102 protein-coding genes, 2 tRNA genes, 3 rRNA genes and 5 pseudogenes (1 of these 112 running past the window's edge) are annotated in these 115343 nt (G+C 67.8%); 72 read left to right on the forward strand and 40 right to left on the reverse strand.

Features of this window, described 5'->3' with window-relative positions; all coding sequences use genetic code 11:
• Positions 1-407, reverse strand: a 407-nt coding sequence (locus AWB92_RS01190; RefSeq protein WP_142281893.1) for a DUF222 domain-containing protein, incomplete at its 3' end; no start/stop codon positions are given.
• Between the two features lie 185 nt (positions 408-592).
• Here AWB92_RS01190 and AWB92_RS01195 point away from each other — a divergent pair.
• The 3 genes from AWB92_RS01195 to AWB92_RS01205 are packed head-to-tail and all read left to right on the forward strand — an operon-like array spanning position 593 to position 5639.
• Positions 593-1729 (forward strand): exonuclease SbcCD subunit D, encoded by a 1137-nt coding sequence (locus AWB92_RS01195; RefSeq protein ID WP_085183712.1) that lies wholly within the window; start codon positions 593-595, stop codon positions 1727-1729.
• On the forward strand, positions 1726-4347 hold the full coding sequence (locus tag AWB92_RS01200) for an ATP-binding protein (RefSeq protein WP_085183713.1): 2622 nt from the start codon (positions 1726-1728) through the stop codon (positions 4345-4347). The genes AWB92_RS01195 and AWB92_RS01200 overlap by 4 nt, the downstream gene beginning before the upstream one ends.
• A gap of 38 nt (positions 4348-4385) precedes the next feature.
• Entirely contained in the window at positions 4386-5639 is a 1254-nt protein-coding gene (locus AWB92_RS01205) for an alpha/beta fold hydrolase (protein WP_085183714.1), read from the forward strand.
• Here AWB92_RS01205 and AWB92_RS01210 read toward each other — a convergent pair.
• The 5 genes and pseudogenes from AWB92_RS01210 to AWB92_RS01225 all read right to left on the reverse strand — a co-directional run bounded on the left by AWB92_RS01210 (position 5626) and on the right by AWB92_RS01225 (position 11164).
• The gene (locus AWB92_RS01210; RefSeq protein ID WP_085183715.1) at positions 5626-7362 is read right to left on the reverse strand and encodes an ABC transporter family substrate-binding protein; all 1737 of its coding nucleotides are present in this window, start codon (positions 7360-7362) and stop codon (positions 5626-5628) included. The two genes, AWB92_RS01205 and AWB92_RS01210, sit on opposite strands and share 14 nt — an antisense overlap.
• Positions 7355-9196 (reverse strand): ABC transporter ATP-binding protein, encoded by a 1842-nt coding sequence (locus AWB92_RS01215; RefSeq protein ID WP_085183716.1) that lies wholly within the window; start codon positions 9194-9196, stop codon positions 7355-7357. Before AWB92_RS01215 ends, AWB92_RS01210 begins: the two co-directional genes overlap by 8 nt.
• The gene (locus tag AWB92_RS01220) at positions 9193-10068 is read right to left on the reverse strand and encodes an ABC transporter permease (protein WP_142281915.1); all 876 of its coding nucleotides are present in this window, start codon (positions 10066-10068) and stop codon (positions 9193-9195) included. Before AWB92_RS01220 ends, AWB92_RS01215 begins: the two co-directional genes overlap by 4 nt.
• A gap of 41 nt (positions 10069-10109) precedes the next feature.
• Positions 10110-10184 (reverse strand): annotated as a pseudogene (locus AWB92_RS30290) (16S rRNA (guanine(966)-N(2))-methyltransferase RsmD); the annotation flags it as partial.
• Positions 10185-10186: 2 nt separating this feature from the next.
• The gene (locus AWB92_RS01225; RefSeq protein ID WP_085183718.1) at positions 10187-11164 is read right to left on the reverse strand and encodes an ABC transporter permease; all 978 of its coding nucleotides are present in this window, start codon (positions 11162-11164) and stop codon (positions 10187-10189) included.
• A 136-nt stretch (positions 11165-11300) separates the two neighbouring features.
• Between AWB92_RS01225 and AWB92_RS01230 the strand changes: the two genes are divergently transcribed.
• The gene (locus tag AWB92_RS01230) at positions 11301-11792 is read left to right on the forward strand and encodes a carbonic anhydrase (RefSeq protein ID WP_085183719.1); all 492 of its coding nucleotides are present in this window, start codon (positions 11301-11303) and stop codon (positions 11790-11792) included.
• A 78-nt stretch (positions 11793-11870) separates the two neighbouring features.
• On the opposite strand, the gene AWB92_RS01235 is transcribed toward AWB92_RS01230, so the two are convergent.
• Positions 11871-12290 carry a PaaI family thioesterase gene (locus AWB92_RS01235; protein WP_085183720.1) on the reverse strand — a complete coding sequence of 140 codons (420 nt, stop codon included), beginning with the start codon at positions 12288-12290 and terminating at the stop codon, positions 11871-11873.
• A 123-nt stretch (positions 12291-12413) separates the two neighbouring features.
• On the opposite strand from AWB92_RS01235, the pseudogene cysD reads away from it, so the two are divergent.
• From cysD to AWB92_RS01250, 3 genes and pseudogenes are all read left to right on the forward strand, one after another.
• Positions 12414-13405: pseudogene (gene cysD, locus AWB92_RS01240) on the forward strand (sulfate adenylyltransferase subunit CysD).
• On the forward strand, positions 13405-15246 hold the full coding sequence (cysC, locus tag AWB92_RS01245; protein WP_085183721.1) for an adenylyl-sulfate kinase: 1842 nt from the start codon (positions 13405-13407) through the stop codon (positions 15244-15246). Before cysD ends, cysC begins: the two are co-directional and overlap by 1 nt.
• Before the next feature lie 32 nt (positions 15247-15278).
• Entirely contained in the window at positions 15279-15764 is a 486-nt protein-coding gene (locus tag AWB92_RS01250) for an RrF2 family transcriptional regulator (protein WP_085183722.1), read from the forward strand.
• On the opposite strand, the gene AWB92_RS01255 is transcribed toward AWB92_RS01250, so the two are convergent.
• Together AWB92_RS01255 and AWB92_RS01260 are read right to left on the reverse strand one after the other, a co-directional pair.
• Complete coding sequence (locus AWB92_RS01255; protein WP_085183723.1) at positions 15761-16150, reverse strand: VOC family protein; 390 nt, start codon at positions 16148-16150, stop codon at positions 15761-15763. The two genes, AWB92_RS01250 and AWB92_RS01255, sit on opposite strands and share 4 nt — an antisense overlap.
• A 99-nt stretch (positions 16151-16249) precedes the next feature.
• The gene (locus AWB92_RS01260; protein WP_085184045.1) at positions 16250-16663 is read right to left on the reverse strand and encodes a VOC family protein; all 414 of its coding nucleotides are present in this window, start codon (positions 16661-16663) and stop codon (positions 16250-16252) included.
• Positions 16664-16702: 39 nt separating this feature from the next.
• Here AWB92_RS01260 and AWB92_RS01265 point away from each other — a divergent pair, with 39 nt between their 5' ends.
• Entirely contained in the window at positions 16703-17581 is an 879-nt protein-coding gene (locus AWB92_RS01265) for an LLM class flavin-dependent oxidoreductase (protein ID WP_085183724.1), read from the forward strand.
• A gap of 52 nt (positions 17582-17633) precedes the next feature.
• Here the strand turns inward: AWB92_RS01265 and AWB92_RS01270 are convergent, their stop codons facing one another.
• The gene (locus AWB92_RS01270) at positions 17634-19349 is read right to left on the reverse strand and encodes an NAD-binding protein (RefSeq protein ID WP_085183725.1); all 1716 of its coding nucleotides are present in this window, start codon (positions 19347-19349) and stop codon (positions 17634-17636) included.
• A gap of 87 nt (positions 19350-19436) precedes the next feature.
• Complete coding sequence (locus AWB92_RS01275) at positions 19437-19808, reverse strand: nuclear transport factor 2 family protein (protein WP_085183726.1); 372 nt, start codon at positions 19806-19808, stop codon at positions 19437-19439.
• Here AWB92_RS01275 and AWB92_RS01280 point away from each other — a divergent pair.
• On the forward strand, positions 19807-20382 hold the full coding sequence (locus AWB92_RS01280) for an NUDIX hydrolase (protein ID WP_085183727.1): 576 nt from the start codon (positions 19807-19809) through the stop codon (positions 20380-20382). The genes AWB92_RS01275 and AWB92_RS01280 overlap by 2 nt on opposite strands.
• Positions 20383-20412: 30 nt before the next feature.
• Positions 20413-20943: a pyridoxamine 5'-phosphate oxidase family protein gene (locus AWB92_RS01285; RefSeq protein ID WP_085183728.1), complete on the forward strand. Its 531-nt coding sequence runs from the start codon at positions 20413-20415 to the stop codon at positions 20941-20943.
• A 241-nt stretch (positions 20944-21184) separates the two neighbouring features.
• Here the strand turns inward: AWB92_RS01285 and AWB92_RS01290 are convergent, their stop codons facing one another.
• The 3 genes from AWB92_RS01290 to AWB92_RS01300 all read right to left on the reverse strand — a co-directional run bounded on the left by AWB92_RS01290 (position 21185) and on the right by AWB92_RS01300 (position 23631).
• The gene (locus tag AWB92_RS01290; RefSeq protein ID WP_158090343.1) at positions 21185-21877 is read right to left on the reverse strand and encodes an MBL fold metallo-hydrolase; all 693 of its coding nucleotides are present in this window, start codon (positions 21875-21877) and stop codon (positions 21185-21187) included.
• 216 nt (positions 21878-22093) lie between these two features.
• Positions 22094-22669, reverse strand: a complete 576-nt coding sequence (locus AWB92_RS01295) for a TetR/AcrR family transcriptional regulator (RefSeq protein ID WP_085183730.1) — start codon at positions 22667-22669, stop codon at positions 22094-22096.
• On the reverse strand, positions 22642-23631 hold the full coding sequence (locus AWB92_RS01300; protein ID WP_085183731.1) for an NAD-dependent epimerase/dehydratase family protein: 990 nt from the start codon (positions 23629-23631) through the stop codon (positions 22642-22644). The genes AWB92_RS01295 and AWB92_RS01300 overlap by 28 nt, the downstream gene beginning before the upstream one ends.
• An 84-nt stretch (positions 23632-23715) precedes the next feature.
• Here AWB92_RS01300 and AWB92_RS01305 point away from each other — a divergent pair, with 84 nt between their 5' ends.
• Complete coding sequence (locus tag AWB92_RS01305) at positions 23716-24528, forward strand: SDR family oxidoreductase (protein WP_085183732.1); 813 nt, start codon at positions 23716-23718, stop codon at positions 24526-24528.
• Positions 24529-24773: 245 nt separating this feature from the next.
• On the opposite strand, the gene AWB92_RS01310 is transcribed toward AWB92_RS01305, so the two are convergent.
• Positions 24774-25562: an SDR family oxidoreductase gene (locus AWB92_RS01310; protein WP_085184046.1), complete on the reverse strand. Its 789-nt coding sequence runs from the start codon at positions 25560-25562 to the stop codon at positions 24774-24776.
• A 59-nt stretch (positions 25563-25621) separates the two neighbouring features.
• On the opposite strand from AWB92_RS01310, the gene AWB92_RS01315 reads away from it, so the two are divergent.
• A complete protein-coding gene (locus AWB92_RS01315; protein WP_085183733.1) occupies positions 25622-26188 on the forward strand; it encodes a carboxymuconolactone decarboxylase family protein in 567 nt (188 codons plus the stop codon).
• Here the strand turns inward: AWB92_RS01315 and AWB92_RS01320 are convergent, their stop codons facing one another.
• Positions 26189-26602, reverse strand: a complete 414-nt coding sequence (locus tag AWB92_RS01320) for a DoxX family protein (RefSeq protein WP_241523338.1) — start codon at positions 26600-26602, stop codon at positions 26189-26191.
• Between the two features lie 83 nt (positions 26603-26685).
• On the opposite strand from AWB92_RS01320, the gene AWB92_RS01325 reads away from it, so the two are divergent.
• Positions 26686-27186 carry a nitroreductase family deazaflavin-dependent oxidoreductase gene (locus AWB92_RS01325; RefSeq protein ID WP_085183734.1) on the forward strand — a complete coding sequence of 167 codons (501 nt, stop codon included), beginning with the start codon at positions 26686-26688 and terminating at the stop codon, positions 27184-27186.
• A 16-nt stretch (positions 27187-27202) separates the two neighbouring features.
• Here the strand turns inward: AWB92_RS01325 and AWB92_RS01330 are convergent, their stop codons facing one another.
• Positions 27203-27394: a hypothetical protein gene (locus AWB92_RS01330; RefSeq protein WP_085183735.1), complete on the reverse strand. Its 192-nt coding sequence runs from the start codon at positions 27392-27394 to the stop codon at positions 27203-27205.
• A 95-nt stretch (positions 27395-27489) separates the two neighbouring features.
• Between AWB92_RS01330 and AWB92_RS01335 the strand changes: the two genes are divergently transcribed.
• Positions 27490-27816: a hypothetical protein gene (locus AWB92_RS01335; protein WP_142281894.1), complete on the forward strand. Its 327-nt coding sequence runs from the start codon at positions 27490-27492 to the stop codon at positions 27814-27816.
• Between the two features lie 24 nt (positions 27817-27840).
• Here AWB92_RS01335 and AWB92_RS01340 read toward each other — a convergent pair.
• Positions 27841-27916: transfer RNA gene (locus tag AWB92_RS01340), tRNA-Arg, on the reverse strand.
• A 72-nt stretch (positions 27917-27988) separates the two neighbouring features.
• Complete coding sequence (locus AWB92_RS01345) at positions 27989-28957, reverse strand: helix-turn-helix domain-containing protein (protein WP_158090344.1); 969 nt, start codon at positions 28955-28957, stop codon at positions 27989-27991.
• 97 nt (positions 28958-29054) lie between these two features.
• Here AWB92_RS01345 and AWB92_RS01350 point away from each other — a divergent pair, with 97 nt between their 5' ends.
• From AWB92_RS01350 to AWB92_RS01470, 24 genes are all read left to right on the forward strand, one after another.
• A complete protein-coding gene (locus AWB92_RS01350; RefSeq protein ID WP_085183738.1) occupies positions 29055-29507 on the forward strand; it encodes a hypothetical protein in 453 nt (150 codons plus the stop codon).
• Positions 29508-29512: 5 nt separating this feature from the next.
• Entirely contained in the window at positions 29513-30649 is a 1137-nt protein-coding gene (locus tag AWB92_RS01355; RefSeq protein ID WP_158090345.1) for an alanine racemase, read from the forward strand.
• An 80-nt stretch (positions 30650-30729) separates the two neighbouring features.
• A complete protein-coding gene (gene argS / locus AWB92_RS01360) occupies positions 30730-32382 on the forward strand; it encodes an arginine--tRNA ligase (RefSeq protein ID WP_085183740.1) in 1653 nt (550 codons plus the stop codon).
• Positions 32379-33797: a diaminopimelate decarboxylase gene (lysA, locus tag AWB92_RS01365; protein ID WP_085183741.1), complete on the forward strand. Its 1419-nt coding sequence runs from the start codon at positions 32379-32381 to the stop codon at positions 33795-33797. The genes argS and lysA overlap by 4 nt, the downstream gene beginning before the upstream one ends.
• Before the next feature lie 2 nt (positions 33798-33799).
• A complete protein-coding gene (locus tag AWB92_RS01370; protein WP_085184048.1) occupies positions 33800-35125 on the forward strand; it encodes a homoserine dehydrogenase in 1326 nt (441 codons plus the stop codon).
• Positions 35122-36204: a threonine synthase gene (gene thrC / locus AWB92_RS01375; protein ID WP_085183742.1), complete on the forward strand. Its 1083-nt coding sequence runs from the start codon at positions 35122-35124 to the stop codon at positions 36202-36204. The genes AWB92_RS01370 and thrC overlap by 4 nt, the downstream gene beginning before the upstream one ends.
• A 3-nt stretch (positions 36205-36207) precedes the next feature.
• Positions 36208-37155 (forward strand): homoserine kinase, encoded by a 948-nt coding sequence (gene thrB, locus AWB92_RS01380; RefSeq protein ID WP_173817322.1) that lies wholly within the window; start codon positions 36208-36210, stop codon positions 37153-37155.
• 260 nt (positions 37156-37415) lie between these two features.
• A complete protein-coding gene (rho, locus tag AWB92_RS01390) occupies positions 37416-39221 on the forward strand; it encodes a transcription termination factor Rho (RefSeq protein ID WP_085184050.1) in 1806 nt (601 codons plus the stop codon).
• An 11-nt stretch (positions 39222-39232) separates the two neighbouring features.
• The gene (gene fadD1, locus AWB92_RS01395; protein WP_085183743.1) at positions 39233-40813 is read left to right on the forward strand and encodes a fatty-acid--CoA ligase FadD1; all 1581 of its coding nucleotides are present in this window, start codon (positions 39233-39235) and stop codon (positions 40811-40813) included.
• A 143-nt stretch (positions 40814-40956) separates the two neighbouring features.
• Positions 40957-41199, forward strand: coding sequence for a 50S ribosomal protein L31 (gene rpmE, locus AWB92_RS01400; protein WP_085183744.1), 243 nt, complete (start codon positions 40957-40959; stop codon positions 41197-41199).
• A gap of 76 nt (positions 41200-41275) precedes the next feature.
• Entirely contained in the window at positions 41276-42349 is a 1074-nt protein-coding gene (prfA, locus tag AWB92_RS01405; protein ID WP_085183745.1) for a peptide chain release factor 1, read from the forward strand.
• Positions 42346-43188: a peptide chain release factor N(5)-glutamine methyltransferase gene (prmC, locus tag AWB92_RS01410; protein WP_085183746.1), complete on the forward strand. Its 843-nt coding sequence runs from the start codon at positions 42346-42348 to the stop codon at positions 43186-43188. Before prfA ends, prmC begins: the two co-directional genes overlap by 4 nt.
• On the forward strand, positions 43185-43838 hold the full coding sequence (locus AWB92_RS01415) for an L-threonylcarbamoyladenylate synthase (protein ID WP_085183747.1): 654 nt from the start codon (positions 43185-43187) through the stop codon (positions 43836-43838). The genes prmC and AWB92_RS01415 overlap by 4 nt, the downstream gene beginning before the upstream one ends.
• A 46-nt stretch (positions 43839-43884) precedes the next feature.
• Entirely contained in the window at positions 43885-45066 is a 1182-nt protein-coding gene (locus AWB92_RS01420; protein WP_173817323.1) for an MraY family glycosyltransferase, read from the forward strand.
• Positions 45067-45314: 248 nt separating this feature from the next.
• Positions 45315-45782, forward strand: coding sequence for an ATP synthase subunit I (locus AWB92_RS01425; protein ID WP_085183748.1), 468 nt, complete (start codon positions 45315-45317; stop codon positions 45780-45782).
• Positions 45775-46530 (forward strand): F0F1 ATP synthase subunit A, encoded by a 756-nt coding sequence (gene atpB, locus AWB92_RS01430; RefSeq protein ID WP_068177976.1) that lies wholly within the window; start codon positions 45775-45777, stop codon positions 46528-46530. The genes AWB92_RS01425 and atpB overlap by 8 nt, the downstream gene beginning before the upstream one ends.
• 46 nt (positions 46531-46576) lie before the next feature.
• Positions 46577-46822, forward strand: a complete 246-nt coding sequence (locus AWB92_RS01435; RefSeq protein ID WP_066928722.1) for a F0F1 ATP synthase subunit C — start codon at positions 46577-46579, stop codon at positions 46820-46822.
• Between the two features lie 9 nt (positions 46823-46831).
• Entirely contained in the window at positions 46832-47350 is a 519-nt protein-coding gene (locus tag AWB92_RS01440; protein ID WP_068104764.1) for a F0F1 ATP synthase subunit B, read from the forward strand.
• Between the two features lie 5 nt (positions 47351-47355).
• The gene (locus AWB92_RS01445) at positions 47356-48696 is read left to right on the forward strand and encodes a F0F1 ATP synthase subunit B/delta (protein ID WP_085183749.1); all 1341 of its coding nucleotides are present in this window, start codon (positions 47356-47358) and stop codon (positions 48694-48696) included.
• Positions 48697-48749: 53 nt separating this feature from the next.
• Positions 48750-50423: a F0F1 ATP synthase subunit alpha gene (atpA, locus tag AWB92_RS01450; RefSeq protein WP_085183750.1), complete on the forward strand. Its 1674-nt coding sequence runs from the start codon at positions 48750-48752 to the stop codon at positions 50421-50423.
• 6 nt (positions 50424-50429) lie between these two features.
• Positions 50430-51347 (forward strand): F0F1 ATP synthase subunit gamma, encoded by a 918-nt coding sequence (locus tag AWB92_RS01455; RefSeq protein WP_068104761.1) that lies wholly within the window; start codon positions 50430-50432, stop codon positions 51345-51347.
• Between the two features lie 19 nt (positions 51348-51366).
• Positions 51367-52824, forward strand: coding sequence for a F0F1 ATP synthase subunit beta (gene atpD, locus AWB92_RS01460; protein WP_068104760.1), 1458 nt, complete (start codon positions 51367-51369; stop codon positions 52822-52824).
• A 26-nt stretch (positions 52825-52850) separates the two neighbouring features.
• Positions 52851-53216, forward strand: coding sequence for a F0F1 ATP synthase subunit epsilon (locus AWB92_RS01465; RefSeq protein ID WP_068104759.1), 366 nt, complete (start codon positions 52851-52853; stop codon positions 53214-53216).
• Positions 53217-53222: 6 nt separating this feature from the next.
• Positions 53223-53666, forward strand: a complete 444-nt coding sequence (locus tag AWB92_RS01470) for a DUF2550 domain-containing protein (RefSeq protein ID WP_068104757.1) — start codon at positions 53223-53225, stop codon at positions 53664-53666.
• Between the two features lie 76 nt (positions 53667-53742).
• Here the strand turns inward: AWB92_RS01470 and AWB92_RS01475 are convergent, their stop codons facing one another.
• Positions 53743-54324 carry a cob(I)yrinic acid a,c-diamide adenosyltransferase gene (locus tag AWB92_RS01475; RefSeq protein ID WP_085183751.1) on the reverse strand — a complete coding sequence of 194 codons (582 nt, stop codon included), beginning with the start codon at positions 54322-54324 and terminating at the stop codon, positions 53743-53745.
• A 72-nt stretch (positions 54325-54396) separates the two neighbouring features.
• Between AWB92_RS01475 and murA the strand changes: the two genes are divergently transcribed.
• From murA to rrf, 4 genes are all read left to right on the forward strand, one after another.
• Positions 54397-55650, forward strand: coding sequence for a UDP-N-acetylglucosamine 1-carboxyvinyltransferase (gene murA, locus AWB92_RS01480; RefSeq protein WP_068104755.1), 1254 nt, complete (start codon positions 54397-54399; stop codon positions 55648-55650).
• A 378-nt stretch (positions 55651-56028) separates the two neighbouring features.
• Positions 56029-57548 (forward strand): 16S ribosomal RNA (locus tag AWB92_RS01485).
• A 286-nt stretch (positions 57549-57834) separates the two neighbouring features.
• Positions 57835-60932 (forward strand): 23S ribosomal RNA (locus AWB92_RS01490).
• A gap of 80 nt (positions 60933-61012) precedes the next feature.
• A 5S ribosomal RNA gene (gene rrf, locus AWB92_RS01495) occupies positions 61013-61125 on the forward strand.
• The 16S, 23S and 5S rRNA genes sit together here, the layout of an rRNA operon.
• 46 nt (positions 61126-61171) lie before the next feature.
• On the opposite strand, the gene AWB92_RS01500 is transcribed toward rrf, so the two are convergent.
• The 4 genes from AWB92_RS01500 to AWB92_RS01515 all read right to left on the reverse strand — a co-directional run bounded on the left by AWB92_RS01500 (position 61172) and on the right by AWB92_RS01515 (position 65096).
• The gene (locus AWB92_RS01500) at positions 61172-61663 is read right to left on the reverse strand and encodes a methylated-DNA--[protein]-cysteine S-methyltransferase (protein ID WP_085183752.1); all 492 of its coding nucleotides are present in this window, start codon (positions 61661-61663) and stop codon (positions 61172-61174) included.
• Complete coding sequence (locus AWB92_RS01505; protein WP_085183753.1) at positions 61660-63156, reverse strand: DNA-3-methyladenine glycosylase 2 family protein; 1497 nt, start codon at positions 63154-63156, stop codon at positions 61660-61662. The genes AWB92_RS01500 and AWB92_RS01505 overlap by 4 nt, the downstream gene beginning before the upstream one ends.
• Positions 63157-63224: 68 nt before the next feature.
• Positions 63225-64529, reverse strand: coding sequence for an amidohydrolase family protein (locus AWB92_RS01510; protein WP_085183754.1), 1305 nt, complete (start codon positions 64527-64529; stop codon positions 63225-63227).
• 12 nt (positions 64530-64541) lie between these two features.
• Entirely contained in the window at positions 64542-65096 is a 555-nt protein-coding gene (locus AWB92_RS01515) for a pyridoxamine 5'-phosphate oxidase family protein (protein ID WP_085183755.1), read from the reverse strand.
• A gap of 192 nt (positions 65097-65288) precedes the next feature.
• Between AWB92_RS01515 and AWB92_RS01520 the strand changes: the two genes are divergently transcribed.
• Positions 65289-65942 (forward strand): TetR/AcrR family transcriptional regulator C-terminal domain-containing protein, encoded by a 654-nt coding sequence (locus tag AWB92_RS01520; protein WP_241523344.1) that lies wholly within the window; start codon positions 65289-65291, stop codon positions 65940-65942.
• Here AWB92_RS01520 and AWB92_RS01525 read toward each other — a convergent pair.
• Positions 65899-66786, reverse strand: a complete 888-nt coding sequence (locus AWB92_RS01525; RefSeq protein ID WP_085184051.1) for a LysR family transcriptional regulator — start codon at positions 66784-66786, stop codon at positions 65899-65901. The genes AWB92_RS01520 and AWB92_RS01525 overlap by 44 nt on opposite strands.
• A gap of 90 nt (positions 66787-66876) precedes the next feature.
• Here AWB92_RS01525 and AWB92_RS01530 point away from each other — a divergent pair.
• Positions 66877-68067 (forward strand): annotated as a pseudogene (locus tag AWB92_RS01530) (MFS transporter); the annotation flags it as partial.
• 125 nt (positions 68068-68192) lie between these two features.
• Here the strand turns inward: AWB92_RS01530 and AWB92_RS01535 are convergent.
• Together AWB92_RS01535 and AWB92_RS01540 are read right to left on the reverse strand one after the other, a co-directional pair.
• Positions 68193-69590 (reverse strand): OFA family MFS transporter, encoded by a 1398-nt coding sequence (locus tag AWB92_RS01535; protein ID WP_142281896.1) that lies wholly within the window; start codon positions 69588-69590, stop codon positions 68193-68195.
• A 152-nt stretch (positions 69591-69742) separates the two neighbouring features.
• Entirely contained in the window at positions 69743-71356 is a 1614-nt protein-coding gene (locus AWB92_RS01540) for an adenylate/guanylate cyclase domain-containing protein (protein WP_085183759.1), read from the reverse strand.
• 45 nt (positions 71357-71401) lie between these two features.
• Here AWB92_RS01540 and nucS point away from each other — a divergent pair, with 45 nt between their 5' ends.
• Complete coding sequence (gene nucS, locus AWB92_RS01545; protein ID WP_085183760.1) at positions 71402-72073, forward strand: endonuclease NucS; 672 nt, start codon at positions 71402-71404, stop codon at positions 72071-72073.
• The gene (locus tag AWB92_RS01550; RefSeq protein WP_085183761.1) at positions 72073-72366 is read left to right on the forward strand and encodes a hypothetical protein; all 294 of its coding nucleotides are present in this window, start codon (positions 72073-72075) and stop codon (positions 72364-72366) included. Before nucS ends, AWB92_RS01550 begins: the two co-directional genes overlap by 1 nt.
• Positions 72367-72454: 88 nt before the next feature.
• Here the strand turns inward: AWB92_RS01550 and mce are convergent, their stop codons facing one another.
• Complete coding sequence (gene mce / locus AWB92_RS01555) at positions 72455-72913, reverse strand: methylmalonyl-CoA epimerase (RefSeq protein ID WP_142281897.1); 459 nt, start codon at positions 72911-72913, stop codon at positions 72455-72457.
• A gap of 78 nt (positions 72914-72991) precedes the next feature.
• Here mce and AWB92_RS01560 point away from each other — a divergent pair, with 78 nt between their 5' ends.
• Positions 72992-74185, forward strand: a complete 1194-nt coding sequence (locus tag AWB92_RS01560) for an acetyl-CoA C-acetyltransferase (protein ID WP_085184052.1) — start codon at positions 72992-72994, stop codon at positions 74183-74185.
• 135 nt (positions 74186-74320) lie between these two features.
• The gene (locus AWB92_RS01565) at positions 74321-75223 is read left to right on the forward strand and encodes a tetratricopeptide repeat protein (protein ID WP_085183763.1); all 903 of its coding nucleotides are present in this window, start codon (positions 74321-74323) and stop codon (positions 75221-75223) included.
• Positions 75224-75251: 28 nt separating this feature from the next.
• Here AWB92_RS01565 and glgB read toward each other — a convergent pair whose 3' ends face one another.
• Positions 75252-77447, reverse strand: coding sequence for a 1,4-alpha-glucan branching protein GlgB (gene glgB / locus AWB92_RS01570; protein WP_085183764.1), 2196 nt, complete (start codon positions 77445-77447; stop codon positions 75252-75254).
• A 6-nt stretch (positions 77448-77453) separates the two neighbouring features.
• Positions 77454-79547, reverse strand: coding sequence for an alpha-1,4-glucan--maltose-1-phosphate maltosyltransferase (locus AWB92_RS01575; protein WP_206601285.1), 2094 nt, complete (start codon positions 79545-79547; stop codon positions 77454-77456).
• Between the two features lie 222 nt (positions 79548-79769).
• Between AWB92_RS01575 and glgP the strand changes: the two genes are divergently transcribed.
• Positions 79770-82409, forward strand: a complete 2640-nt coding sequence (gene glgP / locus AWB92_RS01580) for an alpha-glucan family phosphorylase (RefSeq protein WP_085183766.1) — start codon at positions 79770-79772, stop codon at positions 82407-82409.
• Here glgP and AWB92_RS01585 read toward each other — a convergent pair.
• Together AWB92_RS01585 and AWB92_RS01590 are read right to left on the reverse strand one after the other, a co-directional pair.
• Positions 82393-84396 (reverse strand): ATP-dependent DNA helicase, encoded by a 2004-nt coding sequence (locus tag AWB92_RS01585; protein WP_085183767.1) that lies wholly within the window; start codon positions 84394-84396, stop codon positions 82393-82395. The genes glgP and AWB92_RS01585 overlap by 17 nt on opposite strands.
• A gap of 11 nt (positions 84397-84407) precedes the next feature.
• Entirely contained in the window at positions 84408-85706 is a 1299-nt protein-coding gene (locus AWB92_RS01590) for a nicotinate phosphoribosyltransferase (RefSeq protein WP_085183768.1), read from the reverse strand.
• 55 nt (positions 85707-85761) lie between these two features.
• On the opposite strand from AWB92_RS01590, the gene clpS reads away from it, so the two are divergent.
• From clpS to rdgB, 9 genes and pseudogenes are all read left to right on the forward strand, one after another.
• A complete protein-coding gene (clpS, locus tag AWB92_RS01595) occupies positions 85762-86067 on the forward strand; it encodes an ATP-dependent Clp protease adapter ClpS (protein WP_066928670.1) in 306 nt (101 codons plus the stop codon).
• A 25-nt stretch (positions 86068-86092) separates the two neighbouring features.
• A complete protein-coding gene (locus tag AWB92_RS01600) occupies positions 86093-86677 on the forward strand; it encodes a DUF2017 domain-containing protein (RefSeq protein WP_085183769.1) in 585 nt (194 codons plus the stop codon).
• A gap of 16 nt (positions 86678-86693) precedes the next feature.
• Positions 86694-87734, forward strand: a complete 1041-nt coding sequence (locus tag AWB92_RS01605; RefSeq protein ID WP_085184053.1) for a P1 family peptidase — start codon at positions 86694-86696, stop codon at positions 87732-87734.
• A gap of 33 nt (positions 87735-87767) precedes the next feature.
• A pseudogene (locus AWB92_RS30295) lies at positions 87768-87836 on the forward strand (hypothetical protein); the annotation flags it as partial.
• Positions 87827-88553, forward strand: a pseudogene (locus AWB92_RS01610) (rhomboid family intramembrane serine protease). The pseudogenes AWB92_RS30295 and AWB92_RS01610, both read left to right, overlap by 10 nt.
• Positions 88550-89365, forward strand: a complete 816-nt coding sequence (gene murI, locus AWB92_RS01615) for a glutamate racemase (protein WP_068107585.1) — start codon at positions 88550-88552, stop codon at positions 89363-89365. The pseudogene AWB92_RS01610 and the gene murI overlap by 4 nt, the downstream one beginning before the upstream one ends.
• A gap of 71 nt (positions 89366-89436) precedes the next feature.
• Positions 89437-90219, forward strand: a complete 783-nt coding sequence (locus AWB92_RS01620; RefSeq protein WP_068137154.1) for a cyclic nucleotide-degrading phosphodiesterase — start codon at positions 89437-89439, stop codon at positions 90217-90219.
• A 27-nt stretch (positions 90220-90246) separates the two neighbouring features.
• Entirely contained in the window at positions 90247-91026 is a 780-nt protein-coding gene (gene rph / locus AWB92_RS01625) for a ribonuclease PH (protein ID WP_085183771.1), read from the forward strand.
• Positions 91027-91070: 44 nt separating this feature from the next.
• Positions 91071-91676: an RdgB/HAM1 family non-canonical purine NTP pyrophosphatase gene (gene rdgB, locus AWB92_RS01630; RefSeq protein ID WP_085183772.1), complete on the forward strand. Its 606-nt coding sequence runs from the start codon at positions 91071-91073 to the stop codon at positions 91674-91676.
• Positions 91677-91828: 152 nt separating this feature from the next.
• Here the strand turns inward: rdgB and AWB92_RS01635 are convergent, their stop codons facing one another.
• Both AWB92_RS01635 and AWB92_RS01640 read right to left on the reverse strand, forming a co-directional pair.
• Positions 91829-92170, reverse strand: coding sequence for a DUF3817 domain-containing protein (locus AWB92_RS01635; RefSeq protein WP_085183773.1), 342 nt, complete (start codon positions 92168-92170; stop codon positions 91829-91831).
• On the reverse strand, positions 92167-92547 hold the full coding sequence (locus AWB92_RS01640) for a hypothetical protein (protein ID WP_085183774.1): 381 nt from the start codon (positions 92545-92547) through the stop codon (positions 92167-92169). Before AWB92_RS01640 ends, AWB92_RS01635 begins: the two co-directional genes overlap by 4 nt.
• A gap of 71 nt (positions 92548-92618) precedes the next feature.
• On the opposite strand from AWB92_RS01640, the gene AWB92_RS01645 reads away from it, so the two are divergent.
• The 3 genes from AWB92_RS01645 (at position 92619) to AWB92_RS01655 (ending at position 93761) form a co-directional block, all read left to right on the forward strand.
• A tRNA-Leu gene (locus tag AWB92_RS01645) sits at positions 92619-92702 on the forward strand.
• Positions 92703-92911: 209 nt separating this feature from the next.
• Positions 92912-93340 (forward strand): FHA domain-containing protein, encoded by a 429-nt coding sequence (locus AWB92_RS01650; RefSeq protein ID WP_085183775.1) that lies wholly within the window; start codon positions 92912-92914, stop codon positions 93338-93340.
• A gap of 121 nt (positions 93341-93461) precedes the next feature.
• A complete protein-coding gene (locus AWB92_RS01655; RefSeq protein ID WP_085183776.1) occupies positions 93462-93761 on the forward strand; it encodes a hypothetical protein in 300 nt (99 codons plus the stop codon).
• On the opposite strand, the gene AWB92_RS01660 is transcribed toward AWB92_RS01655, so the two are convergent.
• Entirely contained in the window at positions 93762-94673 is a 912-nt protein-coding gene (locus tag AWB92_RS01660; protein WP_085183777.1) for an NAD(P)H-binding protein, read from the reverse strand. It lies immediately after the preceding gene.
• 274 nt (positions 94674-94947) lie between these two features.
• Between AWB92_RS01660 and AWB92_RS01665 the strand changes: the two genes are divergently transcribed.
• The 5 genes from AWB92_RS01665 (at position 94948) to AWB92_RS01685 (ending at position 103039) form a co-directional block, all read left to right on the forward strand.
• Entirely contained in the window at positions 94948-96075 is a 1128-nt protein-coding gene (locus tag AWB92_RS01665) for a ferredoxin reductase (RefSeq protein WP_085183778.1), read from the forward strand.
• An 8-nt stretch (positions 96076-96083) separates the two neighbouring features.
• Positions 96084-97316, forward strand: coding sequence for a fatty acid desaturase (locus AWB92_RS01670; RefSeq protein WP_085183779.1), 1233 nt, complete (start codon positions 96084-96086; stop codon positions 97314-97316).
• Positions 97317-97575: 259 nt separating this feature from the next.
• Positions 97576-100146 (forward strand): ABC transporter ATP-binding protein/permease, encoded by a 2571-nt coding sequence (locus AWB92_RS01675; protein ID WP_085183780.1) that lies wholly within the window; start codon positions 97576-97578, stop codon positions 100144-100146.
• Positions 100143-101891: an ABC transporter ATP-binding protein gene (locus tag AWB92_RS01680; RefSeq protein ID WP_085184054.1), complete on the forward strand. Its 1749-nt coding sequence runs from the start codon at positions 100143-100145 to the stop codon at positions 101889-101891. Before AWB92_RS01675 ends, AWB92_RS01680 begins: the two co-directional genes overlap by 4 nt.
• A 68-nt stretch (positions 101892-101959) precedes the next feature.
• The gene (locus AWB92_RS01685; protein ID WP_085183781.1) at positions 101960-103039 is read left to right on the forward strand and encodes a phosphotransferase; all 1080 of its coding nucleotides are present in this window, start codon (positions 101960-101962) and stop codon (positions 103037-103039) included.
• Here the strand turns inward: AWB92_RS01685 and AWB92_RS01690 are convergent.
• The 4 genes from AWB92_RS01690 to AWB92_RS01705 are packed head-to-tail and all read right to left on the reverse strand — an operon-like array spanning position 103025 to position 108882.
• Entirely contained in the window at positions 103025-106366 is a 3342-nt protein-coding gene (locus AWB92_RS01690; RefSeq protein ID WP_173817324.1) for a LuxR family transcriptional regulator, read from the reverse strand. The two genes, AWB92_RS01685 and AWB92_RS01690, sit on opposite strands and share 15 nt — an antisense overlap.
• A gap of 51 nt (positions 106367-106417) precedes the next feature.
• Entirely contained in the window at positions 106418-106843 is a 426-nt protein-coding gene (locus AWB92_RS01695; protein WP_085183782.1) for a pyridoxamine 5'-phosphate oxidase family protein, read from the reverse strand.
• Between the two features lie 48 nt (positions 106844-106891).
• On the reverse strand, positions 106892-107713 hold the full coding sequence (locus AWB92_RS01700; RefSeq protein ID WP_085183783.1) for a mycofactocin-coupled SDR family oxidoreductase: 822 nt from the start codon (positions 107711-107713) through the stop codon (positions 106892-106894).
• Positions 107710-108882 carry an acyl-CoA dehydrogenase family protein gene (locus tag AWB92_RS01705; protein ID WP_085183784.1) on the reverse strand — a complete coding sequence of 391 codons (1173 nt, stop codon included), beginning with the start codon at positions 108880-108882 and terminating at the stop codon, positions 107710-107712. The genes AWB92_RS01700 and AWB92_RS01705 overlap by 4 nt, the downstream gene beginning before the upstream one ends.
• Before the next feature lie 99 nt (positions 108883-108981).
• Here AWB92_RS01705 and fabG point away from each other — a divergent pair, with 99 nt between their 5' ends.
• From fabG to AWB92_RS01735, 6 genes are all read left to right on the forward strand, one after another.
• The gene (fabG, locus tag AWB92_RS01710; RefSeq protein WP_085183785.1) at positions 108982-109755 is read left to right on the forward strand and encodes a 3-oxoacyl-ACP reductase FabG; all 774 of its coding nucleotides are present in this window, start codon (positions 108982-108984) and stop codon (positions 109753-109755) included.
• Positions 109756-109769: 14 nt separating this feature from the next.
• Positions 109770-110987 (forward strand): acetyl-CoA C-acetyltransferase, encoded by a 1218-nt coding sequence (locus AWB92_RS01715; protein WP_085183786.1) that lies wholly within the window; start codon positions 109770-109772, stop codon positions 110985-110987.
• Entirely contained in the window at positions 110984-112186 is a 1203-nt protein-coding gene (locus AWB92_RS01720; RefSeq protein ID WP_085183787.1) for a CoA transferase, read from the forward strand. The genes AWB92_RS01715 and AWB92_RS01720 overlap by 4 nt, the downstream gene beginning before the upstream one ends.
• A complete protein-coding gene (locus AWB92_RS01725) occupies positions 112183-113376 on the forward strand; it encodes an acyl-CoA dehydrogenase family protein (RefSeq protein WP_085183788.1) in 1194 nt (397 codons plus the stop codon). Before AWB92_RS01720 ends, AWB92_RS01725 begins: the two co-directional genes overlap by 4 nt.
• 4 nt (positions 113377-113380) lie before the next feature.
• Positions 113381-114073 (forward strand): GntR family transcriptional regulator, encoded by a 693-nt coding sequence (locus AWB92_RS01730; protein ID WP_085183789.1) that lies wholly within the window; start codon positions 113381-113383, stop codon positions 114071-114073.
• Positions 114074-114153: 80 nt separating this feature from the next.
• Complete coding sequence (locus AWB92_RS01735) at positions 114154-114516, forward strand: hypothetical protein (protein ID WP_085183790.1); 363 nt, start codon at positions 114154-114156, stop codon at positions 114514-114516.
• Here the strand turns inward: AWB92_RS01735 and AWB92_RS01740 are convergent.
• A protein-coding gene (locus AWB92_RS01740) for a class I adenylate-forming enzyme family protein (RefSeq protein ID WP_085183791.1) crosses the window boundary here: on the reverse strand, positions 114513-115343 show its 3' portion. The gene runs 696 nt beyond the window's last position; only the last 831 of its 1527 coding nucleotides appear in the window; its start codon lies beyond the right edge, outside the window; its stop codon occupies positions 114513-114515. The two genes, AWB92_RS01735 and AWB92_RS01740, sit on opposite strands and share 4 nt — an antisense overlap.

Below are 115343 nucleotides of genomic sequence, written 5' to 3' on the forward strand. Positions count from 1 at the left end.
ACCGCCACCTGCCCGGTGCCCAGCTCACCAGCGCGTTGCGCGGCGGCCGTGGCGGCCAGCACCGGCGCCAACCGCTCCCCGGTCAGCCCGTGGCGCGGACCCAGATCGGCGGCCTCGTTGACCCGTCGCGACGCCTCGGCGCGGGTGATCAACGCCGCCTCGGCGATCGCATGAGACAGCTTGCCGCCCAACTCCTCCGCGGTCGCCTGACGCGCCAGGCAATTGATCATTGGGTGCTCCACGGCCGGCAGCCGCCGGCGCACCTTCTCGCAGCGCGCCAGCAACGCCAACCACTCCGTGGTGGTCAACGCCTCACAATCCAGCCCGACAACCGTGTCCATCGCGACATCCAGCGCATCGAAGGCGGCCGTGATCGCCTCGCGGTCACCGACGCTGCTGGAACTCATGCCCCCAAACTAGCCAAGCCCACCGACAAAAACCTCGCGCAGAAATTGAGTGTGAAACAAGGGATTTGACGGGGAGAAACCGCTGGTTCCCCGGAGACCTGCCGAGCGAGGTCCCGCGTCTTGTCGGCGCGCAGACCTAGACTTCGCGGTGCCCTGATAGCCACGACTCGAAAGGGGGCCGCCGGATGCGATTCCTGCACACTGCCGACTGGCAACTGGGCATGACGCGGCACTTCCTCGCCGGCGAGGCGCAGCCGCGGTATTCGGCCGCGCGCCGCGACGCGGTGGCCGGGCTGGGCGCGCTGGCGGCCGAGGTGGGCGCCGAGTTCGTCGTCGTCGCCGGCGACGTCTTCGAACACAATCAACTCGCCCCGCAGGTGATCGGCCAATCCCTGGAAGCCATGCGCGCCATCGGGATTCCCGTCTACCTGCTCCCCGGCAACCATGATCCACTCGACGCGTCGTCGGTGTACACCAGCGCGCTGTTCACCGCCGAACGCCCCGACAACGTCACCGTCCTCGACCGGGCCGGCATTCACGAAATCAAGCCCGGGCTGGAGATCGTCGCCGCGCCATGGCGGTCCAAGGCGCCGACCACCGACCTGGTCGCCGACGTCCTCGACGGCCTCACGCCCACCTCAGCGACCCGCATCCTCGTGGCGCACGGCGGCGTCGACATCCTGGATCCCGATCGGGACAAACCCTCGCTGATCCGCCTTGCGAAACTTGACGACGCCCTGAACCGCGGCGTGATCCATTATGTGGCGCTGGGGGACAAACATTCGCTCACCAAGGTCGGCGACGGCGGCCGCGTCTGGTATTCGGGCTCGCCGGAAGTCACCAACTTCGACGACGTCGAATCGGACCCCGGTCACGTGCTCGTCGTCGACGTCGACGACGCCCGCGTCACCGTGGAGCCGCGGGACGTCGGCCGCTGGCGATTCGTCACCCTGCACCGGCAGGTCGACACCAGCCGCGACATCGCCGACCTCGACATGAACCTCGACCTGATGAAAGACAAGGACCGCACGGTGGTGCGGTTAGCGCTGACCGGATCGTTGACGGTCACCGACCGCGCCGCACTGGACGCGTGCCTGGACCGCTACGCGCGGCTGTTCGCCCACCTGCGCACCTGGGATAGCCACACCGACCTGGCGGTGGTTCCCGCCGACGGCGAGTTCAGCGACCTCGGCATCGGCGGGTTCGCGGCCGCCGCCGTCGACGAACTGGTGGCGACGGCGCGGGAGGGCAACGCCGACGCCGTCGACGCCCAAGCCGCGCTGGCCCTGCTGCTGCGCCTCGCCGATCGGGGCGCCGCGTGAAGCTGCACCGGCTCGTCCTGACCAACTATCGCGGCATCGCGCACCGCGAGATCGAGTTCCCCGACCACGGCGTGGTGGTGGTCTGCGGCGCCAACGAGATCGGCAAGTCCTCGATGATCGAGGCGCTGGACCTGCTGCTGGAATCCCGGGACCGCTCCACCAAAAAGGAAGTGAAGCAGGTTAAGCCGACCCACAGCGACGTCGGCTCCGAGGTAAAAGCCGAAATAAGCTGCGGCCCTTATCATTTCGTCTACCGCAAGCGGTTCCACAAGAAGTGCGAAACGGAGCTGACGGTGCTGACGCCGCGCCGCGAACAGCTCACCGGCGACGAAGCCCACGAGCGGGTCCGGGCGATGCTGGCCGAGACCGTCGACAACGACCTCTGGCACGCCCAACGGGTTTTGCAGGCCACATCGACGACCGCGGTGGACCTTTCCGGCTGCGACGCGCTGTCGCGAGCCCTCGACGTGGCCGCGGGTGACGCGGCCGCGTTGTCGGGCACCGAGCCGCTGCTGATCGAGCGGATCGACGCCGAATACGGCCGCTACTTCACCCCGACCGGACGGCCCACCGGCGAATGGGCCACCGCGATCGGCCGCCTGAAAGACGCCGAGGCCGCGGTCGCCGAATGGACGGCGGCGGTGGCCGAGGTCGACGACCGGGTGCGACGCCACGCGGAGCTGACGCAGCGGGTGGCCGAGCTGTCGCAGCAGCGGGCCGCAGCCGGCCCCCGGCTCGAGGCCGCCCAGAGAGCCGCCGACCGGATCGCCGAACTGACCAACCAGGCGCGCGAGGCCAAGCTGCTCGCCGACGCCGCGACCGCCACCTGCACCGCGGCCGGCGCCGCCCACACCGGGCGGGTGCGGCTGCTCACCGAAATCCAGACCCGCACCGCCAGCGTCGCCGCCGCCACGGCCGAGGCACAGCAGGCCGCAGACGCGCAGAAGGCGGCGGCGGCCGACGTGCAGGCCGCCCACGAAGCCGTCGAAGCGGCCGCCCAGCGGCTGACCGACCTGAAACACCGCGCCGAATCCGCGCGGCGCGCCGTCGATCAGCTCGCCGCCCGCGAGGAGGCCGACCGGCTGAGCGCCCGGCTGGCCAAGATCGCCGCCCTCCAAAGCGACCGCCACCGCGTCTGTGCAGAGCTGGCCGCTGTCAAAATCACCGACGAGTCGCTTCGGCGAATTGAAAACGCCGCCGCCGCCGTCGATCGCATCGGCGGGCAGCTGGCCTTGACGTCCGCCGCGGTGGAATTCACCGCCATTGCCGACATCGAGCTCGCCACCGGCGACCAACGCGTGTCGCTGCCGGCTGGCCAAAGCTGGTCGATCACCGCGACCGGCCCCACCACCGTCGAGGTTCCCGGCGTGCTGACCGCGCGGGTAACCCCTGGCGCGACCACGCTGGACGCGCAAGCCAAATTCGCTGCGGCACAAGACGAATTCGCTAAAACGCTGCAAGCGGCCGACGTGGCGGACCTCGCGTCGGCGCGTTCCGCCGACCAGCGCCGCCGCGAACTGCAGGGCTGTCGAGACCAATTGGACGCCAGGGTATCCGGGCTGTGCGGCGACGAAACCGTCGACGAACTGCGGGAGCGGCTGGCGCAGCTGCGCGCCGATCAACCGGCCGACCCGGACCTCGTCCCGAAAGACGCCGACGCCGCCCGCGCCGAACTGGACGCCGCCGAGGCCGCCCACACTGCCGTGGCCACGGAATGCGAACAGCGCCGCAAAGCCGCGACGGCCGCCGACGCCGCGCTGGCCGAGGCGTCAACGCGCGCAACGGTTTCCCAGAACACGCTGCAGGCCCAACGCGCCGAGCTGGATGCCGCGACCGATCGGCTGGCCCGGGAGCGCGCCGAGGTGAGCGACGAGGACCTCGCGTCGGCGGCGCAAGCCGGGCTCAAGGGCAAAGAGGACGCCGAGCGCCGCGTCGCCGAGCTCGCCGACGCGCTTGCGGCCGCCGCGCCGGACGCGGTCGCCGCCGAATTGACCGCCGCCACCCAGGCGGCCAACGCGCTGCGCGACCAATACGAAGACGCGAACAGGGCGTTGCGCGAAATCGGCATCGAGCTCTCGGTTTTCGGCAGCGAGGGCCGCCAGGGCAAGCTGGACGCCGCGCAGACCGAACGCGAGCACGCCGCCGGCCAGCACGAGCGGATCGGCAGCCGCGCACGGGCCGCCCAGTTATTGCGCTCGGTGATGTCACGGCACCGCGACACCACCCGGCAGCGCTACGTCGAGCCCTATCGCACGGAACTGCAACGGCTCGGTCGCCCGGTGTTCGGCCCCGACTTCGAGGTCGACATCGACAGCGACCTGTGCATCCGCAGCCGCACCCTCAACGGCGTCACGGTGCCGTACGAATCGCTGTCCGGCGGCGCCAAGGAGCAGCTCGGCATCCTGGCCAGGCTGGCGGGCGCGGCCCTGGTCGCTAAGGAGGACAGCGTCCCGGTGGTGGTCGACGACGCGCTGGGTTTCACCGATCCCGATCGCCTGGCCAAGATGGGGCAGGTGTTCGACACCGTCGGCGCGCACGGCCAGGTAATCGTGCTGACATGCAGCCCCGACCGTTACGACGGCGTGCACGACGCGCACCGAATCGACCTCAACGTTTAGCATGAAGCGCTCGACGGTATTTGTCTTGGTGGAGCGCTATGACCATGAACTCGAAACGGCGTCGGCAGCAGGAAAAGCTGGCCGCGCTGCCCGGCGTGCGGGCGGTGCGCCGGCCGGTCGAGCCGGGTAGCACCGAAGAGTTCGATCTCTACTACGTGCGCGGCGGCCGCAAGTCCGCCCACCCGCTGGTGATCATCCCGGGCGGCCCGGGAGTCGCGTCGGTCCAGATGTACAAGGGCCTGCGCCGCCGGGCCGCGGCAGCGGGCCTCGACGTCATCATGATCGAGCATCGCGGCGTGGGGATGTCGCGCCACGACGACTCCGGTGCGGACCTGCCGCCCGACGCCCTCACCGTCAATCAGGTCGTCGACGACGTGGCCGCCGTGCTCGACGACGCCCGTGCGGACTCGGCCGTCATCTACGGAGCGTCCTACGGCACCTACATCGCCGCCGGAGTTGGCGTGCGCCACCCGGGCCGGGTGCACGCGATGGTCCTCGATTCGCCGCTGCTGTCGCGCCACGACATTGTGATCGTGCGCCGCGCGATCCGCCGGCTGCTGCTCCGAGGCGACAGCCCCGAAACCGCCCCGCTCGCACCGAAAGTCCGCAAGCTCGTCGATGCCGGCGTCATGACGGCGGCGGCCACCCAAGTCGTTGCGACGATCTACGGCCATGGGGGGGCGACGCTGCTCGACCGGCAACTCGACCTGCTGCTCGACGACCGAAAGGTGTTGTGGTGGGCCCTGTCCCGATTCGCGACCCTCTCGAACCTGCCGTACCGTTACGAGGAAGACCTGGTGAGCCGCATCGCGTTCCGCGAACTCGACTATGCCGCCGAGCCCGACGGCCTGCCGCTGGACCCCGCCGTGGCCGAACGCGAAAGCCGGACCCAGACGGCAACTTTCGAGGATGAGCCATACGACCTGCCGGCCGAGATGCCGAATTTCGGCTGGCCCACCGCGGTGATCTCCGGCGGCCGCGATCTCATCACGCCGCCGCCGGTCGCCCAGCGGGTGGCGTCGCTGATTCCCAACGCGCAGCTGCTCAAGCTTCCTAACATGGCCCACAGTGCGCTGGACTTTCGCGAGCCCGCGGCCTTGGCCGTTGCCGGCGCGGTGTGCCGCGGCGAATTCGAGGGCCTGGTCGCCCAGGCGCCGGCGCTGGATGAGCTCCCGCCGCGGCCGTCGGTCCGCTTGCTGTGGAAGGCGATCGAGCTCGCCGCCATTGCCGAGGGGGCGTTGCCGGCGCTGCGCGTCCCCGCGCCGTTGCGGCGGCGGGTCAGGTCCGGATGAACCCGATCGCGGTGTAGTTCAGATCGCCGAGGCCGGCCGCCCCGAAGTTCGCCAGCGTGCTGCGAACCGCGACGTCACCGGGGGATTGGGTCAGCGGCAGGCTGAATCCTTCGGCCCAGATGAGCTTGTCGAGGTCGTTGGCCAACGCCTGCGCCTTGGCGGGATCGAGTTCTTCGAGCGTCCGCTCGATCGCGGCGTCGATCTCCGGGCTGCCGATCTTGCCGAAGTTGCTTGCCCCGTCGGACTGGTAGATCTGCGTCAGCGACGAGAGCGGGAACGCGTCGCCGAGCCAGCCGAACTGCGCGATGTCGAAGGCCCCGACGTTGACGTAGTTGGTGAAGAAGCCGCTGCCCGACCGCGCGACGAGTTCGAGCTTGACGCCGATCTGGGCGAGGCTGTGCTGGGCGATCTGCGCGAACACCTTGCTGCCCTGCGCGTCGTAGAACAGATCGCGGATGACCAGTTGGCGGCCGTCGCGCTCGCGGAACTGGCCGCCCCACTTCCACCCCAGTGCGTCAAGCTCCCGGCTCGCCGCGGCCGGGTCGTAGGGCACGACGGAACTGTTGTCCTGGTAGCCCTGTTGGCCGGCGACGTAGATGTGGTTGCCCAGCGCCACCGGATTGCTGGTGAGGCCGTACTGGACGACCTTGGCGATGGTCTGGCGGTCGATGCCCTTGGCCACGGCCACCCGTAATGCCTTGTCTTCAAGGATCGCCCCAGGCGCGCCGTTGAAGGTGAAGTGCGACCAGCTCGGCGCGGGCGCGCGCCGTATCGAAATGCCCTTGGTCCGTTGGGCGATCGTCAGCTGGTCCACGGAGCCGATCCCGGTCGCGTCGATCGTGTTGTTCTGCAGCGCCGGCAGCCGGGCGGTGTCGTCGAGCACCAGGTAGGTGATGCTGTCCAGCCGCGGGGGCGTGCCCCACCATTTCGGGTTGCGGGTCAACACGATTCGCTGCGTCGTCCGGTCCAGCGACGACACGATGAACGGCCCGGCCGTCGGGCCGGGCGCTTCGAGCTGGCCCTTGTTGAACACCTCGGGAGTGGAGGTCATGCTGGCCGGCAGCAGCATGCCGTTGCCCGCGAACATGCCGCGCCACTCGGCGTACGGCTTGGCGAACGTCATGATGGCCTGCCGGTCGTCGACCCCCCGCGTCACCGACGCGACGCGGTCGGCGCCGCTGAATCCGGCGATCTCGAAGGCCTTGTCGACGCCGCTGAGTGCGTGGATTTGGCTGGCGATGTCCTGCCAGGTGACCGGCGTGCCGTCGGACCACACGGCCTTGGGGTTGATGGTGTAGGTGACCACCTGTGGGTTGGTCCCGGTGAGCTCGACGCTGGTGAAATAGTCAGTGTCGACGGTGGTCGAGCCATCCGGGCCGATGACGAAGGCTCGCGGCAAGGTCGCCTTCATCATCGAGGCGACCTCGGCCGAGTTGCCGTCGATGCTGAGAATGTTGAAGTTCGGCGGAAAGTCGCTGAGCGAGAGCCGCAGGTTGCCGCCGTCCTGGAGCGTGGCGGGATCGCGCGGGTTGAGGTCGCTGGTGGTGCCGATCGAGGCCTTGTTGCCCGTCGTGGGCGTCAGGTCGATGGCCGGCGAACATCCGGTCAGCACCAACCCGGCGACCAGCAACGGACTCAGCAACCCTCGAGACTGCGTCCAGCGCCTGGAAAGAGCCCACAACGACAGTCTGAGCGCAGTCTCGGCGACAGAAAACCTAGACATACTTCCCCGGATCCGGTTGGGGCACCGCGCCCAGCAGCCGGCGCGTGTAATCATGCTGCGGATTGGCGAACAGCTGCTCGCTGTCGCCCTGCTCCACGATGGCGCCGGCATACATCACCGCAACGTCGTGCGCGAGGTGCTTGACCACGGAAAGGTCGTGGGAAACAAAGAGGTACGACAGGCCGAATTGCTCCTGCAGGTCCAGCAGCAGGTTGATGATCCCGGCCTGGATGGACACGTCGAGCGCGGACACCGGCTCGTCGAGCGCCAGGATCTTGGGCTGCAGCGCCAGCGCCCGCGCGATGCCGATGCGCTGCTTCTGCCCACCGGAAAACTCGGCGGGGTAGCGGGTAGCGTCCGCGCGGCGCAGGCCCACGATCTCGAGCAGCTCGGCCACCCGCGTGAACGTGGCGTTCTTGTTGAAGCCGTTGGCCCGCAACGGTTCCGCCAGCAGCTCGAAGACCGGCAGCCGCGGATCCAGCGACGCCACCGGGTCCTGGAACACGACCTGAATGTCACGCCGTATCTCCCGCCGGCGCGCCGGGCTCAACGCTGCGACGTCGTTGCCCAGTACCTCGATCGAACCGGATTGCGGCGGAACCAGTTCCAGGATCTCGTGCAGCGTCGTCGACTTGCCCGAACCGGACTCGCCGACGATACCCAGCGTGCGGCCCTGCCGCAGCTCGAAGCTGATGCCGTCGACGGCTCGGACCTCGCCGACGGCGCGACGGAACACCACGCCCTTGGTCAGCCGGTAGGTCTTGACCAGATCGCGCACCCGGACCACCACCGACGAGTCACCAGGAGTCGCCTCGACACGCGCGGAGGTGTTCACCCCGTAGATGTCCGCGGCGCTGCGGTCGCCGACCTGATCGGTGCGGATGCAGGCGGCCCGATGGTCGACGGCGACCTCGATCAATTCCGGTTCGGCGGCGCGACATTCGTCGATGGCCAGCGGGCAGCGCGGCGCGAAGGGGCAGCCCGGATCCAGCCCCGCGAGCGACGGCGGCGCGCCGGGGATGGGGACCAGCCGGGTGCCCTGCGTGGCGTCCAGCCGGGGAACCGACCCCAACAGCCCGACGGTGTAGGGCATCTGGCGGGCCCGATACAGGTCGCTCACGGCGGCCGACTCCACCACCCGCCCGGCGTACATCACCAGCGCCCGGTCGGCGAACTCGGCGACCACCCCCAGATCGTGCGTGATGATGAGCACCCCGGCGCCGGTGACGTCGCGGGCCGTCTTGAGCACCTCCAGGATCTGCGCCTGCACCGTGACGTCCAGCGCGGTGGTGGGTTCATCGCAGATCAACAGGTCTGGGTCGTTGGCGATCGCGATCGCGATGACCACGCGCTGCCGTTCGCCGCCGGACAGCTCGTGCGGAAACGCCCGGGCGCGTCGCTCGGGCTGCGAAATGCCAACCAGCTCAAGCAGTTCGACCGCGCGCCCGCGGGCGGCCTTGCGCCCGACGTGCGGCTGGTGAACCTCGATCGCCTCGGCGATCTGGTCGCCAACGGTGTAAACCGGCGTCAGCGCCGACATCGGATCCTGGAACACCATGCCGACCGTCTTGCCGCGGAACCGTGACATCGCGTCGTCGCCGAGTCCCAAGAGCTCGGTGCCCTGCAACCGAACCGAGCCGCGCACGCGCGCGTACTCCGGCAACAGCCCGACCACCGCCATCGCCGACACGGACTTGCCCGAGCCCGATTCGCCGACCATGGCCACGACTTCGCCGGGTTCGATGTGATAGCTGATGCCGCGCACCGCGGTCACCGGCGGGCCGTCACTCGGGAACGTGACGGCCAGGTCGGAAACTTCCAGCAGCGGGCTCATCGGGCACCGCCCCGCCTCAGCCCGCTGCCCGGGTCGAGCGCGTCGCGCAGCCCGTCGCCAGTCAGGTTGGCGCACACCAGGATCAGTACCAGGACCCCGGCCGGGAACAGGAACACCCACGGGAAGGTGGTCGCCGACTGGGTGCCGTTGGCGATCAGCGTGCCCAGCGACACGTCGGGCGGCTGGATTCCGAAACCGAGGAAGCTCAGGCCGGTTTCGGCAAGGATGGCCGACGCGACGTTGAGCGCGGCGTCGATGATCAGGATGGACGCTACGTTGGGCACCACGTGGCCGACGATGATCCGGCGGCTGGAGACGCCCATATACCGTGCGGCGCGGATGAATTCGCGCTCACGCAAGCTCATCGTCATGCCGCGGACCATGCGCGAGCTGATCATCCACCCGAATGCGGCCAGCAGCAGCACCAGCAACAGGACGCTGGACGACTTCTTGACCCGCGGCGTCAGTATCGCGATCAGGATGAAGCTGGGCACCACCAACAGCAGGTCGACCACCCACATCAGCACCCGGTCCCGCCACCCGCCGAAGTAGCCGGCGACCGACCCGACCGTGGCGGCGATGCCGGTGGAGATGAACGCCACGCAGACGCCGATCAGCATCGACTTCTGCATGCCCCGCAGGATCTGCGCCAATAGGTCTTGGCCCATCGCGTTGGTGCCCAGCCAGTGCCGGGCGTTGGGCGGCTGCAGCAGCGCATTGAAATCGAGGTCGTCGTAGGAGTAGGGCAGCAGCGACGGCAGCGCGTAGCAGCCGACGAACAGCAGCACCAGCAGCGTCAGCGACGCCACCGCAAGCCGGTTGCGCCCGAACCGGCGCAGCACCAACGTCCGGCGCGACGTGAAACCCGCCACCTCCGGCGTCGAAACCCCTTGCGCCGCAACCGCTTCAAACGTCATTCGCGCCGCTCCTCAGCATCGCTTCGTCCCCCGCAAGCGGGAGGTGCCCCCACTGCATCGTCGCCGGCGCGCGTCATGACACCCGCACCCTCGGATCGAGTGCCGCGTAGAACACGTCCGACAACAGGCCGGCCAGCAGCACCACCGTGCCGGAGAACAGCGTGATGGCCGCGATGATATTGGTGTCCTGGGCCGAAATGCCCTGCACCAGCCATTCACCCATGCCGTGCCAGCCAAAGATCTTCTCGACGAACACCGCGCCGGTGACCAGGCCGGCCACCCCATAGGCGAACAGCGTGGCCAGCGGTATCAGCGCGGTGCGCAGGCCGTGCTTGAACAGCGCGCGCCGCCGGGTCAACCCCTTGGCGCGGGCGGTGCGAATGAAGTCCTGCCCGAGGACGTCGAGCATCGCGTTGCGCTGATATCGGCTGTATCCCGCCGCGGCCATCAGCGCCAGGGTCAGCGTGGGCAGGATCAGGTGCCGTAACCGGTCGAGCGACTGGGCCCAGAACCCGCCCGCCACGCCGGGCGACGTCTCCCCGGTGTAGTCGAACAGATGGACGCCGGTGGCCCAGTTGACCCGCAGCGCGCCGAGGATCAGCAGGTTGGCGATGACGAACGACGGAGTGCTCAGCAACAGCAGCGCCAGCAGCGTGACGACGCGGTCGCTCAGCCGGTACTGGCGGATCGCGCCCCACGCCCCGGCGACGATGCCCAGCACCGTGCCCACCAGCGAGCCGACGACCAGCAGCCGCAGGCTGACCCCGACGCGGCGCCACAGCGTGGTGGCGACGGGCTGCCCGGTGATGGTCGTGCCGAAGTCGCCGCGGACGACGTGCGAGGCCCAATTCGCGTAACGGAGCGGTATGGGCTTGTCCAAGCCGAGCGCGTGGGCCTTGGCGTCGATGACGGCCTGCGGCGGGCGCGGGTTGCGCTGCAACAGGCTGTCCAGCGGCGAGAACGCCACCGAGGTCAGGCAATAGGTCAGAAACGATGCCAGGGCCAGCAACACGATGTAGTTGAGCAACCGGCGCGCCAGGAACCGAATCATGCCCGACCGAGCCGCCCGTGCCGCATTGGGACAGGTTAACCAGCCGTGCTCGTCCTTGTGATCCGGCTGATTTTCATGCGTGAATTACGGGTGGCTCGCTGCTACTTTCAGGCCGCCATACCCCAAGGAGGCTTGCGTGACGGTTACCGACGACTACCTGGCCAATAACGCCCAATACGCGAGCAACTTCCAGGGCCCGCTGCCGTTGCCGCCGAGCAAGCATGTCGCGGTGGTCGCGTGCATGGACGCGCGGCTCGACGTCTACCGCGTCCTCGGCCTCAACGAGGGCGAGGCCCACGTCATCCGCAACGCGGGCGGCGTCGTCACCGACGACGTCATCCGCTCGCTGGCCATCAGCCAGCGGCTGCTGGGGACCCGGGAGATCATCCTGATCCACCACAGCGACTGCGGCATGCTCACCTTCACCGACGACGAGTTCAAGCGCGGCATCCAGGACGAGATCGGGGTCAAGCCGCCCTGGGCGGCCGAGGCGTTCCCGGACCTCGCCGAGGACGTCCGGCAGTCGCTGCGCCGCATCGAGAACAGCCCGTTCGTGACCAAACACGTCTCGCTGCGCGGCTTTGTCTTCGACGTCGCCACCGGCAAGCTCGAGGAAGTGATCCTCTAGCGTTCCCCGCGCGAGCAGACGCAAAAGGCCCTGAAAATACCCAATTTTGGGGGCTTTTGCGTCTGCTCGCCGCAGTAGCTAGCCCACCTTGTAGGTCGCCAGCGCCTTGGCGACCAGCGTGCCCGCCGGGTCGACGATCTCGGCCTCGCAGTTGACCAACGACCGGCCCCGCCGCAGCACCCGGCCCACCCCGATCAGGTCGGTGGCCCGCGCGGGCGCCATGAAGTCCAGCGTCATCGACACCGTCACGCCCCGGAGCGACGGGGGAGCGTCCGCACCGCACCACGCCGCGGCCATGACGGTCAGGTCGGCCAGTGTCGCGATGGCGCCGCCGTGCACCATGTCGCCGACGGTGACGTTGGTCGGATCCCAGGGCAGCCGCAGCCTGACCTCGTCGTCGGCCAGCTGATCGGCGACGATCCCCAGCTTCGCGACGAACGGCGATTGGGGGAGGAATCGCGAAATGACTTCGCGGCCGCTCTGCGTTTCAGTCGTCATGCGCTCATGCTCGCGCACGCACCCGCCGGCGCAAAAGGCAAGTGACCCGGCGTGGCGTAATGCGTCGCCTGCTTGTCACCCGCGCCAAACCGTTGACACCGCCCGGGAGGGCTGGTTCTATATATGACAATGACCATAAAGATGGTCAATTCGACCACCTTTATCAAGAATCCAACGAGGTGCCTATGACCAGCGTTGTGAACACGGCCCCGGCGGCCGGCCAGTACGAGTTGAGCCATCTGCGCTCGCTCGAGGCCGAGGCGATCCACATCATTCGGGAGGTGGCCGCGGAGTTCGAGCGCCCCGTCCTGCTGTTCTCGGGCGGCAAGGACTCCATCGTGATGCTGCATCTGGCTCTCAAGGCGTTTAAGCCCGGGCGGCTGCCGTTCCCGGTGATGCATGTCGACACCGGCCACAACTTCGACGAGGTGATCGCCGCCCGCGACGAGCTGGTCGCCGAGTCCGGGGTCCGGCTGGTGGTCGCGTCGGTGCAGGAGGACATCGACGCCGGACGGGTGGTCGAGACGATCCCGTCGCGCAACCCGATCCAGACTGTGACGCTGCTGCGCGCCATCCGCGAGAACAAGTTCGACGCCGCGTTCGGCGGGGCGCGCCGCGACGAGGAGAAGGCGCGCGCCAAGGAGCGGGTGTTCAGCTTCCGCGACGAGTTCGGCCAGTGGGACCCGAAGGCCCAGCGGCCCGAGCTGTGGAACCTCTACAACGGCCGGCACCACAAGGGCGAGCACATCCGCGTCTTCCCGCTGTCCAACTGGACCGAGTTCGACATCTGGTCCTACATCGGCGCCGAGAAGATCAAGCTGCCGTCGATCTATTTCGCGCACCGGCGCAAGGTGTTTCAGCGCGACGGCATGCTCCTGGCGGTGGACCGGCACATGCAGCCGCGCGCCGACGAGCCGGTGTTCGAGGCCACGGTGCGGTTCCGCACCGTCGGCGACGTCACCTGCACCGGGTGCGTGGAATCCGAGGCCGCCACCGTGAGCGAGGTCATCGCCGAGACGGCGGTGGCGCGGTTGACCGAGCGCGGCGCGACCCGCGCCGACGACCGGATCTCGGAGGCTGGAATGGAAGACCGCAAACGGCAGGGCTACTTCTGATGACAACGCTATTGAGGCTCGCGACCGCCGGATCCGTCGACGACGGTAAGTCCACCCTGATCGGGCGCCTGCTGTATGACTCCAAGGCCGTGATGGAAGACCAATGGGCGTCGGTGGAGCGGGCGTCGGAGGAGCGCGGCCACGACTACACCGACCTGGCGCTGGTGACGGACGGCCTGCGAGCCGAGCGGGAGCAGGGCATCACCATCGACGTCGCCTACCGCTATTTCGCAACTCCCAAGCGGAAATTCATCATCGCCGACACGCCGGGACACATCCAGTACACCCGCAACATGGTGACCGGGGCGTCGACGGCACAGCTGGTGATCGTGCTCGTCGACGCCCGCCACGGCCTGCTGGAGCAGTCCCGCCGGCACGCCTTCCTGGCGTCCTTGCTCGGCATCCAGCACATCGTGTTGGCGGTCAACAAGATGGACCTGATCGACTGGGACAAAGAAAGATTCGAGTGGATCCGCGACGAGTTCCACGCCTTCGCGGCCCGGCTCGACGTGCAGGACGTGGCCACCATTCCCATCTCCGCGCTCAATGGCGACAACGTGGTGACCAAGGGGGACAACTCGCCGTGGTACGAGGGCCCGGCGCTGCTGTCGCACCTCGAGGAGGTTTACATCGCCGGTGACCGCAACCTGGTCGACGTGCGCTTCCCGGTGCAATACGTGATCCGGCCGCAGACCCACGAGCATCGCGACCACCGCAGCTACGCCGGCACCGTGGCCAGCGGGGTGATGCGCCCCGGCGACGAGGTGGTGGTGTTGCCCGTCGGCAAGACCACCCGGATCACCGCGATCGAGGGCCCGAATGGCCCTGTGGAGGAAGCGTTTCCGCCGATGGCCGTCTCGGTGAGCCTGGCCGACGACATCGACATCTCGCGCGGCGACATGATCGCCCGCACCCACAACCAGCCCAGGGTCACGCAGGATTTCGACGCGACCGTTTGCTGGATGGCCGACAACACGGCGCTGGAGCCGGGCCGCGACTACCTCATCAAGCACACCACCCGAACCACCCGCGCGCGGGTGACCGCGCTGGAGTACCGGCTCGACGTCAACACCCTGCACCGCGACAAGGCCGCAAGGGCGTTGCAGCTCAACGAACTTGGCCGCATCTCGCTGCGCACCCGGGTTCCGCTGCTGCTCGACGAGTACACCCGCAACTCCAGCACCGGCTCGTTCATCCTCATCGACCCGAACACCAACGGCACGGTGGCGGCGGGCATGGTGTTGCGTGAGGTCGCGGCGCAGACGGCGAGCCCGAACACCGTGCGGCACAAGTCGCTGGTCGGTGCGGAAGCGCGGCCGAAAGGCAAGACCGTGTGGTTCACCGGTCTGTCGGGCTCCGGGAAGTCGTCGGTGGCGATGCTGGTCGAGCGGACGCTGCTCGAAAGCGGCATTGCCGCTTACGTTCTCGACGGCGACAACCTGCGCCACGGCCTGAACGCGGACCTGGGCTTCTCCATGGCCGACCGCGCCGAGAACCTGCGCCGGCTGGCGCATGTGGCGGCGCTGCTGGCCGACAGCGGTCAGGTGGTGCTGGTGCCGGCGATCAGCCCGCTGGCCGAGCACCGCGAATTGGCCCGCAGGGTCCATGCCGACGCCGGCGTCGAATTTTTCGAGGTGTTCTGCGACACGCCGCTCGATGAGTGCGAGAAGCGTGATCCCAAGGGGCTGTACGCGAAAGTGCGCGCCGGTGAGATCCAGAACTTCACCGGCATCGACAGCCCGTATCAGCAGCCGGAGAATCCGGATCTTCGGCTGACGCCGGATCGCAGCGTCGAGGAGCACGCGCAGCGGGTCATCGACCTGCTGGAGTTGCGCCCCTAGGGACCGCTTACCGGGGTGGCACAATCCTCACCATGCGGATGTCGGCCAAGGCGGAGTACGCGGTGCGCGCGATGGTCCAGCTCGCCACGGTCGACGGCGGCACGTTGGTGACGACCGACGAATTGGCCCAAGCCCAGGGCATACCGCCGCAATTTCTCGTCGACATCCTCACCAACCTGCGCACCGATCGCCTGGTGCGAAGCCACCGCGGCCGGGAGGGCGGCTACGAATTGGCCCGGCCCGGAAACGAGATCAGCATCGCCGACGTCCTGCGTTGCATCGACGGCCCGCTGGCAAGCGTCCGCGACATCGGGCTCGGTGATTTGCCCTACGCCGGGCCCACCGCGCCGCTGGCCGACGTGTGGCGGGCGCTGCGCGCCAGCATGCGTTCGGTGCTGGAAGAGACGAGTGTGGCCGACGTCGCGGCCGGCGCCCTGCCCAAGCACGTCGCGCAGCTCGCCGACGACTATCGGGACCAGGAACACACGCGGCACGGCTCGCCGCGCGGCGGCGATTAGCCGCCCGAGCCGTAGGGGCGGGTCAGGATCTCCATGGCGTGCCCCGAAGGATCGAGGAAGTAAACGCCGCGGCCGCCGTCTCGGGTGTTGATTTCGCCGGGCCGATTGGCCCCCGGGTCCGCCCAGTGCTCCAGGCCGCGCGACTTGATCTTGCCGTAGATCTCGTCGAACTCCTGTTCCGAAACCAGGAACGCGTAGTGCTGGCGGCGGATCTCCTCGCCCTCGGCGACGTCGGAGTAATCGAGACTCGCGCCATGGTCGAGCGCGACAACCATGAAGTGGCCAAACGGCTTCGGCTCCGGCAGGCCGAACAGCTCGGCGAGGAATTCCGCGGACTCCCGCTTGTCGCGCGACGCGACGATGGTGTGGTTGAAACTGATGCTCATAGTTCAATCATCCGCTTCTCGCGAGCGCGCGTGTCTGTACGGCGACACGCCGTACCGGCTGGCATTTTGTGCGCTCTCGCGCGACGACCAGCCGCCCCGCTACTTGGGTGCCGTCAGCTCCAGCGCGATGTTGTCCGGGTCGCGGAACTCCAGAATGTACGACGGGCCAATGTCTTTGACGGGCTCGTGCGCGACGCCGACCTCGTCGAGATGCGTGGCCGCGGCGTCCAATTCGTCCTTGCTGCCGAGCCGGAACGCGATGTGGTCGAGGCCGCAGCGATCCTCGTGGAAGCGGTCGCTGGCGACCGGCCGCAGGCCGAGCAGCGTGCCGCCAAGGTCGTAGATGACGCCGCCGAACAGGAAGCCGAACTGGTTGCGGGTGGCTTCGTCGGCGTTCTCGGGGACCTCGAGCAAGACCGGCCAGCCGAACACGCTCTCGTAGAACCGCCGTGACCGCTCGATATCGGTGACGGTCAGCCGGACATGCGCGATGGAGGTACTGGTGAAACCCATCTGCCTCATGCTGCCAGAATCGCGTCTGTGCAGATAGCGATGACCATGCCGGTGATGGAACCCGACCTGGACGCGGAGGTGCTCGAAAACTGGGCCCGCGCCATCGACGAGGGCCCGTTCTCGTCGCTGTGCTGGGGCGAGCGCATCGCGTTCGGAAACCCGGACAACCTGACGCTCCTCGGCGCGCTGGCCGCGTGGACCACCCGGGTGCGGATGGTGACGACGGTGATCGTGCCGCAGCTGCACGATCCGGTCATGCTGGCGAAGGGCCTGGCCACTGGCGACATGCTGAGTGGCGGCCGGCTGACGGTGGGCGTCGGCGTCGGCGGCAGGCACGAGGACTATCACGCCGTGGGCGCGGACCCGGCGACCCAGACGATGCGCAGCATGGCCGAACGCGTGGCGGTGATGAAGCGGGTGTGGGCCGGCGAGAAGATCACCGAATCGGTGCTGCCGGTCGGGCCCGCCCCGGTTCAGCGCGGCGGCCCCCCGCTGCTCGTCGGCAGCATCGGGCCGAAGACCGTCCGCAGCGCCGCGGCCTGGGCCGACGGGCTGGCCGGCACCACGTTGGACCTCGACGTCGCCAAGCAGAACGAGCTGTTCGACGTCGCGCGGCAGGCGTGGACCGAGGCCGGCCGGTCCAGACCGCACCTGGTGACGTCGTTCTGGTTCGCGTTCGGCCAGCCCGAGCAGGCCCGTGCCCAGGTGCGTCGCCACCTGCTGCGCTACATGAACTGGATTCCGGCCGAGTACGTCGACGCGATGGCGCCCATGACCGGTTGGGCCGGCAGCGAGGACGAGCTGCTGGCCGTCCTGCGGAAGTTCGAGGGAATCGGCACCGACGAGGTACAGCTCATCCCGACGAGTTCCGACGTCGACCAGCTGCGTCGCGCGGCCGACGTGGCCGCCCAGTTCTAGGCCGAATGGTGGCGACCCGCTGCGCCCGGCTACGCCGCGCTTGCGATCCCCACTAGGCCGACGCTCGCTCGTCGTCCGCGGCGGGCTCTTGCGGCGGCTGCCCCTTGCGCAGCGTCGCCAGCAGCTCGCGGTACGGGCCGACGAGGTAGACGGTGTCGCCGCCGCGCAGCCACGCGTCGCGGCGCGGATGCAGCTCGACGGGCGTGTCGTGGCGGGTGATCGCGATGACCCGGGTCTGGGTGGACAGCTCGAACATCTTCAGCCCGTCGAGTTCGCTGCCGGCCGCCACGTGCATGGCGCCGACCATGAAGGAGCGCTGCCCCACCGAGAACGTCCCCAGCACCTGCAGCCCCATCGCGGCGCCGATGAACCACGGCGCGGCCAGATCGACGGTCGAGCGAACGTTTTCGAAGCCGAACCGCTGGGCCACCGCGGCGCCCAGGGCGCGGTCGTAGATGCGCAGCACGATCGGGACGTCGGGCCGGACCAGCTCGGGCATCACCCGCGGGCCGAGCATCTCGCGCAGCACGATCCCGGTCTCGATGTTGGTCATGTCGTCCTGGGTCAACACGGCCACCGCGCGGGCCCGGTCGACGCGGGCCGCCGCCAGCGTCTGGCGCAGCGTCGCGTCGCCGAAGATCACCGGCACGTCCAGGTCGTCGGCCGCAGACAGGAACCGGTTGTTGTCGTCGCGCTCGATGACCGCCACCTCGTAGCCGGCGCCGGCCAGGTCGGCGATGACGCGGCTGCCGAACGAGCCCAGCCCGACGACGATGACGTGATTGTGCAGGTGGCGGGCCCGCCGGCGTCCGGCCGAGTGGGCGAAACGCCTAGATAACAGCAGGTCCGCCATGAACGCGACCAGCAGCGCCGTGGTCGTCACGCCCGCGAGCATCAGCATGATGCTGAACAGGCGCAGCCAGGTGGGCTGCTGCAGGAAGCTGAAGTCGCCGTAACCGACGGTCGCGATCGTCTCGGTGCTGAAATACAGCGCGTCGAGCCACGTCATCTTCGCGTGCGGCTGGTAGCTGAAGCGCAGCACGACCGTCGACCCGATCAGCAGCAGCGCCACGGCCACCAGGGCGCGCGGCAGCATCGGGTTGACGTCGTCACGCAGGCCGCGGGCGGCATCGAGCAGTCGACGCAGCCAGGCCTGGCGCGACCGCCTCGCGGTCGGCTTCGGGACCTTGATGCCGCGGGCGGCCAGCTCGTCGGCGGTGCCGATCATCGCGGTCCAGTCGCCGGCGTGCACCGGCAGATCCCGGCCCGGGCACGGCTCCACCCGGCCCGGGGTGGCGCAGTTCTCGCCGTGGATGACCGCGACGGGCGCCAGGTCGCCGTAGATCTCGCGCAGCGTCGCGTCGCGCGGCGCTTCGGAGCCGGAGACGACGAACTTGATGCCCGCCGCCTCGAACGGGTGCACGGTGTGCGCCAGGCAGGCCTCGACGACGGACGGCGCCGCGAGGTCCGCGACGTCCAGAATCGCGCCGGGGCGTTTGTCGGCGGCCATCGCCGTCCGCAGCACGTCGTTGGCCAGCCGCGCCACCACCCGGACATGGGGATTGGCTTTCCTTGCCAGCAGGGCGATTTCGAGATTGATCGCGTCGTCGTCGCCGGCGCAGATCACGGCGCGGGCGCGGGCGATGCCGGCGGTGGCGAGCTCGGTGGGGCTGGTGAGCTTGACGATGTGCACTCCGGCGTTGTTGAGTTCCTCGACGATTGTCGTCGCCAGCGCGTCCTCGCCGCTGACGATGATGTGGCTACGCATGCCGGAGCGGCGGATCTCCCTATCTTCAGGGGCCATCGGTGCATTATCGCGGTCGCGGTGGCATCACACGAGTCCACCGCGCGGGCGCTACAGGACTTTGAAGTCGGACGGTGACCAGAACGCCCGCATCGACGTGATCTTCGCATCGTCGTCGAACGTCATCGTCGAGATCGGCGAGAGCCGGCTGCGGCTGTCGCCGCCGTCGAGGGTGAGGCGCCACAAGAACGCGGCTTCGCTGCCACCGACCCGAATCTCGAGGAGTTCCGTGTCCTTCTTGGCGTCTTGAAATCCGGCATAGAACTCGCGGATGGCGTCGTGGCCACGGCGAAGGTCGGTGCCGATCGGGTCCTCGACCGTGGCGCCGGCGGCGTAGAGCGCGACGATGTCGTCGGTCTTGCCGTCGGCCACGAGCGCGAGGTAGCTCTTTACGGTCTCGGTGATGGCGTCAGGGGATGGCATGGCTTCGGACGCTACCGCACCGGTGATACTGGGCGACGTGTCCTTCATCGAATGCGTCGCGTCCCGCGAGATCTATCGGAACCGATGGCTGGTGGTGCGGGAGGACCAGATCCGCCGCCCCGACGGCAGCGCCGGCATCTACTCCGTGATTGACAAGCCGACCTACGCGCTGGTGATGCCCTACGACGGGAAGCGCTTCCGGCTGGTCGAGCAGTTTCGCTATCCCCTCGGCGCGCGGCGCTGGGAGTTCCCGCAGGGCAGCGCCCCCGATCACGCGGAGGTCGACCCGCACGAGCTGGCCGAGCGCGAGTTGCGCGAAGAGACCGGGCTGCGCGCGACGTCGATCGAAGCGCTGGGTCTGCTGGACGTCGCCGCCGGGATGACGAGCCAGCGCGGCTGGGCGTTCCTGGCCACCGGCATCGTCGAGGGCGAGGCGGACCGCGAGCACGAGGAACAGGACATGCACAGCGAGTGGTTCTCGCGCGCGGACGTCGAGGAGATGATGCGCACCGGCGTGATCGTCGACGCGCAGTCGATCGCCGCCTATGGGCTGTTTCTGCTGCGGGAGCGATGACTTCCGGGTCGCGCATCGGTCAATACCGATATGACGATCACCGAACGCAATCTCGACGGGTACGGCGCACCGCCGATTGAATGGGACCGGGTCCGGGCCGTACTGGACGGTGAGCTGCCGCAGGCGCCGGGCACCGGAGGTCCGGCGCGCCACACGGTGTGGCTGACCACGATCAATCCCGACGCCAGCCCGCACGTCATGGCCGTCGGGGTCGTTCGGTGCGGTGGCAGCTGGTATTTCAGCTCCGGGCTCGCGACCCGAAAGTCCCGGAACCTCGCCCGCGATCCCCGGTGCGTGCTCAGCGTCGCCACCGAGCCGTTCGACCTGGTCGTCGAGGGCACCGCCGAGCTGGTCACCGATGCGAGTGAATTGTCCTCAGTCGCAGCCGCGTTTGTCGCCGACGGCTGGCCGTGCAAGGTGGCGGGCGACGCGCTCACGGCGGAGTTCAGCGCCCAGTCGGCGGGTCCGCCGCCGTGGCACGTCTATCGCGTCAAGGCGTCGACGGTATTCGCCCTCGGCACGACGGAACCGTTCGGCGCCACCAAGTTTCAGCTGGGCTGAGCCAACCAAGCTGAACGGCGCTCGGACTGCTCTACAAACACATTGGCGCCGTTGCCTTTCCGGTGGCCTCGTCGGCGCGTCTCGTGAGCCCCTTCAGGTCGTGGAGCATGGTGGCCCCTTTCGGTTCTCAACGTGGCGCGAGGTTGATCTGCCCGGCGCCGGCGAAACCCGGGCCGCCGTCGACGATCGCGCCGACGAGTGAATGCATCGTCGACACCGCCGCTTTCGATGCGCTTGAGGCTTAGTTGGGCGGGGCGATCGAATCGAGGCGACGGCGGACGTCCGCCGCGTGCACGTTCGGCCCACCGTGGCCGACGAACAGTTCCCGCGGGTCGTGATCTAGCACCAGATCAAGTCCCCGACGGACGCCGGCGACGTCCTCGGCGAAAAAGTGCCGCACAGGGTGGTGTGGTCGAATACGGGCGAAGGCGAAGCCTCCGCGGACCAGGTCACCGACTATGGCGTCGCCGTCGTCGAGCAGCACGACACAGGAGCCGCCGGTGTGACCCGGAACCGGCACCATCACGGCACCGATTCCGTACGCTTCCAGCCGCAACGACTCTCGAACCAAAACCTGCGGGCACGCCCCGGCGAACGTCATGCGGGTAATGACGGGCCGCAAGATCCGTCCGGGAAAACCGGTAACCGGTAACTGTTCGTTGACGCCACGTTCAAGCAAACCCGCGTCGTCGGCGCCGATGGCGATCGGCACCCCGGCGTGCGCGACGGCATTTACACTGCCGGCGTGATCGGTATGCCCGTGCGTCAGCACCACCAAGGACAGATCAGACGGCGCGATGCCGTGCTGGCGTAGCGAGTGGAGCAGCTTTTCCTCTTCACCCGGCTTGCCGGCATCGACCAGGACAGGCCGGTCACCGAGTAGGAGGTAGGCGTTGCTGATCGACAGCGTCAGCGGCACGATGCGGACGGTCATGGTTCCCCCTCTGAACATGTTGCTCAGTGTCGGGTGGCGAGGGCCATATCGGGACGGCCGACCCGCCGCCATCTCAGCCCGTTGGGCGTGCGCGAAACTAACCGTACCTCCCCGCGGACTCGATCCAACCATGGTGCGGACAGGGTTTCAGGGGCTGCGTGCTACCGAGCCACATTCGGCGAGACCGATTCAGGTGATGAAGCCGCGCAGCGGCGATCACCCGCGGCCCGAAAGACCGGCCGCGGCCCGGATCTCCCGGCGCGCCGCGGCCCGGTCGGCGTCGGGAAATATATAGTGGCTCAACGCGGTTCGTGCGACCGCACCCGCAAGGTCGCGGGCATCCACCGTCGTGGCGAAGGCCCCCTCGCGGGCACAGCGCTGAAAGACCGCCGTCAACCCGTCGGCCAGCATCGGCAACGCCTGCGCCATCTGGTCGTGCGCGAACGTCGGCTCGAGGTCGAGCAGCCGTCCGGGCGGTTGCGCCTCGACGAAGGTCGCGACGACGTCGACGGCGGCCTCCAGGCGCGCGACTCCCGCGACCCCGGACATCGCGGCGTCCATCGCGTCGTTGAAGCGGCGGCGCTCGCGTTTGCCCAGCGCGTCGATGAGTTCTTCTTTGGACGTGAAGTAGCGGTAAATGGTGGGCCGCGAAACCCCGGCCAGGGTCGCCACATCCGAGAGCGACATCCTGCGGGCGCCCGTCCGAAATACCAGTCGCTGCGCCGCGTCGAGGATCCGATCGGACAGATCCGCCGCGGCGACCCCTACAGCTTGCCGAGCTCGCGCAGCCATGAGATCAGCAGCCGTAGGCCGTCATCGAACGACATCGGCGCGTAGCCGAGGCGCCGGGTGGTCAGGTTGTCGGTCGCCCTGGGCTTGCGTTCGGTCTTCGCCGCGGCCTTCGCGATCGCCATCAGGGTGGGCCCGAACTCGGCGGTAAGCGCCTCGGGGTCGCTGCGGTAGTCGAGATCCTCGACGCGGTGGTCGATTCCGGCGATCTCGCAGGCGCGGTTGATGCCGCCGGCGGTGCTGAAGGTGTCCTCGGGGCGGCCGACCAGCAGGTAGCGCTCCCCGGCCACGCCCTTGTCCAGGGCGGCGATCGAGCCCTTCGCGACGTCCGCCCCCGCCACCCAGGTCACGGGAAAAGCCAAGTAGCGCTTGATCTTTCCGCGCATGCCGGCCAGCAGCACGCGGTTGAAGCTGGTGCGGTGCAGGGCGCGCGCGACCACCAGGCCGGGACCGTAGATCGCGCCGGGGTGGCACGTCAGCACGTCGTCGCCCGCGGCGGCGCGCCGGTGCGCTTCCAAGAAGGCGGCGAGCTTGGTGACGGTGTAGGGGTCGCCCGGCGGGTTCTTGAGCACGGGCGCCTCCTCGAAGTCGACGCCGGTGCTCAGGTCCAGGAACGTGGCGGTGCTCAGCGCGACCACCCGGCGCATGCCGTGGGCCTTGGCCGCGTCCAGGACGTTGGTGGTGCCGACGGTGTTGACTGCCTTGAAGTCCTCGAGGTCCTGGCTCGCGCCGCCCAGCAGCGCGGCGCAGTGAATGGCCGCTTCGGCGCCCTTCGCCGCGGCCAGCACGTCGTCGGCGTCGGTGATGTCGCCCTTGACCAGCTCGACGCCGATCCCGGCCAGCGCGGCGGCGTCGTCGGGATCGCGCACCAGCGCGCGGACGTGGTCGCCGCGCTCGATCAGCTGCTGGCACACGTTGCCGCCGGTCTGCCCGGTCGCGCCGGTGACGAAGATCGTGCTGGCCATGGCGGCCCTCCGAGGTTGTTACATATCGGACAGATTCGGTAATGACTGTAAGCCTTGACGTCGGTTTGTTCTATATTCAGCTGCATGACGCTCGACCCCTCAAGTGTTCTCCTGACCGATCGCGTCGCGGTCGTCACCGGCGGCGGCGCGGGCATCGGTCGCGGCATCGCGCGGGGGCTGACGGCCTTCGGCGCGCGCGTCGCGATCTGGGAACGCGACCCCGACTCGTGCGCGTCGGCGGCCGAGGAGATCGGAGCGCTGGGGCTCACCGTCGACGTCCGCGACAGCGCCGCGGTGGACGCCGCGCTGGCGCAGACCTCCGCCGAACTTGGCACGGTGAGCATCCTGGTCAACAACGCCGGCGGGGTCTTTTGGTCGGGCATCCTCGACACCAGCGAGAACGGTTGGGACGCGCTGTACAAGGCCAACCTGCGCCACGTCTACCTGTGCACCCAGCGGGTGGCGCGCGTCCTGGTCGAGCAGAAACTGCCGGGCAGCATCATCAGCGTCACCTCGATCGAGGGCGTGCGCGCCGCACCGGGTTACGCGACCTACGCCGCGGCCAAGGCCGGTGTGATCAACTACACCAAGACCGCCGCGCTTGAGCTCGCGCCGCACGGCATCCGGGTCAACGCGCTGGCCCCCGACATCACCTTGACCGAGGGCATCAGGGCGATCGCGCCGCCGGGCTCCGAGGAGCGATTCGGGCTCACGGTCCCGATGGGGCGAGCCGGCCACGTCGACGAAATGGCAGGCGCGGCAGTCTTTCTCGCGTCCGACATGTCCAGCTACATCACCGGGCAGACGATCCACGTCGACGGCGGCACCCAGGCCGCCAGCGGCTGGTATCACCATCCGGAGACCGGCGCGTACGCGCTCGGCCCGACGAGCGGCTGAGCACCCGTCGCGACAACGGCGGGCGAAGAGGAGTCGACATGGATGTGAACAACACCGGTGTCCTTGCCTGGCGCCGCCGATGTGCGGCCAAAACGTATGCGACAGTGAGGCTATGGCACTCGACGAGTTGTCGACATTTCGCGGCACACCGCCGTGGCGTGATCCGCTCGCCATGTCGTTTGGGCTACACCGCAGGCTGTTGCTGTTGCGGTTCCGCTGGCACGACAAGGCCGCGCAGCGAAACGCTAAGCGCCGGTGTCCAGGCCGGCGTGCGCCGACATCCCGCCGTCGATCGCGAACATCTGCCCGGTGATGTAGCGGGACTGCTCCGAGGCGAGGAATACGACGAGGTTCGCGACGTCTTGTGGTTCGCCGAGGTACGGCGTCAGTGTCGCGCGGCCCAGGCGGCCGATGACGTCCTCCGACAGGTGCGCGCGAACGGCGTCGGTGAGGATCAGCCCGGGCACGACGGTGTTGGCCCGCACGCCGGCCTTTCCCTCGCTGGTCGCGACGTACATCGTCAGGGCGTGCACCCCGGACTTCGACATGCCGTAGGCCAGGCGGGTGCGGTCGCCTTTGAGGGCGGCCCCCGACGACATGTTGACGATGGCACCGCCTCCGCCCCTGCGCATTTCGGGCACCGCGTGCTTACACATGAGCAACTGGCTGCCGAGGTTGACCTCCAGCGATCGCTGCCACACCTCCAGCGGCATCTCGGTGACGGTCGTGTCCCGCGACAGGAAGTCACTGGCCGTCAGCGCCGCGTTGTTGTGCAGCACGTCGACGCGGCCGAACTCCGCGACGGTCGAGCGCACCACGTCCCGCGCGGTGTCCTCCTCGGCGAGATCGCCGCCGAGCGCGATCGCCCGGGCGCCCGTTCGCGCAATCTCGTCGGCGACCCCGGCGGCCTTCGCCTCGTCGATGTCGACGACGGCGACGGCGGCGCCTTCGCGCGCCAACTCGTGCGCCGTCGCCGCACCGATTCCGCCGGCGCCCCCGGTGACTATCGCGACCTTTCCGGCAAGTCTGGACATCGAGTTCTCCCAAATCATCGGGGCTTTTCGGTGATGCACAAGAAAGTTAGCGTGATCTGATGCCGCGTATTGCGCCAATTCCGATGGAAGAGCTCAGCCCGCACTCCCGCGAAATCGTGGAGGCCGGCGTCGCCGCCGGGCTCTACGCGACGCCGGTGCCCCTGCAGATATTCGCGTATCGCAGCGCCCAACTCGAACAGGTCGACATGGCCCGACACCACCTGGGTGCCGGCACGCTGCTCGGCGGCCGGATCCTGGAGCTGCTGCGCATCCGCAGCGCCCAACTCGGCGAATGCGAGCCGTGTAGCCAGTCGCGCAAGCACGACTCGATCACCGACGAGGACGTCGCGTGCCTGCTTGCCCCGGGCCACGGCGCGCTCACCCCGCAGGAGCAGATGGCCGTCGAGTTCCTCGACCTGCTATCGGCCGACCACCACGCCATGGACGACGAGTTCTACCAGCGGCTGGGGGAGCACTTCACCGCCGCGCAGATCATCGAACTCGGCTTCACCTGCGCCGGCGTGATGGGACTGCACCGCTTCATCCACACGCTCGACGTCTACGGCGATTCGGCGCCCGTCATCGAGTACGACGCGGGTCAGGTCGACAGCGCCAAGCCCGCGTGACTAGGTGAGCGGATAGAGTCCGAAGCGGCCCCAGGCGACGAAGATCGCGAGCGCCAGCAGCACCGCGTTCATCGCGACGAATGGTGTCTCCTTGCGCCGGGCGTGCACCACCGCCGCACCGATCATCACCACCGCGAGCCCGAGTGCGGCCAGCGGCACCAGGATCGGCGCGATGTGCGCCAGCGCCGGCACGATCAGCCCGATCGCGCCGAGGATTTCGGCGATCCCGATGAGCCGGATCATCGTTGGGCTGTAGTCCTCCGCCCAACCGAAGCCCGAGCTCACCAATTGGTCCTTGGTGCGAACGAGTTTCAGCAGCCCGCTGCCGACGAACGTGACCGCCAGAATGATCGCGACGATCCACAGCGCCAGGTTCATCCAGACCTCCTCGGGGGAGCGCGATCTCGTGATCATCCAACGACACGCCACCCGCGGCAAGGGTGTCACTACGGAGCACCTACTAGAGCCGGCGATGCAAAGGGGGCAAGAATGACACCATGTCCGATCGGTCGTTCGACGCCACCAACCCGTTTCATCGAATGATGCGCACCTTCGCCGCCACCAAGGCGGGGGCGGCGTTTCTGCGCCCGGCGGCACACCACCTGGACCGGCTCGTCACCAAGGTCACCGGCGGTCGAACCAGCTTCGCCGGGATCGCGACCGGGGTTCCCGCGGTCATTCTCACCACCACCGGCGCCAAGTCCGGTCAACCCCGCACCGTCGCGTTGTACGGAATCCCGCACCCCGATGGCGTCGGCCTCATCGCGTCCAACTGGGGCGGCGAAAAGCACCCGGCCTGGTACTACAACCTGAAGGCCAACCCGAAAGCCACGGTGTCGATCGGCCGCGACACCTGGCCCGCCACCGCCCGGCTCGCCACCCCGGCCGAGCGCGACGAGATCTGGGCAAAAGGGCTCGAGATGTACCCCGGCTGGCGCAAGTACGAGGCGCGCGCCGGCGACCGCCACATCGAGGCGTTCGTGCTCAGCCGGGATTGACGACCGCCCTGCCAACTCAGGTCGAGGTGATCAGGCGCTGTATGTGTGGAAGAAGCACTCGACACTCGGCGGCGCTCAGCTGCAACGTGCCATGCTCGCCGTCCCTGGTGTCGAACGACATGGTCAGGGAGCCGTGTTCGATCAGCGGTGTCTCGCCGATGTGGCCTTGGTACGCCGCGAATTTGGGTTCCTCGATCACGACGAGCATCCAGTGCGATCCTTTCCCCGGTGTCCCGGGCCGTCGCCCGTAACGTGCCTCTGCTAATTACCCGACACCTGCTTAACTCTTGCAGTCTGGCCGTAATGAACTCCACCCGGTGTGCCCAGCAAAGCCGCTTTCGACGCGCCCGTCAATATGTGCGAGTTGGCACGAAGAACCGCCAATCGCCCTCAGCGGGACTACTTCATTCCTCGTTCGCTTCTGACGAGCAGGGCGGGGCCGCCGAGCATGAGTGCCAATGCGAAACCGGTGACGTCGGCGCCGGCGGGTTATGGGTGCTCATGTCGAACGCGGTGATCCTGAACGTGACAAGCAGGGTGAGCACGAAGATCATGCCGGTGACGGATCGGCACAAGGACGAGGAAGACGAGCCCGACCAAAGCAATGAACGGCAATCCCAGGGGAGGTGAATCCACCGTTGAACTGCGTGAATGTGGTGCCCCCGGCAGGATTCGAACCTGCGGCCTTCTGCTCCGGAGGCAGACGCTCTATCCCCTGAGCTACGGGGGCGCAAAAAGATGCTGCGCCATCGGGCCCAGCCAGAGTAACGCATCCACGTGACGGTCGTGTCCCCGCCAGGGCTCAAGAGGCCTTAGCCTGGGCACTCGGACGCAGCGCCCCGGGCGATCGCCCGGTGTGCCTCTTCACCAGCCGGTGCAGAGTCGCGGGATCTGCCAATCCCACGGACGCGGCGATCTCCTCGAGCGGCATGCGGGTGGTGCGCAGCAGGTGCAGCGAGCGCTCGAGGCGAACCCGCTGGACCAGCTGGAGCGGGCTGAGGCCCACGGCATTTCGCGTCCGCCGCGCCAGGGTCCGGGTGCTCAGGCCGCAAAACCGGGCCAGCGAGTCGAGCGTGTGCGGCTCATCCAACTGGGCCCGGACGAACCGTTCCAGCGTCGCGACCGTTTCGTCGCGCGCCGCCAGGTGCGAGGGAATGAGGAAGCTCGCCTGCGACGTCCGCTGATCGGCGACGAGCCGGTTCGCGAGCTCGTCGGTCAGCGCGGCGCCCCCGAAATTGCGCATCAGCGCGAGCATCAGGTCGATGTGGGCGAAGGCGCTCCCGGCCGTCCAGATCGACCCGTCGCGCACGACCATTTCGTCGATGATGACCCGGGCCGCCGGCGCGACCGCGGCGAGGTCGGCCCCGAGCCACCACGTCGTGACGCAGCGCCGTTGATCCAGCAGCCGGGCCGCGGCCAGAACGAATACCGCCGTGCACGACGCCGCGATGTCCGCGCCGCGGGCGTCCGCGCCCGCCAGCCATTCGGCGGCGACGGCGACGTCGGCACCGGCGAGCCTCTCGGCGATCTCCTCGGGCTGCGCGGCGCCCAGCCCGGGCACCACGACGACGTCTCGCGCGCCGGCCTGCGCCAGCGGTTGCGCGGTCACGGCCAGGCCGCCGCGCAGGGCGACCTGGCTTTCCGGCGAGACGAACCGCAGGTCGAACGTGGGTTTGCCGAGGATCCGGTTGGCCGCCGAGACCACGTCGATCGTCACGCCCACCGCGCTCGCGCTGGCCCCGTCGAGCACGAGGACATCGAAACCGATCATGTGGCGAATTATGCAAGAAAGCTGTCTGTCCTGCCACTGGATTCTGGCGCGCAGCGGGAGGACATTACGAGGGCAAGAACCCCTGAAAGGACATGACATGCCGCTGATGCGCGTAACCCTGACGCCAGGCGCCTTCGACGAGGCGGGCAAGGAGCGCCTGGTGACGGGCCTCACCGAGGCGGCGTGCCGCGCCGAATCGGTGCCCGACCAGCCCCAGCACCGGATGCGGGCCCTGGTCCTGCTGCACGAGCTCGCGCCCGGGTGCTTTTACTCGGCCGGCGCCTCGGCGGACGCCGCGGTCGCCGGCGTATTCATCGATTGGCAGGTCAGCGCCGGGGTGCTCGACGGGGCCCGCAAGGCGCGATTCGCCGGCGAGATTCAGGAGGTCGCCGCGGCGGCGGCTCAAACCAACGGCGACCGGATGGTCGTCACGTCGTGCGTCATCCACGAAGTGCCCGAAGGCCAGTGGGCGCAGCACGGCGCGATCCGCCGGCTCCCGGACATCGCGCCGATTGCGGGATTCGAGCACCTGACCTCCATCGCGTCCTGATGCCGATGCGTCCGGCGGAAGCGTTGGCGCACGCCATGATTGGCGAGCCGAACTCCCGCTACCGCCTGCCGACCCCGGCGCTGATCCTGGACGAGGCGGCGCTCGATGCCAACATCGGCCGAATGGCCGAGCGCACCCGCGGCAGGGTGGCCCTGCGCCCGCACGCCAAGACGCACAAATGCGCCTGGATCGCCAACAAGCAGGTCGCCGCCGGCGCGGCGGGGATCTGCTGCGCCAAAATCGGTGAGGCCGAAGCGCTTTCGGCCGCCGGCGTGCGCGGCATCCTCCTGACGTCGCCGGTCGCCGACCCGCTGATGCCGAAGCGGCTGTGCGACGTGGCGGCGCTCGACCCGGGATTTGCGTGCGTGGTGGATCATCCCGATCCGGTGACCGCGCTCAGCGCCGAGGCGTGCCGCCGCGGCATGCGCGTCAATGTCCTCATCGACGTCGACGTGGGCCTCGGCCGCACCGGCGTGTCCGGCCCGGAGCAGGCGGTGGCGCTCGCCGAGCACGTCCATCGGTACGAGGGGCTGACGCTGGCCGGCGTTCAGGGCTACGGAGGCCACTGGCAGCACATCTCCGGCTTCCAAAACCGTTGCGACGCAGTCAAAATAGGCATGGAGCGCCTCGCAAGCGTGGTCGACGCGCTGCGCGCCGCCGGTCACCGGGTCGGCATCGTCACCGGCGGCGGCACCGGAACCGTCGCGGCCGATCTGGACCTGGGCGTCCTCAACGAATTGCAGCCCGGCTCGTACGTCTTCATGGATGCCCAATACGCCGACGCCCTGGGCGACGACGACGACGGGGCCTTCCAGACCAGCCTCTGGGTCTCCAGCCAAGTCGTGAGCGCCAACGCCGACGCGATCGTCACCGTCGACGCGGGCCTAAAGGCTTTCGCGACCGACGGACCCATGCCACGGCCGACCGGACCGCGGTTCGGCGGCTCGACGTACGCGTTCTTCGGCGACGAGCACGGCGCACTGACCCGGCCCGCCGGCGCACCCGTCAGCCTCGGGGAACGCGTGGAGTTCACCACGCCGCACTGCGACCCCACCGTCGATCGGTATGACGCGTACCACATCGTCCGCGGCGACCGGGTGGTGGACATCGTGCCGATCGAGGCAGCCCGCGCCAGCCGGTAGCGCCCAGGCCCCGGTGCGGCCGCGCTGCCCCCTCTAATAGATTCGGGGCCGGGGGACCCTAGCCAATAGGATGGACGCTCGTGACCCCCGCCGACCTGGCCGAGCTGCTCAAAGTCACCGCCGCCGCGGTGCTTGCCGAGCGCGGGCTGGACGCTGCCGCGTTGCCGGCGACGGTCACGGTGGAGCGGCCGCGTAATCCCGAGCACGGTGACTACGCCAGCAACCTGGCGCTGCAGCTGGGCAAGAAGGTCGGCGCCAACCCGCGTGAGCTGGCCGGATGGCTCGCCGAAAAGCTGGCCGGCGCCGACGGCATCGCGGCCGCGGAGGTCGCCGGGCCGGGCTTCATCAACCTGCGCCTCGAGGCGTCGGCGCAGGCCGTGGTCGTCACCAACGTCATCGACGCCGGTGACGAGTTCGGGTACTCGGACGAGCTCCAAGGGCAGAAGATCAACCTCGAATTCGTCTCGGCCAACCCCACCGGGCCGATCCACATCGGCGGGACCCGCTGGGCCGCGGTCGGCGACGCGCTGGGCCGATTGCTGTCCACCCAGGGCGCCGACGTGGTGCGCGAGTACTACTTCAACGACCACGGCGCGCAGATCGACCGGTTCGCCAACTCGTTGATCGCCGCGGCCAAGGGCGAACCGACGCCGCAAGACGGCTACGCGGGCGCCTACATCAACGACATCGCCGCGCAGGTGCTGCAGAAGGCGCCCGACGCGCTGAGCCTGCCCGACGCCGAAATGCACGAAACATTCCGGGAAATCGGTGTCGACCTGATGTTCACCCACATCAAGGAGTCGCTGCACGAGTTCGGCACCGACTTCGACGTCTACACCCACGAAGACTCGATGCACACCAGCGGCCGGGTCGAGCAGGCCATCGCCCGGCTCCGCGGGACTGGCAACGTCTACGAGAAGGACGGCGCAACCTGGTTGCGCACCAGCGCTTTCGGTGACGACAAGGACCGCGTCGTGATCAAGAGCGACGGCAAGCCGGCCTACATCGCCGGCGACATCGCCTACTACCTCGACAAGCGGCAACGCGGCTTCGACCTGTGCATCTACATGCTCGGCGCCGACCACCACGGCTACATCGCGCGGCTGAAGGCGGTGGCCGCCGCGTTCGGCGAAGACCCGGCTAGCGTCGAGGTGCTCATCGGGCAGCTGGTCAACCTGGTCCGCGACGGCCAGCCGGTCCGGATGAGCAAGCGGGCCGGGACGGTGCTCACGCTCGACGACCTGGTCGAGGCGATCGGTGTCGACGCCGCGCGCTACAGCCTGATCCGCTCGTCGGTGGACACCCCGATCGACATCGACCTGGCGCTGTGGTCGTCGGCGTCCAACGAAAACCCCGTCTATTACGTGCAATACGCGCACGCGCGGCTCTCGGCGCTGGCCCGCAACGCCGCCGAGCTCGGCCTGATCCCCGATACCGGCCACCTCGAGTTGCTCAGCCACGACAAAGAGGGCACGCTGCTGCGTTCCATCGGCGAGTTTCCCCGAGTGGTGAAAACCGCAGCCGCGCTGCGCGAACCGCACCGGATCTGCCGCTTCCTGGAGGACCTCGCCGGCGACTACCACCGGTTCTACGACTCCTGCCGCGTCCTGCCGCAGGGCGACGAGCAGCCCACCGACCTGCACACCGCGCGCCTGGCGCTGTGCCAGGCCGCCCGCCAGGTCATCGCCAACGGCCTGGCGATTCTCGGCGTCACCGCACCGGAGCGAATGTGAACGTCCACCCCGCCGGTCCCCGGCACGCGGACGAGACCCGTCACGCGGAGAGCCCGCCCCGGCCCCAATCCCCCGAGGAGCTGCTGCGGCTGGCGCCGAACGTGTGGCCGCGCAGCACTACTCGCGACGACGACGGCGCCGCCGTCATCGGGGGAGTGCCGGTGACCGACCTCGCCCAGGAGTACGGGACCCCGTTGTTCGTCGTCGACGAGGACGACTTCCGCTCGCGCTGCCGCGACCTGGCGGCGGCGTTCGGCGGCGGCCACAACGTGCACTACGCCGCCAAGGCGTTCCTGTGCACCGAGATAGCCCGCTGGATCAACGAGGAGGGCCTCTCGCTGGACGTGTGCACCGGCGGGGAACTGGCCGTCGCGTTGCACGCGGACTTCCCGCCGGAGCGAATTACCTTCCACGGCAACAACAAATCCGTCGCCGAACTGACCGCCGCGGTCAAGGCCGGGGTGGGCCACGTGGTTCTGGACTCGATGATCGAAATCGAGCGCCTCGACGCCATCGCGGGCGAGGCCGGCATCGTCCAGGACGTGCTGGTGCGCCTCACCGTCGGGGTGGAGGCGCACACCCACGAGTTCATCTCCACCGCGCACGAGGACCAGAAGTTCGGCCTCTCGGTGGCCAGCGGCGCGGCGATGGCGGCGGTGCGCCGGGTGTTCGAAACCGACCACCTGCGGCTGGTCGGGTTGCACAGCCACATCGGATCGCAGATCTTCGACGTCGCCGGCTTCGAGCTCGCCGCGCACCGCGTCATCGGCCTGCTGCATGAGATCGTCGACGAGTTCGGCGTGGAGAAGACGGCCCAGCTGTCGACGGTCGATCTCGGTGGCGGCTTTGGCATCTCGTACCTGGCCCCCGACGATCCGCCGCCGGTGGCCGAGCTGGCGGCCAAGCTGGGCGCCATCGTGCGCAGCGAGTCGGCGGCCGTCGGGCTGCCCACCCCCAGGCTGGTCGTCGAGCCGGGGCGCGCCATCGTCGGCCCGGGCACCATCACGCTCTACGAGGTCGGCACCGTCAAGGACGTCGATGTGAGCACCACGGCGCACCGGCGCTACGTCAGCGTCGACGGCGGCATGAGCGACAACATCCGCACCGCGCTCTACGACGCGCAGTACGACGCGCGGCTGGTCTCGCGGGTCAGCGATGCGCCGGCGGAGCTCGCTCGCATCGTCGGAAAGCACTGCGAGACGGGCGATATCGTCGTCCGTGACACCTGGGTCCCGGGGGATCTGCGGCCGGGCGACCTGCTCGGGGTCGCCGCCACCGGCGCCTACTGCTATTCGCTGTCGAGCCGCTACAACATGATCGGCCGGCCCGCGGTGGTGGCCGTGCGCGGCGGGCGCGCCCGACTGGTGCTGCGCCGGGAGACGGTCGACGATCTTTTGAGTCTGGAGGTGAGGTGACCGTGCCCGGTGACGAAAAGCCCGTCGGCGTAGCGGTACTCGGGTTGGGCAACGTCGGCAGCGAAGTCGTCCGCATCATCGAGGACAGCGCTGCGGACCTGGCGGCCCGCGTCGGCGCCCCGCTGGTGCTGCGCGGTATCGGGGTGCGTCGCGTGGCCGCCGACCGCGGCGTCCCGATCGGACTGCTGACCGACAACATCGAAGAGCTGGTGTCCCGTGACGACGTCGACATCGTCGTCGAGTTGATGGGGCCCGTCGAACCCGCCCGCAAGGCGATCCTGTCCGCGCTCGAGCATGGCAAGTCCGTGGTCACGGCCAACAAGGCCCTGCTGTCCATCTCCACCGGGGAGCTGGCACAGGCGGCCGAAAACGCCCACGTCGACCTGTATTTCGAGGCCGCGGTCGCGGGCGCGATCCCCGTCATCCGCCCGCTCACCCAATCGCTGGCCGGCGACACGGTGCTGCGGGTGGCCGGCATCGTCAACGGCACCACGAACTACATCCTGTCCGAGATGGACAGCACCGGCGCCGACTACGACAGCGCCCTGGCCGACGCCAGCGCGCTGGGGTACGCCGAGGCCGACCCCACCGCCGACGTCGAGGGTTACGACGCCGCGGCCAAGGCCGCGATCCTGGCGTCCATCGCATTCCACACCCGGGTGCACGCCGACGACGTCTATCGCGAGGGCATCACCAAGATCACCCCGGCCGACTTCGCCTCCGCGCGGGCGCTGGGCTGCACCATCAAACTGCTGTCCATCTGCGAGCGCGTCACGGGTGACGACGGCCAGCAACGGGTTTCGGCCCGCGTCTATCCGGCGCTGGTGCCGCTGTCGCACCCGCTGGCCACGGTCAGCGGGGCGTTCAACGCGGTCGTGGTCGAGGCCGCGGCCTCGGGGCGGCTGATGTTCTACGGCCAGGGGGCCGGCGGCGCGCCCACCGCGTCGGCGGTGACCGGCGACCTGGTGATGGCCGCCCGCAACCGGGTGCTCGGCAGCCGCGGGCCGAAGGAGTCCCGGTACGCCCAACTTCCCATCGCCCCAATGGGTCTCATCCCCACCCGCTACTACGTCAGCATGAGCGTCGCCGATGAACCCGGTGTATTGGCATCGGTCGCAACGGAATTCGCTAAGCGCGAGGTGAGCATCGCCGAGGTGCGCCAGGAAGGCATGGTCGACGATGGCGGCCGGCGGGTGGGCGCCCGCGTGGTGGTGGTCACCCACACCGCGACCGACGCCGCGCTCTCCGAAACCGTCGCCGCCCTCGCCGACTTGGCCGTCGTGCAGAGCGTGACCAGCGTGCTGCGACTGGAAGGAAACGGCCTGTGAGCGTCCCCCGGACGGCCACCCATCAACCCTGGCCGGGAGTGATCGCGGCCTACCGCGACCGGTTACCGGTCGGCGCTGACTGGACCCCGGTCAGCCTGCTCGAGGGCGGCACCCCCCTGATCGCCGCGGGCCGGCTCTCGGAAAAGACCGGCTGCACGGTCCATCTCAAGGTCGAGGGCCTCAACCCCACCGGCTCCTTCAAGGACCGGGGCATGACGATGGCGGTCACCGACGCCCTGGCCCGCGGCCAGCGGGCCGTGCTGTGCGCGTCGACCGGCAACACCTCGGCCTCGGCGGCCGCGTACGCCGCACGCGCCGGCATCACCTGCGCGGTGCTCATACCGCAGGGCAAGATCGCGATGGGCAAGCTGGCGCAGGCGGTCATGCACGGCGCCAAGATCATCCAGATCGACGGCAACTTCGACGACTGCCTGGAACTCGCCCGCAAGATGGCCGCCGACTTCCCGACGATCGCGCTGGTGAACTCCGTGAACCCGGTGCGCATCGAGGGTCAGAAGACCGCCGCGTTCGAGATCGTCGACGCGCTGGGCGCCGCGCCCGACGTGCACGCCCTTCCCGTCGGCAACGCCGGCAACATCACCGCGTATTGGAAGGGCTACACCGAGTACCACCAGGAAGGCGTGATCGACCGGCTGCCCCGCATGCTGGGCGCCCAGGCCGCCGGCGCCGCGCCCCTGGTGCACGGCGCACCCGTCCGCAACCCGGAGACCATCGCCACCGCGATCCGCATCGGCGCCCCGGCGTCGTGGGCGGCCGCCGTCAACGCGCAGCAGCAATCCAACGGCCGCTTCCTGGCGGTCACGGACGAAGAGATCCTGGCCGCCTACCACCTGGTGGCCGCCTCCGAGGGCGTCTTCGTCGAGCCCGCGTCCGCCGCCAGCATCGCGGGGCTACTCAAGGCCGTCGACGACGGCTGGGTGGCGCGCGGCTCGACCGTCGTCTGCACGGTGACCGGCAACGGCCTCAAGGATCCCGACACCGCGCTAAAGGACATGCCGACCGTGTCCCCGTTGCCGGTCGACCCCGTCCTCGTCGTCGAACAATTGGGTCTCGCGTAAGAAATGAACGCCCGAATGCTGCCCGCCGGGCTGGTGGCCAGCTCCGTCGTGTCGGCCTCCAGCGCCAACCTCGGCCCCGGCTTCGACAGCATCGGCCTGGCGCTGGACCTGCGCGACGAGATCGTCGTGGAGACAACCGATTCCGGCCTGGAGGTGATGGTCGAGGGCGAGGGCGCCGACCAGGTGCCGCTGAACGCCGATCATCTGGTCGTGCGGGCCGTCCGGCGCGGGCTGGACGCCGCGGGCGTCGGCGCGCCCGGCCTGGTGGTGCGCTGTCGGAACGCCATCCCGCACTCCCGCGGCCTGGGCTCGTCGGCCGCTGCCGTCGTCGGCGGCCTGGCGGCGGTGAATGGGCTTGTCGCGCAAGTAGATTCGGGCCCACTGAGCGTTGATGAGCTGATCCAGCTGTGCTCGGAATTCGAAGGACACCCGGACAACGCCGCGGCCGCGGTGCTGGGCGGCGCGGTGGTCTCCTGGACCGACAGCACCGGTGAGCGGCCCCGGTACTCGGCGGTATCACTGCGGCTGCACCCGGACATCCACCTGTTCTGCGCGATTCCCGAGGAACGCTCGCTGACCGCCGAAACCCGGGTGCTGCTGCCCACCCGGGTCAGCCACGACGAGGCCAGCTTCAATGTCAGCCGGGCCGCGCTGCTGGTCGTCGCGCTGACCGAGCGCCCCGACTTGCTGATGCCGGCCACCGAAGACCTGCTGCACCAACCCCAGCGCGCCCCCGCGATGCCGGGCTCGGCGGAATATTTGCGGCTGTTGCGGCGTCATAAGGTGGCAGCGACGCTTTCTGGGGCTGGTCCCTCGCTAATCGCACTGAGCACAGAGCCGGAGTTACCCCGGGAAGCGCTGGAGTACGGGGCCGCACACGGATTTGCCGTCACCAGGATGACCGCGGGCGAAGGAGTTCGCTGGAGCCCGGGCGTCACCGTCGCCGGTTAATCCACAGCGTGGCCGGAGGGTTTGCTTGCTTCCGACAGTGATGCAGGTTATCCTCGGAGCCGTCCAGCAATCGCAGCATCTGCATCTGCAACTGCCTTGCCGCTAGGACAACACCAATTCTTCTCGTGAACGAGGTTCGCCGTCTTCTCCGCCGATCCGGGCGATCACCGTTGCAGAGTCGATGATTGGGCGCACTCGGCAAATTGGCTGAATGCAACGAACCCCCGTATGACCTGATCAGCGGGGAAGAAAGGAACTCCGTGACAGATACGGACCTATTCACGGCTGGCGAAAACACCGATAGCAATCACGCTTCGGACGCCGTGACCACAGACACACCCGAGGTCAAAACCAACGCCTCGACCGGCTCCCTGTCCACCATGGTGCTGCCCGAGCTGCGTGCGCTGGCCAACCAGGCCGGCGTCAAGGGGACGTCCGGGATGCGCAAGAACGAACTCATCGCCGCGATAAAGGAAATCAGGGGACAGGCCAACGGCACTTCGGCCCCCGCCGCCCCGGACACCGCCCCGGAGGGCAGCGGCAAATCCGACCAATCCGACACGGCCACCGCCGATGCGCCGGCCGCCCAAGGGGAACAGAACGGTTCCACCGGCGAGGCGCCGCGCCGCGAACGACGCGCTGCCACCCGCGAAGCGGGATCACCGCCCGAGGACGCGGACACCCAAAAGGGTGGCGCCAACCGCGAAGCCGACAAACGCCAGGACCGCCAGCAGGACACCAAGACCGACGAGCGCGGCGGCGACCAGGGCGGCCAGCAGAATCGCGGCGGCTCCAACCAGCAGGACGACGACGGCGAAGGCCGTCAGGGCCGGCGGGGACGCCGGTTCCGCGACCGCGACCGCCGTCGCCGCGGCGAACGGTCGGGCGAGGGGGCCGACACCGAGCTCCGTGAGGACGACGTCGTCCAGCCCGTCGCCGGAATCCTTGACGTGCTCGACAATTACGCCTTCGTGCGCACCTCCGGCTACCTGGCCGGCCCGCACGACGTCTACGTCTCCATGAACATGGTGCGCAAGAACGGCCTGCGCCGCGGAGACGCGGTGACCGGCGCGGTTCGGGTGCCCCGCGACGGCGAGCAGCCCAACCAGCGGCAGAAGTTCAACCCGCTGGTGCGCCTGGACAGCGTCAACGGCGGCTCGGTCGAAGAGGCCAAGAAGCGGCCCGATTTCTCCAAGCTGACGCCGTTGTACCCCAACCAGCGGCTGCGCCTGGAAACCACACCGGACCGGCTGACCACGCGGGTCATCGACCTGATCATGCCGATCGGCAAGGGCCAGCGGGCGCTGATCGTGTCGCCGCCCAAGGCCGGTAAGACGACGATCCTGCAGGACATCGCCAACGCGATCACCAAGAACAACCCGGAATGCCACCTCATGGTCGTCCTCGTCGACGAGCGGCCCGAGGAGGTCACCGACATGACGCGCTCGGTCAAGGGCGAGGTCATCGCCTCGACGTTCGACCGGCCGCCGTCGGACCACACCTCGGTCGCCGAGCTGGCCATCGAACGCGCCAAGCGTCTCGTCGAGCAGGGCAAGGACGTCGTGGTGCTGCTCGACTCGATCACCCGCCTGGGCCGCGCCTACAACAACGCGTCGCCCGCGTCGGGCCGGATCCTCTCCGGTGGTGTCGACTCCACCGCGCTGTATCCGCCGAAGCGCTTCCTGGGCGCGGCCCGCAACATCGAGGAAGGCGGGTCGCTCACGATCATCGCCACCGCGATGGTCGAGACCGGGTCCACCGGTGACACGGTCATCTTCGAGGAGTTCAAGGGCACCGGTAACGCCGAGCTCAAGCTGGACCGCAAGATCTCCGAGCGCCGGGTCTTCCCCGCGGTCGACGTGAACCCGTCCGGCACCCGCAAGGACGAGCTGCTGCTCTCGCCCGACGAGTTCGCCATCGTGCACAAGCTGCGTCGGGTGCTGTCGGGTCTGGACCCCCACCAGGCCATCGACCTGCTGATGTCGCAGCTGCGCAAGACCAAGAACAACTACGAGTTCCTGGTGCAGGTGTCCAAGACGACCCCCGGGTCGATGGACAACGACTAGCCTCCCAAGCTGTGGCGGACACGCTGCAGCAACTGCTTCGCGAGCGGCTGGACCAGGACACGCCGGCGCTGAAGTACGGCGAGCGTGTCTGGACCTGGCGTGAGCACCTGGCCGACGCCGCCACCACCGGGGCCGCCGTCATCCGGATCGCCGATCCGGACCGTCCGCTGCACGTGGGCGCCCTGCTGGGCAACACCCCCGAGATGCTCACGGCCATGGCGTCGGCGGCGCTCGGCGGCTACGTGCTGTGCGGCATCAACGACACCCGCCGCGGCGCCGCGCTGGCCGGCGACATCGCCCGCGCCGACTGCCAGATCCTGCTCACCGATCCGGCGCACCAGGGCCTGCTGAACGGCCTCGACCTGCCCGGTGTCCGGGTCTTCGACGTGTCTGCCGAGCCGTGGCGCGCGCTGCTGGGCGGCGCCGGCCCCCTGACGCCGCATCGCGAGGTCGCGCCGACCGACACCTTCATGATGCTGTTCACCTCCGGCACCAGCGGCGACCCGAAGGCCGTGCGGGTCACCCACCTCGTCGTGCTGTTCGCCGGGGCAACGCTGGTCGGACGGTTCGGGCTCGACGCCTCCGACGTCTGCTACCTGTCCATGCCGCTGTTTCACGCGAACGCGCTATATGCCGGGTGGAGCGTGGCGGTGTCCACCGGCGCGGCCATGGCCCCCGCGACGTTCTCGGCGTCCGGGCTGCTGGACGACCTGCGCCGGTACGGGGCCACCTTCATGAACTACGTCGGCAAGCCGCTGGCCTTCGTGCTGGCCACGCCGGAGCGACCCGACGACCACGACAACCCGCTGCGGGTCGCGGTCGGCAACGAGGCGAGCGATCGGGACATCGCCGAGTTCAGCAGGCGATTCGACTGCACGGTGTGGGACGGCTTCGGCTCCACCGAGGGCGCGATCGTCATCACCCGCGAGGACGGCTGCCCGCCCGGGTCGCTGGGCCGCGGCTTCCCCGGGGTCGCCGTCTACAACCCCGACACGTTGGCCGAGTGCCCGCCCGCCACCTTCCGCGACGGCGCCCTGACCAACCCCGACGAGGCGATCGGGGAGCTGGTCAACACCACCGGCGCCGGGCTGTTCGCCGGCTACTACAACGACTCCGAGGCCACCGACGCGCGGCTGCGACACGGCATGTTCTGGTCCGGCGACCTCGCCTACAAAGACGCCGACGGCTGGCTCTATTTCGCCGGGCGCAGCGGCGACTGGTTGCGCGTCGACGGGGAAAACATGACCACGGCCCCCATCGAGCGGATCTTGGAGCGGTTGGCACCGGTCAGCCACGTCGCGGTGTACGCGGTGCCCGACGAACACTCCGGCGACCAGGTGATGGCGGCGATCGTGCTGGCCGACGGCGCGGAGCTGACACCGGAGGAATTGGGCAGGTTCCTGGCCGATCAGCCCGACCTGTCGCCCAAGGCGTGGCCCCGCTACGTCTGGCTCGCCGACCGGTTGCCGACCACGGCGACCAACAAGATCCTCAAACGCGAGCTCAGCGCGCTGGGCACGGCCCCCGGCGGCGGCGTGGTGTGGACCCGCGACGCAAGAAGCCGCGTCTATCGCGCCGCGTCGCGGCCCTGAGCAGCCGGGAATGCGGGCGACCAGCTCGCTGTTTGGGCTGATGTAGGTTGACCTGGCATAATCGGGGGTCGACTAACCCAGGACCAGATCAGGTTCCCGGAGTTCGCGCCCGGTCCGGGCGGCAAACGATCGAAGAGGACATCATGAAAGCTGACATTCATCCCGCGTACGGCGAGACCACCGTGCACTGCGGGTGCGGGAACACCTTCACCACCCGCAGCACCAAGGCCGGCGGTCAGATTCACGTCGAGGTCTGCTCGCAGTGCCACCCCTTCTACACGGGCAAGCAGAAGATCCTCGACAGCGGCGGCCGGGTGGCCCGCTTCGAGAAGCGCTACGGCAAGCGCAAGGCCGCGGCCGACTCGGCCGAGTCGACCGACAAATAGCTGGCTTACCGACGCCCGAACTGTGCGAGTCTGCACAGGCCGGGCGTCGGTTTGTGTCCGGGGCAGGAGGTGTGACATGACGAAGCCGGTGCAGACCATCGACGTGTTGCTCGCCGAACACGCCGAGCTCGAGAAGCGGCTGGCCGACCCCGAACTGCACAGCAACCCCGACGAGGCGCGCAAAGCCGGACGCCGATTCGCGCGAGTGGCCCCGATCGTCGGCACATACCGCAAGCTGGAGGCCGCGCGCGGCGACCTGGAGACCGCCCGCGAGCTGGCCGCCGACGACGAATCCTTCGCCGACGAGGTCACCGAGCTCGAGGCCAAGGTGGCCGAACTGGACACCCAGCTCACCGACATGCTGGCGCCGCGGGACCCCCATGACGCCGACGACATCGTGCTCGAGGTGAAATCCGGTGAGGGCGGCGAGGAATCGGCGCTGTTCGCCGCCGACCTGGCCCGCATGTACATCCGCTACGCCGAGCGGCACGGCTGGAACGTCACGGTGCTGGACGAAACCACCTCGGATCTGGGCGGTTACAAGGACGCGACGCTGAGCATCACCAGCAAGGGCGACTCGGCCGACGGCGTGTGGTCACGGATGAAGTTCGAGGGCGGGGTCCACCGCGTGCAGCGCGTCCCTGTGACCGAATCCCAAGGCCGCGTTCACACTTCGGCCGCGGGCGTGCTGGTCTACCCCGAGCCCGAGGAAGTCGGCGAGGTGCAGATCGACGAGTCGGACCTGCGCATCGACGTCTACCGCTCGTCCGGCAAGGGCGGCCAGGGCGTCAACACCACCGACTCGGCGGTGCGGATCACCCACCTGCCCACCGGCATCGTCGTCACCTGTCAGAACGAACGGTCACAGCTACAGAACAAGGCCCGCGCCATGCAGGTGCTGGCTGCCCGATTACAGGCCCTCGCGGAGGAAAAGGCGCTGGCCGACGCGTCGGCCGACCGCGCCAGCCAGGTCCGCACCGTGGACCGCAGCGAACGGATCCGCACCTACAACTTCCCCGAGAACCGGATCACCGACCACCGGATCGGTTTCAAGGCCCACAATCTCGACCAGGTGCTCGACGGAGACCTCGACGCGCTGTTCGACGCGCTGAGCGCGGCCGACAAGCAATCGAGGCTGCAACAGGCATGACGGCCCTACGTACCGCGATCGACTCGGCGACAGCGCAACTGGCCGAAGCCGGAATCGATTCCGCGCGTTACGACGCCGAGGAGCTGGCCGCCCACCTGACCGGCACCGAACGCGGACGGCTGACCCTGCTCGAGTCGCCGGGCGACGAATTCTTCGGGCGCTACCGCGAGATCGTGCAAGCGCGCTCGCAGCGGGTGCCGCTGCAGCATCTCACCGGGACGGCGGCGTTCGGTCCGGTGACGCTGCAGGTCGGCCCCGGCGTGTTCATCCCGCGCCCGGAGACCGAGGCCATGCTGGAATGGGCCACCGCACAACCGCTCCCGGCGCGGCCCGTGATCGTCGACCTGTGCACCGGATCCGGCGCCTTGGCCGTGGCGCTGGCCCACCACCGCCCCGCCGCCCGAGTGATCGGCATCGACGACTCCCAGGCGGCCCTCACGTACGCGCGCCGCAACGCGGCGGACACCGTCGTGGAACTCATGCGCGCCGACGTGACCGCCCCCGGATTGCTGTCCGAGCTGGACGGACAAGTCGACCTCGTGGTGGCCAACCCGCCCTATGTTCCCGACGACCACGCGGTGGAAGCCGAAGTGGCCCAACATGATCCGCCGCACGCGGTATTCGGCGGGCCGGACGGGATGGCGGTCATCACCGCCGTCGTCCGACTCGCCGGACGCTGGCTGCGCCCGACCGGCATGTTCGCCGTCGAGCACGACGACACCACGTCGGCGCGAACAGTCGAATTGATCGGGGCCACAGGGCTTTTCGAGGATATCGAGGCCCGCCGGGATCTCTCCGGGCGGCCGAGGTTCGTGACGGCGCGAAGGGGGCCCCGTTGACCACCGTGTTCGACTGCGGCGATCCCGACCAGCGTTCGGTCGGAATCGCGTCGGCGGCGGGTGCGGTCAAGAACGGCCGGCTCGTCGTGTTGCCGACCGACACCGTGTACGGGATCGGCGCCGACGCCTTCGACAGCACCGCGGTGGCCGCGCTGCTCGCGGCCAAGGGCCGGGGCCGGGACATGCCGGTGGGTGTGCTCGTCGGCTCCTGGCACACCATCGAGGGCCTGGTCTACACGATGCCCGAGGGGGCGCGCGACCTGATCCGCGCCTTCTGGCCGGGCGCGCTGAGTCTGGTGGTGACGCAGGCGCCGTCGTTGCATTGGGACCTCGGCGATGCCCGCGGCACGGTGATGCTCCGGATGCCGCTGCACCCGGTGGCCATCGAGTTGCTGCGCGAGGTGGGGCCGATGGCGGTGTCCAGTGCCAACGTCTCCGGCCGCCCGCCCGCTGTCGACGCCAACGAGGCCCGCGATCAGCTCGGCGATCTAGTGGACGTCTATCTCGACGCGGGGCGTTCGCAGCAGCAGGCCGCCTCCACGATCGTCGACCTGACGGGGGACACCCCTCGCATCCTGCGGGCCGGCCCGGTCAGCGCCGAGCGGATCGCCGAAGTCCTCGGCATGGACCCGGCCGGCCTGATCGCCTAGCGCGAGCGCCGTCAATCCCGTCTCAGCCGGGTGCAGTACGGTTTCGTTGGTGTCCAGCCTTGCCGGTGGTCTGCTCGCCCTGTCCGATCGCGGCACCGGCGTCCCGCTGCGCGAGCTGGCGGTGGTCGGGCTGACCGCCGCCATCGTCACGTACTTCGCGACCGGACCGGTGCGCGTCCTGGCCACCCGGCTGGGCGCGGTCGCCTATCCGCGGGAACGCGACGTGCACGTGACCCCCACCCCACGCATGGGCGGGCTGGCGATGTTCCTCGGCGTGATCTCGGCCGTCTTCCTGGCCTGGCAGCTGCCTGCGCTCACCCGCGGCTTCGTCTACTCCACCGGCATGCCCGCTGTCCTGGTGGCCGCCGCGGTGATCGTCGGCATCGGCCTGATCGATGACCGCTGGGGCCTGGACGCCCTGACCAAGTTCGCCGGCCAGATCACCGCGGCCAGCGTGCTGGTCACCATGGGCGTCGCCTGGAGCGTGCTGTACATCCCGATCGGCGGCGTCGGCACGATCGTGTTGGACCAGGCGTCGTCGATCCTGCTGACCCTGGCGCTGACGGTGTCGGTCGTCAACGCGATGAACTTCGTCGACGGGCTCGACGGGCTGGCCGCCGGGCTGGGGCTCATCATGGCGATGGCGATCTGCCTGTTCTCGGTCGGCCTGCTGCGCGACCACGGCGGCGACGTGCTGTTCTATCCGCCCGCGGTGATCTCGGTGGTATTGGCGGGCGCCTGCCTCGGCTTCCTGCCGCACAACTTCCACCGGGCCAGGATCTTCATGGGCGATTCCGGCTCGATGCTTATCGGCCTGATGATCTCCGCGGCCGCGACGACTGCGGCGGGCCCGGTTTCGCAGAACGCCTACGGCGCCCGTGACGTGTTTGCTCTGCTGTCACCGTTCCTGCTGGTGGCGGCCGTGATTTTCGTGCCGATGCTCGACCTGTTGCTGGCGATCGTGCGTCGCACCCGCGCGGGTCGCAGCGCATTCAGCCCGGACAAGATGCACCTGCATCACCGGTTGCTGCAGATTGGCCATTCGCATCGCCGGGTGGTGCTGCTCATCTATTTATGGGTGGGCATTGTCGCGTTCGGCGCCGCCAGCACAATCTTTTTCAACCCGCGCGACACCGGCGCGGTGATGCTGGGGGCGATCGTGGTCGCCGGCGTGGCGACGGCGATCCCGCTCCTGCGCCGCCGCGACGACTACTCGGACGTGGACTAGACGAGGGCTACGACACCCAGTAGTAGTGGTGCCCGTCGTATGGTACGGTGCAGGTAGAACCCCAAAAAGAGACCTTGAGGGTTGCCGGCCAGCCGGCCCTTGGGACGCTTGTCCGAGCGCGCCGACTCACGACCGACAAAGGGAGCTACCCCTTGGGTGATTCCAGCGTGACGTGCGATACGCTCGGCGGGCCACCGATCGGTCGGTCGAGGGTTCCCCGCTTTACTACCTGGGATTGAGGTGCTGCAGTGACGACACCAGCGCAGGACGCGCCGTTGGTGTTCCCCTCTGTTGCTTTCCGTCCGGTTCGGCTGTTGGCGATCAGCGTCGCGGTCACCGCGCTCGCGATGCTCGCCGCGGGATTGTCGGGTCGCCTCATGCTCGGCGTGTTCTTCGGTGTCGGGTTGCTACTGGGTTTGCTCAACGCATTGTTGGTCCGGCGTTCGGTCGCGTCGATCACCGCGAAAGAGCATCCACTGAAAAGCTCGATGGCACTCAATTCGGCGACCCGACTGGCGATTATCACCGTCATCGCGTTGGTCATTGCCTACGTTTTCCGGCCGAACGGCTTAGGCGCGATGTTCGGCCTGGCGCTCTTCCAGGTGCTCCTGGTCGTGTCGACCGCGGTGCCGGTCTACAAGAAACTGCGCACGGGGGAGCCGGCCGCGGCCCTGGGCCCGGACGGGCCGGACGGAAGGAGCACCAGCGATGACTGAGACGATCCTGGCCGGTTCCCAGATCGAGGTCGGCGAACACACCACCGCGACGTGGCTGGGCCTGACCGTCAACACCGACACCGTGCTGTCGACCGCGATAGCCGGCGTGATTGTGATCGCCCTGGCGTTCTTCCTGCGCTCCAAGATCACGTCGAGTGGCGTTCCCAGTGGGGTGCAACTGTTTTGGGAGGCGCTCACCATCCAGATGCGCAACCAGATCGAGAGCGCCATCGGGATGCGGATCGCGCCGTTCGTGCTGCCGCTGGCCGTCACCATCTTCATCTTCATCCTGATCTCGAACTGGCTGTCGGTGCTGCCGCTGCAGTACACGGACAAGTCCGGCCACACCACCGAGTTGCTCAAGTCGGCCGCGGCGGACATCAATTACGTTCTGGCGCTGGCCCTTTTCGTCTTCGTCTGCTACCACATCGCGGGCATCTGGCGCCGGGGCATCGTCGGTCACCCGCTCAAGGTGCTCAAGGGGCACGTGGCGTTCCTGGCGCCGATCAACCTGGTCGAAGAATTGGCGAAGCCGATCTCGTTGTCGCTCCGGCTCTTTGGGAACATCTTCGCGGGCGGCATCCTGGTGGCGCTGATCGCGCTCTTCCCGCCCTACATCATGTGGTTGCCCAACGCGATCTGGAAGTCGTTCGACCTGTTCGTCGGGGCGATCCAGGCCTTCATCTTCTCGATCCTGACGATCTTGTACTTCAGCCAGGCCATGGAGCTGGAGGATCACCATGACTAGCCCAGCCAGATAAGCCAACAGATAGAGCTGGATAAAGGAGGAAAGAATGGACCCCACTATCGCTGCCGGTGCCCTCATCGGCGGTGGGATCATCATGGGCGGCGGCGCGATCGGAGCCGGTATCGGTGACGGTATCGCCGGTAACGCGCTGGTTTCGGGCATCGCCCGGCAACCCGAGGCGCAGGGCCGGCTGTTCACGCCGTTCTTCATCACCGTCGGTCTGGTTGAGGCGGCCTACTTCATCAACCTGGCGTTCATGGCGTTGTTCGTATTCGCCACGCCCGTCACGTAGTTCGCTGTGATGGGTGACCCGAACCCCATGGTGCTCGCCGCCGGCCAGGTGGTCGCCGAGGGAGGCAAGGGGGGCAGCAACTTCCTTGTCCCCAACGGCACGTTCTTCTTCGTGCTCGCCATCTTCCTCATCGTGCTCGGCGTCATCGGCACCTTCGTGGTGCCGCCGATCCTCAAGGTGCTGCGCGAACGCGACGCCATGGTTGCCAAGACCGTTGCCGACAACAAGAAGTCGGCGGAGCAGTTCGAAGCCGCCCAGGCCGATTACGAAGAAGCCATGAAGGAGGCCCGCGTGCAGGCGTCGGCCTTCCGTGACAACGCCCGCGCCGAAGGCCGCAAGGTCATCGAGGACGCGCGGGCCCGCGCCGAGCAAGAAGTGATGGCGACGGTGCAACTGGCCTCCGAGCAACTCAAACGGGAACGGGACGCCGTGGAGTTGGATCTGCGCGCCAACGTCGGAACCATGTCGGCGACCCTGGCCAGCCGGATCCTCGGCGTCGACGTCACAACCTCCGCCGCGACAAGGTAAAGCTGATGTCGACTTTTCTCGGACAGTTGCTCGGGTTCGCGGTCATCGTCGCGCTGGTGTGGCGGTACGCCGTGCCGCCGGTGCGCAGGATGATGGCCGCCCGGCAGGATTTGGTGCGCCAGCAGTTGGCCGATTCGGCCGCGGCCGCCGACCGGCTGACCGAGTCGACCACCGCTCACAGCAAGGCGGTCGAGGCGGCCAAGGAAGAGGCCGAACGGGTGGTCGAGGAAGCCCGCGCCGACGCGGAACGCATCACGGAGCAGTTGCAGGCGCAGGCCGGCGTCGAGGCCGAACGCATCGCGGCGCAGGGCGCGCGCCAGGCCGAGCTGCTGCGGGCGCAGCTGACCCGTCAGCTTCGCCTCGAGCTCGGGTACGAATCCGTGCGCCAGGCAGGGGAGTTGGTGCGCAGTTTCGTCGCCGACCCCGACCAGCAGTCGGCGACCGTCGACCGGTTCCTGGACGATCTCGAAGCCATGGCGCCCGCCGCCGCCGAGGTGGCGTACCCGCTGATGACGAAGATGCGCTCCGCCAGCCGCGAGGCGCTGGGCAGCCTGTCGGGTCGATTCGGCACCATCGCCAAAAACCTTGACAACAATGCGCTTTCCAAGCTTTCCGCCGAGCTGGTGTCGGTGGCCAAGATGCTGGACCGCGAAATCGTCGTCACCCGGTACCTCACCGACCCGGCCGAAGACGCGGCGCCCCGGGTCCGGCTGATCGAGCGCCTGGTGTCCGGCAAGGTCAGCGACGCCACGCTGGACGTGCTGCGGGCGGCCGTTTCCGAGCGTTGGTCGGCCAACTCCGATCTGATCGACGCCATCGAGCACATCTCGCGACAGGCGCTGCTGGAGGTCGCCGAACGCGAGGACCGCGTCAGCGAGGTCGAAGAGCAGCTGTTCCGGTTCGCGCGCATCCTCGACGCGCAGCCGCGACTGTCCATCCTGTTGGGCGACTACGCGTCTCCCGCCGAGGGACGAGTTGAGTTGCTGCGCAAGGTGCTTGCCAGCGCCAGCGGCAGGGTCAACCCGGTCGCGCGGGCGCTGCTAAGCCAGACCGTCGAGCTGCTGAGGGGCGAACCGGCCGAGGAGGCCATGAAGTTCTTGGCGCAGGTCGCGGTGGCGCGCCGGGGCGAGATCGTCGCGCAGGTCGGCGCGGCGGCCGAGCTCACCGACGCCCAACGCACCCGTGTCACCGAGGTCCTCAGCCGCATCTACGACCATCCGGTGTCGGTGCAGCTGCAGATCGATCCCGAGTTGCTGGGCGGCCTGTTGATCGCCGTGGCCGACGAGGTGATCGACGGGACGCTCTCGTCTCGGCTGGCCGCGGCGAAGGCCCAGTTGCCCGACTGACCACACCATCACAACAGCATGCGAACGAAGATCAAGTAGGAAGACGAAAAGCCATGGCAGACTTGACAATCTCGGCTGACGACATCCAAAGCGCCATCGAGGAATACGTAGGCTCTTTCACCGCCGACACCGCGCGCGAGGAGGTCGGTACCGTCGTCGACGCCGGCGACGGCATCGCGCACGTCGAAGGTTTGCCCTCCGTGATGACCCAGGAGCTGCTCGAGTTCCCGGGCGGGGTCCTCGGCGTCGCGCTCAACCTGGACGAGCACAGCATCGGTGCGGTCATCCTGGGTGACTTCGAGAAAATCGAAGAGGGACAACAGGTCAAGCGCACCGGCGAGGTGTTGTCGGTCCCCGTCGGCGACGCGTTCCTGGGCCGCGTCGTCAACCCGCTGGGCCAGCCGATCGACGGGCGCGGCGACATCGACACCGACATCCGGCGCGCCCTGGAAATCCAGGCGCCGTCGGTGGTGCAGCGCCAGGGCGTGAAAGAGCCGCTGCAGACCGGGATTAAGGCCATCGACGCGATGACCCCGATCGGCCGCGGGCAGCGCCAGCTGATCATCGGCGACCGCAAGACCGGCAAGACCGCGGTCTGCATCGACACCATCCTCAACCAGCGCCAGAACTGGGAGTCGGGCGACGAGCGCAAGCAGGTGCGCTGCGTGTACGTGGCCATCGGGCAGAAGGGCACCACGATCGCGGCCGTCCGCCGCGCGCTCGACGAGGGCGGCGCGATGGACTACACCACCATCGTCGCCGCGCCCGCGTCGGACTCGGCGGGCTTCAAATGGCTTGCGCCCTACACGGGTTCGGCGATCGCGCAGCACTGGATGTACGACGGCAAGCACGTGCTGATCGTCTTCGACGACCTTTCCAAGCAGGCCGAGGCGTACCGCGCGATCTCGCTGCTGCTGCGCCGCCCGCCGGGCCGCGAGGCGTACCCGGGCGACGTCTTCTACCTGCACTCGCGGTTGCTGGAGCGCTGCGCCAAGCTGTCCGACGACCTCGGCGGCGGTTCGCTGACGGGCCTGCCGATCATCGAGACCAAGGCCAACGACATCTCGGCCTACATCCCCACCAACGTCATCTCGATCACCGACGGACAGTGCTTCTTAGAGTCCGACCTGTTCAACCAGGGTGTCCGGCCAGCGATCAACGTCGGTGTATCGGTGTCCCGCGTGGGTGGCGCGGCGCAGATCAAGGCGATGAAAGAGGTGGCCGGCTCGCTGCGTCTGGACCTGTCGCAGTACCGCGAACTGGAGTCCTTCGCCGCGTTTGCATCCGACCTGGACGCCACATCCAAGGCGCAGCTGGAGCGCGGCGAGCGGCTGGTCGAACTGCTCAAGCAGCGGCAGTACCAGCCCATGCCGGTCGAGGAGCAGGTGGTCTCGATCTTCCTGGGCACCGGCGGCCACCTGGACTCGGTGCCCGTCGAGGACGTCAGGCGGTTCGAAACCGAGTTGCTGGACCACATGCGGGCTTCCGAGGAGAAGTTCCTGGCCGGCATCCGGGACAGCCAGAAGCTCTCGGAAGAGGGCGAAAACGAGCTGACCGAGATCATCAAGAAGTTCAAGAAGGGCTTCGCGGCCTCCGACGGCGGATCAGTGGTGCCCGACGAGCACGTCGAGGCGCTGGACGAGGAAGACCTCGAAAAGGAGTCGGTGCAAGTCAAGAAGGAAAAGCCGAAGAAGGAATCCAAGGACTCCAAGAAGGACAAGAAGTAGCTAACAATGGCGGCCACACTTCGCGAACTGCGCGGCCGGATCCGATCGGCCGGGTCGATCAAAAAGATCACCAAGGCCCAGGAGATGATCGCGACCTCGCGCATCGGTAAGGCGCAGGCACGGCTGGAATCCGCGCGCCCGTACGCATTCCAGATCACCGCGACGCTCACCACCCTGTCCGCCGAAGCGGCGCTGGACCACCCCCTGCTGGTCGAGCGGGAAAACCCGACGCGGGCCGGCGTCCTGGTGGTGTCCTCCGACCGGGGCCTGTGCGGCGCGTACAACTCCAGCGTCTTTCGTCGCTCCGAGGAGCTGTTCTCCCTGCTGAGGGAGGAGGGAAAGACGCCGGTTCTGTACACGGTGGGCCGTAAGGCGCAGAACTACTTCAAATTCCGCAACTGGGACATCACCGAGTCGTGGGCGGGTTTCTCCGAGCAACCCCAGTACGAAAACGCCGCGGAGATCGCCACCACCCTGGTCGACACCTTTATGAAGGGCACCGGGGACGACGAGGATCAGCTGTCCGACGACGACCGGGGCGTCGATGAACTGCACATCGTCTACTCGGAGTTCAAGTCGATGATGTCGCAAACGGCGGTGGCGCACCGCATCGCCCCACTGGTGGTGGAGTACGTCGAGGAAGAAGAGGAACTGCACACCCTGTACTCCTTCGAGCCGGACGCGACGACGCTGTTCGAGGCGCTGCTGCCGCGGTACCTCACCACCCGCGTGTACGCGGCGCTGCTGGAAGCGGCGGCGTCGGAGCTGGCGTCACGCCAACGTGCGATGAAGTCGGCCACCGACAACGCGGACGACCTCATCAAAGAACTGACGCTGATGGCGAACCGCGAGCGGCAGGCCCAGATCACCCAGGAGATCAGCGAAATCGTCGGCGGCGCAAACGCGCTCGCGGACGCTAAGTAGCACACGAGGAAGAAGAGACATGACTGCTACTGACGAGAAGACCAAAGACTCGAAAGACACCGACACCAGCGGCCGCGTCGTGCGCGTCACCGGTCCGGTCGTCGACGTCGAGTTCCCGCGCGGCTCCGTGCCCGACCTGTTCAACGCGCTGCACGCCGACATCACCTTCGAGGAGCTCAAGAAGACGCTCACGCTGGAGGTCGCACAGCACTTGGGCGACAACCTGGTTCGCACGATCTCCCTGCAGCCCACCGATGGCCTGGTGCGCGGCGTGGAGGTCACCGACACCGGCAACTCGATTTCGGTGCCGGTCGGTGAGGGCGTCAAGGGCCACGTCTTCAACGCCCTGGGCGACTGCCTGGACAAGCCGGGCTACGGCGAGGAATTCGACCACTGGTCGATCCACCGCAAGCCGCCGGCCTTCGAGGAGCTCGAGCCGCGTACCGAGATGCTCGAGACCGGCCTGAAGGTCGTCGACCTGCTGACCCCGTACGTCCGCGGCGGCAAGATCGCCCTGTTCGGCGGTGCCGGCGTCGGCAAGACGGTGCTCATCCAGGAGATGATCAACCGCATCGCCCGAAACTTCGGTGGTACTTCGGTTTTCGCCGGGGTGGGCGAGCGCACCCGCGAGGGCAACGACCTGTGGGTCGAGCTCAAGGAAGCCGACGTGCTCAAGGACACCGCGCTGGTGTTCGGTCAGATGGACGAGCCGCCCGGCACCCGTATGCGGGTGGCGCTGTCGGCGCTGACGATGGCGGAGTGGTTCCGCGACGAGGCGGGCCAGGACGTGCTGCTGTTCATCGACAACATCTTCCGGTTCACCCAGGCGGGCTCCGAGGTGTCGACCCTGCTCGGCCGCATGCCGTCGGCGGTGGGCTACCAGCCCACCCTGGCCGACGAGATGGGCGAGCTGCAGGAGCGGATCACCTCGACGCGTGGGCGCTCGATCACGTCGATGCAAGCGGTTTACGTGCCCGCGGACGACTACACCGACCCGGCGCCCGCGACGACGTTCGCGCACCTGGACGCCACCACCGAGCTGTCGCGTTCGGTGTTCTCCAAGGGCATCTTCCCCGCGGTGGACCCGCTGGCGTCGAGCTCGACCATCCTCGACCCCGGTGTGGTCGGCGACGAGCACTACCGGGTGGCGCAGGAAGTCATCCGAATCCTGCAGCGCTACAAGGACCTTCAGGACATCATCGCCATCCTCGGCATCGACGAGCTGTCCGAAGAGGACAAGCAGCTGGTCAACCGGGCGCGGCGCATCGAGCGGTTCCTGTCGCAGAACATGATGGCGGCCGAGCAGTTCACCGGTCAGCCGGGTTCCACGGTGCCGGTGAAGGAGACCATCGAGGCGTTCGACAAGCTGACCAAGGGCGACTTCGACCACATCCCCGAGCAAGCCTTCTTCCTGATCGGTGGCCTCGACGACCTGGCCAAGAAAGCCGAAAGCTTCGGCGCCAAGCTCGATTCCTGAGGGCATGAGTCGAAAGGCACAGTGGTATGGCCGAATTGAACGTTGAGATAGTCGCCGTCGACCGGAAGATCTGGTCGGGTGAGGCAACGTTCCTGTTCACCCGCACCACCGTCGGCGAGATCGGGATCCTGCCCCGGCACATCCCGCTGGTGGCGCAGTTGGTTGACGACGCCATGGTTCGTGTCGAACGCGAAGGCGAGGACGACCTGCGGATCGCGGTGGACGGCGGGTTCCTGTCGGTCACCGAGGAGACCGTCACAGTCCTTGCCGAATCCGCGGAGTTCGAGTCGGAGATCGACGAGAGTTCGGCCCGGGAGGACGCCGAGTCCGACGATCCCCGCATTGCCGCCAGGGGGCGCGCCAGACTGCGCGCCGTCGGCGCGATCGACTAATTGCCGATGAGCGCGCCCATGATCGGCATGGTCGTGCTCGTCGTGTTGTTAGGCGCCGCAGTCCTCGCGCTGAGCTATCGGCTGTTGAAGCTGCGCCAGGGCGGAACCGCGGGAATCATGCGGGACATCCCCGCCGTCGGCGGTCATGGTTGGCGGCACGGGGTGATCCGGTACCGCGGTGGCGAGGCCGCGTTCTACCGGCTGTCCAGTTTGCGGTTGTGGCCGGACCGCCGCCTCAGCCGGCGCGGCGTGGAGATCGTCGCCCGGCGTGCCCCGCGCGGCGACGAGTTCGACATCATGACCGACGAGATCGTCGTGCTGGAGCTGCGTGACACGACGCAGGACCGCCGGTCGGGTTACGAGCTCGCGCTCGACAAGGGCGCGCTGACCGCGTTCTTATCCTGGCTGGAGTCGCGGCCCTCACCGCGCGCCCGCCGCCGCAGCGTTTAGCGCCGAGCGACGTCGAAACTGCGGTGAGAGCGTCGTTTTCGCCCGAATTGCGATCTGTGCGCAGACCCGATGCCACCTACGCGTTCGCCGCGCCGCCGCCGGGCCGCCACAGCACGTCCCCGCCGGGGTTGGCTGCCCTCGCCAGGATGAACAGCAGGTCCGACAGCCGGTTGAGGTATTTGGCCGGCAGCACGCTGACCCCGTCCGGGTGGGAATCGAGCGCCGACCACGCCGAGCGCTCGGCCCGCCGCACCACGGTGCGGGCGACGTGCAACAGCGCCGACAATGGCGAACCACCGGGCAGCACAAAGGAATTCAGCGCCGGCAGGGGCTCGTTATATTTGTCACACCACGCCTCGAGCCGATCGACGTAGGACTGGGCGACCCGCAGCGGGGGATGTTCGGGGTTCTCCACCACGGGGGTGGACAGATCCGCACCGGCGTCGAACAAGTCGTTCTGGATCTGGCGCAGCACACCGGCGATCTCCTCGTCGGGTTGGCCGAGGGCGATCGCGACGCCGATCGCGGAGTTGGCCTCGTCGCAGTCCGCGTACGCCACCAGGCGGGGGTCGTTTTTGGAGACCCGTGAGAAATCGCTCAATCCCGTCGTTCCGTCGTCGCCGGTCCGGGTATAGATGCGGGTCAGGTGTATCGCCATGGGCCAAACGGTACTCGGCATGCGGCGCCCGGCTGACTGACAAGCCGATACCGCTTCACTAGACTGACGCGGGTGGCTGAGCGATTCGTGGTGACCGGCGGCACTCGGTTGTCAGGCGAAGTCGCTGTGGGGGGTGCCAAGAACAGCGTGCTCAAGCTGATGGCGGCGACTCTGCTGGCCGAGGGCACCAGCACCATCACCAACTGCCCGGACATCCTCGACGTCCCGCTGATGGCGGAGGTGTTGCGCGGCCTCGGTGCCACCGTCGAACTCGACGGCGACGTCGCCCGCATCACCTCGCCCGACGAACCCAAGTACGACGCCGACTTCGCCGCAGTGCGACAGTTCCGCGCCTCCGTCTGCGTGCTCGGGCCACTTGTCGGCCGGTGCAAGCGCGCCAGGGTCGCGCTGCCGGGCGGCGACGCGATCGGTTCCCGGCCGCTGGACATGCATCAGGCCGGCCTGCGGCAGCTGGGCGCGCAGTGCAACATCGAGCACGGGTGCGTGGTTGCTCAGGCAGAAACGTTGCGCGGCGCGGAAATTCAGTTGGAGTTCCCCTCCGTCGGCGCCACCGAGAACATTCTGATGGCCGCCGTCGTGGCGGAGGGAGTCACCACGATCCACAACGCGGCGCGCGAACCCGACGTGGTGGACCTGTGCACGATGCTCAACCAGATGGGCGCGCAGATCGAGGGCGCCGGTTCGCCGACCATGACGATCACCGGCGTCCCGCGACTGCACCCCACCGAGCACCGCGTGATCGGGGACCGCATCGTCGCCGCCACGTGGGGCATCGCCGCCGCGATGACCCGCGGCGACATCGAGGTCACCGGCGTCGACCCGGCCCACCTGCAGGTGGTGCTGCACAAGCTGCACGACGCCGGCGCGACCGTCACCCAGACCGACAACAGCTTCCGGGTCGCCCAGTACGAGCGCCCGAAGGCCGTCAACGTGGCGACCTTGCCGTTCCCTGGGTTTCCGACCGACCTGCAGCCCATGGCCATCGCGCTGGCGTCGATCGCCGACGGCACCTCGATGATCACCGAGAACGTGTTCGAGGCGCGGTTCCGGTTCGTCGAGGAGATGATCCGGCTGGGCGCCGACGCGCGCACCGACGGGCACCACGCCGTCGTGCGTGGCCTGCCGCAACTGTCCAGCGCCCCGGTCTGGTGTTCGGACATCCGGGCCGGCGCCGGCCTGGTGCTGGCGGGGCTGGTCGCCGACGGCGATACCGAGGTTCACGACGTCTTTCACATCGATCGCGGCTACCCGTTGTTCGTGGAAAACCTCGCGATTTTGGGAGCGGAGATCGAGCGGGTAGAGTAGTCAAAGTCAGTGCCCCACAAGGGCGGTCACCTCACGAAGATGGCCGAAACCGGGGCTTGACTCCCTCGCCGGATCGGTACTAGCCTGGCACGGCTGCCCCGCAGCGGTCACCACAATGAGATGGCCAAAACTGGGGCTTGACGCCTCCGCCAGACCGGTATTAAGCTGGCAGGGTTGCCCGGAAGCGGGCGAAAACAAGCGTGAGTGTTGTTTGAGAACTCAATAGTGTGTTTGGTCTTTTTATTTTGTTGTTGTTTTTGACCATACTTGCACCCCCCGTGTGTGGGTATGGTCGTTTTTTGATGCCAGTAATATTGGTGTCTTTTGTTAGGTCAGATTTTCTCTGATTGTAAATTCACCTCGTTATCGAGGGGTTTTTGTTTGGAGAGTTTGATCCTGGCTCAGGACGAACGCTGGCGGCGTGCTTAACACATGCAAGTCGAACGGAAAGGCCCCTTCGGGGGTACTCGAGTGGCGAACGGGTGAGTAACACGTGGGTAATCTGCCCTGCACTTCGGGATAAGCCTGGGAAACTGGGTCTAATACCGGATAGGACCCCGAGGCGCATGCCTTGGGGTGGAAAGCTTTTGCGGTGTGGGATGGGCCCGCGGCCTATCAGCTTGTTGGTGGGGTGACGGCCTACCAAGGCGACGACGGGTAGCCGGCCTGAGAGGGTGTCCGGCCACACTGGGACTGAGATACGGCCCAGACTCCTACGGGAGGCAGCAGTGGGGAATATTGCACAATGGGCGCAAGCCTGATGCAGCGACGCCGCGTGGGGGATGACGGCCTTCGGGTTGTAAACCTCTTTCAGCAGGGACGAAGCGCAAGTGACGGTACCTGCAGAAGAAGCACCGGCCAACTACGTGCCAGCAGCCGCGGTAATACGTAGGGTGCGAGCGTTGTCCGGAATTACTGGGCGTAAAGAGCTCGTAGGTGGTTTGTCGCGTTGTTCGTGAAATCTCACGGCTTAACTGTGAGCGTGCGGGCGATACGGGCAGACTGGAGTACTGCAGGGGAGACTGGAATTCCTGGTGTAGCGGTGGAATGCGCAGATATCAGGAGGAACACCGGTGGCGAAGGCGGGTCTCTGGGCAGTAACTGACGCTGAGGAGCGAAAGCGTGGGGAGCGAACAGGATTAGATACCCTGGTAGTCCACGCCGTAAACGGTGGGTACTAGGTGTGGGTTTCCTTCCTTGGGATCCGTGCCGTAGCTAACGCATTAAGTACCCCGCCTGGGGAGTACGGCCGCAAGGCTAAAACTCAAAGGAATTGACGGGGGCCCGCACAAGCGGCGGAGCATGTGGATTAATTCGATGCAACGCGAAGAACCTTACCTGGGTTTGACATGCACAGGACGCCGGCAGAGATGTCGGTTCCCTTGTGGCCTGTGTGCAGGTGGTGCATGGCTGTCGTCAGCTCGTGTCGTGAGATGTTGGGTTAAGTCCCGCAACGAGCGCAACCCTTGTCTCATGTTGCCAGCGCGTAATGGCGGGGACTCGTGAGAGACTGCCGGGGTCAACTCGGAGGAAGGTGGGGATGACGTCAAGTCATCATGCCCCTTATGTCCAGGGCTTCACACATGCTACAATGGCCGGTACAAAGGGCTGCGATGCCGCAAGGTTAAGCGAATCCTTTTAAAGCCGGTCTCAGTTCGGATCGGGGTCTGCAACTCGACCCCGTGAAGTCGGAGTCGCTAGTAATCGCAGATCAGCAACGCTGCGGTGAATACGTTCCCGGGCCTTGTACACACCGCCCGTCACGTCATGAAAGTCGGTAACACCCGAAGCCAGTGGCCTAACCCTTTGGGAGGGAGCTGTCGAAGGTGGGATCGGCGATTGGGACGAAGTCGTAACAAGGTAGCCGTACCGGAAGGTGCGGCTGGATCACCTCCTTTCTAAGGAGCACCACGAAAAGCACCCCAATTGGTGGGGTGCAAGCCGTGAGGGGTTCTCGCCTGTAGTGGGCGGGGCCGGGTGCGCAACAGCAAATGATTGCCAGACACACTATTGGGCCCTGAGGCAACACTCGGATCGATTGAGTGCTTGTCCCCCCATCTTGGTGGTGGGGTGTGGTGTTTGAGAACTGGATAGTGGTTGCGAGCATCTAAACGAATGCGTTGCCTCCGAAATGGAGTGCGGCGGATTCGTTGAAATGTGTAATTTTTCTTTGGTTTTTGTGTTTTGTAAGTGCTTAAGGGCGCATGGTGGATGCCTTGGCATCGAGAGCCGATGAAGGACGTGGGAGGCTGCGATATGCCTCGGGGAGCTGTCAACCGAGCGTTGATCCGAGGATTTCCGAATGGGGAAACCCAGCACGAGTGATGTCGTGTTACCCGCATCTGAATATATAGGGTGCGGGAGGGAACGCGGGGAAGTGAAACATCTCAGTACCCGTAGGAGAAGAAAACAATTGTGATTCCGTCAGTAGTGGCGAGCGAACGCGGAACATGGCTAAACCGCACGCATGCGATACCGGGTAGGGGTTGTGTGTGCGGGGTTGTGGGATTGATACGTCTCAGCTCTACCTGGCTGGGAGGTAGTCAGAAAGTGTCGTAGTTAGCGGAAGTGGCCTGGGATGGTCCGCCATAGACGGTGAGAGCCCGGTACGCGAAAGCTCGGCACCTACCTTGTATCAACTCCCGAGTAGCAGCGGGCCCGTGGAATCTGCTGTGAATCTGCCGGGACCACCCGGTAAGCCTAAATACTTCTCGATGACCGATAGCGGATTAGTACCGTGAGGGAATGGTGAAAAGTACCCCGGGAGGGGAGTGAAAGAGTACCTGAAACCGTGTGCCTACAATCCGTCAGAGCCTCCTCGTGGGGTGATGGCGTGCCTTTTGAAGAATGAGCCTGCGAGTCAGGGACACGTCGCGAGGTTAACCCGTGTGGGGTAGCCGCAGCGAAAGCGAGTCTGAATAGGGCGCATCCCCTTTGGGGTGTAGTGGCGTGTTCTGGACCCGAAGCGGAGTGATCTACCCATGGCCAGGGTGAAGCGCGGGTAAGACCGCGTGGAGGCCCGAACCCACTTAGGTTGAAGACTGAGGGGATGAGTTGTGGGTAGGGGTGAAAGGCCAATCAAACTCCGTGATAGCTGGTTCTCCCCGAAATGCATTTAGGTGCAGCGTTGCGTGTTTCACCACGGAGGTAGAGCTACTGGATGGCCGATGGGCCCTACTAGGTTACTGACGTCAGCCAAACTCCGAATGCCGTGGTGTATAGCGTGGCAGTGAGACGGCGGGGGATAAGCTCCGTACGTCGAAAGGGAAACAGCCCAGATCGCCGGCTAAGGCCCCAAAGCGTGTGCTAAGTGGGAAAGGATGTGCAGTCGCAGAGACAACCAGGAGGTTGGCTTAGAAGCAGCCACCCTTGAAAGAGTGCGTAATAGCTCACTGGTCAAGTGATTGTGCGCCGATAATGTAGCGGGGCTCAAGCACACCGCCGAAGCCGCGACAACCGCAAGGTTGGGTAGGGGAGCGTCCCCCATTCAGCGAAGCTACCGGGTGACCGGTGGTGGAGGGTGGGGGAGTGAGAATGCAGGCATGAGTAGCGATAAGGCAAGTGAGAACCTTGCCCGCCGTAAGACCAAGGGTTCCTGGGCCAGGCCAGTCCGCCCAGGGTGAGTCGGGACCTAAGGCGAGGCCGACAGGCGTAGTCGATGGACAACGGGTTGATATTCCCGTACCCGTGTGTGGGCGCCCGTGATGAATCAATTCTGCTAACCACCCAAAAGGTGGTCTATCAATCCCTTCGGGGTGCGAAGATCGCCGGCTGCGTGGGACCCGGATTGGTAGTAGTCAAGCAATGGGGTGACGCAGGAAGGTAGCCGTACCAGTCAGTGGTAATACTGGGGCAAACCTGTAGGGAGAGCGATAGGCAAATCCGTCGCTCATATTCCTGAGAGGTGATGCATAGCCGATTGAGGCGAATTCGGTGATCCTCTGCTGCCAAGAAAAGCCTCTAGCGAGCACACACACGGCCCGTACCCCAAACCGACACAGGTGGTCAGGTAGAGCATACCGAGGCGTACGAGATAACTATGGTTAAGGAACTCGGCAAAATGCCCCCGTAACTTCGGGAGAAGGGGGGCCGGAACACCGTGAACAGCCTTGCGCTGGGAGCGGGATCCGGTCGCAGAAACCAGCGAGAAGCGACTGTTTACTAAAAACACAGGTCCGTGCGAAGTCGCAAGACGATGTATACGGACTGACGCCTGCCCGGTGCTGGAAGGTTAAGAGGACCCGTTAACCGCAAGGTGAAGCGGAGAATTTAAGCCCCAGTAAACGGCGGTGGTAACTATAACCATCCTAAGGTAGCGAAATTCCTTGTCGGGTAAGTTCCGACCTGCACGAATGGCGTAACGACTTCTCGACTGTCTCAACCATAGACTCGGCGAAATTGCACTACGAGTAAAGATGCTCGTTACGCGCGGCAGGACGAAAAGACCCCGGGACCTTCACTACAACTTGGTATTGGTGTTCGGTACGGTTTGTGTAGGATAGGTGGGAGACTGTGAAACCCCAACGCCAGTTGGGGCGGAGTCGTTGTTGAAATACCACTCTGATCGTATTGGACACCTAACGTCGAACCCTTATCGGGTTCACGGACAGTGCCTGGCGGGTAGTTTAACTGGGGCGGTTGCCTCCTAAAATGTAACGGAGGCGCCCAAAGGTTCCCTCAACCTGGACGGCAATCAGGTGTTGAGTGTAAATGCACAAGGGAGCTTGACTGCGAGACTTACAAGTCAAGCAGGGACGAAAGTCGGGATTAGTGATCCGGCACCCCCGAGTGGAAGGGGTGTCGCTCAACGGATAAAAGGTACCCCGGGGATAACAGGCTGATCTTCCCCAAGAGTCCATATCGACGGGATGGTTTGGCACCTCGATGTCGGCTCGTCGCATCCTGGGGCTGGAGCAGGTCCCAAGGGTTGGGCTGTTCGCCCATTAAAGCGGCACGCGAGCTGGGTTTAGAACGTCGTGAGACAGTTCGGTCTCTATCCGCCGCGCGCGTCAGAAACTTGAGGAAACCTGTCCCTAGTACGAGAGGACCGGGACGGACGAACCTCTAGTGCACCAGTTGTCCCACCAGGGGCACCGCTGGATAGCTACGTTCGGACAGGATAACCGCTGAAAGCATCTAAGCGGGAAACCTTCTCCAAGATCAGGTTTCTCACCCTTTTAGAGGGATAAGGCCCCCCGCAGAACACGGGTTCGATAGGCCAGACCTAGAAGCCCAGCAATGGGTGTAGGGAACTGGCACTAACCGGCCGAAAACTTACCAAACACAATTCGCAACCACATTCCAGCGCCTGACAGAAATGTCGTGGCGCGCCACACCCCCCACCAATACATTTAAATAGAGTTACGGCGGCCACAGCGACAGGGAAACGCCCGGTCCCATCCCGAACCCGGAAGCTAAGCCTGTCAGCGCCAATGATACTGCCCACTCGGGTGGAAAAGTAGGACACCGCCGAACATATACAAAAACGCCCCCGGCAACGGGGGCGTTTTTGCATTCGCTATTAATCGAATAACGTCAAATTCTCGCTCCGCTTTTCCAGTTCGAGCAGCGAGCGCTTCCGGTCGAGCCCGCCGCCGAAGCCGGTCAGGCTCCCGTTGGCGCCGATCACCCGGTGGCAGGGGACGACGATGGCGATCGGATTGTGGCCGTTGGCCCAGCCGACGGCCCGCGCGGATCCCGGGGACCCGATCTGGTCGGCGATTTCCCCATAGGAACGGGTCTCGCCGTACGGGATCGTCAGCAGCGCATTCCATACCCGCCGCTGGAATTCGGTGCCGCCCAGCTCGAGTTCGACGTCGAACTCGGTGAGCTCGCCGGCGAAATACGCGTTCAGTTGCTCGACGGCGTCGCCGAAGGCCTGTGGATCGGGCGACCAGTCGGCGCGGTCGGGTTCGTAGGTCTGGTCGACCATCCGCAGATTCGTCAGCACCGAGCCGTGCCCGGCCAGGGTGAGGAATCCGATCGGGCTGTCGATCGTGCAGTAGCGGATCATGCGACTTCCCCCACAGACTTGGGCGGCCAATGGTTTACCGGATGCTCGAGGGTGGTCCACAAATGCTGGGTGGCGTACGAGCGCCAGGGCCGCCATCGGGCGCTGCGCTCGATGAGCTTTCGCTGATCGTCGGGCAGTCCAAGTTCCTTTGCGGCCAACCGCAGTCCGAGGTCGCTGGCGGGAAAGGCGTCCGGGTCGCCCAGGGCGCGCATCGCGATCACCTCCGCGGTCCAGGGGCCGACACCGGGCAGCGCCAGCAGCTGCGCGCGGGCGCTGTTCCAATCGCTGCCCGCGTCCAGGGCGATGCTGCCGTCGGCAAGTCCCGCGATCAGCGCGGTGAGGGTCCGTCGGCGGCCCTTCGGCACCGCCAGGTGGACGGGATCGATCTCGGCCAGCTCGTCGACCGACGGGAAGGTGTGGGTCAATGCGCCCGCGGGATCCTTGATGAGCCTCCCGTAGGCCGCCACCAGCCTGCCGGCGTGGGTTCTCGCCGCCTTGGTCGAGACCTGTTGGCCGAGCACGGCGCGCACGGCGAGCTCGGCCTCGTCGACGGTGCGCGGAATCCGTTGCCCCGGAGCCTTTTTCACCACGGGCGCCAGCTCGGGGTCGGTGGTCAGCGCGTCGACCACGGCTTCGGGGTCGGCGTCGAGGTCCAGCAGCCGCCGGCAGCGGGCGATCGCGGTGGTGAGGTCGCGGAAGTCGTCCAGCGCCAGTTGGCAGCGCACATGGTCGACGGCCGGCATTAGCGTCACGACGGCGCTGCCCCGGGGCAGCCGAAGGCTGCGCCGGTAGGCACCGTCGCGGACCTCCTCACACCCGGGCACCATGCCGGCCGCCAGGTGACCGAATACGCCCTCGTAGGCGAACGGCGTGCGCGCCGGTAGCCGGAGGCACAGCGCCCCAGGCGAATTGGCGTCCGGCGCCGACCGCGCCGCCGCGCGTTTGCGCAACGCGGTCGGCGTGATTTCGAACACCAGACGCACGGTGTCGTTGAACTGTCGGATGCTGGAGAACCCGGCGGCGAAGGCGACGTCGCCGAACGGCAGGTCCGTGGTCTCGATGAGCACCCGGGCGGTCTGCGCCCGTTGTGCGCGGGCCAGCGCGAGTGGCCCGGCGCCAACCTCGGCCTGCAGGAGGCGCTCCAGCTGGCGGGTCGTGTAACCGAGGCGGCCCGCGAGTCCTCCTACACCTTCCCGGTCCACCGTGCCGTCCGCGATGAGCCGCATGGTGCGCGCGACGACGTCGCCGCGCATGTTCCATTCGGGGGATCCAGGAGACGCGTCGGGCCGGCATCGCTTGCACGCGCGGAATCCCGCTTTCTGCGCGGTCGCCGCGGTCGGATAGAACCGCACGTTGCGGGCGAAGGGCGGCCGCACCGGGCAGCTGGGCCGGCAATAGATCCGGGTCGTCAGCACGGCCGTGACGAACCAGCCGTCGAAGCGGGCGTCCTTGGACTGGACGGCCCGGTAGCAGCGTTCGAAGTCTTCGTGCACGGTTCCACAGTTACACCCGCCCACCGACAAAACTGGCGGAAAAGCGACATGATCGTGGGCCGGGGTGCTTATCGCGCGTGGACCAGCCGGTCCCCGGATTCCAGGAGGCGACTCCTTACGCCGTCGAGGTCGGCCTCGATCAGCGAATGGTTCCGTTTGCGCCAACGGCCCGCAATCATCACGGCTTCGATGTTGGCGATGCCGGCGTACAGCGCGGCGGCGATCGGATCACGGGCCGGCCACAGGTTGAGCGGTCGCGCGTCGATCACGACCAGGTCGGCCTGCATGCCCGGCTCGATCCTGCCAATCCGGTCGTCCAGCCCCAGGGCACGCGCGCCTTCGACGGTCGCCCATGCCAGCGCCTGCTTACTGGTGACTGATGTTGACGGGGCTATCGCGCCGGTCACCTGCCGGTGGCTTTCGTGGTCGAGACCGCGCTGATGGGCCAACGCGATGCGCGCGCCGCCCAAAATCTCTCCGGACCCCGCCGTGTCGGTGTCGGTGCCTAACGACGGCGCCGCGCCATGTCTCAACAGGTGTCCGGTAATTGGGACGCCATGGCCGTGCCCGAGCTCGCTTTCCGGTGTGACGGTGAAGCTGACGCCGGCGGCGATCAAGCGGCCGAGCCAGTCTTCGGTGAGACCGGCCCCGTGGACGATGTTGGTGCGTGGCCCGAACAGCCCTGCGGCGCGGACCGCCTCCCATCCGGGCCCCGGTTGGCCGCCGCTTTGATGCATCGAGGCGACGAGGCCGCGTTCGGCGGCGGCACGCAAATCGGCCACGGCCACATCCGGTGTCGAGTATTGCGGCCCGGCGATCGCCATCCCGACGGTGATTGTGCCGAGCGCCGAGGCGGGCCGATCGATAAGCCGGTCGACCTCGGCCAGCGGATGGGCCAGGTCGGGGGCTCGCTTCGGCGCTCCATGCAGAAACACGGCGCGGATGCCGGACCTTTCCAGCCCCTCGAGGGCCGCGTCGGTGTGCTCAGGCGTCGCGTTGTTGTGACACCAGTCGCCCAGTGTCGTTGTCCCGCAATTGATCTGATTGAGAGCGCCGGCGAGGTTGCCGATGTAGACGTCATCGGGCGTGTAGCGGTCCGCAACGCCACCGTGCATGTGCCGCAGGTAGTCCAGCAGCGTCCAGTCGGCGCCCGCCAGGCGCAGCGCGCTCTGCCACGTGTGTAGATGCGCGTTGACGAGCCCCGGCATGATGACGCGACCGGGAAGGTCGACCGTTTCGGCGTCCGAATCGTCGACGCGCTCGCCGAGCTCGGTGACCTGATCGCCCTCGACGACGATGTCGCTGCGCTCCGCATCGGGGCGCGCCGGCGACATGGTGATCACCTGCGCTCCGCGCAGCACGGTGCGGCTCATGAGCGGGCTAACTCAGGCCGGGTCGGGCGCGTCCCACGGGACCGTGCCGGAGAGCCAATGGGTGATGCGCTCTGCCTGGTCGTTGCGGTAGAGGTGTCGCGGCGGCTGACCGAATGTCGCATAGGGCCGGCACCGAACGACGACCCGGTTTTCTTCGCGGCGCATGGCGTCGATGACCGGCCGGGCTTCTGACGGGAGCGGCTGGCCCGACATCCTGGCACCAACTTCCATCATGACGTCGCACACCAGGTCGGGATCGTCGTCGATCACCGCGTCGGCGTACACCTGCAAATAGGCGAAGGGCCAACGTTCGTCGAGGACACACAGGCTGACCTTGCCGTCCCGCGCGATGACGCGCGCCTTGCCGCGCCCGGCCATCGTCGACACCAGCAGCTCGTCCCCGTCGGTGGGAACGTAGTAGACGACCGACATTCCGGGCCCGTCGTTCTTCCGGCGGTAGCCGAAGACGCATGTTCGATGAGTCCGCACGAACTCGCGGCGCTCGGATGGGAGCAGGTCCCGGTCGGTGGGGACGGCGAAGGGTTCCGGGGCAAGGGGTAGCAGCATGGCAACGCGTCTTCCGGTCTGGCTTGAACGTGAATCGGGCGGCGCCCGATATTTTTTGGATACACCGTATCCGTTATTGCGCGAAGGGTCAAGAGTAGCGATACTGGGCGCGTGACCCGAGGCAGCCCACCGACTCAAGACGACGGCTCGGGTCGCCGGTCCCGCGGACGCCCGCGGGTCCCGCTCGACCGCATCGTCGGCGCGGCCCTCGAGATCGTGGACGACGAGGGCGCCGACGCGCTCTCGATGCGGACCCTCGCGCAGCGGCTGGAGTCGGGGACGGCCACGCTGTATCGCCACTTCGCCAACCGGGGCGAGGTGGTTTCGCACGTGGTCGATCGCGTGTTCGGCGAGATCGAGTGCGGCACGGAAGAACTCACCACGATGGATTGGCAGCGGGCCTGCGAGTCGTTTGCACGAGCCACGTTTGAAGTGTTGCGCAGGCACCCCAACGTGGCTCCGCTGCTGGTCGACCAGCTGCCGCTCGGGCCGAATGCGCTGGCGCAACGGGAAGCGTTACTGGCGGTCCTGCTCGACAACGGCTTCCCCCCGCGTCTCGCGGCTCGCTCCTATGCGACGGTGGCCCGCTATGTGCTCGGCTTCGCCATTCAGCTCAGCGGCGGCGGATTCGATGACCGGCACGCGTCCACGTTCTTCCGCGCGCTGGATCCGCAGTTGTTCCCCGCCACCAGCGCGGTGGCCGACCACCTGCCTGTGCCGATCGACGAGGAGTTTGCACTCGGCCTCGAGCTCATCATCAGTGGTCTGGCGAAATACGCAGCAGCGCAGAGCGATAGCGAACCTACGTCGCGGCCTCGTGATGGGCGCCCGCGGCGGACGCGATGAAGTCGCGGGCCGGGCGGGACAATGGTCGCCCGGAATTCCAGATCAGGCCGACGTCGCGGTAGGCGTCGGCGTCGGCCAACGGCAGCACGCTGACCCCGGGGGCGTGCTCGCTGCCGGCGATGGGCATCAGGCTGATGCCCAGTCTCGCGGCGACCAGCCCGGCGGTTGTGGTCAGGTTGGCCGATTGCAGGACGATCCGCGGCTGGAATTGCGCTGCGGCGCATAGCTCGTCGAGCAGGCGCCGCATGCCGAACCCGGGACGCATGGCCACGAAGGCCTCGTCGGCCAGGTCGGACATGGACACCGTCGCGGCGCCCGCAAGCGCATGGTCGCTTGGGAAGGCGACGCCGAGACGCTGACGAAACAGGCTGCGCCAGGCGAGGTTTGGGTCCCGCGGCCGCGGCGAGACCACGCCGAGGTCGATCGACCCGGACCGCACGAGATCGCCGATCGATTCGGCGGCACCTTCCTCGAGCGTGAATGCCACGCGCGGTGCGGCCGCGGTGAACGCCGCAATCAAGCGCGGCACCACCGTCGACCCGAACGAGCTCAAGAAACCCAGGCGGATCTCGCCGACGGCCGGATTGGCCAGGTCGTCGATCGCCCGCCGCGCCGAATCGAGCTCGGATTGGGCGCGGCGCGCGTGCTCGTAGAAGATTCGGCCGTAGGTGTTGAGCGTGAGCCGCTTGCCGCTGCGGTCGAACAGCGCGACCCCGAGTCGCCGTTCCAGACGCGCCAGCATCCGGGTGAGCGTCGGCTGCGCGATGTGCAGCTGTTCGGCCGCGGACGTGACATGCTGCAGCTCCGCGAGTGTGACGAACCACTCGTAATCGCCTTCGTGCATCGCCTTCACCTTTGCTTATGTGCCTAATGCATCATAATTCAACAAATAATTCATTTCCGTTCCCACGCCGCGCGGCGAAACATCGTTGCTATGCCGACTGCCCATCAAGCCGGAAGCCGCGGATACCGGCGCGTGACCGCGGCGCTCTACGGCGCCGGCCTGGCCAGTTTCGCCGCGATGTACTGCACCCAGGCGCTGCTGCCGGCCTTCTCTAGGTATTACCGGATCAGCCCGGCCACCGCGGCGCTGACGGTCGCGCTGACCACCGGGGTGCTGGCGCTGTCGATCATCCCCGCGAGCGTGCTTTCCGAGCGCTACGGGCGCATCCCCGTGATGCTGACGTCGGGGGTTGCGTCCAGCGTGATCGGGCTGTTGCTGCCGTTGAGTCCATCGCTCGGCGTGCTGCTCGCGGGCCGCGCGCTGCACGGCGTCGCGCTCGCCGGGATACCCGCGGTCGCCATGGCTTTCCTCGCCGAGGAGGTGCACGCGTCGTCGCTCGGTTCGGCGATGGGACGGTACATCGCAGGGACCACGGTCGGTGGGCTGACCGGGCGGATCGTCCCTTCGCTGGTCGTCGACGTCAGCAATTGGCGGGTCGCGCTCTTGGTGTGCTCGCTGACGACGCTGGCCGGCACGGCCGTCTTCGCCGTCCTGGTGCCCCGGTCGCAGTTCTTCACCCCGAAGGCCACAACTGCGCGCGCCACTGCGCGCAACCTCGCCGCACATCTGCGAAACCCGGTGTTGCTGAAGCTTTTCGCGTTGGGCTTCACGCTGATGGGCGGCTTCGTCACGGTGTACAACTACCTGGGCTACCGGTTGGCCGCCCCGCCGTTCGGACTGGCGCCGTCGCTGGTCGGACTGTTGTTCGTGCTGTACCTGGCCGGCACCTGGACGTCGGTGGTCGCCGGGCGGCTGGCCGACCGCCGCGGACGCGCGCTGGTGCTGGGCGGTGCCCTGCCGATCACGGTGACCGGCCTGGCGCTGACCGTGCCACACTCGGTGGTCGCGATCGTCGTCGGGCTCGGCGTGTTCACCGGCGGATTCTTCGCCGCGCACACCGTGGCCAGCGGGTGGGTGGGCGCGGCGGCACGCCGGGATCGCGCCGAGGCGTCGGCGCTCTACCTGTTCAGCTACTACCTGGGCGGGTCGGTCGCCGGCGCTTTCGGCGGCCTGGTCTACGGCGCCGGCGGCTGGCCGGCCACGGTCTGGTTCGTGGGCGCCCTCATCCTCGGCGGCGTGGCGCTCGCGGTGCTCTTGGTGAGGGAAACGGGCTTCCGCTCAGGCGCCGAACAACTGGCCGATCTTCGAAAAGAGTTGCCAGACTCCATAAGCGAACGGGACGGCGACCCACACCCAGGCCAGTGCGATGAGGGCGGGACCGATGCGACGGTCGGGGATCGGGTTTGTCATGCGTGTGCCTCCGGCTGAAGATCCGAAATGGTCTCGGGCGCCGCGGCGTCGCCGGGCTGGGCGGGCACGTGATGCTTGGCGGCCACCGGCCTGATCAGCTCGTTGCAGACCAGCCCGACGACCAGGAGGGCGATCATCACGGCGAACGACACGATGTAGAGGTCGGGTCCGTGTTTCCCGGCCGCCTTCTGCGAGTCGGCGATGGCGTTCACGATCAGCGGGCCCAGCACGCCCGCGACCGACCAGGCCGTCAGCAGCCTGCCGTGGATGGCGCCGACCTCGTGGGTGCCGAACAGGTCACGCAGGTACGCCGGAACGGTCGAGAACCCCGCGCCGTAGAACGACAGGATCAACACGGTGCACAGCAGGAAGGTCAGCTTGCTGGAATTGGTCGTCAGCGCCAACGTGAGATAGAGGAGGGCACCGCCGCCTAGGTAGAGCCGGTACATGTTCTTGCGGCCCAGCGCATCCGACAACGACGACCAGCCGATCCGGCCGATCATATTGGCCAGCGACAGCAGCGCGACGAACCCGGCGGCCGCGGAGGCCAACGCCGCCGCGCGGGGCGCCCTCGGAAAGAAGTCCTGGTAAATCGGCGAGGCCTTCTCCAGAATGCCGATGCCGGCGGTCACGTTGAAACAGAGCACCACCCACAACAGCCAGAACTGGGGCGTCTTGATCGCATTGGCCGCCGACACACCGGCCGTCGTGATCAGCGATCCAGCCTTGTGCGGCTTGGGTTTCCAGCCGTGCGGCGTCCAATCCGGCGCCGGCACCCGGATCAGCAGGCATCCCATCGCCATGAACACGGCATATGTACAGCCCATCACCAGGAAGGTCCTGGCCACGCCGGTTGTGCTGGTGCGGCCGAACGCGTCGAGCAGGCTGTTCGTCCACGGGGACGCGATCAGGGCCCCACCGCCAAAGCCCATGATCGCCAAGCCGGTCGCCATGCCGGGGCGATCGGGAAACCACTTGATGAGCGTCGACACCGGCGAGATGTAGCCGACACCGAGGCCGACCCCTCCGACGACCCCGTATCCCACCACGACGAGCCAGTATCGGTGAACCGAGACTCCGCATCCGGCGATCAGCAACCCGCTGCAAAAGCACACGGTGGCAACCACCATGGCCCAGCGCGGTCCGTAGTGGTCCACCCGCGTGCCGAACGCTGCGGCCGAAAGACCCAGCATCACAATTGCGACGGTGAACGGCATCGCGCTGGCGGTTCCGGAGACGTGCAGCGATTTCTCCAGCGGGATCTTGAAGACGCTCCAGGCGTAGGCCGAGCCGATGGCCAGATGGATGGACAGCGCGGCGGGCGGCACCAGCCAGCGGTTCCATCGGGGCCCGGCGACGATTCTCGAACGATCAAGCAACGCAACGGTTGTCAAGGTGCACCCTTCTGACGCGGGCACGGAGCTCCGTCCCGTCGTCACTATTGGCGCGGTTTCACGCGGCGGTCAAGGCGCGATTTCTATTGTCCGATAACGGATTTCTATCGATACTGCTGGCGGGCGTTGACCACAGGCGTTGTCAACCGGATTTACTGCGCGTCGGCGAGGAAGGCCAGCCGGGTTGGGCGCTCGTGGCCCCGAAGGGTCACCGCCTCACCCAAAGACCAACGCGCTCTTTCCTCTTCGCTCGCGCCCTCGAGCGCGTTGGCCGTCGCGAGCAATCCGCCGGGACGGGACTTGGCCAGCTCGCACAGCCGTGCGGCCTCGTTGACCGGCTCGCCGATCACGGTGTATTCGAACCGTTCCTTGGCGCCCACGTTGCCGGCGACGACCTGGCCCGCCGCCACGCCGATGCCCGCCTCGAGCTCGCACATGTCGTGGGCGAGCCGTTTCGCGATGCACCGCGCCGCGGCGAGTGCCTCGTCCTCGGGCGAGTCGAGATGGTTCGGTGCTCCGAAAATGGCAAGCGACGCATCGCCTTCGAACTTGTTGACCAGGCCGCGATGGCGGTCCACTTCGTCGACGACGATCGCGAAAAATCGGTTGAGCACTTCGACGACTTCGGTGGGGGGCTGGGTGGTTACCAGTTGGGTGGAGCCGACGATGTCGATGAAGACGACGGCGACGTGTCGTTCCTCGCCGCCCAGTTTCGGTCGCTCGCGCTCGGCCGCCAGGGCGACCTCGCGGCCGACGTGCCGGCCGAAAAGGTCGCGCACGCGTTCGCGTTCGCGCAGGCCGTCGACCATCGTGTTGAACCCGCGCTGCAGCTCGCCGAGCTCGGTGCCGTCGAAGACCACCAGGTTGCCGCGCAGGTTGCCCTGCTCGACGCGGCGCAGCGCCGCGCGCACCACGCGCACCGGGGTCGCGGTCAGCCAGGCGAGAATCCACATCAGGGCGCACCCGAAGATGAGCGTGGCGACTGAAATGATCAGCACGCCGACCGCGAACTCGGTCTCGGTCAGGTTGCGCAGCAGGATCTGGAAAATTGCCAGCAGGCCGATGCCGATGACGGGCACGCCGGACCCCAGGAACCAGACCACCATGGTTCGGCCCATGATGCCCGCCGACAACCGCCGTGGCGGTGGTCCCGCCTCGAGCGCCTGGGCGGCAATCGGGCGAAGCGCGAACTCGGCGAGCAGGTAACTGAACGTGGCCACCAGAACGCCGCAGAAGCTGACGACGAGGAGGAACCGCGGGATGAACAACGTGTTGACCAGGCCGTAGAGCGTCGTGTACACCACCGTCCCGATGCCCCACAGGATGAGGTCGTACATGGCGAGTCGCCACGGCGCCAGGAAGGTGTTGCGCTCGTCCTCGGCGGTGGGCGCGCGCTCCTCGATCGCCCAACGCAAGGAGAGCACGGTCCGGCGGGTGATCCAATACGTGCCCACCGCCAGGGCCACGGCGATGTAGGCCGGGGAGACACCGAACGTCAGCCAGGCCGGCGCGTCGTGAAAGATGCTCGGCGCGGGAATGGCGACTATCACCAACAGCAGTGCCACGCCGATGCCGATCAGGTTCGCCCCCAGAACCAGCACCGTCATGATGATCTGGATGCGGATGCGGCGCCGTCGTTGGCTTTCCGCCACCCGCCCGAGGATCAGTGAGCCGTACGCGGGGGTATCCGGCAGGCGGCCGCTCTGGCGGGTGATCCGCTCGAGCACCCGGCCGATACGTTGGGCCACGCTCATTTTGGCCGACATCGTGGCGCCAGCCTAATTTGTCGCCCACGCTCTAAGGTGAGTCGGGTGCGCCTTGTCATCGCCCAATGCACCGTCGACTACGTCGGCCGGCTCACCGCACACCTGCCGTCGGCGCGACGGCTGCTGCTGTTCAAGGCCGACGGCTCGGTGAGCGTGCACGCCGACGATCGCGCCTACAAGCCGCTGAACTGGATGAGCCCCCCCTGCTGGTTAACCGAGAAGCTCGGCGGTCAGGCGCCGGTGTGGGTGGTCGAGAACAAGGCCGGCGAGCAGCTGCGCATCACGGTGGAGGACATCGAGCACGACTCGAGCCACGACCTGGGCGTCGACCCCGGCTTGGTCAAGGACGGCGTCGAGGCCCACCTTCAGGCGTTGCTCGCCGAGCATGTGCAACTGCTTGGGGAGGGTTATACGTTGGTGCGCCGCGAGTACATGACCGCTATCGGCCCGGTCGATCTGCTGTGTCGCGACGAACGGGGCGGCTCGGTCGCGGTCGAAATCAAGCGGCGCGGCGAGATCGACGGCGTGGAACAGCTCACCCGCTATCTCGAATTGCTCAACCGGGACAGCGTTCTGGCACCGGTCAAAGGCGTCTTCGCCGCTCAGCAGATCAAGCCGCAAGCGCGCACCCTCGCGACCGATCGCGGAATCCGTTGCATCACACTCGATTACGACAAGATGCGCGGCATGGATAGCGACGAGTACCGGCTGTTCTGATGTGTCCGCGCCGCAAACCGGAACGTGGCCACCGGCCGAACCCGCCACCGGTGCCGAGCCGTGTGGAAATCGGTCCGGATGGTCACGAGTACGAGGTGCGCCCGATCGCGGCGGCCCGCGCGCTCAAGACCTACCGCTGTCCGGGTTGTGACCACGAAATACGTTCCGGCACATCGCATCTGGTGGTATGGCCGACCGATTCACCACACGCTGGGCTGGAGGATCGGCGGCACTGGCACACGCCGTGCTGGACCAACCGCGCTACCCGCGGGCCGACCCGGAAGTGGTCTTGAAGCTCTGGGATAAATCGCGAAGTGTGCGGCTGGCCGCACACTCGGCACCGAACGTGCGGCTGGCCGCACACTCGGCGCAAGCCTGGCTTTAAGAGGTCGGCTCCACCAACTCGATCAGGACACCGCCGGCGTCCTTGGGGTGGATGAAGTTGATCCGCGAGTTTGCTGTGCCGCGCCGCGCCGCGTCGTAGACCAGGCGGACGCCCTGCTCGCGCAGCTGCTCGCAGATGGTGTCCAGGTCGCTGACCCGAACGGCCATCTGCTGGATGCCCGGGCCGCGCTTCTCCATGAACTTCGCGATCGTCGACGAGTCGTCCAGCGGGGCCATCAACTGGAGCTGCGCGGTGGTACCGGGGACGGCCAGCATCGCCTCGCGGATGCCCTGGTCATCGTTGACTTCCTCATGCACGAGGATCATGCCGAGGTGGTCGTGATACCAGGTGATTGCGGCGTCGAGGTCGGCGACCGCAATGCCGACGTGATCCAGGCCGGTCACCAAGGAGGTTGCCAGGAGGTGACGTGCATCAACTTGGTCGGTCGTCATCACACCACGGTAACGTGGCAGCAAAGATTCCGCTTCTCCAGGTAGCGGAAACGGTCGTTGGTGCAGGCTCAGGAGGAACTGGTGACGACGTCGGTGATAGTTGCTGGGGCGCGGACGCCCATCGGCAAGTTGATGGGATCGCTGAAGGATTTCTCGGCCAGCGACCTGGGCGCCATCGCGATCGCGGGGGCACTGGAAAAGGCTTTCCCTAATGTCCAAGTGCCGGGTTCGCTGGTCGAATACGTGATCATGGGCCAGGTGCTGACGGCCGGGGCAGGACAGATGCCGGCCCGGCAGGCGGCGGTCGCGGCGGGCATCGGCTGGGACGTCCCGGCGCTGACCATCAACAAGATGTGCCTGTCCGGTATCGACTCCATCGCGCTGGCCGACCAGCTCATCCGCGCCGGGGAGTTCGACGTGGTGGTGGCCGGCGGGCAGGAGTCGATGACGAAGGCGCCGCATTTGCTGATGGACAGCCGGGCCGGCTACAAGTACGGCGACGTCACGGTGCTGGACCACATGGCCTACGACGGCCTGCACGACGTGTTCACCGACCAGCCGATGGGCGCGCTGACCGAGCAGCGCAACGACCTCGACAAGTTCACCCGCGCCGAGCAGGACGAGTACGCCGCGCGCTCACACCAAAAGGCGGCCGCCGCCTGGAAGGACGGCGTCTTCACCGACGAAGTCGTGCCGGTCAATATCCCGCAGCGCAAGGGTGACCCGCTGCAATTCACCGAGGACGAGGGCATCCGGGCCAACACCACCGCGGAGTCCCTGGCCGGGCTCAAGCCGGCGTTTCGCCGCGATGGCACCATCACGGCCGGTTCGGCTTCGCAGATCTCCGACGGCGCGGCCGCCGTCGTGGTGATGAACAAGGCAAAAGCGCAGGAGCTGGGGCTTTCGTGGCTGGCCGAGATCGGCGCGCACGGCGTCGTGGCAGGACCGGATTCGACGCTGCAGTCCCAGCCCGCCAACGCGATCAAGAAAGCGCTCGCCCGCGAGGGGATTTCGGCCGACCAGCTCGACGTCATCGAGATCAACGAGGCGTTCGCTGCGGTGGCCCTGGCCTCGACCCGCGAACTGGGCGTCGACCCCGAGCTCGTCAACGTCAACGGCGGTGCGATCGCGGTCGGGCACCCGATCGGCATGTCGGGCGCCAGGATCACGCTGCATGTGGCGCTGGAGTTGGCCCGCCGCGGCTCCGGCTATGGCGTTGCGGCCCTGTGCGGGGCCGGCGGCCAGGGTGATGCGCTGATCCTGCGGGCCGGTTAGGCGATCTGCTTAAAGTTGCTGGTGCGGGCCCTTTGAGAAAGTTTGTGATCTTGGTCATAACGGCCGATCACATCCGCTCAAGCGTCTCCGCGACCGGGTGGCTCGGTATCCGAAGCGCATGACAAACTTGACGGCGTGACGCGTCCGCGACCCTCTATCGGGCCCGCACTTGCCGGTGCGGTCGATCTTTCCGGTCTCAAGCAGCGAGCCCAGCAGAGCGCTTCGTCGCCCGACGCGGGCGGGCCGGCGGCCCCGGGGGCAACCGAGGTCACCGAGGCCAATTTCGAACAGGAAGTGCTACTCCGCTCCGACGAGGTCCCGGTGGTGGTCGCGTTGTGGTCGCCGCGCAGTGACGCGTGTATCCAGCTCGTCGAGACGCTGGCCGGCCTGGCGGCCGAGGACGACGGCAATTGGTCGCTGGCGACGGTCAACGTCGACGTGGCCCCCAGGGTGGCCCAGATATTCGGCGTCGACGCGGTGCCGACCGTGGTCGCGTTGGCCGCTGGGCAGCCGCTGTCCAGTTTTCAGGGTGTACAGCCGCCCGACCAGCTGCGGCGTTGGGTCGACTCCCTGTTGCAGGCGACGGCTGGGAAACTAAGGGGCCCAAGCGGTTCCGAGCAGGTGGAAGTGGACCCGGAGTTGGCCCACGCCCGCCAGCAGCTCGAGGACGGCGACTTCGCCGGCGCCAAGGAGTCGTATCAGGCGATCCTGGACGCCAACCCGGCGAGCGCCGAAGCCAAGGGCGCGATCCGCCAGATCGACTTCCTCACGCGCGCAACGGCGCAGCGCCCCGACGCGGTCGCGGTGGCCGCCGCCGCTCCCGGCGACATCGACGCCGCGTTCGCGGCCGCCGACGTGGAAATCCTCAACCAGGATGTCGGAGCGGCGTTCGAGCGCTTGATTGCCTTGGTGCGTAGCACATCCGGCGACGAACGCACCCGGGTGCGCACCCGCCTGATCGAGTTGTTCGAACTGTTCGACCCCGCCGACCCCGAGGTCGTCGCCGGTCGGCGCAACCTCGCCAACGCGCTCTACTGAGTTTTGCGGCTCGCGCCGCTACCGGTCCCTATTCGGGTTCCAGCCACAGCGCCGACGTCGGAGGCAGCACCATCACCGCGGAGGCGGGGCGGCCATGCCATGGGTCTTCGGTGGCGTCGACGCCGCCCATGTTGCCGATTCCCGACCCGTTGTAGATGGTCGCGTCGGTGTTGAGCACCTCGCGCCAGCGGCCGGCGTACGGCAGCCCGAGGCGATAGCCGCTGTGCTCCGAACCGGCGAAATTGAAGACGCAGGCCATTACCGAGCCGTCTTTGCCGTATCGCAGGAAACTCAGCACGTTGTTGGCCGAGTCGTTGGCGTCGATCCAGGAATAGCCCTCGGGAACGGTGTCCTGACTCCACAGGGCCGGGCGGCTGCGATAGATCTCGTTGATGTCGCGCACGAAGCGCAAGACCCCGTTGGAGAAGCCCTGCTCATCGAGCTGCCACCAATCCAAGCCGTTCTGCTCCGACCACTCGGCACGCTGGGCGAATTCCTGGCCCATGAACAACAATTGCTTGCCCGGGTGCGCCCACTGGTAGGCGAGCAGGCTGCGCAGCCCCGCGGCCTTGACGTGATTGTTGCCCGGCATGCGACCCCACAGGGTCCCCTTGCCGTGCACCACTTCGTCATGACTGATCGGCAGCACGTAGTTCTCGCTAAACGCGTACAGCATCGAGAACGTCATCTCGTGGTGGTGGTAGCTGCGGTAGATCGGATCGCGGCTGATGTAGTCGAGCGTGTCGTGCATCCAGCCCATGTTCCACTTCATCGAAAAGCCGAGGCCGCCAAGGTTGGTCGGCCGCGTGACGCCCGGCCACGAGGTCGACTCCTCGGCGATGGTGACGATGCCGGGCGCGGCCTTGTGCGCCGTGGCGTTCATCTCCTGCAGGAACTGCACGGCCTCCAGGTTTTCCCGCCCGCCGTAGATGTTCGGGGTCCAGCCGCCCTCGGGCCGCGAGTAGTCCAGGTACAGCATCGATGCGACCGCGTCCACCCGCAGGCCGTCCACGTGGAACTCCTCGAGCCAGTACAGCGCGTTGGCGACCAGGAAGTTGCGCACCTCCGCGCGGCCGAAGTCGAAGACGTAAGTGCCCCAGTCGAGTTGCTCGCCGCGCTTGGGGTCGGCGTGCTCGTAGAGCGGGGTGCCGTCGAATCGGCCCAACGCCCACGCGTCTTTCGGGAAGTGCGCCGGCACCCAGTCCACGATCACGCCGATGCCAGCCTGGTGCAGGGCGTCGACCAGCGCCCGGAAGTCGTCGGGCGCGCCGAATCGAGACGTCGGGGCGTAGTACGAGGTGACCTGGTATCCCCACGACCCCGCGAACGGGTGTTCGGCGACAGGCAGCAGCTCCACATGTGTGAACCCGTGCTCCACAACATAATCCGTCAGCTCGCGGGCGAGCTGACGGTAACTCAGCCCCGGACGCCAGGAACCGAGGTGCACCTCGTAGGTGCTCATCGGCTCGAACACCGGATTGCGCTGAGCGCGCCGCGCCATCCAGTCCGTGTCCTCCCACGTGTAGGTGCTGCGCGTGACGCGGGACGCGGTGTGCGGCGGAACCTCGGTGGCGAATGCCATGGGATCGGCCCGCTCGGTCACCACGCCGTCGGCGCCGTGCACCCGGAACTTGTACAGGCCCTCCACCGGAAAGCCGGGCCAGAACAACTCCCATACTCCGGAGGAGCCGAGCACCCGCATCGGCGCGTCGTTGCCGGTCCAGCCGTTGAACTCCCCGATCAAGTTGACGCCCTTGGCGTTCGGCGCCCACACGGCGAACGAGACCCCGGTCACGACGCCGTCGGCCGTGGTGAACGAGCGGGGATGGGCGCCCAGGACTTCCCAGAGCCGCTCGTGGCGGCCCTCGTTGAACAGATGCAGGTCGACTTCGCCCAGGGTGGGCAGGAAGCGATAGGCGTCGGCGACGACGTACGGGTCGGAACCCTCGTAGGTCACCTCGAGCCGGTAGTCGATCAGGTTGGTGAACGGCAGGGCGACGGCGAACAGGCCGGCTTCGACGTGCTGCAGCGAGAACCGGTCCTCGCCGACCAGCGCGACAACTTCCCGCGCGTGCGGGCGAAACGCGCGGATCACCGTGTGATCGCCGTACTCATGGGCACCGAGGATGCCGTGCGGGTTGTAGTGCGCGCCGGCCACCAGGCGCGCCAAGTCAGCCGGATCGGGCGCCAGATCCAGTCCGGCCAGTTCGTCGGTTCGGCTCACAGCCCGTCACCTCCTACGCAGCAGCGTGATTCGCGATTCGTAAGGTATGAGCGGCATGTTGATGATGTGTGCGACCGCCTGCCCGGGATCGAGGCGAATGTAATTGGATTGCCCCCATTGAAATTCCTGACCGCTGATCTCGTCACGCACCCAAAAACGCTCATAAGGTTCCATACCCAATGCGGCCATGTCCAACCACAGCGTCGCTTCCTCGGGCCCGAACGCGTTGAGGGTCACCACCACCAGCACGCAGTCGCCGGTGGCCGGGTCGAACTTGCTGTAGGCAAGCACCGCGTCGTTGTCCACGCCATGGAAATGGATCGTGCGGAGCTGCTGAAGCGCCGGGTGAAGCCGTCGAATCATGTTGAGCCGCTTGATGAATGGCTCGAGTGATCGACCTTCCGCCAGCGCACCCGCAAAGTCGCGGGGACGCAATTCGTACTTCTCGGAGTCCAGGTACTCCTCGCTGCCCTCCCGCACCGCGCGGTGTTCGAACAGCTCGTAACCGGAGTACACGCCCCAGGCGGGTCCCATGGTCGCCGCCAGCACCGCGCGGATGGCGAACATGCCGGGGCCATTGTGCTGCAGCACCGCATGCAGGATGTCAGGGGTGTTGACGAACAGGTTCGGCCGGCGAAAGTCGGCGAGGGCGGCGATGTCGTTGCCGAATTCGGTGAGCTCCCATTTGGACGTGCGCCAGGTGAAGTAGCTGTAAGACTGCGTGAAGCCGAGCTTGGCCAGGCCGTACTGCCGGGCCGGCGGCGTGAAGGCCTCCGAGAGGAAGAGCACGTCGGGGTCGGCGTCCTTGACCTGACCGATTAGCCAGGCCCAGAAATCGGGCGGCTTGGTGTGCGGATTGTCGACCCGAAAGAACTTGATGCCGTGGTCAATCCAGTGCCGGACCACCCGCAGCACTTCGTCATAAAGACCCGCCGGGTCGTTGTCGAAGTTGATCGGATAGATGTCCTGGTACTTCTTCGGCGGGTTCTCCGCGTAGGCGATGGTCCCATCGGGCAGTTCGGTGAACCACTGCCGGTGCTCGCGGGCCCACGGATGATCGGGCGCGCACTGCAACGCCAGGTCCAGCGCCACCTCCATGCCCAGATCGCGTGCGGCGGAGACGAAGTCGTCGAAGTCGTCGATCGTGCCCAGGTCCGGGTGTATCGCGTCGTGGCCGCCCTCGTCGCTGCCGATAGCCCACGGGGATCCCACGTCGCCGGGAGCGGCGGTCGGGGAGTTGTTGCGGCCCTTGCGATGTACCTTGCCGATCGGATGGATCGGCGGGAGGTAGACGACGTCGAAGCCCATGTCCGCGATCCGCGGGAGCTGGGCGGCCGCCGTGGCGAACGTGCCGTGCACGGGCTTGCCGTTCTTGTCCCAGCCGCCCGTCGAGCGCGGGAACATCTCGTACCACGCTCCGAAGCGGGCCAGCGGCCGGTCAACCCACACCCCGAACTGCTCGCCGCGGGTGACCAGGTCGCGCAATGGATACTCCGCCAGCAGTTCCTCGATCTCCGGGGCCAGCGCTAGCGCGGTGCGGGTGACCGGGTCCCCGGGCGTCCGCAGCGTCTTGGCCGCCGCGAGTAGCGGGTCGCGATGCGTCCGCGGCACACCGGTCGCGGCACGCTCGAACAGCGCGGCTCCCACCAGTAGGTCGTTGGACAGCTCGGTCGCGCCCTGTCCGGCGTCGAGCTTGGCGACCAGCCCGTGCCGCCACGAGTGAATGGGGTCACCCCACCCGTCGACGCGGAAGGTCCACAGCCCGACCCGGTCGGGGGTGAACACCCCGTGGAAAACGTAGGGTTCCTGGCCCTCGGTCATCGGGAGCAGCAGCGGCTTGATGCGCTGCTCGGCGGCCTTGCCGTCGACCGCCGGTGCGGTCCGTTCGGGGGCCTGAACGGCCTTGATTCGGCGAGTTTCGGTTACCTGCGGATAGCGCTGGCCGTGATAGCGCACGACCAGGGTCGCCGCGACCGCCTCGTGGCCTTCTCTCCAGACCGCGGCGCTGACCGGGACCATCTCACCGACCACCGCCTTGGCGGGGTACGCGCCGCAGGAGACGACGGGCTGGACGTTGTCGATCTCGACACGACCGGGCACAACCACTCCGTTTCGATTGTGTGGCGAGACCGCGCTGTGCTTCGCCGCGGAATGCCTCGCCTCTCAGAAACTTCCTGCCGTGGGACTTCATCTAACGGAACCGCATCGTTGCGGCCCCATCACTAACCGATACCCAGCCTAGTGGGCGATCACACACCGGCGAATACGAACGAGCACTCGCTGGACCTGCGAGCGGCGAAATCCTCAGTAAGGTAATGACGTGTGAAAGCTCTTCGCCGCTTTACGGTCCGTGCTCATTTGCCCGAGCGTCTCGCCGCGCTGGATCAGCTTTCCACCAACCTGCGGTGGTCGTGGGACAAGCCCACCCAAGATCTGTTCGCGACCATCGACGCGGACCTGTGGGCGCGCTGCGGCTGCGATCCGGTGGCGATGCTCGGTGCGGTGAGCCCGTCGCGGCTGGACGAGTTGGCGCTCGACGAAGGATTCCTGGGCCGGCTCGACGCGCTTTCCGCCGACCTGAACGATTACTTGAGCCGTCCGCTCTGGTATCAGCAGCGCCAGCATGCCGGTGCCGCGATGCCGGCCGCGATCGCGTACTTCTCGATGGAGTTCGGCGTCGCCGAGGTGCTACCCAACTATTCGGGCGGCCTGGGGATCCTCGCCGGAGACCACCTGAAGTCCGCGTCCGATCTGGGCGTCCCGTTGATCGCGGTGGGCCTCTACTACCGCTCCGGCTACTTCCGGCAGTCGCTCACCGCGGACGGCTGGCAGCACGAGACCTATCCGGCGCTGGACCCGCAGGGGCTGCCGCTGCGGCTGCTCACCGACTCCGCGCGCAATCCGGTGCTGGTGGAACTGACGCTGCCCGACTCGGCGCAGCTGCGGGCGCGGGTCTGGGTCGCGCAGGTGGGAAGGGTTCCGCTGCTGCTGCTGGACTCCGACGTCCCCGAGAACGAGCACGAACTGCGCGGCGTCACCGACCGGCTCTACGGCGGCGACCAGGAACACCGGATGCGCCAAGAGATCCTGGCCGGCATCGGCGGGGTGCGGGCGATCCGCGCGTTCACCGCGATCGAGGGGCTGCCCGCCCCCGAGGTGTGGCACATGAACGAGGGGCACGCCGGCTTCCTCGGAACCGAACGCATCCGCGAGCTGATCACCGATTCGGGACTGGACTTCGACACCGCGCTGACCGTCGTGCGGTCGGCCACGGTGTTCACCACCCACACGCCGGTACCCGCCGGCATCGACCGGTTCCCGGTCGACATGGTGCGGCTGTACTTCGACGACGGCCTGGGCGAAGGCCTGGACGAAGGCCCGGACGGGGACGGGAAGGCCAAGGGCGCGCCCACCCTGCTGCCGGGCGTGCCGACGGCCCGGATCCTCGAGCTCGGCGCCGAGGACGATCCCACCAAGTTCAACATGGCCCACATGGGACTGCGGCTGGCGCAACGGGCCAACGGCGTCTCGTTGTTGCACGGGCGGGTCAGCCGGGCGATGTTCAACGAGCTGTGGCCGGGATTCGATTCGGCCGAGGTGCCGATCGGCTCGATCACCAACGGCGTTCACGCCCGCACCTGGGCGGCGCCGCAATGGTTGCAGCTGGGTCGCGAGCTGGCCGGGTCGGATTCGTTCGGCGATCCGGGCGTGTGGCTGCGACTCCAGGAGGTCGACCCCGGCCACCTGTGGTGGATCCGCTCGCAACTGCGGTCGCTGCTGGTCGAGGATGTTCGGCGGCGGTTGCGCCGCTCGTGGCAGGAGCGCGGCGCTCCGGATGCCGAATTGGGTTGGATCGCAAAGGCTTTCGACCCCGACGTGCTCACCGTCGGGTTTGCCCGGCGGGTGCCGACCTACAAGCGGCTGACGCTGATGCTGCGCGATCCGGATCGGCTGGAACAACTGCTGCTCGACAAGGAAAGGCCGATCCAGCTGATCGTTGCCGGCAAATCGCACCCGGCCGACGACGGCGGCAAGGCGCTGATCCAGCAGGTGGTGCGCTTCGCCGACCGGCCGGAGGTGCGGCACCGCATCGCGTTTCTGCCTGACTACGACATGTCGATGGCCAGACTCCTGTATTGGGGTTGCGACGTCTGGCTGAACAACCCGTTGCGCCCCCTGGAGGCTTGCGGCACTTCGGGAATGAAGAGCGCGCTCAACGGCGGGCTGAACCTGTCCATCCGCGACGGCTGGTGGGACGAGTGGTACGACGGCGAAAACGGTTGGGAGATACCGACCGCCGACGGCGTGGCCGACGAGTCCCGTCGCGACGACCTGGAGTCCACCGCGCTGTACAACCTGCTGGAGCAGTCGGTCGCGCCGAAGTTCTACGAGCGCGACGAACACGGGGTCCCGCCGCGGTGGATCGAGATGGTGCGCCACACGCTGCAGACCCTCGGCCCGAAGGTGTTGGCGTCCCGCATGGTTCGCGACTACGTCGAGCAGTACTACACGCCGGCGGCGGAATCGCTGCGCAGAACCACGGCGGCCGAAGACGGCGGCGCGGAATTCGACGCGGCGCGCGAGCTGGCCGTCTATCGCCGGCGCGCCCACGAGGCATGGCCCAAGATCACCATCACCGACGTCGACAGCACCGGCCTGCCGGACACCCCGGTGCTCGGCTCCAAGCTGACGCTGACCGCGACCGTGCAGCTGGACGGGCTGGCGCCCGACGAGGTGACGGTCCAGGCGCTGGTGGGCAGGGTGGACACCGGCGACGCGCTGCAGGACCCGGTCACCGTCGAGATGTCCTACACCGGCACCGCCGAGGGCGGCAACCAGGTCTTCTCGACGACAACGCCGCTGCCGCTCGCCGGAGCGGTCGGATACACGGTGCGGGTGCTGCCCAACAACCCCATGCTCGCGGCCAGCAACGAGCTCGGTCTCGTCACCCTGGCCCGCTAGCCGCAGGCGCGCGCAGCCGCTCCAGCGCGGCGCGGACCTGCGCCGGATTGGTGGTCTGCCAGAACGGCGGCAGCGACGCCCGCAGGTAGCCGCCGTAGCCGGCGGTCACCATCCGCGAGTCGAGGACCGCGACGACGCCGCGGTCGGTGACGCGACGCAGCAGCCGGCCCGACCCCTGGGCCAGCAGCAGCGCGGCATGGTTGGCGGCGACGGCCATGAAGCCGTTGCCGCCGCGCGCGGCCACCGCGCGCTGCCGCGCGCCCAGCAGCGGGTCGTCGGGCCGCGGGAACGGGATGCGGTCGATCAGTACCAGCGACAGCGACGGCCCCGGCACGTCTACGCCCTGCCATAGCGACAGCGTGCCGAACAGGGAGGTCTCCTCGTCGGCACTGAACTGCTCGACCAGCGCCGAGGTGCTGTCGTCGCCCTGGCACAACACCGGCGTCGACAGCCGTCCGCGCATGGCCTCGGCGGCGGCCCGGGCGGCCCGCATCGACGAGAACAGGCCCAGGGTGCGCCCGCCAGCGGCGGTGATCAGCTCGGCGATCTCGTTCAGCTGCTCCGCCGAGCCGGTGCCGTCCCGGCCCGGCGGCGGCAGATGCGCGGCCACGTACAGGATTCCGGCCTTGGCGTGGTCGAACGGCGACCCGACATCGAGGCCGCGCCAGGGGGCGTCGCCCTCCCCGCCGGCCAGGCCCCAGGCGGCGGCCATCGCATCGAAGGACCCGCCGATCGCCAGCGTCGCCGACGTCAACACCGTCGTCGAGCGTGAGAACACCTCGGTGCGCAGCAAGCCGGCGACCGACAGCGGCGCCACCCGCAGCACCGGCCGCACCGAACCCCGGTTGTCCTCGTGGTCGAGCCAGACCACGTCGGTGCGATCCGGGATCGGCGGGGTGAACGACGTGAGGATCCGCGACGCGGTGTCGGAGATTTCGCTCAGCGCCGCAACGGCTTCGGCGCGCGCCGACGCCGCCTTGCTGTCGCTGGTGGTGTCGATCGCCGAGCGCGCCGCGGTGGCCACGTCGCGCAGCGCCGTCAGGTAGGTCGCCATCTCGTCGTCGAGGCGGTCGATGCGGCCCGGCGTGCCCTCGTGGATGGCCGCCGCGAAGTTGGCAGTCGTCGCTTCCAGCCGTTGCACCAGTTCGGGTCCCACCAGCCGGGTGATCCGACGCGCGGCGACGCCGAGGGCGGCCGACGTCAGCTCGGCGGTGGCCACGGACGTCACCCGATCGACGAGCTCGTGCGCCTCGTCGACCACCAGCAACGCGTGCTCCGGCAGCACCGCCGATTCCGCGACGGCGTCGATGGCCAGCAGCGCGTGATTGGTGACGACGACATCGGCCCGGCCGGCCTCCGCGCGTGCCCGCTCGGAGAAGCACTCGGCGCCGAAGGGGCAGCGCGCCACGCCCAGGCATTCCCGCGCCGAGACGCTGACCTGCGACCACGATCGGTCCGGCACGCCGGGCTTCAGGTCGTCGCGGTCACCCGAATCGGTCGTCGACGCCCAGGCGGTGAGGCGTTGCACGTCGCGGCCCAGCGCGCTGACCGCCACGGGATCGAAGAGGTCTTCCTGGGGCCGCTCGTCGTCCGACTCGCCGGCGGCTGCGCCGTTATGGATCTTGTTCAGGCACAAGTAGTTTCGCCGGCCCTTCAGCAGCGCGAAGCGGGGCCGGCGCGGCAGCGCATCGGCGAGCGAGTCGGCCAGTCGGGGCAGGTCGCGGTCGACGAGCTGACGCTGCAGCGCGATCGTCGCCGTCGACACGACGACCGGCGCCTCGTCGGTGACCGCGCGGACGATCGCGGGAACCAGGTAGGCCAGCGACTTGCCGGTGCCCGTGCCGGCCTGCACGACCAGGTGCTCGCCGGTCTCGAAGGCCCGCTCGACCGCGCCGGCCATTTCGACCTGCCCGGGGCGCTCGCTGCCGCCGAGCGCGGCCACGGCGACGGCGAGCAACCCGGACACGGACACGTCGGACGTTGTCATGGCCTCCGCTCTCAGGCCCGGATCTGCGTCGTCGGGATCGCGGGCTCGCCGTGCGAGAGGTTCAACCCCTCCCACGGCAGGCTGCGCAGGCCCGAGGCCACCAGCTCCCGCGCCGCCGCCAGGTCCGCGTCGAACACCGCCTCGCCGCCGCGGACGAGCGGCGTCGTCACCGCCCGACACGGCTCGGTGGTCTCCGGGGGGCGGCCCGCCGGATAGACCACCTCCTCGGTGATCGTGCCGGTCGGGCGTGCCAGGCGCAGCGCCTGTTTGCGGCCGCCGTGGGATTCCTTGTGGCTGCTTCGCTTTTGCACGGGCATGCCGTCCACCTCGACCAGCTTGTAGACCATGCTCGCGGTCGGCGCGCCCGAGCCGGTGACCAGCGACGTGCCGACGCCGTAGCTGTCGACCGGCTCGGCGCGCAGCGCGGCGATGCTGAACTCGTCCAGATCGCCGGACACCACGATGCGGGTTTGGGTGGCTCCCAGCCCGTCGAGCTGGTCGCGCACCTGCCGGGCGAGCACCCCGAGCTCACCGGAGTCGATGCGGACGGCGCCGAGCCCGGTGCCGGCGGCGGCCACCGCGTTGGCCACGCCGGTCGTCACGTCGTAGGTGTCCACCAGCAGCGTGGTGCCGGCGCCCAGCGCGTCGACCTGGGCGCGAAAAGCCGCGACCTCGTCCGGGCCGTCCCGATGCGTGTGCAGCATGGTGAACGCGTGCGCGGAGGTGCCCTCGGCGGGGATGCCGTATCGGCGCTGGGCCTCCAGGTTGGAGGACGCGGCGAAGCCGGCGATGTAGGCGGCGCGGGCCGCGGCGACCGCCGCCTGTTCGTGGGTTCGGCGCGACCCCATCTCGACCAGCGGGCGATCCCCGGCGGCGCTGACCATGCGCGCCGCCGCTGAGGCGATCGCCGTGTCGTGGTTGAAGATCGACAGCGCCAACGTCTCGAGAACGACGCATTCGGCGAAGCTGCCGTGCACCGAAAGCACCGGCGATCCGGGGAAGTACAGCTCGCCTTCCGCGTAGCCGTCGATATCGCCGCCGAACCGGAAATCGCGCAGGTAAGCCACGGTGTCCGGGTCGAGGAATCGGGCCAGCAATTCGCAGGCGTCGTCGTCGAACCTGAACTGCGGCAACGCTTCCAGGAGCCGGCCGGTCCCGGCGACCACGCCGTAGCGGCGCCCGTCGGGGAGCCGGCGGGCAAACAGTTCGAACGTGGTCCAGCGGTGGGCGGTGCCGTCGCGCAGCGCCGCCGCCAGCATGGTCAACTCGTACTTGTCGGTCAGTAGCCCGGCTAGGACCGGCTGGTTCATTCCGCAACGGTAACGGCTGGCGGCGACGGGGGTGTGTCTCGGTATCGTAGGGGCCATGGTTGTTGCGTCAGCGCCCACGAAACCGGGCACTACCGGGCAACGCGAGTCGGCTCCGGTGGACGTCACGGCCAGCCCGTGGGTCACCATCGTGTGGGATGACCCGGTCAACCTGATGACCTATGTGACGTACGTCTTCCAGAAGTTGTTCGGCTACAGCGAGCCGCACGCCACCAAGCTGATGCTGCAGGTGCACAACGAGGGCAAGGCGGTGGTGTCGGCGGGCAGCCGGGAATCCATGGAAGTCGACGTGTCCAAGCTGCACGCCGCGGGTTTGTGGGCGACGTTGCAGCAGGACCGGTGAGGTTCCAGGTAGTCCGGGAATCCTTGTGCGCAAATGGAAGCGCGTCGAGACCGCCAACGGTCCCCGTTTTCGGTCCGCCTTGGCCGCTCATGAGGCCGCCCTGCTCAACAACCTGGTGAGCGCGATGATCGGCCTGTTCGACGAACGCGAATCTTCCTCGCCCACAGACGAACTCGAGGAGATCACCGGCATCAAGACCGGCCATGCCGAACCCCCACGTGACCCGACGCTGCGTCGGCTGCTGCCGGATTTCCACAATCCGGACGAACTCGACGACCAAGCGGCCGATCAACCGCTCGACGGCCTCAACGCCGCGCTGCGCAGCCTGCACGAGCCGGAGATCATCGCGGCCAAACGCGCTGCGGCGCAACGGGTCCTGGACACCGTTCCGGGCGATGGCGGCCGCTTCGAGCTGACCGAAGACGACGCGAATGCCTGGATCGCGGCGGTCAACGACCTCCGGCTGACGTTGGGGATCATGCTCGAGATCGGGCCGGAGGGCCCGGAGCGCCTGCCGGCCGACCATCCGCTGGCCGTGCACTTCGACGTCTACCAGTGGCTGACCGTCCTGCAGGAGTATCTGGTTTTGGCCTTGATGGGGCGCCGATGATGTGGATGACGGCCGGATGAACGGCATCACCGACGTCGCGGGCATCCGTGTCGGCCACTACCAGCGACTCGACCCCGACGCGTCGCTGGGCGCCGGGTGGGCCTGCGGCGTGACGGTCGTGCTGACGCCGCCCGGGACGGTCTGCGGCGTCGATTGCCGCGGGGGCGCGCCCGGCACCCGGGAGACCGATCTGCTGGATCCGGCCAACACCGTGCGGTTCGTCGACGCGGTGTTGCTCGCCGGCGGCAGCGCCTACGGCCTGGCCGCCGCCGATGGCGTCATGCGCTGGCTCGAGGAGAACGAGCGCGGCGTGGCCATGGACGGCGGCGTCGTTCCCATCGTGCCGGGAGCGGTGATCTTTGACCTGCCGGTCGGCGGCTGGGACCGCCGGCCGACGGCCGACTTCGGGTATGCGGCCTGCGCGGCCGCCGGGGCCGGCGAGGTGGCCGTCGGGACCGTCGGCGCGGGGGTCGGCGCGCGGGCCGGGGTGCTCAAGGGCGGCGTCGGGTCGGCCTCGGCGACGTTACCGTCCGGGGTCACCGTCGGCGCCGTCGTCGTGGTGAACTGCGCCGGGGAGGTCGCGGACCGGGCGACCGGCCTGCCGTGGATGGCGGACCTGATACGCGAGTTCGCGCTGACGCCACCGCCGGCGGAGCAGATCGACGCGTTCGCGCAGTTGCCGTCGCCGCTGAGCCCCGAGCATCCGCTGAACACCACCATCGCCGTGGTCGCGACCGACGCCGCGCTGAGCCCGGCCGCGTGCCGGCGCGTCGCGATCGCCGCCCAGGACGGCCTGGCCCGGACCATCCGCCCGGCGCACACCCCGGTGGACGGCGATACGGTGTTTGCGCTCGCGACGGGGGCGGTCGAGGTGGCCCCCGCCGTCGCTTCGAAGCCGCCGCCCGCCGCTTTCCTGCCCGAGACGGGGCTGGTCACCGAGGTCGGTGCGGCCGCGGCCGACTGCCTGGCCCGCGCGGTGCTGGCCGGGGTGTTTGCCGCCGAGTCGGTCGCCGGAATACCGACCTACCGCGACCTGTTGCCCGGCGCATTCGCTTGAAGAAAACCGTCACCTACCCGAGCCGCATCGACATCAACCGGTGCCTATGCCGGTAGCCTGGACCATGCCGAGAACGCTCTAGAAGGGCAGCTATGGGCATGACGCGCCGGCGACGACGCAGAGCGCAGCGATGAGGAGGAGCGGCGCTCAATGAACGGACATGTCGGCCAGCCGCGCACACCTGCAACCAAGTCGAAAAAACGACCCCAGTGGGTGGTCGGCGGGGCCACGATCCTCACCTTCGTGGCGCTGCTGTACCTGGTCGAGCTGATCGACCAGCTGATGGGCGGCCGGCTGGATTCCAACGGCATCAGACCGCTCACCACCGACGGCCTCTGGGGCATCATCTTCGCGCCGGTTCTGCACGCCAACTGGCAGCACCTGATGGCCAACACGGTGCCGCTGCTGGTGCTCGGCTTCCTGATGACGCTGGCGGGATTGTCGCGCTTCGTCTGGGCCACGGTGATCGTCTGGGTTTTGGGTGGCTTCGGCACCTGGCTGATCGGCAACGTGGGAACCGCTTGCGGGCCGACGGATCACATCGGGGCGTCCGGCCTCATCTTCGGCTGGCTCACGTTTTTGCTGGTCTTCGGGATATTCGTGCGTAAGTTCACCGACATCGTGATCGGGTTGGTGGTGTTGTTCGCCTACGGCGGCGTGCTGCTCGGCGCGATGCCGGTGCTCCACCAGTGCGGCGGGGTGTCCTGGCAGGGCCATCTGAGCGGTGCGGTCGCCGGCGTGGTGGCGGCCTATCTGCTCTCCGCCCCGGAGCGCAAGGCCCGCGAAAAGAAAGCCGGCGCGCGGCGGACCAAGACATGAGTTCGCCGTTGGCGCCCGTCGGGGTCTTTGACTCCGGCGTCGGGGGACTGACCGTCGCGCGGGCCATCATTGACCAGCTGCCCGACGAGGACATGATCTACGTCGGCGACACGGCCAACGGTCCCTACGGCCCGCTCTCCATTTCCGAGGTGCGCGCGCACGCGCTGGCCATCGGTGACGACCTGGTCGACCGCGGCGTCAAGGCGCTGGTGATCGCCTGCAACACGGCGTCGGCGGCCTGCCTGCGCGACGCCCGGGAGCGCTACGACGTGCCCGTCGTCGAGGTGATCCTGCCGGCGGTGCGGCGCGCGGTCGCCACCACCCGCAACGGCCGCATCGGCGTCATCGGCACCCGCGCGACCATCAACTCGCACGCCTACCAGGATGCGTTCGCCGCCGCCCGGGACACCGAGATCACCGCGGTGGCCTGCCCGCGGTTCGTCGACTTCGTCGAGCGCGGGGTGACCAGCGGGCGCCAGGTGCTCGGGCTCGCCGAGGGCTACCTGGAGCCGCTGCAGCGCGCGCAGGTCGACACCCTCGTGCTCGGATGCACCCACTACCCGCTGCTGTCCGGGCTGATCCAACTGGCGATGGGCGAGAACGTCACGCTGGTGTCCAGCGCCGAGGAAACCGCCAAGGAGGTGCTGCGGGTGCTGACCGAAACGGACCTGCTGCGCCCCCATGACGCGCCGCCCGCCACGAGGGTCTTCGAGGCCACCGGCGACCCCGAGGCCTTTACCAAACTGGCCGCGCGGTTTCTGGGTCCCGCCGTGACCGGCGTGCAACCGGTGCATCAAACCCGCGCCCGCTAGCGCGCCGGGAGATTCTGGTCACACCAAAGCGGCCATGTTTTCTCCATCGCCCCATCGGGCATGGCACAGTAGTGTCCGTGCGAATAACCGTGCTCGGCTGCTCGGGCAGCGTGACCGGTCCGGATTCGCCTGCATCGGGTTATCTGCTTCGGGCACCGGATACCCCGCCGCTGGTACTCGACTTCGGCGGCGGTGTTTTGGGCGCGCTGCAGCGCTACGCCGATCCCGGTTCGGTGCACGTTTTGTTGTCACACCTGCACGCCGATCACTGCCTGGACGTGCCGGGCCTGTTCGTGTGGCGCCGCTACCATCCGTCGAAGCCGCTCGGCAAGGCGCTGCTGTACGGCCCCGGCGACACCTGGTCCCGGCTGGGCGCCGCGTCATCGCCATACGGCGGCGAGATCGACGACTGCTCCGACATTTTCGATGTACGTCACTGGGTCGACGGTGAGCCGGTGACGTTCGGCGCGGTTACGGTGACGCCGCGGGTGGTGGCACACCCCACCGAGTCGTACGGCTTGCGGATCACCGACCCCAGTGGTGCGTCGTTCGTCTACAGCGGCGACACCGGCCTCTGCGATCAGCTGGTCGAGCTGGCCCGCGGCGCGGACGTCTTCCTCTGCGAGGCCTCCTGGACGCACGCGGCGGATCGGCCGCCGGCGCTGCACATGTCCGGCACGGAGGCCGGCCGGGTTGCCCGGCAGGCCGGCGTGCACGAGCTGCTGCTGACGCACATCCCACCGTGGACATCGCGCGAGGACGTGATCACCGAGGCCAAGGCCGAGTTCGACGGTCCCGTACACGCGGTGGTCTGCGGTGAGACGTTCGATGTCCGCCGCTCCGAAAGGGTCTGACCACCCGGCGTTGGCTAGGGTTACTGGGTGTCCAAACGAGAAGACGGCCGCCTCGACGACGAGCTTCGCCCCGTCGTCATCACCCGCGGATTCACCGACCACCCGGCGGGTTCGGTACTGATCGAATTCGGCCACACCAAGGTCATGTGCACGGCCAGCGTGACCGAAGGGGTGCCGCGCTGGCGCAAGGGATCGGGGCTGGGCTGGCTGACCGCCGAGTACGCGATGCTGCCGTCGGCGACCCACACGCGCTCCGACCGCGAATCGGTCAAGGGCCGGCTTTCCGGGCGAACTCAGGAGATCAGCCGGCTGATCGGCCGGTCGCTGCGGGCGTGCATCGACCTGCGGGCGTTGGGGGAGAACACGATTGCCGTCGACTGCGACGTGTTGCAGGCCGACGGCGGCACCCGCACCGCGGCAATCACCGGCGCCTACGTTGCCCTGGCCGACGCGGTGACCTACCTGTCGGCGGCGGGCAAGCTTTCGGACCCGCGCCCGCTGTCGTGTGCCATCGCGGCCGTCAGCGTCGGCGTCGTCGACGGCCGGATTCGGGTCGACCTGCCCTACGACGAGGACTCCCGCGCCGAGGTGGACATGAACGTCGTGGCCACCGACACCGGAACCCTGGTGGAGGTCCAGGGGACCGGCGAGGGGGCGACGTTCCCACGCTCGACGCTCGACAAGCTGCTGGACGTCGCGCTGGCCGCATGCGACAAGTTGTTCGCCGCCCAGACTAAGGCCCTGGCGCTGCCATACCCCGGGGTGCTGCCCGAAGGACCGACCCCGTCGAAGGCGTTCGGCAGCTGACCGTGCCAGATGGTGATGACCCGCTGCGCCCGGCTTCGCCGCGCTTGCGATCATCACGGCTGCTGGTCGCCAGCCGCAACCCCAAGAAGCTGGCGGAGCTGCGCCGCGTGCTCGACGGCGCGGGTCTGTCGCGGTTGACGTTGGTTTCGCTGGACGACGTCGCGCCGTTCGAGGAGGCCCCCGAAACCGGTGCGACGTTCGAGGACAACGCGCTGGCCAAAGCGCGTGACGGGTTCGCTGCGACGGGCCTGGCGTGCGTGGCCGACGACTCGGGCCTGGAGGTGGCCGCGTTGAACGGGATGCCCGGCGTGCTGTCGGCGCGCTGGTCCGGCACCCACGGCGACGACGCGGCCAACACCGCGCTGCTGCTGGCGCAGTTGCGTGACGTTCCCGACGACCGGCGCGGTGCGGCGTTCGTGTCGGCCTGCGCGCTGGTGTCCGCGTCCGGGGAGGTAGTCGTCCGCGGCGAGTGGCCCGGCTCGATCGCGCGGGAGGCGCGCGGCGACGGCGGGTTCGGCTACGACCCGGTGTTCCTCCCCGATGGCAGCGACCGCACCGCGGCGGAGTTGAGCCCGGCGGAGAAGGATGCGGTGTCGCATCGCGGTCGCGCGCTCGCGCTGCTGGTGCCTGCGCTTGGGGCGCTCGCGTGAGCGGCGCCGGTAATCACATACGCCACATCAGCCTCCGCAACGGGGCGGTTGACTTTCTGCCCGCCTCATAGCGACAGGCCGTCAACCGGAGTCGCTATGAGGCGGGCACAAAGTGTGTCGCCGCCGGGAGAAATGAAAGTGGTAGATGTGACTCAAAGCCCGAGGCGCGCTTTGACGTCCTTCGTCTGGAAGTGCTCGACGATGATGCCGAGCAGCGGGATGGTGCCGGACAGCAGCACGCCGATGGTCTTGCCGATCGGCCAGCGCACCTTGATCGCGAGGTTGAACGCCGCCAACACGTACGCGAAATACACCCAGCCGTGTACCACTTCGATCCAGCGGATCTCGTGGTGGAACGCCAGGTGCGAGACGATCTCATAGCACAACGCGATGAGCCAGAGACCCGTCGTCCAGGCCATCACCCGGTACGCGAGCAACGCGGTGCGGATCTTCTCGACGGGGAAGGCGGGCGCGGGTGTCTCGGGCGTGCTCATGCGGTGGTCCTGTTCTCCTTCTGGGCGTCTTTCTGGGCGAGCTCGGCGAGGTAGGCGTTGTACTCACGCAGCGCGGGATCGTCGGTCGGTGGCTGCGCCGGCTTGGGCCGCTCGGGCAGCAGGCCCGCGGGGATCTCGGTCATCTCGGCGCCGTTGTGCGCTTGCGGCGGCTCCTCCTCGTAGCGCACGAACTTGCGGTAGGCGTAGACGCAGAACCAGGCGAACAGCGGCCACTGCAGCGCGTAGCCCAGGTTCTGGTAGGTGCCAGAGACCGACTGGAACCTCGTCCACTGCCACCAGCCCAGGGCCAGGCAGCCACACGCCGCGACGATCACCAAAGCGATCAGCGCGGGCCTGCGACGGCGGGTAGTCGGCACCCCTTGAACGTACCGCTCACGATTTGGGCCCGACGAATTCATCGAAGCCGCGCGGTACGATCGGCACCGCCGCGGGCGTGATGAAATTGGCAGACATGCCGGCTTTAGGTGCCGGTGCTCGAAAGAGCGTGTGGGTTCGAGTCCCTCCGCCCGCACCGATGTTCACGCGCCAAATAACGGTTACTGGCCAGACGGGTTGGCTTAACTCGCTTAGCCGCCCCAGGGCATAAGACCCTCCCAATCTGGGTACTTCTTCTTGACTGTTGGGCACGTGAGCGTGCCCGAGCATTTAGGTAAAAGGAGCCGCCCAGGTGGGCTGGCATCGTGCAAATCAGGCCAGAGTGCCGGGCGGTGGAACCGGCAGGTGAATCGCGACGACGACCGGAACCTCACTGAAGCAGCTGGCGAGACCACTGCCGACTTTGGCGACCACTTCCTCGATGAATCTGATGACGGTTCGACCGCTACCGTGGCGGAAACCGTCGAAGCGTTGCCGAGCGGATCGGCACTGCTGGTCGTGAAGCGCGGCCCGAACGCCGGTTCTCGGTTCTTGCTCGATCAGCCAGTCACCTCGGCGGGACGCCATCCCGACAGCGAGATTCTGCTGGACGACATCACGGTGAGCCGTCGTCATGCCGAGTTTCGCCTGGCAGAGGACGGTAGCTGGACCGTCGCCGACGTCGGGAGCCTCAATGGCACATACGTCAACCGTCAGCCAGTGGACTCCGCGGTGCTGGCCAACAACGATCAAGTGCAGATCGGTAAGTTCCGGCTTGTCTTCCTGACCGGATAAGTCGGACGGGCGATGTCGATAGTCCAGCCCGACACGCCATGGCGCGCCGGCGCCAAACGCCCCACGTTTCGTTGCCCACTTGGCGGGTAACCGCGTTGAACCGCAATCAGGAAGGCGCGTCATGGCCACCGGACAGGAACCATTCGACCAAGCCATCGACCGCGCGGAAAGCCGGGCCGCCGCGGCTCGCGAACGGGCCGCCCTTGCGGGCCTGTCGGCGGCCCGCAGCTTCGAGGAGTCCGCGCGCCAGCACGAGCGAGTCGCGCAGGTGCAAGACGTGACCGTCGCTCGAGGCGTGTCCGACTCGGAGGTGCACCGCAAATCCGCGTCCCGCCATCGCCAGGCGGCAGCCGAGGATCGAAAGCTGGCCCAGCTGAAGCGAAAAGAGTCCGAAGCCGACCTGGCCGTAGACGGCGACTGATCACCCGAACAGTTCGTGGTGCCGTTCGACGTAGTGCCGCACCGTCTCCGCGGGACGGCCGATGAGGCGTTCGACGTCGTCGGTCGACCGGTTGTAGCGGTCCTCGCGGTGCAGTCGCGCCATGGTGGCGATGTGTTGCTCCACATGCGGCGGCATGCTCAGGCCGCCGAGCTCGCGCAGCCACTCGTCGTCGGACGGCCGGACGGCGCTGACGGTTCGGCCCAGGGCCCGCGAGTACTCCTCGGCGAGTTCCTCGACGGAAAGTGTTGCGGGACCGGTCAATTCGTGGACTGAACCAAGATGGTCCTGTGGTTCTACAAGTACGGCGGTGATGACTTCGGCGACGTCGGCCGAGGCGACGGGGGAGGTGCGCCCGCTACCGAACGGCAGCGACAGTTGTCCCGTCTCGCGGATCGAGCGGGCCGCCAACATCCCGAAGAGCGGGTTTTCCAGCAGGACGGTCGGCCGGACGTGCACCGCTGGGATGCCCGACCAATTGATGACGCGCTCGGCGAGCCAATGTAGGCGTTGGTGCTTGGATTCCGCCGTGCTGGTGGCGGTCATCTGCGAGACCGTCATCTGCGACATGTTGACCAACACTTCCAGGCATCCGAGCTCCTCCGCCGCCACGCACACCACCGTGGTGGCCTGCAGGTAGTCCGGGGAGACGCTCATGTTGAAGAACATCCGGGTGACGCCCGACATCGCCGCGAAGACGTCGACCGGATTCGTCAGGTCGCCGGCGATCACCTCGGCCCCCTGCGCGCGGAGCGCGTCGGCGCGGGCGTCGTCGCGGTGCACCATCGCGCGGACGGCAGCGCCCAGGCTGAGCAGTCGGGTCACCACCTGCGGGCTGATGCCCGCGACCCCGCCGCCGGCGCCCGTGATGAGGTAGGTCGGCGGCTCTGCCATGAAAACACCTTTGTTTCAACGGATTTGGAGCTGATCGTAACCCCGGTGACGGGGCTTACGCGTGTTCACAAATTGACTCTGTGTTCAATGGCGCCCAGATCCGTGCGCGAGAGCTTGAATGCGCAGCTAGAACGCCATTTTCGAGGCAAATCAGGAGGCGGCCGCAAATCGGGTCAGCGAACACGTGTTTATCGAACGCGGCGGCCGGGAAGCCGATAGGGAAGCGTGAGCCGACCGGCTCGCGTAAACCCTGATCAGACCGCTGGGATGACTTATGGTTTCTCCGCTTCGCAGCCTCACTCGATGGAGCACGGCGCCCGCGAAGGGCGTCCAGACCGCCAGATCCTGGGTCAACGTGCCGCGGGGGCTGGCCGCCCGGGCGACCACCCCGCTACTGCCCGACGATTACCTCAAGCTGCTCAACCCGCTATGGTCGGCGCGCGAGTTGCGCGGCCTCATCGTCGACGTTCGACCGGAAACCGCCGACTCGGCGACCGTCACGATCAAGCCCGGTTGGGGTTTTTCGGGGCGGTACAAGCCGGGCCAGTATGTCGGCATCGGCCTGCGGATCGACGGCCGGTGGCACTGGCGCTCCTATTCGTTGACGTCGATCCCGCGCCGCGAAAACAAGAACATCACCATTACCGTCAAGGCCACCCCCGAGGGCTTTCTGTCGACGCACCTGGTCAATGGCGTCAAGCCGGGCACCATCGTGCGCCTGGCCTCACCCAAGGGAGACTTCGCGCTGCCCGACCCGGCGCCGGCCCAGATCCTGTTCATCACCGCCGGCAGTGGCATCACCCCGGTGATGGCCATGCTGCGCACGCTCAAGTCGCGCGGGCAGCAGGCGGACATCGTGCACATCCACTCGGCGCCGAGCGCCGAGGACGTGATCTTCCACGACGAGCTGCGGGAGCTGGAAAAGGCCCAGCCGGGATATCGACTTCACCTGCAGCTCACCAAAACTCAGGGTCACTTCGAATTCGACGACCTCGCCGACATCGTGCCCGACTGGCAGGACCGCCCAGCCTGGGTGTGCGGTCCGAACTCCTTGTTGGACGCCGCCGAAGAGACGTGGAAAGGCGCCGACTGCAGCGACCAGCTGCACATGGAGCGCTTCACTATCGCCGCCACCGACAAGGGCGGCGAGGGCGGAACGGTCACCTTCGCCATCTCCGACAAGACAGTCGAAATCGACGGCGCGACATCGATTATGGAGGCCGGCGAACGGGTGGGCATCCAAATGCCGTTCGGGTGCCGGATGGGAATCTGCCAGACGTGTGTGTTGCCGCTGGAGGCCGGGCACGTGCGCGACTTCCGGTCGGGGACCGAGCACGGCGCCGGCGACCGCATTCAAACCTGCATCTCCACGGCATCCGGAGACTGCACCATCAAGATCTAGGGGGACTCATGGCAATCACCGACATCAAGGAATACGCGCACCTCACCACCGAGGACGTCGACCAGCTCGCGCAGGAGCTGGACGCCATCCGCGCCGACATCGAGGAGTCCCGCGGTGAGCGCGACGCCCGCTACATCCGCCGGTCAATTCAGTTGCAGCGGGTGTTGGCCGCCGGCGGTCGAATCGTGTTGTTCGCCAGCCACAACAAGCTCGCCTGGCTCAGCGGTACCGCCATGCTCGCCATGGCCAAGATCATCGAGAACATGGAGTTGGGCCACAACATCATCCACGGCCAGTGGGACTGGATGAACGATCCGGAGATCCACTCGACGGAGTGGGAGTGGGACACCACCTGCCCGAGCGTCCAGTGGAAGCGTTCCCACAACTTCGTCCACCACAAGTACACCAACGTCGTCGGCCTCGACGCCGATGTCGGCTACGGCATTATGCGCGTCACCCGCGACGAGCCGTGGGAACCCTGGATGCTCGGCAACCCGATCTACAACATGCTGCTGGGCACGTTCTTCCAGTACGGCGTCGCATTGCACCACATCGAGACCGCGAAGCTGCGCAAGAAGGAGAAGAGCTGGGCCGAGGCGGCCAAGGATATGCGGGTGATCATGAAGAAACTGGTCCGGCAGGAGGGCAAGGACTACCTGATCTTTCCCGCGCTGACCGGGCGCAACTGGAAGCGCACCATCAAGGCCAACATGACCGCCAATCTGATCCGCAATATCTGGGCCTACATGGTCATCTTCTGTGGGCACTTCCCCGACGGCGCGGAGAAATTCACCGTCGACGAGTTCGAGAACGAAACCCAGGGCGAGTGGTACCTGCGCCAGATGCTGGGATCGGCGAACTTCAACGCCGGCCCGCTGATGGCCTTCATTAGTGGCAACCTGTGCTATCAGATCGAGCACCATCTGTTTCCGGATCTGCCCAGCAACCGCTATGCGGAGATCGCCGTGCGGGTGCGCGAGTTGTGCGACAAATACGACCTGCCCTACACCACGGGATCCCTTGGCCGCCAATACCTGCAGACGTTCTGGACGATCCTCAAGCTCGCCCTACCCGACAAACTTCTGCAGGCGACGCCCGACGACGCACGCGAGACGCGCTCGGAGCTGAAGTTCCGCGTCCGCGAGGGGCTGCGGGAAAGCTTCGTCGATCCGCAGACGGGCAAACGGCGCGGCCTGCGCACCGCCCTGCGCGAGTTGCGCGGGTCCGGGCAGGCGGCGTAGCCGGCACCTCGACCCAGGCTTGCCCAGATCCACGCCACCGCGAAAAGGTTCGAGCAGAGCCCACGGTGTCGTCGATCTCGACGCGCGAACGGGGCCCGGAACGTAGCCGACACGCCGCAGGTTGACCTTTGGTAAGGCAACCCTTAGTTTGTGGTTACTTACCTACTCGGAGGGTCGCTGAATGCAGTCGGTTGCGTCTTGTCGGGGCGGCCGGCCGCCGCTGATCGCTGAGACAGAGGTCGTCGGGGCGGATCGCTAAATGGCGCGCGGATTCCAGGGGGTGATGCTGCGCAGCTTCGGCGCCCGCGACCACACCGCGACGGTCATCGAAACCGTCCGCATCGCGCCGCATTTCGTGCGGGTGCGGATGCAGTCGCCCACGCTGTTCGACGAGGTGGAGGCCGAACCCGCGGCCTGGCTGCGGTTTTGGTTCCCGGACCCCGACGGATCGAGCACCGAGTTCCAGCGCGCGTACACGATCTCGGAGGCGGACGTCGCCGTCGGCCGCTTCGCCGTCGACGTCGTCCTGCACGAGCCGGCGGGCCCGGCCTCGTTGTGGGCGCGAACCGTGCAACCCGGCGCGACGATCGCGGTCATGTCGCTGATGGGCTCGTCGCGCTTCGACGCGCCCGACGAGCAACCGGCCGGCTACCTGCTGATCGGGGATTCGGCGTCGATCCCCGGGATCAACGGGATCGTCGGAACAGTCCCCGACGATGTCCCGATCGAGGTGTACCTCGAGCAGCACGACGACAACGACGCGCTGATCCCGCTCGCGAAACACCCACGGCTGCGGGTGCATTGGGTCCCGCGCCGTGACGAAAAGTCGCTGGCTGCGGCGATCGAGAGCAGGGACTGGTCGAACTGGTATGCGTGGGCCACGCCCGAGGCGACGACGCTCAAGCACGTCCGCACGCGGCTGCGCGACGAGTTCGGGTTTCCCAAGTCCGAGATTCACGCCCAGGCCTATTGGAGCGCCGGGCGGGCCATGGGCACCAGCCGTGGCGACGAGCGGGAAACCTCAGAAACCCCAGTGCCACAACCCGAACGGTCGACACCGTCGCCACCGCCCCGCGGCAGCTGGCGCGCCCAGGGCGCCGGCCGGTTGCTCGCGCCGCTGCGCCCCGCGCTCATCCTCTCCGGCGTGCTGCAGGCGGTGATCACACTTGTGCAACTGGCGCCGTTCGTGCTCCTGGTCGAGTTGGCCCGGCTGCTGGTATCCGGCGCCGGCGAGCAGCGGCTGTGGACCCTGGGCATCGCGGCGGTTTCGCTGCTGGGGCTCGGCACCGTGCTCGGCGCCGCGCTCACGCTGTGGCTGCATGTCCTCGACGCGCGCTTCGCCGGCGACTTGCGCTCACGGCTGTTGACCAAGCTGTCCCGGTTGCCGCTGGGCTGGTTCACCGCCCGCGGATCGGGGTCGATCAAGCAGCTGGTGCAGGACGACACACTGGCGCTGCATTATCTGGTCACCCACGCCATCCCGGACGCGGTCGCCGCCATCGTCGCGCCGGTGGCGGTGCTGATCTACCTCTTCGCCGTCGACTGGCGGGTGGCGCTGGTGCTGTTCGTTCCCGTCCTGGTCTATCTTGTGCTGACGTCGTCCATCACAATTCAGTCCGGCCCACGCATCCCGCAATCGCAGCGCTGGGCGGAGCGGATGAGCGGGGAGGCCGGCGCGTATCTCGAAGGGCAACCGGTGGTTCGGGTCTTCGGCGGCGCCGCGGCGTCCAGCTTCCGCCGCCGCCTCGACGAGTACGTCGGGTTCCTGGTGGCCTGGCAGCGTCCCCTCGCCGGCAAGAAGACACTGATGGATCTGGCCACCCGTCCCGCGACGTTCCTGTGGCTCATCGCGGCGGCCGGCACCCTGCTTATCGCGGGCGGGCGGATGGATCCGGTCGACCTGCTGCCGTTCCTGTTGCTGGGCACCACGTTTGGCGCGCGCCTGCTCGGCATCGCCTACGGGCTCGGTGGCATCCGCGCAGGGATGCTGGCCGCCCGGCGGCTGCAGAACGCGCTCGACCAGCCCGAACTCGAGGTGCGAGGGCAGGAGGCGCCCCGAGGCGACGCGCCGGCGACCGTGGTTTTCGATCGCGTCGGCTTCGGCTATCGCCCCGGCGTTCCGGTGATCCAAGACGTGTCGCTGACGCTGCGGCCTGGCACCGTGACCGCGCTGGTCGGCCCCTCCGGCTCGGGGAAGTCGACGCTGGCCGCGCTGCTGGCCCGATTCCACGATGTCGAGCAGGGCGCGATACGGGTTGGGGGACAGGACATTCGGTCGCTGAGCGCCGACGAACTCTACACGCGCGTCGGCTTTGTGCTGCAGGAAACCCAGCTGGTGCACGGCACGGTCGCGCAGAACATCGCGCTGGCCGTCCCCGATGCCACCGCCGCGCAGATCGAGGCCGCGGCCCGTCAGGCCCAAATCCACGACCGCATCATGCGACTGCCGCAGGGCTACGACACGATGCTGGGTGCGGGCAGCGGGCTGTCGGGCGGGGAACGCCAACGGCTCACCATCGCCCGCGCCATCCTCGCCGACACTCCGGTCCTGATCCTCGACGAGGCCACGGCCTTCGCCGACCCGGAATCGGAATACCTTGTGCAGCAGGCGCTCAACCGGCTCACCCGGGAGCGGACGGTCCTGGTGATCGCCCACCGGCTGCACACCATCACCCGCGCCGACCAGATCGTCGTTCTCGATGAGGGCCGGATCGCCGAACGCGGCACCCATGAGCAGCTGCTCGCCGCGGACGGACGCTATCGCCGGCTGTGGGACACGGGCCACGGCAGCGCGGTCCCGGCGGCCGCGGCGGGGGAGGCGGCGCGATGATCCGCACCTGGATCGGCCTGGTTCCGAAAGAGCGCCGCGCCAAGGTGTTTTCGTACGCCGCGCTCGCCCTGATCTCCGTGGTGGTGCGGGCGTTGGCCACGGTGCTGCTGGTGCCACTGGTGGGCGCGCTCTTCGGCGGCGAACCGCACCGCGCGCTGGTGTGGCTGGGCTGGCTCACCGCCGCGACCGCGGCCGGCTGGGCGATCGACAACGCGACCGCGCGCATCGGCCTGGATCTTGGCTTCGCGGTGCTCGACCACAGCCAGCACGACCTGGCGGACCGGCTTCCGGAAGTGCGGCTGGAATGGTTCACCGCCGAAAACACCGCGACCGCGCGGCAGGCCATCGGGGCGACGGGCCCGGAACTCGTGGGCCTGGTGGTCAACCTGCTGACGCCGCTCGTCACGGCGACCTTGCTGCCGGCGGCCATCGCGCTGGCGCTGCTGCCGGTGTCCTGGCAGCTGGGCCTGGCCGCGCTCGGCGGCGTGCCGCTGCTGCTGGGCGCGTTGTGGGGCTCCGCGCGGCTGGCGCGCCGCGCCGACGCCGCGGCCGCCGCGGCCAACACCGCGCTCACCGAACGGATCATCGAGTTCGCCCGAACCCAGCAGGCGTTGCGGGCCGCGCGGCGCGCCGAGCCGGCCCGCAGCCTGGTGGGCGAGGCGCTGGCCGCACAGCGCGGGGCGACGATGCGGCTGCTGGCCATGCAGGTTCCGGGCCAGCTGCTGTTCAGCATTGCCAGCCAGTTGGCCCTCATCATGCTGGCGGGCACGACGACGGCGCTGGCGCTGAGCGGGACCCTGAGCGTGCCGGAGGCCGTCGCGCTGATCGTCGTGATCGCCCGCTATCTCGAGCCGTTCACCACAATCAGCGAGCTGGCCCCCGCGCTCGAGAGCACCCGCGCCACCCTGGACCGCATCCGGTCCGTGCTCACCGCGCCCGTCATGCAGGCCGGAGCCGCCACGCTGCCCGGGCTCGCCGCGGCCCCGCAAATCGAGTTCGACGATGTCACCTTCCGCTATGACGGCGCGAGCGCGCCGGCCCTCGACGGGCTGAGCTTCTCGCTGCGGCCGGGCACCACGACGGCGATCGTCGGCCCGTCCGGATCGGGCAAGAGCACCATCCTGGCGCTGATCGCCGGCCTGCACGAGCCGACCCGGGGCCGCGTGCTCATCGACGGTGTCGACGCGGCGACCCTCGACGCCGAGACCCGGCGCGCGACCAGCAGCGTCGTGTTCCAACATCCGTACCTGTTCCACGGCACGATCCGCGAGAACGTCTTCGCCGGAAACCCGGCCGCCGGAGACGAGCAGTTCGCACGCGCAGTCGCCCTGGCGCGGGTCGACGAACTCACCGGCCGGCTGCCCGACGGGGCGGACACGGTCGTCGGCGAGGCCGGGTCGGCGCTGTCCGGCGGAGAGCGGCAGCGTGTGAGCATCGCGCGTGCCCTGCTCAAGGACGCGCCGTTGCTGCTGGTCGACGAGGCGACCAGCGCCCTGGACACCGAAAACGAGGCCGCGGTGGTCGACGCGCTCAGCGCCGATCGGCATGCGCGCACCCGGGCGATCGTCGCGCACCGCTTGGCGAGCATTCGCCACGCCGACCGGGTGCTCTTCGTGGACGACGGCCGCATCATCGAGGACGGCACGGTCGACGAACTGCGTTCCGCGGGCGGACGTTTCGAGGAATTCTGGCGCCAGCAGCGCGAGGCCGCGGAGTGGCACATCGCGGTCGATCACGGCGGTTGACCGCGGCTCTTGCCGTATGCCTTACAGTTGATCGGTCAATTGACCGTCGGAGCGCTGGAGGCCTGCCCATGGATGCGGTGGTTTCGATTCCCCGGTACCCCGGCGACGTGACCCCGGAATGGCTGTCGGGTGTGCTCAGCGAACGGCGCGCGCCCGTCGCGGTGTCGGGCGTCGACGTGGTTGCCATCGGCACCGGCCAGACCGGCGCCACCTACCGGGTCGCGGCCAGCTACGCGAAGAATCCCGGTGACCTGCCGCAGACCTTCGTCATCAAGCTGCCCGCCCAGGACGACACGGTGCGCGACCGGGTCGTCATCGGATATCGCAGCGAATGCGCGTTTTACTCATCCGTGGCCGATCGGGTGCAGGTGCCGACGCCGGAGTGCTTCTATTGCGAGATCACCGAGGACGCAATGGATTTCGCGCTGTTGCTCGCCGATCAGGCTCCGGCGGTGCAGGGCGACCAGCTCGCGGGCTGCGGCGAAGCCGAAGCGCGCCTTGCGGTTACCGCCCTGGCCGGCCTGCACGCGCCCACCTGGTGCGACCCGGTCTGGCTGGGCTTCGAAGGCATCGCGTTCGGGCGGCCGGACGAGGCCGGTGCCAACGGCATGGGCGAGGTCGCGAAGATGAGCGCTGAGATCACCCTCGAGAAGCTCGGCGGCCGCATGAGCCCCGAGGACCGGGACACATTCAGTGCGGCAATGGGTTTGGTGGCGCCGTGGCTACTGGCCGAGTACGACCGGTTCTCCCTACTGCACGGAGACTATCGACTGGACAACATGCTGTTCGATCCCGACCGGACGCGGGTCAGCGTGGTCGACTGGCAAACCCTCGGCGTCGGCCTGCCGGCCCGGGATCTCGCCTACTTCACCGCCACCAGCCTGAACCCGCAGCTGCGCGCGAGCCTCGAGGAAGACCTCGTCGCCGACTATCACCGAGCGCTGACGATTTCCGGGGTCACCGGCTACGACCGCGAAACGTGCTGGCGCGACTACCGGCTCGGCGTGCTGCAGGCGCCGCTGATCTCGGCGCTCGGGTTCGCGTTCGCCGCCGCCACCGAGCGCGGCGACGACATGGTGCTCGCCATGCTGACCCGGGGGTGCCGGGCGATCCGCGAGCTGGGGACGCTGGAGCTAATCGAGCACTGACCGGCGGGTCACTTCCTGGGCCAACTGCATGCGAGACGTGAGCCCTAGCTTGGCGTACACATGGGTCAGATGCGACTGCACGGTGCGCGCCGAGATGAACAGCCGGTCACCGATGTCTTTGTTGCCCAATCCCTCGCTGACGAGACGGACGACGTCGCGTTCGGCTGGGGTCAGCGAGTCCCAACCGGTGGGCGGCCGTTTGCGTTCGCCACGCCCGCGGCGCGCATATGCGATGGCTTCCTCGGTGGACAGGCCGGCCCCGGCCGCCCAAGCGTCATCGAACTCGTTCTCTGTCAACGCCTGACGTGTCGCCGCCACCGATGATTCGTACTCGGTGTCGTAGACCCGGAAGCGGACCACGCCGGTGCGTCGGCGGACCGCGCAGGCCGCGCCAAAGAGCCGCGCTGCTTCCAGGTGGCTTCCGGCGTCGTGGGTCAAACCGGCGAGACACTCCAGCAGATCGGGGACGAATAGGTGCGCCCGCAGTTCGGCGGAACCGGTCAGCGCATCGTGGAGGTCGCGCCCTGCCTGCCCCGGCTCGTTTTCCGCCAACGCCACGCGCGCCCGGGTCGCCAGCGCCTGCACCATGAACCAGCCTCGCCCGCCTGCGACGTCCTCCTCCGCGAAGCGACGCGCGGACTGCAGATCGCCACACGCCAGCGCGACCTGGGCCGAGGGCTTGGCGGTGGTGGTCGCGAGCGGCCAGCCGTCGAACCGCTCGCGGGCCGCCTCGCTGGCATCGATGGCCGCGTCCACATCCCCCGCGGCCAGCGCCGCGAACGCCAGCGACGAGTACACCACGCCTTGCATGTACCGGCCGATCTCCGCCGCGCCTTCGAGCGCCTCCGTTGCCAGAGAGCGCGCTTCGTCTGCCCGCCCGAGGTGGGCCAGCACGTGGCATAAGCGCTCGCGGGCAGATACCTGCCAGATCAGGGCGTGCGCCGCATCGGCTTCGGTCACCAGTTCGCGAAGTTGCTCCGCGGCGCCGGCGACATCCCCCAACACACACTGCGCCCCGGCCAGACACCACCGGCATCCGCGTGAATAGCCGTGGTCGCCGACCCCGTCGGCGAGGTCGCGGCCCTCCGTCGCGGCTGCGACCGCAGCGTCCAGGTCTCCCGAGCCGATGATGGCGGTGAGCGCCTGGCTGTAGAGAAGCTGCCCGAGCCTCCACCGATCGCCCATGGCCCGGGCCAAGCTCTCCGCCTCCGATAGGTATGGTTGGGCCACCTCGGCGTTCCAGGCGGCGAGTCGGCCGCAAGTGGTCAGGGTGCGCGCCAGCAGCGCCGGATCGTCCAACTCACGCGCGATGGTCAGTGAACGTTGCGCTCGCGCAAAGCTTTCCGCATCGCGCATGTTATCGAGAAACGCCTTGTCGGCCAAGGCTCGCGCCACCATCGTGGGTGCCACTTCGGCACCCGGGGCCTGGGCGTCGGCCAGACCGAGATCGAGCCAATCGGATCCTTCCCTGAGGCGGCCGCGCGTCAGCCAATACGGCTGCAGGGAAGTAACGAGCTGTAAGGCGCTGTCGATGTCGGAGTTCTCCCGGCTCCACGCGAAAGCCGCTCGCAGGTTGTCGATTTCGGTTTCGACGCGGCCGAGCATCAGCTCCAGGCACGCGCCTCCCGGGGCGTCGACTGCCGCCGCCATTGCGGTGAAATAGTCCCTGTGGCGGTTCCGGACAGCTACGGCTTCCACGGATTCGCCGAGCTTTTCCTGCGCGTACTGACGGATAGTTTCCAGCAACCGGTAGCGTGTTGGCGCCCCGTCGGATTCGGCGATCACCAACGACTTGTCAACGAGCAGTGCAAGCACATCCAGCACCTGATGCGGCGCTAGGTCGTTGTCGCAGACCACTTGGCGGCAGGCTTCGAGGTCGAACCCGCCCATGAAGGCGCCGAGTCGGCGGAACAAGGTCCGCTCGGGCTCGGTCAACAGCATATGTGACCAGTCCACCGATGCGCGCAGCGTCTGCTGGCGGCGCACCGCCGTTCGCGATCCACCGGTCAGCAACCGAAAGCGGTCTTGGAGGCCGGCGAGAATCTCGTTGGGCGACAACGCCCTTACCCGCGCCGCCGCCAATTCGATCGCCAGCGGGATGCCGTCGAGGCGATGGCAAATCTCGCGCACGGCGGCCGCATTGTTGTCATCGACGGTAAAGCCGGGCCGTGCCTGGGCGGCACGGTCGCCGAACAGCCGGACCGCGTCCTCGGCGAGCGACAGGGATGGCACCCGCCAGGTCACCTCGCCGCTGATGCCGATCGGTTCCCGACTGGTGGTCAGGACCGTCAGCCGGGGACAGGCCGTCAACAGCGCGCTGGTCAGCTCGGCACTGGCGTCCAGCAGATGCTCGCAGTTGTCGAGCAGCACCAGCATCTGCCGGTCGCCGATGAACTGCAGCGTGCTTTTCACCGGAGATCGCCCCGGCTCATCCGGGAGCCCGAGCGCCCGGGCGGCCGTGGCGGGAACCAGTTCTGGATCGGTGAGCGGAGCTAGATCGACATACCACGCCCCATCGGCATACTCGCTCGCGACCATGGCAGCGACCTGTATCGCCAGCCGCGTCTTGCCCACCCCGCCGGCACCGGTCAACGTCACCAACTTGTTGCGCTCAACGATCTCGCGCACGGCGCCCATCTCGGCCTCTCGACCCACGAAGCTGGTGAGCTGGGCCGGAAAGTGTTGGGCGGCAGCAGCCTCGCGCTTGCGAAGCGGGGGAAACTCGTTGCAGAGGTCGCGATGGCTCAGCTGCACTACGCGCTCGGGGCGAGGCAGGTCGCGGAGCAGATGGGTGCCCAGATCGACCAACCACGCGTCGGCGGGGAGCGTGTCGGCAACCAGGTCGCTGGTGGTGCCCGACAACACCGTCTGGCCGCCATGGGCGAGTTCGCGCAGCCGCGCGGTCCGGTTGATGGCCGGCCCCACATAGTTGTTCTCGTCGCGCAGCTGCACCTCGCCGGTGTGCACAGCGATCCGTAGTCGCAACGGGGCCAGCGGAGCTCGCTGCAAGTCGAGTGCACACGTCACCGCATCGGACGCCCGGCCGAACGCGATGACGAAGCTGTCGCCCTCACCCTGCTCGACGGGGCGGACGCCGCGATGGAGCGCCACCAATTCGGCAAGCGTCCGATCCAGGTTGGCGATCGCCGCGGTCATCTCCGAAGGCTGGGATTCCCACAACTGGGTCGAACCTTGGACGTCGGCCAATAGCAGAGTGACAGTGCCGGTCGGCAGAGGCGCGTTCATGGCTTCGCTGGTGCCCAGTTCGCTCCAGTCCAGCGGCGGCGTATCCGCCAGCGGATCGGTTTCGCTCATGTTAGCCAGCATGCGCTCGTCGCATGCGGCAAAACATCCGCGTATGCGCGTAGATTTCCGCGCTTAGAGGTCGCCGGTGAAGTCGGCGGACAGCCACCGGTCCGGGCGGATGGTGTACAGCACCTCCTCGACGCCCTCCATGCTGGCGAGGAATGCGCGCGCGCCCTCCTCGCCGAGGTACCGGATGGCGATGGCTTCCTGCACGTCCGCCGGGGCGGGCCGGGTGGTGTCGACGACCGTGCCCTCCACCACCACGTACTGGTACGGCAACTCCTCGCGCTGAACCACCAGCGTCACCGCGCCCGCGCGCTCGATGAGGCGAGCCTTGCGCGTCGCTGCGCCGGTCATGATCCGGATGTCGCCGCCGGGTGTGTAGTCGTACCAGATCGGGACGCTGGCCGGCGGCCGGCCGTCGGCGGCGACGGACAGGACGCCCACGTGGGTATCGGCGAGGAACTCCTGACGTTCGGTTTCGCTGAAAGCTTTCATGCCGCCTAGCAACGCCGATCCGTGTCGGCTATCTCCCGTGACGGCCGGTCAGTATTGCGTCGAACCCTGGTCGACCGGGATCTGCGCGGCGGTGACGTTACGCGATTCGTCGCTGGCCAACCAACACACGGCGTCGGCGACCTCTTCGGGCTCGGCGGCCCAGGTAGGCAGGAACGGTGTGAGCATGTTGGCCAGCTGCGGGTTGGTTTCCATCGCCTTGGCCATCGCCGCGATCATGTCGCCCGATCCCATCGGGGTGTTCACCGGACCCGGGTGCACGCTGTTGACCCGGATCGAATGCTTACCCAACTCGGCGGCGAACGCGCGCGCCATCCCGGCGACCGCGTGCTTGCTGGTGGTGTAGTGCACCATGAACGGCTGCAGCTTCATCCCGGCCGCGGAACTGATCAGGATGATCGAGCCGCCACGGCCCCCTTCGATGATCTTCTCGGCGCCCGCCATCACCGTGTTCCAGACGCCGGTCACGTTGATCTCCATGACGTCGCGGAACGATTCGGGCGTGATGTCGTTCCACGCCTGCGGCGCCGAGATGCCGGCATTGGCGACGATGATGTCGAGGCGCCCGAAGGCGGCGACACCGTCTTCGACCACCCGCCGAAGCTCGTCGAAGTCACGAACGTCGGTGGTGGTGGCCAAGATTCGGCGGTCTGTCTGTTCGACCAGGCGCACGGTTTCGGCGAGGTCGTCCGGCGTGGCGGAATCGTAGGGGACGCACGACGGCAGTTTGGCGGCGATGTCGACGGCGATGATGTCGGCGCCCTCCCCGGCCATCCGAACGGCGTGGGCCCGACCCTGGCCGCGCGCCGCCCCGGTGATCAGGGCCACCCGCCCCGCCAACCGGCCGCTCATCGCTGCGCCGCCTTGACGAGGTTCGAACCGATGATCAGTCGCTGGATCTCGCTGGTGCCCTCGTAGAGCCGCAGCAGGCGCACGTCGCGGTAGATGCGCTCGGCGGGAACGCCGTGCATATAACCGCTGCCGCCGTGGACCTGGACGGCGAGATCGGCCACCTTGCCGGCCATCTCGGTGCAGAACAGTTTGGCGGCCGACGGCGCGATCCGGCGATCTTCGTTGGTGACCCACAGCCGCGCGGCCTCGCGGACCAGCGCCCGCCCGGCCAGCACCCCGGCCTGCTGGTCGGCGAGCATCGCCTGTACAAGCTGAAAGCTCCCGATCGGCGTCCCGCCCTGGGTCGCCGTGGCGGCATACGCCACCGATTCGTCGAGGGCGCGTTGCGCGGCGCCCACCGCGATCGCCGCGATGTGCACGCGGCCGCGCGCCAACGACGTCATCGCGGCCCGGTAGCCGATGTCCTCGCTGCCGCCGATGAGCGCGTCGCCCCCGACGCGGACGTCGCTGAAGCTGACGTCGGCGGTCCAGGCGCCCTCCTGGCCCATCTTCGCGTCCTTGGCTCCCACCTGGACGCCCGCGGCGTCCGCTGGGACCAGGAAGACAGCGATTCCGGGGCCCTTCTCGTCGGCCGGCCTGGTTCGCGCGAACACCACGAACAGGTTGGCGACGGGCGCGTTGGTGATGAAGCGCTTGTCACCGGAGATCACCCACTCGTCACCGTCGCGAACGGCCTTGGTCCGCAGGCCGGCCGGGTTCGAGCCGGCGCCGGGCTCGGTCAGCGCGAACGAGGCGACGACGTCGCCCGACGCCATCGACTCCAGCCAGCGGCGCTTCTGTTCGTCGGTGCCGAAGCCGACGAGAACCTGTCCCGCGATGCCGTTGTTGGTGCCGAACATCGACCGCACCGCAAGTGAGGTGTAGCCCAATTCCATTGCCAGCTCGACGTCTTGGACGAGGTTCAGGCCCAGGCCGCCCCACCGCTGGGGGATCGCATAGCCGAAAAGGCCCATCTTCTTGGCGTGGTCGCGCAGGTCGTCCGGCACCCGGTCGTCGTTCAGGATTTCCGGCTCACGCGGGACGACGGCGCTGCGGACGAAGTGCCGGGTCTGGGCGAGGATCTCCCGGAAGTCCTCGTCGGGTACTTCCTGGACTTCGGCGGTCGTCATAGGCGGGCGCTCCTCTTTGGAAGTTGTCGCTGGGCCGCGGCGCACCCGGCGCCGAGCGCGATCCTATATGAAATATGATATTCGACCGACGGGTACCCCATGCGGGAGCAAAGCGAGGAAGGCGGGATTCACGTGTCGTTGCTGGACGGTCAGACTGCAGTCGTCACCGGTGGTGCGCAAGGGCTGGGCTTCGCGATTGCGGAGAGATTCGTCGCCGAGGGGGCGCGGGTCGTGCTCGGGGACGTCAACCTCGAGGCCACCCAGGCCGCGGCGGGCAAACTGGGCGGCGACGAGGTGGCTCTGGCGGTCCGCTGCGACGTGACCCAGGCGGCCGAGGTCGAGACGCTGATTCAGACCGCCGTCGAGCGCTTCGGGGGCCTGGACATCATGGTCAACAACGCGGGCATCACCCGCGACGCGACGATGCGCAAGATGACCGAAGAGCAGTTCGATCAGGTCATCGACGTGCACCTGAAGGGGACGTGGAACGGCATCCGGCTGGCGGCGGCGATCATGCGCGAAAACAAGCGCGGCGCCATCGTGAACATGTCGTCGGTGTCGGGCAAGGTCGGCATGGTCGGGCAGACAAACTATTCGGCGGCCAAGGCCGGGATCGTCGGGATGACCAAGGCCGCGGCCAAAGAGCTTGCCTACCTCGGGGTGCGGGTCAACGCGATCGCTCCCGGCCTGATTCGCTCGGCCATGACGGAGGCTATGCCGCAACGCATTTGGGACGAGAAGGTTGCCGAGATTCCGATGGGCCGTGCCGGCGAGCCGAGCGAGGTCGCGACCGTCGCCCTGTTCCTGGCCTCCGATCTGTCCTCGTACATGACCGGCACCGTGATGGAAGTCACGGGCGGCCGGCACATCTGAGCGGAGCAACGAACATGCGCCAGACCGTCATCTGTGAACCCGTGCGCACGCCTATCGGGCGCTATGGCGGAATGTTCAAGTCGCTGACCGCCGTCGACCTGGGAGTGGCCGCCCTCAGGGGGTTGCTCGAGCGGACCGGAATCGCGCCCGAGGCCGTGCAAGACGTCATCCTCGGCCACTGCTATCCCAGCAGCGAAGCGCCGGCGATCGGACGGGTGGTTGCGCTGGATTCCGGCCTGCCGGTGACGGTTCCGGGGATGCAGGTCGACCGGCGCTGCGGGTCGGGGCTGCAGGCGGTGATCCAGGCCTGCCTGCAGGTGGGCAACGGCGACCACGATCTCGTCATCGCCGGTGGCTGCGAAAGCATGAGCAACGTCGCCTTCTACTCGACCGACATGCGCTGGGGCGGCGCCCGCGGCGGGATCCGGGTGCACGACGCGCTGGCGCGGGGACGCACCACCGCCGGTGGCAAGCACTACCCGGTGCCGGGCGGCATGCTGGAGACCGCCGAGAACTTGCGCCGCCAGTACGGCATTCCGCGCTTGGAGCAAGACGAGCTCGCGGTGCGATCGCACCAGCGCGCGGTGGCCGCGCAGAAGGACGGCGTCATGGCCGAAGAGATCATTCCCGTCGCCGTCCGCACCCGCCACGGTGAGGAGTTGATCGACACCGACGAGCATCCGCGCGCCGACACCTCGGTGGAATCATTGAGCAAGCTCAAACCCGTTCTGCTGGGCGAGGATCCGGAGGCGACGGTGACGGCCGGCAACGCCAGTGGGCAGAACGACGCGGCGTCGATGTGCGTGGTGACCACGCCGGAGAAGGCGGCCGACTGCGGCCTGACGCCGTTGGTCCGCCTGGTGTCGTGGGGATCGGCGGGCGTGGCGCCCAACATCATGGGCATCGGCCCGGTGCCGGCCACCGAGGCCGCCCTGGCCAAGGCGGGCCTGCAACTGTCCGACATCGACGTCATCGAGCTCAACGAAGCCTTCGCCGCGCAGGCGCTTGCGGTGATGCGCGAATGGAATTTCGGCGCCGCCGACCACGACCGGACCAACGTGCACGGGTCGGGTATCTCGCTGGGCCATCCCGTCGGCGCGACCGGCGGCCGGATGCTGGCGACCCTGGCGCGCGAACTGGGCCGCCGCCAGGCGCGCTACGGGCTGGAGACCATGTGCATCGGCGGCGGGCAGGGTCTGGCCGCGGTCTTCGAGCGGGTCGCCCCGTCGTGAGCGCTCCGCTGAGCGGCCTCACCGTCGTGGAGGTGTCCAGTTTCGTCGCCGCGCCGCTGTGCGGGATGACGCTGGGTCAGCTTGGTGCGCAGGTGATCCGCGTCGACCCGATCGGCGGCGCCTCCGACGTCCAGCGCTGGCCGCTGGCCGCCGGTGGCACGTCGATCTACTGGACCGGCCTGAACAAGGGAAAGCGTTCGGCCACCATCGATCTGCGCTCGGCCGAGGGCCAGGAGCTGGTCCAGCGGCTGATCGTCGAGGGCGACGGCATCGTCGTCACCAACGCCGCCGGGCTGTCCTGGCTCGGCCACGATGTGTTGGCTGCCAAGCGTTCCGACGTAATCCACGTCCAACTGCTCGGGCGTGGCGACGGGTCCACCGCGGTGGATTACACCGTCAACGCCGGCATCGGGTACCCGCTCGTCACCGGACCGGCCGAGCACGCCGGGCCGATCAACCACGTGCTGCCCGCGTGGGACGTGTGCTGCGGCCTGTACGCCGCGCTGGCCGTCGTCACCGCCGTGCGGCGGCGCGAGCAGGCCGGCGAGGGCGCGCGCATCAGCCTGGCGCTGGAGGACGTCGCGCTGGCCACGGCCGGCAACCTCGGGCTGCTGACCGAGCCACAGGTCAACGGGACGCAGCGCCAACGGCTCGGCAACGCCATCTACGGCCAGTACGGGCAGGACTTCACCAGCCGCGACGGCGGTCGGTTCATGGTTGTCACCTTGACGCGCCGGCACTTTCGCGACCTCGTCGAGGTGACCGGCACGGGAGTCGCGGTGTCGGCGCTCGAGGAGGCGCTGGGCGTGGACTTCGGCTCGGAGGGCGACCGCTACCGCTACCGCGACGCCCTGTCCGGGCTGTTCGCCACCTGGTTCGCCGACCACACGGCCGACGAGGTCACCGCCGCGCTGTCGGCCACCACGGTGCTGTTCGAGCGATACCGCACCTTCGCCGAGGCCGCCGCGGACGCGAAAGTGACTGCAAATCCGCTGTTTTCCCGGCTGCACCAGCCGGGCGTCGGCGACTACCTGGCCCCCGGCCTGCCGGTCGCCTTCGACGGCACGCACCCCGCCGGCGCGCCGGCGCCCGCCCTCGGTCAGGACACCGCCGACGTCCTCACCCAACGCCTGGGCCTGGCGACCGCGGACATCGAGCGCCTGACAGGCGCGCAGACGATAGGAGGGGTCAGCGCATGACCAGACTCGCCCAGACTCTCGGCCTGACCGAGTTCCAGACCGAAATCGTCGCCACCGTGCGGCAATTCGTCGAAAAGGAAGTCATTCCCACCGCGCAGCAGCTCGAGCACGACGACGCCTACCCGCAGCAGATCGTCGATCAGATGCGGGACATGGGGCTGTTCGGGCTGATGATTCCCGAGGAGTACGGCGGGCTAGGGGAGTCGCTGCTCACCTACGCGCTGTGCGTGGAGGAGCTGGCCCGCGGCTGGATGAGCGTGTCCGGGGTGCTCAACACACACTTCATCGTGGCCTACATGCTGCGCCAACACGGCACCGACGCCCAAAAGCAGCGGTTCCTGCCGCGCATGGCGACCGGCGAGTCGCGCGGGGCCTTCTCCATGTCGGAGCCGGAGCTGGGCTCAGACGTCGCCGCTATCCGCACGCGGGCCCAGCGCGACGCGGGCGGTGGCTACACCATCAACGGCCAGAAGATGTGGCTGACCAACGGGGGCAGCTCGACCCTGATCGCGGTGCTGGTGCGCACCGACGAAGGCGCGGACAAGCCGCACCGCAACCTCACCGCATTCCTCGTCGAAAAGCCGACGGGCTTCGGCGAAGTCGTGCCCGGCCTGGTGATACCCGGCAAGATCGACAAGCTGGGCTACAAGGGCATCGACACCACCGAGCTGATCTTCGATGGCTACCGGGCCAGCGCCGACGACATCCTCGGCGGCGCGCCCGGCCAGGGCTTCTTCCAGATGATGGACGGCATCGAGGTCGGCCGGGTCAACGTGTCGGCGCGCGCGTGCGGCGTCGGCATCCGCGCCTTCGAACTCGCGGTGCGCTACGCCCAGCAGCGGCAGACCTTCGGCAAGCCGATCGCCGAGCACCAGGCCATCGCCTTCCAGCTGGCCGAGATGGCCACCAAAGTGGAAGCCGCGCACCTGATGATGGTCAACGCGGCGCGGCTGAAGGATTCCGGCGAGCGCAACGATGTCGCCGCCGGCATGGCCAAATACCTTGCCAGCGAATACTGTTCGGAAGTCACCCAGCAGAGCTTCCGGATCCACGGCGGCTACGGCTATTCCAAGGAATACGAGATCGAGCGGCTGATGCGCGACGCCCCGTTCCTGCTCATCGGTGAGGGAACCAGCGAAATCCAGAAGTCCATCATCAGCAAGCGGCTGCTCGCCGAGTATCAGGTGTGAGGCGATGACCACCCCGGATTTCGCTCCGCGGCCACAACTTTCCGACGACGTCGCGCGCTTCGTCCGCAGAAGGATCTTCGACGGCACCTACGCGAGCGGAACGTATGTGCGCCTCGATCAGTTGGCCGCCGAGCTCGGGATCAGCGTCACGCCGGTGCGCGAGGCGCTCTTCGCGCTGCGGGCCGAGGGGTTGGTCGCCCAGCAGCCGCACCGCGGCTTTGTGGTGTTGCCGGTGACCGGGCGCGACGTGACCGATGTCGCCAACGTGCAGGGCTACGTGGGAGGAGAGCTCGCCGCGCGGGCCGCGGTCAACATCACCGACGAGCAGCTGGGCGAACTCAAGCAGATCCAGGCCGAGCTCGAAGAGGCCTACGCCGGTGACGACACCGAGCGGACCGTGCGCCTCAACCACGAGTTTCACCGCGCCATCAACGTCGCCGCGGACTCGCCGAAGCTCGCCCAGTTGATGTCGCAGATCACCCGTTACGCACCGGAATCGGTGTTCCCCGCCATCGAAGGTTGGCCGGAGCAGTCGATCAAGGATCATCGGCGGATCCTGTCCGCCCTGAAAAAGCACGACCAGGAGCTCGCGCGGGCGGCGATGTCGCAACATCTTGCCGCGGGCGCCGTCCCGCTCATCGATCACCTCACCGCGCGGGGTGTCGTAGCGAATGGGAGTCACCCGGAACCTGGGTGAGCCGGGACCGCTGTTGTTGCCGACCCGCGCCTGGGCTTAGGCTGCCATCGGAGGCGGCAAACAACACAAAGCGAGGAACAATGCCCCGAACGCTTTGCCCAGCGGCCGTATTCGTCGCATGTGTGGCCGCGATTCCGCTCGCGGCGCCCGCCGTCGCCGACCCGATGGATCCGATCCCCGGCAACGGTGTCTTTGTCGTGGGGCCCGACATCGCGCCCGGCCTTTACCGAACGGGCGGTTCGGCCTCGGCCTTCGGCGTCTGGATAAACAACGTGCCAACCCAGGACTCGATGTGCGCGTGGTTCACCTATAGCACCCCCGATGCGAACAAGGACCACGTGCTCCAGACGAACATGTCCATCGGCCCGATGTTCGCGAACATCAACACGTCGGTTAAGGCCTTCGAGTCGCAGAATTGCCAGCCCTGGACGCGAGTCCCCTAGGGCACGTTCGCCTCGATCAACATCTCCCGCAACCGGCGAACGTCGACCTTGCCGGTGCCCCCGCGCGGGACCTCATCGTCGGACTCCAGTAACAGCCACACCGTCGGAACCTTGAACGCGCTCAACAGCTTTCGGGCCGACGTGCGCAGCTGCTCGGCGGCCAGCCGGCGCGCGCACACCACCGCGGCGCCGACCCGTTCGCCCGCGTCGCCGGCCACGTTGGTCACGTAGGCGCTCTGGACGCCGTCGATCGCGCGCAGGGCCCGCTCCACCTCGCTGGGATAGACGGTCGCGCCGCTGACCTTGAACATGTCGTCGGACCGGCCGTGGTAGAACAGGAATCCGTCCTCGTCGAGGCGGCCGAGGTCACCGGTGGGGTAGTAGCCGTCGGGGGTGAACAGCTCCTCTCGGCTGCGACGGCAGATGCCGCGCAACGTGTGTCGCCCCCGGATCTGTATCTGCCCAACGGATCCCGCCACAACCGTCTCGCCACTGTCGGTGTCGACGATTCGGACCTCCATGCCGGGGAACGGCTTGCCGCAGCTGCCCCACGCGGAAGGCGGCATGTCGGTGTCGGCCGCGTAGCCGCAATAGGGACCGAACGCCTCCGTCATGCCGAACAGCGTGGCCCGCGCGCCGGGTTGGGCCCGCCGCGGCAGCAGGGCTTCCAGGCTTCCCGGCCGCAGGGCCGACAGGTCGGCACCGCCAGTGTCGGCGTGCCGTGCCAGCGCCTCGGCCTGATCGGGCCATCCGCGAAACAGCGTGACCCGCTCGGATTCCAGTAGCCGCAGGGTGGTTTCGGACCGCGGTATTTCCTCGGTCACCAG

Origin of the sequence: Mycobacterium sp. IEC1808 (genome assembly GCF_002101935.1) — a bacterium.
GTDB lineage: Bacteria > Actinomycetota > Actinomycetes > Mycobacteriales > Mycobacteriaceae > Mycobacterium.

Bases quoted from the DNA above. Each gene is read 5' to 3' on its own strand.
- AWB92_RS01715 (WP_085183786.1), top strand. From the start codon at position 109,770: ATGCGCCAGACCGTCATCTGTGAACCCGTGCGCACGCCTATCGGGCGC.
- murI (WP_068107585.1), top strand. From the start codon at position 88,550: ATGAGTTCGCCGTTGGCGCCCGTCGGGGTCTTTGACTCCGGCGTCGGG.
- AWB92_RS01440 (WP_068104764.1), top strand. From the start codon at position 46,832: ATGGGTGACCCGAACCCCATGGTGCTCGCCGCCGGCCAGGTGGTCGCC.
- AWB92_RS01270 (WP_085183725.1), bottom strand. From the start codon at position 19,349: ATGCGTAGCCACATCATCGTCAGCGGCGAGGACGCGCTGGCGACGACA.
- AWB92_RS01465 (WP_068104759.1), top strand. From the start codon at position 52,851: ATGGCCGAATTGAACGTTGAGATAGTCGCCGTCGACCGGAAGATCTGG.
- AWB92_RS01205 (WP_085183714.1), top strand. From the start codon at position 4,386: ATGACCATGAACTCGAAACGGCGTCGGCAGCAGGAAAAGCTGGCCGCG.
- AWB92_RS01695 (WP_085183782.1), bottom strand. From the start codon at position 106,843: ATGAAAGCTTTCAGCGAAACCGAACGTCAGGAGTTCCTCGCCGATACC.
- AWB92_RS01315 (WP_085183733.1), top strand. From the start codon at position 25,622: ATGCCGCGTATTGCGCCAATTCCGATGGAAGAGCTCAGCCCGCACTCC.
- AWB92_RS01295 (WP_085183730.1), bottom strand. From the start codon at position 22,669: ATGGCTGCGCGAGCTCGGCAAGCTGTAGGGGTCGCCGCGGCGGATCTG.
- AWB92_RS01210 (WP_085183715.1), bottom strand. From the start codon at position 7,362: ATGTCTAGGTTTTCTGTCGCCGAGACTGCGCTCAGACTGTCGTTGTGG.
- AWB92_RS01515 (WP_085183755.1), bottom strand. From the start codon at position 65,096: ATGCTGCTACCCCTTGCCCCGGAACCCTTCGCCGTCCCCACCGACCGG.
- AWB92_RS01290 (WP_158090343.1), bottom strand. From the start codon at position 21,877: ATGACCGTCCGCATCGTGCCGCTGACGCTGTCGATCAGCAACGCCTAC.
- prfA (WP_085183745.1), top strand. From the start codon at position 41,276: ATGACGAAGCCGGTGCAGACCATCGACGTGTTGCTCGCCGAACACGCC.
- AWB92_RS01540 (WP_085183759.1), bottom strand. From the start codon at position 71,356: ATGTCGGCCAAAATGAGCGTGGCCCAACGTATCGGCCGGGTGCTCGAG.
- AWB92_RS01510 (WP_085183754.1), bottom strand. From the start codon at position 64,529: ATGAGCCGCACCGTGCTGCGCGGAGCGCAGGTGATCACCATGTCGCCG.
- atpD (WP_068104760.1), top strand. From the start codon at position 51,367: ATGACTGCTACTGACGAGAAGACCAAAGACTCGAAAGACACCGACACC.
- AWB92_RS01475 (WP_085183751.1), bottom strand. From the start codon at position 54,324: ATGGCGATACACCTGACCCGCATCTATACCCGGACCGGCGACGACGGA.
- AWB92_RS01285 (WP_085183728.1), top strand. From the start codon at position 20,413: ATGACGATCACCGAACGCAATCTCGACGGGTACGGCGCACCGCCGATT.
- AWB92_RS01235 (WP_085183720.1), bottom strand. From the start codon at position 12,290: ATGACGACTGAAACGCAGAGCGGCCGCGAAGTCATTTCGCGATTCCTC.
- AWB92_RS01470 (WP_068104757.1), top strand. From the start codon at position 53,223: ATGAGCGCGCCCATGATCGGCATGGTCGTGCTCGTCGTGTTGTTAGGC.
- AWB92_RS01550 (WP_085183761.1), top strand. From the start codon at position 72,073: ATGTGTCCGCGCCGCAAACCGGAACGTGGCCACCGGCCGAACCCGCCA.
- cysC (WP_085183721.1), top strand. From the start codon at position 13,405: ATGACAACGCTATTGAGGCTCGCGACCGCCGGATCCGTCGACGACGGT.
- AWB92_RS01350 (WP_085183738.1), top strand. From the start codon at position 29,055: ATGCCGCTGATGCGCGTAACCCTGACGCCAGGCGCCTTCGACGAGGCG.
- AWB92_RS01525 (WP_085184051.1), bottom strand. From the start codon at position 66,786: ATGCACGAAGGCGATTACGAGTGGTTCGTCACACTCGCGGAGCTGCAG.
- AWB92_RS01355 (WP_158090345.1), top strand. From the start codon at position 29,513: ATGCGTCCGGCGGAAGCGTTGGCGCACGCCATGATTGGCGAGCCGAAC.
- AWB92_RS01250 (WP_085183722.1), top strand. From the start codon at position 15,279: ATGCGGATGTCGGCCAAGGCGGAGTACGCGGTGCGCGCGATGGTCCAG.
- AWB92_RS01635 (WP_085183773.1), bottom strand. From the start codon at position 92,170: ATGAGCACGCCCGAGACACCCGCGCCCGCCTTCCCCGTCGAGAAGATC.
- AWB92_RS01260 (WP_085184045.1), bottom strand. From the start codon at position 16,663: ATGGGTTTCACCAGTACCTCCATCGCGCATGTCCGGCTGACCGTCACC.
- AWB92_RS01655 (WP_085183776.1), top strand. From the start codon at position 93,462: ATGGCCACCGGACAGGAACCATTCGACCAAGCCATCGACCGCGCGGAA.
- AWB92_RS01705 (WP_085183784.1), bottom strand. From the start codon at position 108,882: ATGACGACCGCCGAAGTCCAGGAAGTACCCGACGAGGACTTCCGGGAG.
- clpS (WP_066928670.1), top strand. From the start codon at position 85,762: ATGGTTGTTGCGTCAGCGCCCACGAAACCGGGCACTACCGGGCAACGC.
- AWB92_RS01310 (WP_085184046.1), bottom strand. From the start codon at position 25,562: ATGTCCAGACTTGCCGGAAAGGTCGCGATAGTCACCGGGGGCGCCGGC.
- prmC (WP_085183746.1), top strand. From the start codon at position 42,346: ATGACGGCCCTACGTACCGCGATCGACTCGGCGACAGCGCAACTGGCC.
- AWB92_RS01680 (WP_085184054.1), top strand. From the start codon at position 100,143: ATGATCCGCACCTGGATCGGCCTGGTTCCGAAAGAGCGCCGCGCCAAG.
- AWB92_RS01345 (WP_158090344.1), bottom strand. From the start codon at position 28,957: ATGATCGGTTTCGATGTCCTCGTGCTCGACGGGGCCAGCGCGAGCGCG.
- AWB92_RS01215 (WP_085183716.1), bottom strand. From the start codon at position 9,196: ATGAGCCCGCTGCTGGAAGTTTCCGACCTGGCCGTCACGTTCCCGAGT.
- AWB92_RS01435 (WP_066928722.1), top strand. From the start codon at position 46,577: ATGGACCCCACTATCGCTGCCGGTGCCCTCATCGGCGGTGGGATCATC.
- AWB92_RS01690 (WP_173817324.1), bottom strand. From the start codon at position 106,366: ATGCTGGCTAACATGAGCGAAACCGATCCGCTGGCGGATACGCCGCCG.
- AWB92_RS01225 (WP_085183718.1), bottom strand. From the start codon at position 11,164: ATGATTCGGTTCCTGGCGCGCCGGTTGCTCAACTACATCGTGTTGCTG.
- AWB92_RS01585 (WP_085183767.1), bottom strand. From the start codon at position 84,396: ATGACAACGTCCGACGTGTCCGTGTCCGGGTTGCTCGCCGTCGCCGTG.
- AWB92_RS01735 (WP_085183790.1), top strand. From the start codon at position 114,154: ATGCCCCGAACGCTTTGCCCAGCGGCCGTATTCGTCGCATGTGTGGCC.
- AWB92_RS01500 (WP_085183752.1), bottom strand. From the start codon at position 61,663: ATGATCCGCTACTGCACGATCGACAGCCCGATCGGATTCCTCACCCTG.
- AWB92_RS01700 (WP_085183783.1), bottom strand. From the start codon at position 107,713: ATGAGCGGCCGGTTGGCGGGGCGGGTGGCCCTGATCACCGGGGCGGCG.
- AWB92_RS01265 (WP_085183724.1), top strand. From the start codon at position 16,703: ATGACCATGCCGGTGATGGAACCCGACCTGGACGCGGAGGTGCTCGAA.
- AWB92_RS01255 (WP_085183723.1), bottom strand. From the start codon at position 16,150: ATGAGCATCAGTTTCAACCACACCATCGTCGCGTCGCGCGACAAGCGG.
- AWB92_RS01300 (WP_085183731.1), bottom strand. From the start codon at position 23,631: ATGGCCAGCACGATCTTCGTCACCGGCGCGACCGGGCAGACCGGCGGC.
- AWB92_RS01675 (WP_085183780.1), top strand. From the start codon at position 97,576: ATGGCGCGCGGATTCCAGGGGGTGATGCTGCGCAGCTTCGGCGCCCGC.
- AWB92_RS01685 (WP_085183781.1), top strand. From the start codon at position 101,960: ATGGATGCGGTGGTTTCGATTCCCCGGTACCCCGGCGACGTGACCCCG.
- AWB92_RS01280 (WP_085183727.1), top strand. From the start codon at position 19,807: ATGGCTTCGGACGCTACCGCACCGGTGATACTGGGCGACGTGTCCTTC.
- atpA (WP_085183750.1), top strand. From the start codon at position 48,750: ATGGCAGACTTGACAATCTCGGCTGACGACATCCAAAGCGCCATCGAG.
- fabG (WP_085183785.1), top strand. From the start codon at position 108,982: ATGCGGGAGCAAAGCGAGGAAGGCGGGATTCACGTGTCGTTGCTGGAC.
- AWB92_RS01305 (WP_085183732.1), top strand. From the start codon at position 23,716: ATGACGCTCGACCCCTCAAGTGTTCTCCTGACCGATCGCGTCGCGGTC.
- AWB92_RS01325 (WP_085183734.1), top strand. From the start codon at position 26,686: ATGTCCGATCGGTCGTTCGACGCCACCAACCCGTTTCATCGAATGATG.
- AWB92_RS01670 (WP_085183779.1), top strand. From the start codon at position 96,084: ATGGCAATCACCGACATCAAGGAATACGCGCACCTCACCACCGAGGAC.
- AWB92_RS01330 (WP_085183735.1), bottom strand. From the start codon at position 27,394: ATGCTCGTCGTGATCGAGGAACCCAAATTCGCGGCGTACCAAGGCCAC.
- thrB (WP_173817322.1), top strand. From the start codon at position 36,208: ATGAACGCCCGAATGCTGCCCGCCGGGCTGGTGGCCAGCTCCGTCGTG.
- atpB (WP_068177976.1), top strand. From the start codon at position 45,775: ATGACTGAGACGATCCTGGCCGGTTCCCAGATCGAGGTCGGCGAACAC.
- AWB92_RS01590 (WP_085183768.1), bottom strand. From the start codon at position 85,706: ATGAACCAGCCGGTCCTAGCCGGGCTACTGACCGACAAGTACGAGTTG.
- AWB92_RS01320 (WP_241523338.1), bottom strand. From the start codon at position 26,602: ATGATCACGAGATCGCGCTCCCCCGAGGAGGTCTGGATGAACCTGGCG.
- AWB92_RS01195 (WP_085183712.1), top strand. From the start codon at position 593: ATGCGATTCCTGCACACTGCCGACTGGCAACTGGGCATGACGCGGCAC.
- AWB92_RS01445 (WP_085183749.1), top strand. From the start codon at position 47,356: ATGTCGACTTTTCTCGGACAGTTGCTCGGGTTCGCGGTCATCGTCGCG.
- AWB92_RS01455 (WP_068104761.1), top strand. From the start codon at position 50,430: ATGGCGGCCACACTTCGCGAACTGCGCGGCCGGATCCGATCGGCCGGG.
- AWB92_RS01730 (WP_085183789.1), top strand. From the start codon at position 113,381: ATGACCACCCCGGATTTCGCTCCGCGGCCACAACTTTCCGACGACGTC.
- AWB92_RS01605 (WP_085184053.1), top strand. From the start codon at position 86,694: ATGAACGGCATCACCGACGTCGCGGGCATCCGTGTCGGCCACTACCAG.
- AWB92_RS01335 (WP_142281894.1), top strand. From the start codon at position 27,490: ATGAACTCCACCCGGTGTGCCCAGCAAAGCCGCTTTCGACGCGCCCGT.
- rpmE (WP_085183744.1), top strand. From the start codon at position 40,957: ATGAAAGCTGACATTCATCCCGCGTACGGCGAGACCACCGTGCACTGC.
- AWB92_RS01660 (WP_085183777.1), bottom strand. From the start codon at position 94,673: ATGGCAGAGCCGCCGACCTACCTCATCACGGGCGCCGGCGGCGGGGTC.
- AWB92_RS01275 (WP_085183726.1), bottom strand. From the start codon at position 19,808: ATGCCATCCCCTGACGCCATCACCGAGACCGTAAAGAGCTACCTCGCG.
- AWB92_RS01725 (WP_085183788.1), top strand. From the start codon at position 112,183: ATGACCAGACTCGCCCAGACTCTCGGCCTGACCGAGTTCCAGACCGAA.
- AWB92_RS01665 (WP_085183778.1), top strand. From the start codon at position 94,948: ATGGTTTCTCCGCTTCGCAGCCTCACTCGATGGAGCACGGCGCCCGCG.